Source organism: Enterobacter cloacae complex sp. ECNIH7 (genome assembly GCF_002208095.1).
Classification (GTDB): domain Bacteria; phylum Pseudomonadota; class Gammaproteobacteria; order Enterobacterales; family Enterobacteriaceae; genus Enterobacter; species Enterobacter cloacae_M.
Genome location: NZ_CP017990.1, coordinates 4069738 through 4183888, shown reverse-complemented (window position 1 = coordinate 4183888; position 114151 = coordinate 4069738). Strand labels below are relative to the sequence as shown.

Below are 114151 nucleotides of genomic sequence, written 5' to 3'. Positions count from 1 at the left end.
AGCGGTCGTTACACCAAAATGTCAGGATACATGCTGAGTGCTGACATTATTTACAGAAAAGGAACCTGTCCACCGGACAGCGTATGGCTTGCACGAAGAAATTAATACTATTGTTTAAGTCAGAATAACAATATACGAGGTGAATATGAACAATGCATTTGAAGAAGTGCTGGATGATTATTTTTTCAGTAAATCTTTGCGCCCGGCTACGGAGTGGAGCTACAGGAAGGTAGTCAGATCATTCATTTCCTTTAGCGGGAAAGGTATTTCACCTGAGCAGGTTGATAAAACGCTGGTTTTAACGTGGCGCCGAAAAATTATCCATGAGGAAGGACTGAGCAGAACGACATGGAATAATAAAGTGACTCATATGCGCGCTATATTTAATCACGCCATCGTTAATGGGCTTGTAACGATGAGGGAAAACCCTTTCAACGGCGTAATCACCCGACCCGATGTCAAACGCAAAAAAACACTGACTGATGTGCAGATGAATAAAATTTATCTGCACATGCTGGCAAGGGAAGAGGATGAACGGACTGGTATGATGGAGTTAAGAAAAAGCGCCTTACGGCCAGCATGGTTCTGGCTAACGGTACTGGATGCATTGCGGAGGACAGGAATGCGCCAGAACCAGTTGCTGCACATTCGCCTGGAGGATGTAAATTTTGAGCACCGCTGGATTAATCTCCGGCCTGAGGGTTCCAAGAACCATAAGGAGCACCGGGTTCCGATTACTGAAAACCTCCGTCCCAGACTTGAAAGGCTCTATAACCTCTCCCTTGAGCGTGGCGCGAAGATGCAGGACCAGTTGTTTAATCTTTCTCGCTTTGATGGCCGGAAGAATGAAATCAGCAGCAACATGGATTATCCGCCGTTGCGTGCGTTTTTCAGACGGCTTTCACGAGAATGCGGTTTTACAGTCAGTCCGCACAGGTTCCGACACACCATCGCGACTAACCTGATGCGTTTGCCGGATCGTAACCTGAAGATGGCACAGGACCTGCTGGGTCATTCAACACCGGCGGTCACGCTGGAGTATGTTGAAAGTGACCTGGATAAGGTACGGGACATGCTGGAGGAGCTGGATTGTCAAGGCTCAATTGAAATGTCCGTTATCCAGCTCAATTAAAATGACCACTTTGATCTCTCATTCTCTTTACTGATAGACTTTCCTCCGACTGAAACAACAGGATGATTGAGCCCATGCTTCGATACGAGTTAACGCCGAACAATGCAGGTTTTATACTGTGGGGAGATTCAGAAGCCCTGAATGAATTACATGAACTCATTCATTACATCGTGGATGAAAGCCCACTGATTAAAGTTAAAGACGGATTTATGTTATCCCTTGCCTATGATATTCGTAAAGCACGGGAAGGTAATCGTCGTGTTGAGCAACATCAGTATGATCAACATGATACATATAAGCTTTATGGTGTTGAGCTTTTATGGCCTCTGGTCCTGGTACAGTCCTCAATACTCAGAAACTCAATGGGTTATATTCAGACAGACAAAAACCAGCTGTCTGTCATGTATGCCTTTGAATACCTGATAGAATCAGCATTAACAGAGTCTGAGAGAACAACGTCGAATGATATTATGCTAACAGTAAAATATGCATCAGACTCTGATTTTAATTTCATTGAGGATAATATTGACAGCAGGTGCTGCTATTTTATCAGCCTATCTCCGGAGCAAAGAAAAAAGCAGTTAATCAGTATTGTTCGTTCTTTTCATTCATTATGGGGTAAGTATGCCCGTGAAAAGCAGGACATAAAGATGCTGAACGAAATGAATAATACATCATGGGTCTGGCCGGACAATATCAACTGGTGAGCAACCACTGTCCGGCCAGTGAGTACCATCAGCGGGCTCTTTTACCAAAAATGTCCTCTGAACGTGACTGAAGCTGTTTGAGTGCTTCGAGCATGTCATCATTATCCAGTGAGCGCTGGGATTTCTTCCCTTCCTGCTTTGGCCGTCGTCGGGAAGGGCCATCTCCAGCGGGAATTGACTGAGAGCGCGTGTTATCCCGCTTGCTCTGCACCAGACTGATAAACTCCAGGGTTCGGCCAAGACGCTTGTTATCGACAATCGCGCCCTGGTCGATTTCTGACAGTCGGTCGTAGGTAGAGTAGGGAAGTAGCGTACCGTTCAGGCGCAGCTCTTTTCTGCCATCAGGATAGTGATACACATCGATATATTTACCTATTGCACGGCGACTCAGTTCGCTGTCTTCAATCAGGTACAACATTTTATCATATTGTATCGTCAACGATTTTGAGACTTTACGTTTTTCACGAACAGTGAAAATAAGCCCCAGGTCCTCATCATGTTCTACAGCACGGTGTACGTCAAAATCATGTCGCGGTACTTTGCCAAAACGGCGGTTATAGTCAGCCATATAGGCCTCAGCGAAGTCATTTGCAGCCTCCATTGAACAAATGCCCTGTAACCGCAGCTCTTTGACCAGACGATCCTGTAAAGTGAGGTGAGCTCGTTCTACACGCCCTTTGGCGGGACTGGTTTCTGCACAGATAGTCTGGATGTTCAGTTCATGCATGGCTCGCCCAAACTGAGTATGCCCGTCTCCGCCTGTGGCGTGTTTATTGTTAACACGAAAAACACCGGCTTTATCGCTGTACAGTGCCAGCGGTTTACCATGCTTATCGATATAGCGCCGCGTGGCTTCGAAGTAAGAAAACGTGGACTCCGATTTAACAAACAACAGTTCCATCAGTTTGCTGGTTGCATCATCAACATAGACCAGCGCGGTGCAGGCCGGGCCACGGCCTTCAAACCAGTCGTGATCACAGCCATCTATTTGTATCAGCTCACCAGTACACGGACGCCGGTACCGTGGTTGAGGGATCCTTGCGGCACGTTGTTTACGGGGAACCCATAAGCCAGCCCGCACCATGATGCGCCGGACAGTTTCTTTGCCAAGAAACAGTCCGTGGAGTTCTTCGAGCTTTTCACGCGCCAGAGTCGGACCGAAATCAGCATAACGCGTCTTGATCAGTTCCAGAGCCTGATCTGCGAGCCCGGGTGGCAACTGGCGGTTACCACGCATGCCACATCGTCTGCTGGCCATACCAAGCGGTCCGCCTTCACGGTAACGGGCAAGAAGTCTGCGGCATTGCCTGTCGCTGATACCGAGGTGCTCGGCCGCACGGCGCGTTGTGATGCGACGTTCAATGACGTCCTGTATAATCTTGATCCGGTTGATCTCTTTCAAAGTAAACACTCCTGAGCTTTCTGCGCTCATGATATGCCTCCCGGTAGTTTAAACGGACCAGTGAAGCTTACCATAGCGCGGACATCTGAATTGAGCCACAGGCGGACATTACTATTGAGCCATTACATGGATGCTGCATAAGACTAATCTTAAGTTAAATCTAAGTTGATGAAATTAAAAATGGAAAAAAAAGGGATGTTTGCTTTACAAAAGATTGACACAGGGAAGATCTGAGGGTAAATACGTTCGTGAAGTAAATTGTGGACGTGAGAAATCCAGAGGATGGTACCAACATCCTCTGGATTTAAGTCCCGTGTTCAACTGATGCGGTAACACAAGTACCATCATCATGCCGTCTGGGGACTGCTGTCTTGCCCGTTAAGGATCTCATCTCTTAACGAACAGGCTCTGAAGAAGTGGTGCCCGGACTCGGAATCGAACCAAGGACACGGGGATTTTCAATCCCCTGCTCTACCGACTGAGCTATCCGGGCAACGGGGCGCATTAAACCCGATCTGCCCCGTGGCGTCAACGAAAAATGTTGTTTTCGTTACAGACTGCGCAATCTCTCACCATTTCGCCGCATCCTTAAGCGAAAAAGTGCGTCCAGAGCGCGGAGAGCGGCATGGCGAGCAGCAGTGCGGGCAGCATGTTCACCACGGCAAACATCTTGATCCCACAGATGCGCAGCCCGGTCGCCAACAGCAGCAGGCCGCCGACGGCGGTAAAGTCTGCCATCATCGCCGGCGTGGTGAGCGGGAGAATCAACGTGGCGCAGGTCGCGAGCGCGAGTTGAATAAGCAGCATCGGGACGCTAATCGCCGCCACGGCGACGCCAAGGGTTGTGGCGAAAATGGTGGCGGTGAAGAAATCAAGGAACGCTTTCGCAATCAATATGCTTGGGTCGCCCGTCATCCCTTCCTGCATCGAACCGAAAATCCCGGTGCCGCTGGCGCAAAACAGAATAATGATGGCGACATAGTTCTGAATAAACGTCTCGTGCGTGCCGTGTTTCGCCTTGCCCGGTCGGGTTATCATGTTTTTGGCTCTGCTCACCGCGCTGTTAATGCCTTTTTCCAGATAGAAAAATTCGCCAATCAGCGCGCCGAGCAGGGTGGCCAGCACCATCACCGGCAGGTTGGCGCATTTGATGACTAAAAGAATACCGATCCCTAACGATGCCAGGCCGAATATTGAGGGCATGGAGGTGCGAATACGCTCCGGCAACCGCTGGCTCAGCACGGCGCCGAGTACGCCGCCCAGCAATACGGCGCCTGCGTTAATAAATGGCCCGATAACCAAAGTTAACTCCTGTTATTTAATCATTGATATTGCATTATTATGACACGGTAGGGCTGCGCGGGCCTTAGCTTTGGTTGATTTGGTGCATACTGATTCCTTCTTGCACCTCAAAATAAAAGGTGACATTATTGCGCGAATTTTCTCCTCCCTGTCTCACCGCCCGGTGAGGGTAACTGCGCCTATGAAAACCATGAAAATTGCCGTCAGCCGCGAGCTGCTTTCCACTGTGTCTACGCACCGCGAAAAGGTGACGCTGGACAGCACTGATTTTACCGATGTGGCGGCCGTCGTCATCACAACAGCTGAAAGTCGCAGCGGCATTCTTGCACTGCTGAAACGCACGGGCTTTCAGCTACCGGTGTTTATTTTCTCGCAGGAGCCAACGGACGTACCCGACGGCGCCAGCGCGGTTATATCGGGTAAAGCTCAGGAGTTTCTGGAACTGGAGAGCGCTGCCAGCCGTTACGAAGAGAATCTGCTGCCGCCTTTTTTCGACACCCTGAGCCAGTATGTGGAGATGGGCAACAGCACTTTCGCCTGTCCGGGCCACCAGCACGGGGCCTTTTTCAAAAAACACCCGGCAGGGCGACAGTTCTATGATTTCTTCGGTGAGAACGTGTTTCGCGCCGACATGTGCAACGCCGACGTGAAGCTGGGCGATCTGCTGATCCACGAAGGGTCCGCCAAGCACGCGCAAAAGTTCGCGGCAAAAGTGTTCAATGCGGACAAAACCTACTTCGTGCTGAACGGCACGTCAGCGGCCAACAAGGTGGTGACCAACGCGCTGCTGACCCGCGGCGACCTGGTGCTGTTCGACCGCAATAACCATAAGTCTAACCACCACGGGGCGCTGATCCAGGCGGGCGCCACGCCGGTTTATCTTGAGGCGGCGCGTAACCCGTTTGGCTTTATTGGCGGGATTGACGACCACTGCTTTGACGATGCGTATCTGCGGGATCTTATCCGCGAGGCGGCGCCGGAAAAGGCCGACGAGGCGCGTCCGTTCCGCCTGGCGATCATTCAGCTTGGCACCTACGACGGGACGATCTACAACGCCCGCCAGGTGATCGACAAGATCGGTCATCTGTGCGACTACATCCTCTTTGACTCCGCCTGGGTGGGCTACGAGCAGTTTATTCCGATGATGGCGGAAACGTCCCCGCTCTTGCTGGAATTGAACGAGAACGATCCGGGGATTTTCGTGACCCAGTCGGTGCACAAACAGCAGGCCGGGTTCTCGCAAACGTCGCAGATCCATAAAAAGGATAACCACATTCGCGGTCAGGCGCGCTTCTGCCCGCACAAGCGGCTGAACAACGCGTTTATGCTGCACGCCTCCACCAGCCCGTTTTATCCGCTGTTCGCCGCGCTGGACGTGAATGCCAAGATCCACGAAGGTGAAAGCGGACGCAGGCTGTGGGCGGAGTGCGTCGAGCTGGGGATTGAGGCGCGCAAGGCGATCATTGCGAACTGTCATATGATCAAACCGTTTATCCCGCCGGTGGTGGCGGGGCGGCCGTGGCAGGATCATCCGACGCACGCCATTGCCAGCGAGCTGCGCTTCTTCAGCTTTGAGCCGGGGGCCAAATGGCACGGGTTTGAGGGCTATGCCCGCGAGCAGTACTTTGTCGACCCGTGCAAGCTCCTGCTGACCACGCCGGGTATCGATGCCGAAACCGGGGAGTACACGGATTTCGGGATCCCGGCGACGATTCTGGCGCACTACCTGCGCGAAAACGGCATCGTGCCGGAGAAATGCGACCTCAACTCGATCCTGTTCCTGCTGACGCCTGCCGAAAGCAGCGAGAAGCTGGCGCAGCTGGTGGCGATGCTGGGCCAGTTCGAACAGCATATTGAAGACGACACGCCGCTGGCGGACGTGCTGCCGACGATCTTCCAGAAATACCCGGTGCGCTACCGGGATTACACCCTTCGCCAGCTGTGCCAGGAGATGCACGATCTCTACGTCAGCTTTGACGTGAAGGATCTGCAGAAGGCGATGTTCCGCAAGGAGAGCCTGCCTGAGGTGGTAATGAACCCGCAGGATGCAAACCGGGCCTATATTCGCGGAGAGGTGGAGCTGGTTCGCATACGGGATGCCGCAGGGCGCATTGCTGCCGAAGGGGCGCTGCCCTATCCGCCGGGCGTGCTTTGCGTGGTGCCGGGTGAGGTCTGGGGCGGGGCGGTACAGCGTTACTTCCTGGCGCTGGAGGAGGGCGTCAACCTGCTGCCGGGCTTCTCGCCGGAGCTGCAGGGAGTTTACAGCGAGAAGGATGCCGACGGGATTAAGCGGCTGTATGGGTATGTTTTAAGATAGTGCGGGCTGTTTCCCTCACCCTAACCCTCTCCCACAGGGAGGGGGAACGTTTCATCAAACCGCACTACGCTTGTACATCCTCCTCGGATGCCCAATCTTGCCATACAGCATCTCCACCGTCAGAAAACCCGCCTCCACGCAGTGCTCCAGATAGCGCCGGGTGGTGGTTTTGCTTAATCCCGTTTCGCTCACCACCTCATCCACGGTAAAGCAGTGCGTTGCCTTATCGTTAAACAGCGACTGTACCCGCGCCAGCGTATTTTCCTCAATGCCTTTACTGCCGTTGTCCTGGCGGTAGTTTTTCGCCTGAAGCTGATACAGCGAATCCACGTTCTGCTGGTCGACAATCTTCCAGACGCGCTGCTGTTCGGCAAACTGCACGAACCGCTCCAGCGACTGGCTGAGCCGCTTCCAGGAGACGGGTTTGAGGATGTAGTCGAACGCACCGTTGCGAATCGCCTGGCTGCAGGTGTCCATATCGCTGGCGGCAGTAATAAAAATCACCGAGCAGTTGGCGCGGGCCAGCATGGGGTTATTGATAAGCGAGATGCCTTTACCGTCCGGCAGGTAATTATCCAGCAGCATCAGCTGCGGCTGTTTGCTTTCAAGCTCTGCCTGGGCCGCAGCCAGCGACGAGGCAATGCCCACCAGCCTCAGACGCGGATGTTTGCCTATCAGCTCCGCGTGCAGTTGCGCCAGTTCGTTCTCGTCTTCAACAATCAGTACGTCGATAAGTTCATGTTGCATAGTCGGTGTCTTCCAGTTGCCGGGCGGTTCCCGTGGCCGGGATAAACAAGGAGAAAATGGCGCCGCGCGGGGTATTATCGGCAACTTCTATCGCGCCGCCAGCCTGTGTGACGTAGCTTTCGATCAGATACAGACCAATCCCATGATCGCCGCGCGTTTTGGTGGTGATGCCGCGTTCAAAGATCCGGTCACGGATCGCCGGTGTAATGCCAACGCCCTGGTCGGCCACTTCAATAATCAGCTCCTGTTCGCTGAGCTTTATCAGCACTTCTACCGGCGCGTGGGGAAGCGGCGACCTCTGTGTTGCTTCGATGGCGTTATCCAGCAGGTTGCCAATAATCGAAATCAGCTCTTGCTCACCAAGGGGCAGGAACGGTCTGTCCAGCCGACAGCCCGGGTCGAAACACAGCTCTACGCCTTTCTCCCGCGCGCGGGCGGCTTTCCCCAGCAGCAGGCCGCACAGGGTCGGTGAACTGAAGCGCGAAGAGATAAAGTCCAGAAGCTCCTGGGCATGTTCCGACTGCGCCTGAATGTAGCCAATGGCTTCCTCATAGCGGCCCATGTGCAGCAGGCCGGAGAGGGTGGTCATCCTGTTTAACTGCTCGTGGCGCATAATGCGGAGGTTATCGACATAGCGTTTGACCTGGCTAAGCTGGGCGCTTAGCGAGTCGATCTCGTTGCGATCGCGGAAGGTGATCACCCAGCCCTGCAGCGACCCCTCAAGCATGATGTGCACCCGGCTGGCAATCACCGTGAGATCGTTAAAACGACAAATCTCGTCATGGGTATCTTTCGCCAGCATCGTCTGCGTGTCGAAGAACGGGACCGGATCGATCACCTGGCTTATCAGCTGTCCGCGCAGCTCGCGGGCCGGCTGGCTCAGACCCAGCAGCTTGCGCGCCGCCTGGTTGATGACTTCAATCCGCCGCCGATCGTCAATGGCAATCACCCCTTCATAAATAGACTCCATCATCGCCTTCTGCTGGCGCACCAGCAGGCCGATCTCGCGCGGCTCAAGGGAGAAGATCTGCTTCTTGATGCTGCGGGTAAAGAACCAGGAGAAGACAAAGAGAGCGATCAGCAGCAGCACGGCGGCAATCAGGATATTGACCACCTTACTGACGGTAATGGTATCAAGGTAGCTGGTGAGATAGCCTACCGAAACAATGCCGACCACCTGTCCGGCAGCATTGAAAATGGGGGCTTTGCTGCGCAGCGAAATACCCAGCCCGCCTTTGCGGATGGTGGTGGTGCTTTTACCCTGCAACACGGCTTCATTGTCTCCGCCAACCAGGGTTGTGCCCACTCTGTCGGCAAATACGGAGTGAAAAAGATGCTGCCCTTTATTATCACCAATCACAATAAAGCTGGCGTCGCTGTGCGCAGAAATCTTCTGCATAAAATCATGGATGGCGTTGATATTCTTTTGTTCAACTTCATTACGCAATGTCGGAATAAGCGCAATCTCTTCAGCCTGTATTTTGGCACGCGTACTCATTTCCTGATAAAGCTGTTTCCCGACGTCGGCATAATAATATCCGCCCAGCAGCGCGAAAAGCACTGAGAAAAAGGCAACCAGCGAAATAAACAGCTTAATCTGGAAAGAGACTTTCATAACTATCACGCGAGGTAGCAGCAAAGATCGCCAATATATCATCTTTTTTCGCGCTGACGCCCGCTTTGCCGAAAACTTGTGATCCCTTGCACAGCGGGCGTTGTAAAAGAGTTATCCTGAAGGCGAACGTACTTCGGGCTGCGCGAGCAAATGTTATTTGTTTGTTCAATTCGGAAAAGAAACCATAAAAACCACGGCAATAAATAAGGTATAAATCACATTAAATAAAAGAAACCATTAAAACCATAGCTGCCATTAAAACTTCGCTTTTAATATGCCATCCCTCACATAAAGTAAGCCTTTGTGACTCTAAGCTGAACGCACAAAATAACCAAGGGGCTTATTATGAGCACAACTGACGATTCTTTCTCTGTTACCCACGACCCGATTGAAATTCAGCGGCCTTCGCTCAAAGAGCGCTGGTGGCATATTATGGATACCTGGAAAGTTGGGATTATTCCTCTGCCGCTGTTCGTTCTGGCGGGCGCGCTGATTGCCATTGATTGCCTGGGCGGAAAACTGCCGAGCGATATCGTGGTCATGGTGGCAACGCTGGCCTTCTTCGGCTTTGCCTGCGGCGAGTTTGGCAAACGCCTGCCGATTGTCGGCAAGCTCGGCGCGGCGGCGATTTGCGCCACCTTTATCCCTTCCGCGCTGGTCTATTATGGCCTGCTGCCGGACGTGGTGGTCGAGTCCACCACCAAATTCTACAAATCCACCAATATTCTCTATCTCTACATCTGCTGCATTATCGTCGGCAGCATCATGAGCATGAACCGCACGGTGCTGATTCAGGGCTTCCTGCGCATCTTCTTCCCGATGCTGTGCGGCGAAATCGTCGGCATGCTGGTGGGGATGGGCGTCGGCCTGGCGCTGGGTCTTGAGCCGTTCCAGATCTTCTTCTTTATCATTCTGCCGATTATGGCGGGCGGCGTCGGGGAAGGGGCGATCCCGCTTTCCATCGGCTATGCCACCCTGCTGCACATGGACCAGGGCGTTGCGCTCGGTCGCGTGCTGCCGATGGTCATGCTCGGCGGTCTGACGGCAATCATCATCTCCGGCTGCCTGAACCAGCTCGGTAAACGCTTCCCGCACCTGACCGGTGAAGGCCAGCTGATGCCTAACCGCGCGAATGCCGATGCAACGGTCTCTCAGCCTGCTTTTTCCGGCAAAGCGGACGTCACCACTATCGCCTCCGGCGCGCTGCTGGCGGTGCTGCTCTACATGCTGGGCATGCTTGGCCACAAGCTGATTGGCCTGCCCGCACCGGTCGGCATGCTGTTTATGGCGGTGCTGGTGAAGCTCTGCAACGGCGCCTCTCCGCGCCTGCTCGAAGGCTCTCAGGTGGTGTACAAATTCTTCCAGACCTCCGTGACCTACCCAATCCTCTTCGCCGTCGGCGTGGCTATCACCCCGTGGCATGAACTGGTGGCGGCGTTCACCGTCAGCAACCTGCTGGTAATTGTCAGCACCGTTTCTGCACTGGTCGCCACCGGCTTCTTCGTCGGCAAAAAGATTGGTATGCATCCGATTGATGTCGCCATCGTCTCCTGCTGCCAGAGCGGCCAGGGCGGTACCGGCGACGTGGCGATCCTGACCGCAGGCAACCGCATGAGCCTGATGCCGTTCGCCCAGATTGCTACCCGTATCGGCGGGGCGATTAACGTCTCTGTCTCACTGCTGATTCTGGGCAACTTCCTCGTTTAAGTTTTCAGGAAAGAACAATGAAACTCGCAAGCTTTTTATACCAGGGAAAACGCAGCTACGGCATCGTCCAGGCCGACGGCGTGATTGATTTAGGCCGCCGTCTCGGCGACCGCTACAGCGACCTTAAAGCGCTGCTGCAGGGCAACGGGCTGGCGCAGGCCACCCGCTACCTGAACGACGCCGTGGACGTGCCGATGAGCGCCATCACCTTCTTACCGGTGATTGAGCAGCCGGAAAAGATCCTCTGCGTGGGCATGAACTATGCCGACAAGCGCAAGGAGTTTGACCAGCATAATCCGGCCCCGACGCTGTTTGTCCGCTTCCCGGATTCACAGACCGGCCACAACGAGCCGGTGCTGAAGCCGCGCCACTCCAGCGAATTCGACTACGAAGGCGAGCTGGCGGTGATCATCGGCAAAGGCGGGGAGAACATCAGCCGCGATGACGCCCTGCGCCACGTGGCGGGCTACAGCTGCTACATGGACGGCTCCGCCCGCGACTGGCAGCACACCTGGTTCACCGCCGGTAAAAACTGGCGCAAAACCGGCGCGTTTGGGCCGTGGATGGCGACGGCGGATGAGATCCCGGATCCGCACCAGCTTGCGATCCGCACCTGGCTGAACGGCCGCATGGTGCAGGAAGACAACACCAGCAGCATGATCCACAAGGTTGCGGAGCTGATCGAGTACATCAGCACCTTTACCCGCTTAAGCCCGGGCGACGTGATCATCACCGGATCTCCGGGCGGGGTGGGTAAAAAACGCAATCCGCCGCTGTTTATGAAGGAAGGGGATCGCATTGAGGTGGAGATCGAGCATATCGGTCATCTGAGCAACGTGATCGTGGAAGCGCCAGCCGTCGGGCTTGCGGCAGCACACTGAGTAAGGCGGCATGAACAGTCAACCCATCGATTTTCGCCACACGCTGGTGGCGAAACACCCGGAACGCTTAAGCCAGATCCGTTACCTGCTGGCAGACAGCGGCCTTGGCCTGGACAACGACATCACGCTGTTTGTCGAAGCCTGGTCCGGTTCGCAGCTGGTGGGTTGCGCAGGGCTTGCCGCCAACGTCATCAAATGCGTGGCGGTCAACGAGCAGCTTCGCGGCGAGAACCTCAGCGCGCGGCTGCTGGCAGAGGTGGAAAATGCGGCGCTGGAGTGCGGCCATTTTCACCTCTTCCTCTGCACCCGTCCGTGCAACCGGGAGCGCTTTGCCCGCAGCGGCTTCTGGCCGATTGCCCAGAGCGGGAACAACGCGGTGCTGATGGAGAACACCCCGCAGGGGATCGAACGCTACTGCCGTTCCCTGCGCGCGAAGCGCAAGTGCGGGGAGAACGTTGGCGCGATAGTGATGAACGCGAATCCGTTCACCCTCGGCCACCGCCATCTGGTGGAGCAGGCGGCGCAGAGGTGCGACGCCCTGCACCTGTTCGTGGTGCGCGAAGACGCCTCGTTCTTCCCGTTCAGCGCGCGCCTCGAGATGGTGCGCGCGGGCGTGGCGCATCTGCCGAACGTGGTGGTGCATGAAGGCTCGCAGTACATCATCTCCCGCGCCACCTTCCCGGCCTACTTCCTGAAGGAGACCGGCAAAGTGCAGCAGGCGTGGAGCGAGATCGATGTGCTGATCTTCCGGGACTTCATTGCCCCGGCGCTCGGCATCACGCACCGCTTCATCGGATCGGAGCCGTTTTGCGATATCACCCGCCAGTACAACCAGACGCTGCACGACCTGCTGGCCTCGCATATCGAGGTGGTGGAAATGCCGCGCATCAAGGCCACCGGCAACGCCATATCAGCGTCCGAAGTGCGCCGCTTACTGAAGACACAGCAGTTTTCCCGGATCCGGGAGATTGTCCCGGACTCCACCTTCGCGCATCTCGAAACGCATTACCGTGCGAGTGCGGAAGTCGCTTAACTACCAGGAATTTATCATGAAAATTGTAAGGGAGGCGCTGGCCGGAACGCAGGAGTCCAGCGACCTGATGGTGAAAATCGCTCCCGCTCACGGCGAGCTGGAGATAGTCATCCACAGTGAAGTGATTAAGCAGTTTGGCGAGCAAATTCGCCAGGTGGTCAACGACACGTTGCGCGCCATGAACGTGCACCAGGGATTAATTATTATTGAAGACAAAGGGGCGCTGGACTGTGTGATCCGCGCCCGCCTGCAAAGCGCGCTGATGCGTGCCGCCGATGAACAGGCCATCAACTGGGGGGCGCTGAAATGAGCAAACTCCGCCGCAGTATGCTGTTCCTGCCGGGCGCTAATGCCGCCATGCTTTCCACCGCATTTATCTACCGTCCCGACTCCATCATGTTTGATCTTGAGGACGCCGTCGCCCTGCGCGAGAAGGATACCGCGCGCATGCTGGTGTTCCATGCCCTGCAGCACCCGATGTATCAGGATATCGAAACAGTGGTGCGCATTAACCCACTCAGCACGCCGTTTGGCCTGCTGGATCTGGAGGCTGCCGTGCGGGCCGGCGTGGACGTGATCCGCCTGCCGAAAACCGACACGCCGGACGATATCTACGAGCTGGAAGGCCACCTCGAACGCATCGAGCAGGAGTGCGGCCGCGAGGTCGGCTCCACCCGCGTGATGGCGGCGATTGAATCGGCCATTGGCGTCATCAACGCCGTGGCGATTGCCCGCAGCTCTGTGCGTCTCATCGGCATCGCGCTGGCCGCCTTTGACTACGTGATGGACATGCAGACCGAGCGCGGCGACGGCACCGAGCTGTTCTACGCCCGCTGCGCCGTGCTGCACGCCGCCCGCGCGGCGGGTATCGACGCCTTCGACGTGGTGTGGTCAGACGTTAACGACGAGGCCGGATTCCTGCGCGAGGTCGATCTGATCCGCAAGATGGGCTTTAACGGCAAATCGCTGATCAACCCGCGCCAGATTGACCTGTTGCACAACGCCTACGCCCCGACTCAGGAAGAGGTGGATCACGCCAAAAGAGTGATTGAGGCGGCAGAAGAGGGCGAGCGTAACGGCCTGGGCGTGGTATCGCTCAACGGCAAAATGGTGGATGCACCGATTATTAACCACGCGCAGGTGGTGCTGGAGCGCGCGGCGGCCTCCGGCGTGCGTCGGTAAGGATAAAATAATGAATCAGACTGAACTTCTTCACGTGAATTTCCCCCATCTGCGGGACTTAAAACCGTTTGATACCGCCCACAGCGCGACGCCCTGGCTGGCGGACAGCGACGCGAAGCACAGCCGTAAACTCTGTGCCTCTGTTGAAGAGGCGGTTAAGCGCTGCGGTCTGCAGGACGGGATGACCATCTCCTTCCACCACGCGTTTCGCGAAGGCGACCGGGTAATCAACACCGTCGTGGCGCTGCTGGCGCGAATGGGCTTCAAAAACCTGACGCTGGCTTCCAGCTCGCTAATGACCTGCAACGACGCGCTGATCGAGCATATTGAAAGCGGCGTCATCACCCGGATTTATACCTCCGGTATGCGCGGCAGGCTGGCGGACGCGATCTCCCACGGGCTGATGGACGAGCCGGTGCAAATTCACTCCCACGGCGGTCGCGTGAAGCTGCTCCAGGACGGCGAGCTGAATATTGACGTGGCGTTTCTCGGCGTGCCGTGCAGCGATGAGTTTGGCAACGCCAACGGGACGCACGGCAAATCGTGCTGCGGCTCCCTGGGCTACGCCATGGTGGACGCGCACTTTGCCCGTAAGGTGGTGCTGCTGACCGAAGAACTGGTGCCGTTTCCGAATATGCCCGCCAGCCTGGTGCAGGATCAGGTGGACTACATCGTGCAGGTTGAGAGCGTGGGCGACCCGGCGAAAATCAGCGTCGGCGCGGCGCGGGTCACCAGCAACCCGCGCGAGCTGATGATCGCCCGCTATGCGGCGGACGTCATTGAACACTCCGGCTACTTCAAACCGGGCTTCTCGATGCAGACCGGCTCCGGCGCGGCGGCGACCGCCTGCACGCGCTTTATGGAAGAGAAGATGGAGCGCAGCGGCGTGAAGGCGCGCTTTGCGCTCGGCGGCATCACCGGCAGCCTGGTGGATCTGCACGAGAAGGGGCTCATCGAAAAGCTGCTCGATACCCAGTGCTTTGACGGCCAGGCGGCGGCCTCGCTGGCGCGCAACCCGAACCACGTGGAGATCTCCACCAACGTCTACGCCAACCCCGGCAGCAAGGCGGCAAGCTGCGACCAGCTTGACGTGGTGATCCTCAGCGCCCTCGAAATCGACGTCGATTTCAACGTCAACGTTATCACTGGCTCCGACGGGGTGATGCGCGGCGCGTCCGGTGGACACTGCGACGTGGCCGCCGCGGCAAACCTGACCATCGTCGTAACGCCGCTGTTGCGCAGCCGCATTCCGACGGTCGTGAAGCGGGTTACCACGCGCCTCACGCCGGGCGAGAGCATCGACGTGCTGGTCACCGACCACGGCATTGCGGTCAACCCGGCGCGCCCGGAGATCCGCGAGCGGCTGCTGGAAGCCGGGCTCAAAGTTGTGGATATCAGCGCGCTTTACGAGCGGGCGATTTCTCTGACGGGCGTACCTAAACCGATTGAATTTACCGACAAAATCGTCGGGGTGATCCGCTACCGCGACGGCAGCGTGATCGACACCGTACGACAGGTGAAGGAGGAAGTGTGATTTTAGCGACACCCGTGCGGGCGGGTGTCAGTCTGGACGAACTGCTGGCGGCGAAAGAGCGCCGCGCAGCGCGCCAGGCTGACATGCTCGAGCACTATCAACAACCGGTGATTTCCCTCACGCTGGTCACGCCGGGGGAAATCAAGGACAGCCTGCGCTATCGCAACACCATGGGCGTGGCGCTGCAGATGTGCGACCAGCTGCTGTGGGAAAACCGCTGGCAGGTGCTGGACCGCCAGGTTCTATGGCTCCCGACCGGGCCAGAAGCCCTGTGGTGCGTGGCCCATCCCGCTGTGGAAATCAAAGCGCACTGTTCGGATTTGGAGCAGACGCACCCGCTCGGCAGGCTGTGGGATCTGGACGTGATCTGCCCTCAGCACGGCCACGTCGGGCGTCAGTCGCTGGGCGCAAATTTAAGGCGTTGTCTGATCTGCGACGAGCCCGCTCATGCCTGTTCCCGTTCGCGCGCTCATCCTGTGGAGCAGGTGGTTTCCCGCGTGGAGAAGACGATCGATGACTGGTTTGCTCGCGACTAAACCGCGCCCGGTTGACGTACCCGCGCTTGCCGAGGCGGCGCTGTGGCAGGAGCTGGAGCTGACGCCCAAGCCGGGGCTGGTGGACAAGCTCAATAACGGTTCCCATCGCGATATGGACCACGCGCTGTTCGTCCGCAGCATTGCGGCGATTGCGCCGTGGTTTTCGCGCTTTGCCGAGCTCGGTAACGCGCATGCGGATAAACCCGCTGACGCACAGCTTCGCATTATCCGCCCGATGGGGATGGCCTGCGAGCAGGCGATGTACGCCGCGACGAACGGAGTGAACACCCACAAGGGCGGGATTTTTGCCCTGGGTTTACTGTGCTTCGCCGCCGGGCGTGTGAAACATATCTCCGCAGACAGCCTCTGCTGTGAGGTAAGTAACATCTGCAGCGGGCTGGTGTCGCGGGAGCTGGCCGCGCGCGGCGGACAGGCGACGGCGGGCGAGCGGCAGTTTCAGCAGTACGGCTTAACCGGCGCGCGCGGAGAGGCGGAAAACGGCTTTGCGACGGCGCGTAAGGCGCTGGCGCAGTGGAACGGACAGTCGCTTCACGGCCTGCTGTTGCGCCTGATGGCGGTCAATCAGGACAGTAATCTCGTCTCGCGCGGCGGCATTGAAGGGCTGCGCTACGTTCAGGGCTACGCGCGGGAATTACTGGCGAGTGGCTGGGATCGCGAGGCGTTGCTGAAGATGGATAACGCATTGATTGAACGGAACCTGAGCCCGGGCGGCAGCGCGGATTTGCTGTCGGTGGGGTGGGTGCTCTTTGCAATAAAATAGCCGGGCGGCGGCTTCGCCTTACCCGGCCTACGGTCTGGTTTTGTAGGCCCAGTAAGCGCAGCGCCACCGGGCACAACAATCAATGCGCGATCGGCTGCGCACCGTGCGGTTCACGCACGTGCTTGTACTTGAACAGCGCGATGAACGCGAAGAACAGCACCAGCGAGTACGCCGCGAAGATCAGCCACACAGGCTGCCAGTTGGTAATGCCGTTGGTGGTGTACATCTCAACCACTTTACCGCTTACCACTCCGCCCAGAATACAGCCGAAGCCGTTGGTCATCATCAGGAACATACCCTGCGCGCTGGCGCGAATTTCAGGCTTCACCTCTTTTTCCACAAACACCGAACCGGAGATGTTGAAGAAGTCGAAGGCGCAGCCGTAAACGATCATCGACAGTACCAGCAGTACGGTGCCGAACGGGCTTGGGTCGCCGTAGGCGAACAGACCGAAGCGCAGCATCCATGCCGCGATACTGATCAGCATGACGTTCTTGATGCCGTAGCGGCTCAGGAAGAACGGGATGGTCAGAATGAACAGCGTCTCAGAGATCTGAGAGATGGACATCATCACCGACGCATGTTCAACGATAAAGCTGCCGGAGAACAGCGGGTTGTTATCGAAGCTGTGCAGGAAGGTGTTGCCGAACATGTTGGTGATCTGCAGCTCCGCGCCCAGCAGCATGGAGAAGATAAAGAAGATCGCCATGCGTTTGTTTTTGAACAGCGCGAAGGCGTCCAGGCCGAGCATGGTGCTCCAGCTCTGGTTTTTTTGCTGGTTTGAGACCGGAATGTGCGGCAGCGTCAGGGTAAAGATCGCCAGCAGCACGGAGAGCGCTGCGCCGATATAGAGCTGCATATGGCTCAGTTCGAAGCCCGCGAAGCTCACGCCCCACATCGCCATGATAAAGCCGATAGTTCCCCAGATACGGATTGGCGGGAAATCGGTCACGATATCCATATCCGCGGACTTCAGGCGGTAGTAGGAGATGGTGTTGATCAGGCCAAGCGTTGGCATATAGGCCAGCGAGTTAAGCAGGATCACCATGAACATCGCCCCCGGCGTGGTCACCTGGGCTGCCATAAACAGCGTCCCCGCGCCCACCAGATGGCAAAGCATGTACAGCCATTTCGCACTCAACCATTTATCCGCCACGATGCCCAGCAGCGTTGGCATGAAGACAGCCGCAATACCGAGCGAGCTGTAAACGGCACCGATTGACGCACCATCGAACTTGAGCGTCACAAACATATAGGAGCCGAGTGTAGTCAGCCAGCTACCCCACAGGCAGAACTGCAGAAACGACAAAATTTTAAGCTGCAGCTTAAGGTTCATGTTACTTTCCTCACAAGTGAGCGGGAGATATGTTGTTTTGGGAACATTCAGGGTTGTTATTTGATGCAATTCTATCAGTTGGCAACGATATGTTTTGTTACCTCCCGCAAAAAAATGCAATCCACATTAATTTGCAGTTTGGATTGTGATGCAAATAACATTTTCGTATGGGTGGTGTTGGATAGGTGCGGCCTGATGCCCTCACCCTGACCCTCTCCCCCAGGGAGAGGGGAAACAGAACACCTTCTCCCAGAGGGGAGAAGGTGTGCCGATCACCGGCGACGATAGTTCTTCTGCGCCGTATTCACCTTATACAGATAGCGACGGGATTCCGCAGACGGGTGCCGGGTGGTGAGGGTAGAGTAGACATCCCCCGGCGCCATGCTGTTGATGATGTTTGCGGCCTGCACTTTGTCATTCGAGAAGACGCGCAGCACGCTGCCCGCGCCGCCGTTATAGGCGGTGATCACCGCATAGCGGCGCGACGTAGGGTTATCAATTCCGCCCAGGTACACATTGTTCAGCATCGCCAGATAGGCCGTGCCGGTATCAATGTTGCTCTGCGGATCGAACAGATAGCTGCGGCTCGGCGTGCCGGATTTCCCCTGCGCGCGGAAGACGTCTTTACCGGCGCTGTGCTGCACAACCTGCATCAGCCCCAGGGCGTCGGAACGGCTTACCGCGTACGGGTTGAACGAGGATTCGGTCTGCATAATCGCCAGGATCAGCGACTCATCCACGCCGTACTTGCGCGAGGCCTGACGCACCATCCCAATGTACTTATGCGCACGCTTGTCCAGGTGGTTTGGGACGAGGTTGATGGTGACGCTGTAGATAATCTTCAGACCGTTAGAGCGGCTTTTCAGGCGCGTCTGCAGCAGGTAGTCGGCAAATTTCGTGGCGCGACCTTCCCAGCGGATCGGCTGGCCGGTCTGATCGACAACCTGGCCGTACAGGAACGGCTCTTTCGAGATCGTGATATCGTCGGCATCGGAGTAGAGATCGATAGATCCAGGATCGTCACCCATCAGCAGGGTTTTGACGATCGCCTGACGCAGTCGTGCCGCAGGGTCGGTGCCTGCGATGGTTTCAACCGTTATCGTACCCTCATCAAAGTTGATGTGGCTTCGGGTCTGATAGGCGTCGGTGTACTTAACGTAGTCCTTCGGTCCTGCAATAAGAACTTCGTTAAATCCCCATATGTTCTCGATGTTGTGGGCAAACTGCCCCATCAAAATGTCAAAACCGTTGGTGTCCTTGATCCAGGCTTCGTTGTAATCTTCGCCTTTTTTTGACGAACACGAGACAAGCAACGGCGCAACAAGGGCTAGCGCTAAAAGTTTTTTCATCATTCCGGGAGTGCGTGTTGTGTTTGCTTTAACGGCGGGGTTTCCCCCGCACGCTGTTATTTTTCCGGTGGCGTATAGCCTTCGATGTGCACGTCTTTACCTTCGAACAGGAAGCTCACCATCTCCTGCTCCAGCAGCTTGCGGTGTTCCGGGTTCATCATGCTGAGTTTTTTCTCGTTGATCAGCATGGTCTGCTTTTTCTGCCACTGTCCCCAGGCTTCTTTGGAGATTTCATTGTAGATGCGTTTACCCAGGTCGCCCGGATAAAGCTGGAAATCCTGGCCTTCAGCGTCACGCTGCAGGAAAGTACAAAAAATCGTTCTGGCCATACTCATTCCTCTTTTTCTTGTCGATGCTAAACCATTGCACCGGCACGTAATTGCTGTAACAGGCGCTCCACGGGAGCCGCCAGTCCGACTGATGGCGGTTGCGCTAAGTTATACCAGAGAGCGGTGCCTTCATCCATGCACGAGGCAAATGACGACACGGGAAGCCACATGGGTACAATATCCAGGTGGAAATGGCTGAACGTATGGCGAAACGCGGTCAGCTGCGTCAGGTTATCGGCAGCAATCCCGCGCTGTTTAAGCCATTCACGCAGCAAATCTTCATCTTCAAACTGTGGGAAGCAGTATAGACCACCCCACAGACCGCTCGGTGGACGCTGGGCGAGGAAGACCTCGTCGCCGTGCTGCATCAGCAGCATATAGCCGGTGCGCTCCGGCAGCGTCTGTTTGGGTTTCTTACCCGGATATTGCGCCCATGAATGGTTGGCATACGCCACGCAGAGATTATTCACCGGGCAGAGTTCGCATTTTGGTTTTGAGCGCGTGCAGACCATCGCGCCGAGATCCATCATCGCCTGGTTGAAACGCTCGACGCCGTTAGCCGGGGTGACCGCTTCACTTATTTCCCAAAGACGTTTTTCAACGTCCTTCTTCCCCGGCCAGCCGTCGACGGCGTAGCAGCGTGCCAGCACGCGCTTCACGTTGCCGTCGAGGATCGGGAAATGCTTGCCTAAAGACAGGGAGAGAATGGCGCCTGCGGTTGAACGTCCGACGCCGGGGAGATCGGCCACCTCATCGAAGGTTTCCGGGAATTTCCCGTTGTGGCGCATGGCAACCTGCTGTGCGGCCTTGTGAAGGTTACGCGCGCGGGCGTAATAGCCAAGACCGGTCCACAGGTGCAGGACCTCGTCCAGCGGGGCGTTGGCCAGATCGGTCACCGTCGGGAAGCGCGCCATAAAACGCTCGAAGTAAGGGATCACCGTGGCGACCTGCGTTTGTTGCAACATCACCTCGGAGAGCCATACTTTGTAAGGCGTTTTTTCAATTTGCCAGGGCAGGGTTTTACGCCCGTATTTGTCGTACCAGTCCAGCACCTGGGCTGAAAATTGAGAGGCTTGCATGGTCATCGATTCGCATAATCAGGGACGCAGATTGCAGCACAGCGTCAATCTGCTGTAAACCGGATCTTTCCCATGCTTGCATAGAAGCCTTAACTTTGGATAATGCCCGTTTCCCGAACATTCTCACAAGCAGACAACTCTTTTATGAAAAACGACGTCATTTCACCGGAATTTGATGAAAACGGTCGCCCGCTGCGCCGTATTCGCAGCTTTGTCCGCCGTCAGGGCCGCCTGACAAAAGGGCAGCAACATGCGCTGGACAACTACTGGCCGGTGATGGGCGTTGAGTTCAGCGAGCAGCCTCTGGATTTTGCCGAGCTGTTTGGTCGCGACGCGCCGATCACGCTGGAAATTGGCTTCGGTATGGGCGCCTCGCTGGTGACCATGGCGAAAGCGCGACCGGAGCAGAACTTCCTCGGTATCGAAGTCCACTCCCCGGGCGTGGGGGCATGCCTGGCAACGGCCCATGAAGAGGGCGTTGAGAACCTGCGCGTGATGTGTCACGACGCGGTGGAAGTGCTGCATAAAATGATTCCTGACAATTCTTTAACCATGGTTCAGCTCTTTTTCCCTGACCCGTGGCACAAAGCACGTCATAATAAACGCCGTATCGTTCAGGCACCGTTTGCCGAGCTGGTTAAAAGCAAGCTGAAGCTGGGCGGTGTCTTCCATATGGCGACCGACTGGGAACCGTATGCGGAACATATGCTGGAAGTGATGTCGTCGCTGGACGGTTACAAAAACCAGTCTGCGAGCAACGACTATGTACCGCGTCCGGAATCGCGTCCGGTAACGAAATTTGAACAGCGTGGCCATCGTCTTGGTCACGGTGTATGGGACTTAATGTTCGAGAGGGTGAAATAATGGCAAAGAATCGTAGCCGTCGTCTGCGTAAAAAGATGCACATCGAAGAATTCCAGGAAGTGGGCTTCTCCGTTGCGTGGCGTTTCCCGGAAGGCACCAGTGTAGAGCAGATCGATCAGGACGTGGATGCGTTCATCAATGACGTGATTGAGCCAAACAAGCTGGCCTTCGACGGTAGCGGCTACCTGGCCTGGGAAGGTCTGATCTGCACCCAGGAAGTGGGTAAATGCACCGAAGAACATCAGGCGCTGGTACGTAAATGGCTTGAAGACCACAAGCTCGAAGATGTACGCGTCAGCGAACTTTTCGACGTTTGGTGGGACTAATAAAGCAATAAGGGGCCAGCATTAGCTGGCCCATTTTGTCTGAGGGAGTGTTTAAGATGCGCAAAACGTTGCTGGCTGTTGCTTTGATGGCAACCGGATTCACCGCCCATGCGGATTATCAATGTAGCGTCACCCCGCGTGATGACGTGGTGTTAAGCCCGCAAACCGTGCAGGTCAAAGGCGAGAACGGCAATCTGGTGATTACGCCGGATGGTAACGTGACGTTTAACGGCAAGCCGCAAAACCTGACTGCCGCGCAGCGCGAGCAGGCGAAGGATTACCAGGCTGAGCTGCGTACCGCACTGCCGTGGATCAACGACGGCGCGCTGACCCGCGTTGAGAAAAGCCGCGTCGCGCTGGATAAGATCATCACCAAAGAGGTGGGTGAGAGCAGCAACATGCGCACCCGCCTGACGAAGCTCGATAAGCAGCTTAAAGAGCAGATGAACCGCATTATCGAGACGCGCACCGACGGCCTGACGTTCCACTACAAGGCGATCGATCAGGTCCGCGCTGACGGGCAGCAGCTGGTGAATCAGGCGATGGGCGGCATCCTGCAGGACAGCATCAACGAAATGGGGGCGAAAGCCGTGCTGAAAGGCGGCGGTAACCCGCTGCAGGGCGTGCTGGGCAGCCTGGGCGGCTTGCAGACCTCCATTCAGAACGAGTGGAAGAACCAGGAAGATGATTTCCAGCAGTTCGGCAAAGACGTGTGTAAACGTGTGGTGTCGCTGGAAGATAGCCGGAAGGCGCTGGTGGGGACGCTTAAGTAAGATCTCTGCGCGCTGGGCCCCTCACCCCGGCCCTCTCCCCATGGGAGAGGGTGTAATCGTTCCCTCTCCCTGTGGGAGAGGGTTAGGGTGAGGGCATCAGGCATTGCAGTCGTTGCAGAATAGCTATCAACACCTCCTCCTCATTAGCCCTGAATTCGTTATTCCAGAACCGTAAGACTTCCCATCCGTTCGCATTCAAAAACTCGGTACGCCGTGAATCATACTTCTCTTTGTTCTGATGCTGACCCCCGTCCAGCTCAACGATCAGCTTCGCCTTAAAGCAGGCGAAATCCACGATGTACGGACCAATAGGCATCTGCCGACGAAACTTATACCCAAAGAAGCGACGACCCCTGAGCAAATACCAGAGGAGTAATTCTTCGGGCGTCATTTGTTTGCGGAGTTGTTTTGATTTTTCCATCCCCACACTCTGCCAGCCTTTTCCTCAGCCGGCAGAGCGGGATGCTAAATCCTGAATAAGCCTTCAGGATTCTTCGGCGAGGAACAGTTCAAGAAGGGAGTTTAAGAACAGCTTGCCGTGCTCGGTGATCTGCCAGTATTCCTCACTCTCGGTGAGATACCCCTGGGCCAGCGCTTCGTCGATCTGCGGGCGAATCACCGACTCCGGCAGCCCGGTGTAACGCGCAAACTCCGCGCGCGGCGCGGCTTCCAGCAGACGGAAGCGGTTCATGAAGAACTCAAACGGTTTATCCGCCGCCTCAACGTCGTGCTGACGCTCCAGGTAGCGGCCTTCCATGTATCCGCGCGGGTGGCGGGTTTTGGCGGTGCGCAGAATGCGCCCGTCCGGGAAGGTCACCTTGCCGTGCGCGCCGCAGCCAATCCCCAGATAGTCGCCAAAGCGCCAGTAGTTCAGGTTGTGCTGGCACTGATAGCCCGGCTTCGCATACGCGGACGTTTCATACTGCTGATAGCCCGCAGCGGTTAGCAGCCTGTGACCCTGCTCGAAGATATCCCAGAGCGCGTCGTCGTCCGGCAGCACCGGCGGGCGGGAACCGAACAGCGTGTTTGGCTCAATGGTGAGCTGATACCACGACAGGTGCGGCGGGTTCAGTTCGATCGCCTGGCGCAGGTCGTCCAGCGCCTCTTCCAGCGACTGATCCGGCAGGCCGTGCATCAAATCGAGGTTGAAGCTGCGAAGGCCAAGACCGGTCGCCAGGTTTGCCGCGCGCTTCGCCTCTTCCGGGCCATGAATGCGCCCCAGACGTTTTAGCTTTGGTTCGCTAAAGCTCTGCACGCCGATGGAGATGCGGTTCACGCCCGCGCGCTGATACTCGACAAAACGGTCGGCCTCAACGGTGCCGGGGTTGGCTTCCATCGTAATTTCAGCATCCGCCGCCAGGTTCAGGCGCGAACGCACGCCGTCCAGCAGCGTTTGCATCGCCGGGCCTGACAGCAGGCTCGGCGTACCGCCACCAATGAAAATGGTCTTAACTTCACGTCCCTGTGCGTAAGGTACATCGGCATCCAGGTCGGCCAGCAGATGCGCAACGTAGTCATCGTGCGGCACTTCGCCCTTCAGCGCGTGCGAGTTGAAATCGCAGTACGGGCATTTCTGCACGCACCACGGGATGTGAATATACAGACTCAGAGGCGGCAAATTAGCCATTACGCAGTGCTTCCAGTAACAGTTTCAGCGCGCGTCCACGGTGGGAAATCGCGCTTTTTTCTTCGCGGGTCAGTTCCGCAGCGGTTTTGTCCTCGGTCGGGACAAAGAAAATAGGGTCGTAGCCAAAGCCGCCGTTGCCAGCCGCTTCACGGGTAATCACGCCCGGCCAGCTGCCGTGGCAGACGATCGGCGTAGGGTCTTCCGCGTGGCGCATATAGACCAGCACGCAGTGAAACTGCGCGGTGCGCTGTTCGTCCGGTACGTCTTTCAGGGCGACAAGCAGCTTTTCCAGATTCTGCTGGTCGGTGGCGTCAACGCCGGAATAGCGCGCAGAGTAAATCCCCGGGGCACCGCCGAGAAAATCCACGGCCAGGCCGGAGTCGTCGGCAATCGCGGGCAGGCCGGTAATCTGCGCGGCGTGACGCGCTTTCAGGATCGCGTTTTCGATAAACGTCAGCCCCGTCTCTTCGGCGGACTCGACGCCAAGCTCGGTCTGGGCAACCACGTCCAGCCCAAAATCATTTAATAGCGAGGCCAGCTCGCGCACTTTACCGGCGTTGCCGGTCGCGAGAACAACTTTCTGCATGGTTTAGTCCTGTTCTTTCAGAGCCGCGACTTCCGTCGGGATAGATTGCGGATTAAGGATTTTTACCTGTTTATGTCGCCCAAGCTCACCTTTTTCAATGATGACCTGGCTTTTGGCGACGCGAAACTGTTTTGCCAGATATTTGGTCAGATGCGCGTTCGCCTGGCCGTCAACCGGTGGGGCGGTGATGGCGACTTTTAATTCGTCGCCATGCAGCCCAACAATACCGTCACGGCTGGCTTTCGGCTGAATATACAGCCGCAAAACCAGCCCGTCAGCGCAGGTGCTTACGGCACTCATAGCGCCATCCACAGCCCCGGCAGCAGCATATCGCCCGTGGACTGCAGCAGTTCAGCGATCCCCATGTTGATCACATAGAGCAGCAGAACCAGGATCATCGGCGAAAAATCGATGCCGCCCATAGACGGAAGCAGGTTACGGATTGGACGCAGCAGCGGCTCGGCCAGCTGAATCAAGGCATACTCTACCGGGCTACGGCCCTGGCTCACCCAGCTCATGATCGCCATGACCAGCAGCACCCAGAAAATCAGCAGGCCGATGGTTTTGATCAGAATCAGAACGGCGGCAATCCAGATAATCGGCTGGAAGGTGATGACCATAAACAGCACGATCGCTTTGATAACGCTCAGAATAAACGCTACCAGCAGAGACGAACTGTCGATGGGACCCATCGCCGGGATAATGCGGCGCAGCGGTCCGACAACAGGTTGCGTGATTTTCACGACAAACTGCGAGAACGGATTATAAAAATCACAGCGGGCCCACTGCATCCAGACGCGCAGCAAAAGCGCCATCGTATACAGCTCAAGCACTGTTGAGAGCAGGAAAGTCAACGTCTTCATGGCGTTCCTCAGGTTTCCTTATTATTTTGAGTAGTCGCGCGCACCGAAAATTGCCGTACCGATGCGCACCATAGTGCTGCCTGCCGCGATGGCGGCTTCCATATCATCTGACATGCCCAGTGAAAGCGTGTCTACCGTGTTATAGCGCGCTTTAAGCGCCTCAAATGCTACAGCCATTTGCTGTGCCACGGCAAACTGCCTTTCATAACTTGACTCAGGCGCCGGAATTGCCATCAGCCCGCGCAGGGTCAAGCGCGGCAGTTCGGCCACCTCGGCGGCCAGCGCGTCCAGCTCGCTCAGCGCAATGCCGGACTTGCTGTTTTCGTCGCTGATGTTGACCTGAATCAGCACGTCAAGCGCTGGCATTTCTGCCGGACGCTGGTCATTCAGGCGGGTAGCAATACGCAGGCGATCGATGGTGTGGCACCAGTCGAAGTGTTCTGCTACCAGACGGCTTTTGTTCGACTGCAGGGGGCCAATAAAGTGCCACTGCAGATCCGTATTCCCCTGTTCCTGGAAGTAGCGAATTTTATCCACGCCTTCCTGCACGTAGTTTTCACCAAAGGCCCGCTGGCCTGCATCAATAGCTTCTGCGATGGCGCTCGCAGGCTTGGTTTTGCTGACTGCAAGCAGCGTAATTTCTTCTGAAGCACGGCCGCAGCGCGCTGCGGCGGCTGAGATTTTGTCCCGGACCTGTGCCAGGTTATGCGCAATGTCGTTCATTTTCCGAGGAATAGTCTATGGATGTGGAAGAAATTGTGGCCCTTAGTGTAAAGCATAACGTCTCCGATCTACACCTGTGCAGTGATTCGCCACCGCGCTGGCGCAGATTAGGTCGGCTTGAGCCTGCGCCTTTTCCGCCTCCCGATGTCGGAGCGTTATTGAAAGCGTGGCTCAACGATGAGCAGCAGGGGATCTGGTGGGCAAAGGGGCAGGTGGATTTTGCCGCGACGGTAACGGGAGGCCAGCGGCTGCGCGGCAGTGCCTTTAAGCAGATGAGAGGTGTCTCTGTTACGCTGCGGCTGCTGCCGCGTAGCTGCCCACAGCTCTCTTCGCTGGGCGCGCCGCGGGCGATCCCGGAACTGTTGTCCAATGACGCCGGGCTGATTCTGGTCACGGGGGCGACCGGCAGCGGCAAATCCACTACGCTGGCGGCGATGGTCGATTTTCTCAACCACCATGCTGACGGCCATATCCTGACGCTTGAAGATCCGGTGGAGTTTATCTACCAGAGCGAACGTTGTCTGATCCAGCAGCGGGAGATAGGCCAGCACAGCCCGTCATTTGCTGAAGCGCTGCGCAGCGCCTTACGCCAGGATCCGGACGTTATTTTGCTGGGGGAGCTGCGCGACAGCGAAACGATCCGCCTGGCGCTGACGGCGGCGGAAACCGGACACCTGGTACTGGCGACGCTGCATACGCGCGGGGCATCGCAGGCGATTGAACGGCTGGTCGATACGTTCCCGGCGCAGGAGAAAGATCCTGTGCGTAACCAGCTGGCCGGCAGCCTGCGGGCGGTGCTGGCGCAGAGGCTGCTTCCCGATCTGCAGGGCGGGCGCGTCGCGTTGTATGAACTGCTGGTGAACACTGCGGCGGCGGCGAATTTGATTCGTGAAGGGAAAACGTGGCAACTGCCCGGGATCATTCAAACCGGTCAGCAGGCAGGAATGCAGAACTTTGACCAGAGCCTGGCGGAGAGACGGGCGCAGGGCCGGCTGTAGGCCCCCGTGCTTAAAAGCCCTGCTCGAAATAGCTTTCGAGGATAATCACGGCAGAAGCGGAGTCCACGCTGCCCTTGTTGAGCGCACGGAAGCCGCCGTGCTCAAACAGGCCGGCACGCGCTTCGACGGTGCTGAGACGCTCGTCGTGAAGCTTTACGGAGACGCCAAAGCGGCCATGGATTTTATTGGCGAACTTACGCGCCCGGGCGGTAAGCGGCTGTTCTGTGCCGTCCATGTTCAGCGGGAGCCCAACAATCACGTCATCCGGCTGCCACTCTTTAAGCAGACGTTCGATAAGATTCCAGTCTGGCGTGCCGTCATTGGCCTTCAGGGCCGTAAGCGGACGCGCGGTACCGGTGATACGCTGACCCACGGCGACGCCAATGCTTTTGGTACCAAAATCGAAGGCCAGAAGCGTTCCGCTCATCAGGCGTGCCCCGCTACGCCAGGCATGGTCAGGATATCAATGCCAATCAGCTTCGCCGCGTCGCGCCAGCGATCGGCGATAGGGGTTTTAAACAGGATATTCATGTCCGCTGGCGCGGTAAGCCAGGCGTTATCGAGGATCTCTTGCTCAAGCTGGCCTTTCTCCCACGACGAATAGCCCAGCGCCACCAGCACTTCAGAAGGCTGCTCTGCGGTGCCCAGCGTTTCAAGCACGTCGCGCGAGGTCGTGATAACGGTGTTATCCGAAATTCGAATGCTTGAAGAGAATACCGGCGGCGTATGCAGGATAAAGCCGCGATCTTCTGCAAGAGGTCCACCCAGCATCACCGGTTTATCAAGCCGGATTTCCGGCAGTCGCGCTTCAGCCGGTATTTTCAGCTTGTCCAGAATTCCTTCAACCTGAAGATTTTCCAGTGGTTTATTGATGATAATACCCATCGCGCCGTCTTCATTGTATTCACAAATATAAACCACGGCGCGGCGAAAAATCGGATCCTGGAGAGCAGGCATGGCAATAAGAAAGTGATGCTGTAAATTCATTGTCAGAGGTACTGTTTCCTGGTTTAAAAAGCGACAGCGCCCAGTATGGGGACAAACTCAGGCGCTGTCACTAATAGTATTGTTAGGTTATTTTTGTAAACGTTTTTCGATAGCGTCCATCAGCATTCCGGTGATCGAAATCGGGAATTCCGCTTCAATTTCACGAATGCAGGTCGGGCTGGTGACGTTCACTTCGGTCAGACGATCGCCGATGATATCCAGACCGACGAAGATCAGGCCTTTGGCTTTCAGCGTTGGGCCAACGCGGCGGGCAATTTCCCAGTCGCTTTCGGTCAGCGGGCGCGGCTCACCGCGGCCACCGGCTGCCAGGTTCCCACGAGTTTCGCCACCCTGCGGGATACGCGCCAGGCAGTAAGGAACCGGTTCGCCATCTACCACCAGAACGCGTTTATCGCCGTCTTTAATCGCCGGAATATAGTTCTGCGCCATGCAGTAACGCGTGCCCAGTTCGGTCAGCGTTTCGGCAATCACGCCAATGTTCGGGTCGCTCTCCTTAACGCGGAAAATCGACGCGCCGCCCATGCCGTCCAGCGGCTTCATGATGATATCACCGTGCTTCTGCCAGAATTCCTTCAGCTGCGCTTTGCTGCGGGTCACCAGGGTTTCCGGCGTCAGGTCAGAGAACCAGGCGGTGTAGAGCTTCTCGTTGCAGTCGCGCAGGCTCTGCGGCTTGTTGACGATCAGCGTGCCTTTCTCTTCTGCACGCTCAAGGATGTAGGTGCTGTAAATGTATTCGGTGTCGAACGGCGGATCTTTACGCATCAGGATGACGTTGAGATCGGCCAGGGCAATATCCTGCTCGGTGCCGAACTCGTACCATTTGTCGTAGTTCTGCTCGACGTTAACGATGCGGGTGCGGGCGCGAGCTTCACCGTTGATCAGGTAAAGATCGTTCATCTCCATATAGTGGAGTTCATAGCCGCGACGCTGCGCTTCCAGCAGCATGGCGAAGCTGGAATCTTTCTTGATGTTAATGTTTGCGATGGGGTCCATCACGATGCCGAGCTTGATCATGTTCTTCTCCGTTAATGCTTCAACCCAGATCGCCAAACCGTACCTGTAGCGCGGTAATGGCCGTGAGTGCCGTTGTCTCAGTGCGCAGAACGCGAGGTCCCAACAGAATATCAGTAAACTGGTAACGTGCCGTCATCGCAATTTCGTCCGCCGACAGGCCGCCTTCGGGGCCAATCAGCAGGCGTACGCGCTCAACGGGCAGGGGCAGCGTATTGATGCTGGCGCTGGCGCGCGGATGAAGATTGAGCTTCAGCCCGCTTTCCTCTTCTGCACACCAGTCCTCCAGATCCATCGCCGGGCGGATCTCCGGAATACGGTTGCGGCCACTCTGTTCGCAAGCCGCAATGGCGATTTTCTGCCACTGCTGGATCTTTTTGTTCAGACGTTCCGCATCCAGTTTAACGCCGCAGCGCTCAGAAAAAAGTGGCGTAATGAGGCTTACACCCAGTTCAATGGATTTCTGTATGGTGAACTCCATTTTCTCGCCGCGCGACATCACCTGGCCCAGATGGATGTGCAGCGGTGATTCCCGATCATCCACTTCGCCACGCAGGACGTTAACGTGTACGCTTTTTTTATCAGACCGCGTGATTTCCGCGTCGAAAACCTGGTTCGAGCCGTCGAACAGCTGTATTGCCTGGCCTGCGCCCATGCGCAGCACGCGGCCAACGTGGTTGGCGGCGTCATCAGACAAGGCGATTTCGCGGCCTGCGGTAATCAGTTCAGGATGGTAAATGCGGGGAATGCGCATAGTCAGAAATTCCATGTGTCATGCGATATAAGCGAATTGCCGTAGTGTAGGTTAGCTCTTTTGCGCCTGGCAAGCCCGCTGGACGTAAGGGTTGTGATTCCCCTGGACTCTGGCGATACGTTCGTCGCGCTGGCATTCCCACTCCGTCACCGGGTACTGCTTGTCCCAGGCGTTGAACAGCTGCGTCTGCTGGCGGGAGAGGTTGAGGTCGTAACGGTCACGCATATAGAAGTAGGTGCGGGCAATGCTGCCGCGCGCGCGGGCAGGGGGCTCGGCGACTTTCTCTTTAAAATCAACCTTCATACCGCACTGGCCGTACTGGCCTTCGCCACCGTTCCACTGGCTGTACATGAAATTACCCCGGTCGCCGTTCACTTCACCTACGGCAGGCTGCAGGTTATGCATATCGCTTTCCATCTGGCGATAAATCGGATCTTTGGCGCAGTTTTTTCGTCCGCCATCCTGCCAGCACTGGCGCTGGTGGCCAAACTGCCAGGCCGGAACGACATGTTCCCATTCAATGCGGCTGGCGCGGTTTTCGTTTTTACGCACCTTATAGCCGCAGGACTCAAGGTCAACGACCCCTTTTTTACCCTGCCAGTTAATTTTACAGCCGCAGTAGAAATCGCCCGGCACATCGGCGTTTACCTTCACGCCTGCTGCCTTGGCCTGGGAAAAACTGTTGATACCGTCGGCCAGAGCATGGCCTGAGAGCGCCGTCGTCAGAAAGGCGACCGCGAGAGAAAAATTACGGGACATCTTACACTCCGTGTCAAAACGAGCCCGCAACGTAACGAATGTTGTTCCCGTATGCAATCAGTCAGATCAGGAAAGTTCCTGAAAGTTCGGATGATTATTCCGCAACCAGCGGCTCGCCGCATTTGACGCAGCGGTAGGTCGCCTCGCCGCGCACCACGCGATTATGGCGGCGGACGGTAAGCTGGTGCTGCTGACACTGGCAGCGGTAGGGGAAGGTATTGCGGCGCACCGATTCCAGCTCGAACTGATGGGTGCGGCGTGCCGGAACGCCGAGCACCGCTTCCATCATCCACTTCCACTCCTTGCCGTGGGGCGCGACGCGTCCGAAGTGTTTCCACACCAGCAGATGCGCCAGCTCGTGCGGTACCACTTCCTCGATAAACGCCTGCTGGTTTTCCATCATCAGCACCGGGTTAAGGCGGATCTCATACGGCTCGAGCCAGGCGGTACCCGCCGCGGTTCCGCGCTGCTGATAAACGATCTTAGGTTCAGGGTAATTACGGCCGAGCTTCAGGTTTGCCTGGGCGAGTTTTTCCCGCAGGCAGCGCATAACGGCTTGCTGAAGGGCGATGGGGAGACGGGGTGCTTTCATAGGGGCAGAGCATAAAGCGCGAAGCGGGGAGGCGCAAGAGGCGCCTCCCGCGTGAGGATCAGTCGTGGGCGCCGATTTCGCGCAGCGGACGACCTTTCATCAGGTTACGTTCAATATGTTCCAGAGAAACGTGTTTGGTTTCTGGAACCAGCCAGATTGTCAGCACAATAAAGAAGATATTCAGACCGGCGTAGACCCAGAAGGTGTTCGCGTTGCCCAGGGTATTGAGCATGGTCAGGAACGTTGCTCCGACGATCATGTTGGCAATCCAGTTGGTTGCGGTAGAGCAGGTGATACCAAAATCACGCCCTTTCAGCGGCTGGATCTCAGAGCACAGCACCCAAATCAGCGGGCCAGCGCTCATCGCAAACCCGACGATAAACATCAGCAGCATGCCGACCGCAAAGTACTGGGCGGTTGGTGAGTGAATGCCTACATGCATCATGGTACCGAGGACACCCATACCGGCAGCCATCACCAGGAAGCCCAGCGTCAGCGTTGGCTTACGTCCCCAGCGGTCCACCAGACCGATGGCGATAAAGGTCGCCAGCACGTTGGTCAGACCCACGATGACGGTCCCCCACATTTGTTCGGTGGTGTTGGTATAGCCCGCCAGCTCAAAGATTTTTGGCGCGTAATACATGATGACGTTCATCCCGGTGAACTGCTGCATCACCTGAAGCAATACGCCAAGGAACACCGCGCGGCGGAAGTTGCTGTTCTCTTTAAACAGCGCCCAGCCGGACTGTTTGACCTTCAGACTTTCGCGGATCTCTTCCAGCTCGTTTTTCGCTTCGGCGCTGGTATCGCGCAGGCGCATCAGCACGCGTTCGGCATCGTGGAATCGACGTTTGGCGGCGAACCAGCGCGGGCTGTCCGGCAGGAAGAAGACGCCAATCAGCAGCAGAATGGCCGGGATGATGATCACGCCGAGCATCCAGCGCCATGCGCCGCTGTAGCTAAACGCGGTATCGGAAAGGTACGCGCCCAAAATACCGATGGTGATCATGAGCTGGTACATCGAAATCATACTGCCGCGGATTTTCTCCGGCGCGATTTCAGACAGGTAAAGCGGGGCGGTATAGGACGCCACGCCCACGGCCAGGCCGAGCAGCACGCGGGAAACCAGCAGGACCTCAACGTTAGGCGCAGCGGCAGAGAAGAGTGAACCGGCAACGAACAGGATCGCGCCGATCATCAGGCTCTTTTTACGCCCGAGCTTGAAGGAGAGCCAGCCGCTGCCGACGGCACCCACTGCGGCGCCAAACATCATGGAGCTGACCACCCACTCCTGGGTGTGAGCGCTGATCTGGAACTCGTCAGTAATGAAAGGTAATGCACCGGCAATGACGCCGATATCCAGGCCAAAAAGTAATCCTGCCAGGGCGGCGAGGAAACAGACGAAGAATGTCATCGCCTTGTTGGACGTACGCCCCTGTTTTTTATTGTCAGGCATTATGCCCTCCAGTTGGGTTATCAGTTTTATTGATGTAAAGGGTAGGTGAGTGACCCGTAAAAATATGTGAGATTAATCACATAGGTGTAATCGGTTACACTAAGGTGCAACCGTAAAAATAATTAAAGCATTGAAAATATAGAGGTAAACGAGGTGATATGCATCGCGAAAGAACACATTTCAGACTTAACTGAAAGGAGATGTAACAGCAGAAGAAAGGCGATCATGCAAAGAGAATATTCTGAAAGCGAGACGCATCCGGTGCGGTGTAATCGGTTCCATATGTGCGCCTTTGCGGCGTCACCCGACAAAAAAAGGCCAGCCCGAAGGCTGGCCTTTTATCACGCAGATGTCAGTCGATTACTTCAGACCGGCAGCTTCACGCAGCAGGGCGGCTTTGTCGGTTTTTTCCCATGGGAAATGTTCACGACCAAAGTGACCGTATGCAGCGGTTTCTTTGTAGATTGGGTGCAGCAGATCCAGCATCTGAATCAGGCCGTATGGACGCAGGTCGAAGAACTCGCGCACCAGCAGAGTCAGCTGTTCTGAAGGCACTTTCTCGGTACCAAAGGTTTCAACCATGATGGAGGTTGGCTCAGCCACGCCGATCGCGTAGGAAACCTGGATCTCACAGCGGTCAGCCAGGCCGGCAGCAACGATGTTTTTCGCCACATAACGCGCCGCGTACGCCGCAGAACGGTCAACTTTAGACGGATCTTTACCGGAGAACGCACCGCCACCGTGGCGCGCCATGCCGCCGTAGGTATCAACGATGATTTTACGACCGGTCAGGCCGCAGTCACCCATTGGGCCACCGATAACGAAGCGTCCGGTTGGGTTGATGAAGAATTTGGTCGCAGAGCTCAGCCATTCGGTCGGCAGAACCGGCTTGATGATCTCTTCCATCACTGCTTCCTGCAGAGATTTCTGATCGATTTCTTCGGAGTGCTGGGTAGACAGAACGACCGCGTCAATACCGACGATTTTGCCGTCGTCGTACTGGAAGGTGACCTGGCTTTTCGCATCAGGGCGCAGCCACGGCAGAGTGCCGTTTTTACGCACTTCAGCCTGACGCTGCACCAGACGGTGTGCGTAGGTGACCGGTGCTGGCATCAGCACGTCGGTTTCGTTGGTTGCATAGCCGAACATCAGGCCCTGGTCGCCCGCGCCCTGTTCCAGCGGATCGGCACGGTCAACGCCCTGGTTGATGTCCGGAGACTGTTTGCCAATCGCGCTCAGAACCGCGCAGGAGTTGGCATCAAAGCCCATATCAGAATGCACATAGCCGATCTCACGCACCGTATTACGGGTGATCTCTTCGATATCAACCCATGCGCTGGTGGTGATCTCACCGCCAACCAGAACCATGCCGGTTTTGACATAGGTTTCGCACGCTACGCGCGCTTTTGGATCCTGCGCCAGGATCGCATCCAGCACCGCATCGGAGATTTGGTCAGCAATTTTATCAGGATGTCCTTCTGATACGGACTCGGACGTAAACAGGTGTTTTGCCATGTTTTATTTCACCTAAGAGGAATTTGGTTAGCTCAAGCTGCTGTGTGGAATAGCCAAAGGAGATAATTCTACCAAGGCCTGCAGGTTTTTGACACTGGCAGTATGAGTGTTAATCAGTATAGATGGATTAACATCTGGATGGCTATTTTAGGTCACTTCTTCGCCCGATTTCCAGTTTTTTTTGACTAACCTCTCACTCAGTTGAAATTGCGGCTGGCAATAATTCCTGACGGCCCCGGCAACACGCACATTTATCTTTTGCTTTTTACCCCTGTTCTCGGTATAAAACGCGGCGCGCGGCTCATATAAAATAAGCGCTCGATGAACTCATCGTGTCGCCACTTCCAGCCGGGTTAAGCAGTGTACTTTTAGCTTTGGCTTGGGGGCCGTTTCAGCAGAGGCGGCCGTGGAGGTGATACGAGATAATGAACCATCGTTTTCCGCTAATTCAGCGCAGCCGTTCTGGCGCGCATTTGATTCCCGCAACCCGCATTTCTAGTCTGCAAACCTGCCGATGTTATACCCATCTCGGCGCTTCTCAGGATTCCAGGGCCGGTCACGCTTTGTGAAAACTGAACAAGGGCGCTCTTGTTAATACAAGAGTTTTCTCGTGGTTTCGCCGAACCTTCTCATACAGAGTTCGGATACGTGTTTTACAATGATATGAATAAGAAACCGGTCGCACGGTCTGGATTTCAGCATACTCTGCTGGGAAACGGAGCCGTTTATGGGTTGTTATCGCCGTATAACGCTGCGATAGTAGTCAACTGTTTTACACTTAATACAAAGAGTTGAGGTTCGCTATGTCTGACGACATGTCTTCTTTTTCGCCTTCGTCAGCGGGCGAACAGGGTGTACTACGTTCTATGCAGGAGGTTGCGATGAGCTCCGAGGAAGCCAGCAAGATGCTGCGCACTTACAATATTGCCTGGTGGGGCAATAACTACTACGACGTCAACGAACTGGGCCACATCAGCGTCTGCCCGGATCCGGACGTCCCTGAAGCGCGCGTGGATCTCGCGAAACTGGTGAAAGCCCGTGAGGCTCAGGGCCAGCGTTTGCCTGCACTGTTCTGCTTCCCGCAGATCCTGCAACATCGCCTGCGTTCTATTAACGCCGCGTTCAAGCGCGCGCGTGAGTCCTACGGCTATAAAGGCGACTATTTCCTGGTTTACCCGATCAAGGTGAACCAGCACCGCCGCGTGATTGAATCCCTGATCCATTCCGGCGAGCCGCTGGGCCTGGAAGCAGGATCCAAAGCGGAGCTGATGGCGGTTCTGGCGCATGCGGGCATGACCCGTTCAGTGATCGTCTGTAACGGCTATAAAGATCGTGAATACATTCGTCTGGCGCTGATTGGCGAAAAGATGGGCCACAAGGTCTATCTGGTCATCGAAAAGATGACCGAAATCGCCATCGTGCTGGAAGAGGCCGAACGTCTGAACGTGGTGCCGCGCCTTGGCGTGCGTGCGCGTCTGGCGTCACAAGGTTCCGGTAAATGGCAGTCCTCCGGCGGCGAGAAATCCAAGTTCGGCCTGGCGGCAAACCAGGTGCTGCAGCTGGTGGAAATCCTGCGCGAGCGCGGTCGTCTGGACAGCATTCAGCTGCTGCACTTCCACCTCGGCTCGCAGATGGCCAATATTCGCGACATCGCCACCGGCGTGCGTGAATCCGCGCGTTTCTACGTTGAGCTGCACAAGCTCGGCGTGAATATTCAGTGTTTCGACGTGGGCGGCGGCCTGGGCGTGGACTACGAAGGGACCCGCTCGCAGTCTGACTGTTCCGTGAACTACGGCCTGAACGAATACGCGAACAACATCATCTGGGCGATCGGCGATGCCTGTGAAGAGAACGGCCTGCCGCACCCGACGGTGATCACCGAATCTGGTCGCGCGGTGACCGCGCACCATACGGTGCTGGTCTCTAACATCATCGGCGTTGAGCGTAGCGAAATCTCCGAGGCAACGCCTCCGGCAGACGATGCCCCGCGTTCCCTGCAAAGCATGTGGGAAACCTGGCAGGAAATGCACGAGCCGGGCACGCGTCGTTCCCTGCGCGAATGGCTGCACGACAGCCAGATGGACCTGCACGATATTCACGTGGGTTATTCTTCAGGCACCTTCAGCCTGCAGGAGCGCGCGTGGGCGGAGCAGCTCTACCTGAACATGTGCCATGAAGTGCAGAAACAGCTCGACCCGAGCAACCGCGCGCACCGTCCGATTATCGACGAGCTGCAGGAGCGTATGGCGGACAAGATCTACGTCAACTTCTCGCTGTTCCAGTCGATGCCGGATGCCTGGGGTATCGACCAGCTGTTCCCGGTTCTGCCGCTGGAAGGGCTGAACCATGCCCCGGAACGCCGTGCGGTGCTGCTGGACATCACCTGTGACTCCGACGGCGCCATCGACCACTACGTCGACGGCGACGGTATCGCAACGACGATGCCAATGCCGGAATACGACCCGGAGAACCCGCCGATGCTGGGCTTCTTTATGGTCGGCGCGTATCAGGAGATCCTCGGCAACATGCACAACCTGTTCGGTGATACCGAAGCGGTGGACGTGTTTGTCTTCCCTGACGGCAACGTGGAAATCGAGCTGTCCGATGAAGGGGATACCGTGGCGGACATGCTGGAATACGTTCAGCTGGATCCGAAAAAACTGCTCACCCAGTTCCGCGACCAGGTCAAAAATACCGGGCTGGACGATGCGCTCCAGCAGCAGTTCCTGGAAGAGTTTGAAGCGGGTCTGTACGGGTATACCTACCTGGAAGACGAGTAGGAAAACCTCCCTCTCCCTGTGTGAGAGGGGCGGGGTGAGGGCATCAGACCGCTAAGTCGCTGATGCCCGGTGGCGCTGCGCTTACCTAGCCTACGAACGTAGGCCGGATAAGGCGAAGCCGTCATCGGGCAGAATGCTATACTCACTTGAACCCGTATGCATTACCGGCGATAATTCGCCCCAATAAGCGATTTACGAATCAATCCCTTCCTCGTCGGGTTTAACGACGCGGAGGGGATTTTTTTTCATCTGTTTTTAATGTATCGACTTTAAAAGAGGTCAGGACATGAGCACTTTAGGTCATCAGTACGATAACTCTCTGGTATCTAACGCCTTTGGTTTTTTACGCCTTCCGATGAACTTCCAGCCGTACGACAGCGACGCTGACTGGGTGATCACCGGCGTGCCGTTCGATATGGCAACATCTGGCCGCGCGGGTGGTCGTCACGGCCCGGCAGCGATCCGTCAGGTTTCCACTAACCTGGCCTGGGAGCATAACCGCTTCCCGTGGAACTTCGACATGCGCGAGCGCCTGAACGTGGTGGACTGCGGTGACCTGGTGTACGCCTTCGGCGACGCGCGTGAGATGAGCGAGAAGCTGCAGGCGCACGCCGAGAAGCTGCTGGCTGCCGGTAAGCGCATGCTCTCCTTCGGCGGCGACCACTTCGTGACCCTGCCGCTGCTGCGCGCCCACGCGAAGCACTTCGGTAAAATGGCGCTGGTGCACTTCGATGCGCATACCGACACCTACGCGAACGGCTGCGAGTTCGACCACGGCACAATGTTCTTCACCGCGCCGAACGAAGGTCTGATCGACCCGAACCACTCGGTGCAGATCGGTATTCGTACCGAGTTCGACAAAGACAACGGTTTCACCGTGCTGGATGCGGGCCAGGTTAACGATCGCGGCGTCGACGACATCATCGCTCAGGTGAAGCAGATCGTGGGTGATATGCCCGTGTATCTGACCTTCGACATCGACTGTCTGGATCCGGCATTTGCACCGGGCACCGGTACACCGGTCATCGGCGGTTTGACCTCAGATCGTGCCATTAAGCTGGTGCGCGGCCTGAAGGATCTGAACATTGTCGGGATGGACGTGGTGGAAGTGGCGCCTGCGTACGACCAGTCCGAGATCACCGCGCTGGCCGCAGCGACTCTGGCGCTGGAAATGCTCTACATTCAGGCAGCCAAAAAAGGCGAATAAGCCTCGCCTTGCGTGAAAAAAAACCTCTCTACTGAGAGGTTTTTTATTGCCTTCAGAACACGTTAAACGGGTATTCCACGTAAGCGCGGATCTCGTCCCCGCCCACGTTGTACTCGCTGGCGTTGCAGGAGACGCGCAGGACGGAGTAGCGCAGTTTCAGCTTCAGATCCTTCGCCGGACCATCCTGCACCTGGTACTGGATCTGGTTAAACCACTCGTGCTCTTTGCCGTTGCTGGTTTCAGAGGTTTTGATGTTATCGCCGCGCACGTAGGCGGTGGTCCAGCTCAGGCCCGGTAAGCCAAGGCCGGCAAAGTCCAGATCGTAGGATGCCTGCCAGGAACGTTCATCTTCGCCGTTAAAATCAGACCAGTAGGAGTTCGCCAGCCAGATGGTGTTACCGCCGTCACCCACGCCGCCCTTGTCGCGATAGCCGCCGTAGTTGTAGCCGGTGCTGCCGCTGCTCTGCTGGTACGCCACTTTGAACGTGTGAATGTCCCAGATGTAGCTCGCCGCCAGGCTCCAGATGGTGTTGCTGCGGCCCGTGTCGAGGCTGTCCGCGTAACCCTGGTCCAGACGGGAGTTATAGCCGTTGAAGTCGAGTACCAGCTGCTGCCCGGTGCTGAACGGCTGTTTGAAGTTCATGCCCAGGTACTGCTTGTTCATTACCTCTTCATTATGAGAGGCGTACAGCGCGCCGCTGAACTGGTCGTTAAACTGATAGCTCGCACCGCCGAAGGAGAGGCTCTTCAGCCCGCTGTCGTGGCGGTCATCGCTTTTACGCTGCTCGTCGGTGAAGTAACCAGCGTTGACTTCCAGACCGTCGATCTCTTTTGAGGTCAGCATGGTGCCGGTATAGCTTTCAAACAGCAGGCGGGAGCTGTCGGCATTCACGATGGGCAGCTCAGGGCGCTGATTCCCGTAGCTCAGTACGGTATTCGAGATGCGCATTTTGGCGGTGGCGCCAAACTTTGCCAGATCGGATTTTGCCCGGCCGTCATCTTCCTGCTTAAAGAAGTCGATGCCGCCCGCGCCGCTCTTGCCACGGCCGCCGTCCAGGCGCACGCCGTATTGAGCAATACCGTCCACGCCAAAGCCCACCAGCCCTTCGGTATAGCCGGATGCAAACGTGGCAATGATCCCCTGACCCCACTCGGCTTTGTCCTGCTGGCCCTGATGGTAATCGCGGCTGATATACGCATTGCGTAAAAACAGGTCCAGATGGCTGTCGTCAATAAAACCCTGGCTGTCGGATTGCTGGCTTGCAGCGGCAGGTAATGCGGCAAATAAGCTTAAAGCAATTAATGATAATTCTTTTTTCACGGAGGGAACGTCTCTGTCTGAATATAGTAATTTGAATAACTGCGGGCGTGATAATTACCGGAAAAAGAGACCTTTGCAATAATTATGTGACCAGACATTTCAATGCGATAGGGCAGATTTGGCGGGGCTTTCAGGGGGGGTATCGATACGTGCTGTTAAGTTAACAATTCATGCGAAATAAAAGGAGGCAAAATTGCCTCCTTCTGAAATTATTTAATTCCGTCTGCGGCCATACGGTCGCGAATATGCTGTGCGCGTTCTTCTGAGGCAGGGTGATCGTCAAACATGGAGCTTTGGCGTCCGGCTTCCAGCTTGGCCAGTTTTTCGAAGCTGGTGGCTAAGCCTGATGGATTAATGCCGCGTTTGCGCAACAGATCGTATGAGTAGTCATCCGCCTCGGACTCCTGACGCTGTGAGAACTGAGAGTTAACCAGCTTTTCACCCACGTCGCCAAGCTGTGACTGCGACAGGCTGCCAACGATACCGCCCGCTGAGGCCGCCGCTGCGCGGATGGCATTGGTGCCCAGGGCAACCTGCATCCCTTTCTTCACGTGGCCCAGGGCAACGTGGCCCATTTCGTGGCCGATCACTGCTTCCACTTCGTTGTCGGTCATCATGTCCATCAGTCCGCTATAGACGCGGATACAGCCGTTCGCCATCGCGAAGGCGTTCACGTCTTTCGCCATGTACACCTTGTAGTTCACCGGCTGGCCGTTGATGTTGTCGCCCAGCGCGGAAGCAATCTTATTCAGACGCTGCGTGTAGGTACTGTTAGCCGGCGCAAGCGTGGCTTTTCCGTCCATATCTTTACAGGCCTGGTCGCTCAGCGCTTTCACCTGCGCATCGCTCAGGGAATAGGCCTGAAAGGCCTCTGCGCCTGACGTCATCAGACCGTTAGAATCCATATTCTGACAGCCGCTCAGCAGGAGCGTTGTACCCAGGGCCAGCACTATTGCACGCATTTTCATGAGGTTGCTTCCGTACTCGTTAAACTGAATAAAATCCGAAAAGGGCACCGTCAGCGAAGCCGGTGTCGGGCTAAGTATAAGGAATATCTGCAGGGCCGGGCGAGCAGATTGCGCAACATGCGAGCATGATCCAGAGATTTCTTAACAAGCAAAAGAATGCTCCATGTACATGACTTGCGGCTTGGGTTACATTGTTGGCACTTTTTTCCGGCGTAGCCCAAAACGCGCTGTCGTCAAGGGCATGGCCTTTAACAGTCCGATCTGGAGTTAAAATGTCCTCACGTAAAGAGCTTGCTAATGCTATTCGTGCGCTGAGCATGGACGCAGTACAGAAAGCCAAATCCGGCCACCCAGGGGCTCCTATGGGTATGGCTGATATCGCCGAAGTCCTGTGGCGTGATTTCCTGAACCACAACCCGCAGAACCCGTCATGGGCTGACCGCGACCGCTTCGTGCTGTCCAACGGCCACGGCTCAATGCTGATCTATAGCCTGCTGCACCTCACCGGCTACGATCTGCCAATTGAAGAGCTGAAAAACTTCCGTCAGCTGCACTCCAAAACTCCAGGTCACCCGGAAGTGGGTTACACCGCTGGCGTAGAAACCACCACCGGCCCGCTGGGTCAGGGTATTGCTAACGCTGTGGGTATGGCGATTGCCGAGAAGACGCTGGCGGCGCAGTTCAACCGTCCTGGTCACGACATCGTAGACCACTTCACCTACGCGTTCATGGGCGACGGCTGCATGATGGAAGGCATTTCTCACGAAGTGTGCTCCCTGGCAGGTACCCTGAAGCTGGGCAAACTGGTTGCGTTCTATGACGACAACGGTATCTCCATCGACGGTCACGTTGAAGGCTGGTTCACCGACGACACCGCAGCACGTTTCGAAGCCTACGGCTGGCACGTAGTGCGTGGCGTTGATGGTCACGATGCTGACTCGATTAAACGTGCAGTGGAAGAAGCGCGCGCGGTGACGGACAAACCGTCCCTGCTGATGTGCAAAACCATCATCGGCTTCGGCTCCCCGAACAAAGCGGGTACTCACGACTCCCACGGCGCGCCATTGGGTGATGCGGAAATCGCACTGACCCGCGAAGCGCTGGGCTGGAAACACCCTGCATTCGAAATCCCATCTGAGATCTACGCTCAGTGGGATGCAAAAGAAGTAGGCCAGGCGAAAGAAGCGGCCTGGAACGAGAAATTCGCTGCCTATGCGAAAGCGTTCCCGCAGGAAGCGGCTGAATTCACCCGTCGTATGAAAGGTGAAATGCCGTCTGACTTCGACGCGAAAGCCAACGAATTCATCGCTAAGCTGCAGGCGAACCCGTCTAAAATCGCGAGCCGTAAAGCGTCTCAGAATGCGATTGAAGCGTTCGGCCCATGGCTTCCAGAATTCCTGGGCGGCTCCGCTGACCTGGCGCCATCTAACCTGACCCTGTGGTCTGGTTCTAAGCCAATCAACGAAGATACTGCCGGTAACTACATCCATTACGGTGTACGTGAATTCGGTATGACCGCGATTGCCAACGGTATCTCCCTGCACGGTGGTTTCCTGCCGTACACCTCTACCTTCCTGATGTTCGTTGAATACGCACGTAACGCCGTGCGTATGGCCGCGCTGATGAAACAGCGTCAGGTGATGGTCTACACCCACGACTCCATCGGTCTGGGTGAAGATGGTCCAACTCACCAGCCGGTAGAGCAGGTGGCTTCCCTGCGCGTGACCCCGAACATGAGCACATGGCGTCCATGTGACCAGGTTGAATCCGCGGTGGCGTGGAAATACGGCGTTGAGCGTCAGGACGGTCCAACCGCGCTGATCCTCTCCCGTCAGAACCTGGCACAGCAGGAGCGTACTCCAGAGCAGCTGGCGAACATCGCTCGCGGTGGTTACGTGCTGAAAGATTGCGCGGGTCAGCCGGAGCTGATCTTCATCGCCACCGGTTCTGAAGTTGAACTGGCGGTTGCAGCGTGGGAAAAACTGACTGCCGAAGGCGTGAAAGCGCGCGTGGTTTCCATGCCGTCTACCGACGCGTTCGACAAGCAGGATGCCGCTTACCGTGAATCCGTGCTGCCTAAAGCGGTTTCCGCTCGCGTGGCAGTGGAAGCGGGTATCGCTGACTACTGGTTCAAATACGTGGGCCTGAACGGTGCCATCGTCGGTATGACCACCTTCGGTGAATCTGCTCCTGCAGAACAGCTGTTCGAAGAGTTCGGCTTCACCGTTGAGAACGTTGTCGCGAAAGCGAAAGAACTGCTGTAATCGTTTGTAGGGTGCGGGCTGATGCCCTCACCCGAGCCCTCTCCCACGGGAGAGGGTGCAAACACTAAAAAACGGTAACCTCTCGGTTACCGTTTTGCTTTTACCTTGCCGCCATTATTCCACTTAAAATGTGACGCAAGTCATATAGCGCGCTTATTCATCTGGACAGACATTCCTTTTATTCCCCGATTCGCTTATTCTTGCTGAAGCGTTTCAGTCGATTAAATGTTCGACAATTGACCAATCAATCGCAGTTTGTGACAGCAAGGATTCCCCTTCGGGCGTGGCTGGATTACTCTTTCAGCCACCTCAAACTCAGGGATTGCTTTGCAGGAGATCTATGACCGTACGCGTAGCGATTAATGGCTTCGGTCGCATCGGACGTAACGTGGTTCGTGCTTTATATGAATCCGGACGTCGGGCGGAAATAACCGTGGTGGCAATCAATGAACTGGCGGATGCTACGGGCATGGCGCATTTATTGAAATATGACACCAGCCACGGACGCTTTGCCTGGGACGTACGCCAGGAAAGAGAACAGCTGTTTGTGGGTGACGACGCTATTCGCGTGCTGCATGAGAACAGCATCTCCGGGCTACCCTGGCGTGAACTGGGTGTGGATGTGGTGCTGGACTGTACCGGCGTGTACGGCAACCGCGAACATGGCGAAGCGCATCTTGCAGCAGGCGCGAAAAAAGTCCTGTTTTCTCATCCCGGCAGTAACGACCTCGACGCGACCGTCGTGTTTGGCGTCAACCAGCATGAGCTGCAGGCCGAACACCGCATTGTTTCCAACGCCTCCTGTACCACTAACTGCATTATTCCGGTCATCAAACTGTTAGACGATGCGTATGGCATTGAATCCGGCACTGTGACCACAATTCACTCCGCCATGCACGATCAGCAGGTGATTGACGCCTACCACCCGGATTTACGGCGCACTCGCGCGGCGAGCCAGTCAATCATTCCGGTGGATACGAAACTGGCGGCAGGGATCACCCGTATTTTTCCGCAGTTTAATGACCGGTTTGAAGCGATTGCCGTGCGTGTCCCGACGATTAACGTCACCGCAATCGATCTTAGCGTGACGGTGAAAAAACCGGTAAAAGCCTGTGAAGTCAACCTGTTGCTGCAAAAAGCGGCACAGGGGGCATTTCATGGTATAGTTGACTATACGGAATTACCGTTGGTCTCAGTAGATTTTAACCACGACCCGCACAGCGCCATCGTCGATGGCACGCAAACGAGGGTCAGTGGCGCGCACCTTATCAAGACGCTGGTCTGGTGTGATAACGAATGGGGCTTTGCTAACCGAATGCTCGACACCACGTTAGCAATGGCCGCTCAAGGTTTCAGGTAAGACGCATTGTGCGTCTGCAAAACTTTAAGAATCAACGAGAGGATTCACCATGTCTGTAATTAAGATGACCGATCTGGATCTGGCTGGTAAACGCGTTTTCATCCGTGCCGATCTGAACGTGCCGGTTAAAGATGGCAAAGTGACCAGCGACGCGCGTATCCGTGCATCACTGCCAACCATCGAACTGGCTCTGAAGCAGGGCGCGAAAGTGATGGTCACCTCCCACCTGGGTCGTCCAACTGAAGGCGAGTACAACGAAGAGTTCTCTCTGCTGCCAGTGGTTAATTACCTGAAAGACAAACTGTCCAACCCGGTTCGCCTGGTTAAAGATTACCTGGACGGCGTTGAAGTGGCAGCCGGTGAACTGGTTGTTCTGGAAAACGTTCGCTTCAACAAAGGCGAAAAGAAAGACGACGAAACTCTGTCCAAAAAATACGCTGCACTGTGCGACGTGTTCGTGATGGATGCATTCGGTACGGCTCACCGTGCTCAGGCGTCAACCCACGGTATCGGTAAATTCGCAGACGTTGCGTGTGCCGGTCCTCTGCTGGCTGACGAACTGGAAGCGCTGGGTAAAGCACTGAAAGAACCTGCTCGTCCGATGGTCGCTATCGTTGGTGGTTCTAAAGTTTCCACCAAACTGACCGTTCTGGATTCCCTGTCTAAAATCGCTGACCAGCTGATCGTTGGCGGTGGTATCGCGAACACCTTCGTTGCCGCTCAGGGCCACAACGTGGGCAAATCCCTGTACGAAGCAGACCTGGTTGACGAAGCCAAACGCCTGCTGGGTACCTGTGATATCCCGGTTCCAACTGACGTTCGCGTCGCGACCGAGTTCTCCGAGACCGCAACCGCGACTCTGAAATCTGTCAACGACATCAAAGACGAAGAGCAGATTCTGGACCTGGGCGACGTTTCTGCACAGAAACTGGCTGAAATCCTCAAAAACGCGAAAACTATCCTGTGGAACGGTCCTGTTGGCGTGTTCGAATTCCCGAACTTCCGCAAAGGTACTGAAATTGTTGCTAACGCTATCGCAGACAGCGAAGCGTTCTCTATCGCAGGCGGTGGTGACACCCTGGCAGCAATCGACCTGTTCGGTATCGCTGACAAGATCTCCTACATCTCCACTGGTGGCGGCGCATTCCTCGAATTCGTGGAAGGCAAAGTACTGCCAGCAGTAGCAATGCTCGAAGAGCGCGCTAAGAAGTAAGCCATTCAAGGGCAGGGAAACCTGCCCAATTTTCAGCGCGCTTTTAAGAGCTCGCACCTTTTCTAACGGCCGAAGATACAGGACTAAGCAACATGTCTAAAATTTTTGATTTCGTAAAACCTGGCGTTATCACTGGTGATGACGTACAGAAAGTGTTCCAGGTAGCTAAAGAAAACAACTTCGCTCTGCCAGCAGTTAACTGCGTGGGTACCGACTCCATCAATGCCGTACTGGAAACTGCCGCTAAAGTTAAAGCACCGGTTATCGTTCAGTTCTCTAACGGCGGCGCTGCGTTCATCGCAGGTAAAGGCGTGAAAACTGACATTCCTCAGGGTGCTGCAATCCTGGGCGCTATCTCTGGTGCGCACCACGTACACCAGATGGCTGAGCACTACGGTGTTCCAGTTATCCTGCACACTGACCACTGCGCGAAGAAACTGCTGCCGTGGATCGACGGTCTGCTGGACGCGGGTGAAAAACACTTCGCGGCTACCGGTAAGCCACTGTTCTCTTCTCATATGATCGACCTGTCTGAAGAGTCACTGCACGAAAACATCGAAATCTGCTCCAAATACCTGGCGCGCATGGCTAAAATGGACATGACCCTGGAAATCGAACTGGGTTGCACCGGTGGTGAAGAAGACGGCGTGGACAACAGCCACATGGACGCTTCTGCACTGTACACCCAGCCAGAAGACGTTGATTACGCTTACACCGAGCTGAGCAAAATCAGCCCACGCTTCACCATCGCAGCGTCCTTCGGTAACGTACACGGCGTTTACAAACCAGGTAACGTGGTTCTGACCCCAACCATCCTGCGTGATTCTCAGGAATACGTTTCTAAGAAACACAACCTGCCGCACAATAGCCTGAACTTCGTCTTCCACGGCGGTTCCGGTTCTTCTGCTCAGGAAATCAAAGATTCCGTAAGCTACGGCGTTGTGAAAATGAACATCGATACCGATACCCAGTGGGCAACCTGGGACGGTATCCTGCAGTACTACAAAGCGAACGAAGCTTACCTGCAGGGCCAGCTGGGCAACCCGAAAGGCGAAGACCAGCCGAACAAGAAATACTACGATCCACGCGTATGGCTGCGCGCAGCCCAGACGTCCATGGTGACCCGTCTGGAGCAGGCTTTCAAAGAACTGAACGCAATCGACGTTCTGTAATTTGAGCTGCTAACAGCATCAGAAGGCCCGCAAATGCGGGCCTTTTTTATGCTTTTTCAATACCCTGTCAGACCTGTTTTTGTGATCTGTTTGGCAAAGCCGGTGCTTTTTGTTTACCCTTTACTGACCTGCCTGTCTCCATGGGGGATGGATTTTGTGTTTTGGTTTAACAAAAGGAAGAATAAATGGAACAACTCGATGTTGTAGACAGCATCAATAACGCCGGTAACTGGCTGGTGCGCAACCAGGCCCTGCTGCTGAGCTATGCCGTGAACATTGTCGCGGCGATTGCCATCATCATCGTCGGGATGATTGTGGCGCGTATCGTTTCGAACGCGGTTAATCGCGTAATGCTGGCCCGTCACATTGACGCCACGGTGGCTGACTTCCTCTCCGCACTGGTGCGCTACGGCATTATCGCCTTTACGCTGATTGCGGCGCTGGGCCGTGTGGGCGTGCAGACCGCTTCCGTCATTGCCGTTCTCGGTGCCGCCGGTCTGGCTATTGGTCTGGCGCTGCAGGGCTCGCTGTCAAACCTGGCGGCAGGCGTTCTGCTGGTCACCTTCCGTCCATTCCGCTCCGGCGAATACGTTGACCTTGGCGGCATTGCCGGGACCGTGCTGCAGGTGCAGATTTTCTCAACGACCATGCGTACCGTCGATGGCCGCATCGTGGTCGTGCCGAACGGGAAAATCATCGCGGGCAACATCATTAACTTCTCCCGTGAGCCGGTGCGTCGTAACGAACTGATTATCAGCGTGGCGTACGACTCCGACATCGATCAGGTGAAGTCGCTAATTAGCAACATCATCGCCTCAGACGATCGTATTCTGAAAGATAAAGAGCAGACGGTTCGCCTCAACGAACTGGGCGCGTCCTCCATTAACTTCGTGGTGCGTATCTGGAGCAAAAGCAGCGATCTGCAAAACGTGTACTGGGACGTGCTGGAGCGCATTAAGCGCGACTTCGATGCCAACGGCATCAGCTTCCCGTACCCTCAGATGGACGTAAACGTCAAAAAAGTCAAAGAAGCCGAATAACTTCCCCCGCGGGCCCGGTAAGCGCTAGCGCCACCGGGCTTTATTCTTATAAGTGCTGCTAATACCCAATTAATATTATCAATTTCCTCTAATGTAATTCGCGCAGTATAGTCTCCTTCAAGAACAATACTGTGAGAATTTCGTTATGTTATCTTATTATTTTCAAGGGCTTGCCTTAGGTGCGGCCATGATCCTTCCCCTTGGCCCGCAAAATGCGTTTGTGATGAACCAGGGCATTCGCCGCCAGTATCATCTGATGATTGCCCTGCTGTGTGCGGTAAGCGATTTATTGCTGATCTGTGCCGGGATTTTTGGCGGCAGCGCATTGCTCATGCAGTCTCCCTGGCTGCTGGCGATGGTCACCTGGGGCGGCGTGGCGTTTCTGCTCTGGTACGGTTTTGGTGCCCTGAAAACGGCGATGAGCAGCAACCTCGAACTGGCGAGCGCGGAAGTCATGAAGCAGGGCCGCTGGAAGATTATCGTTACTATGCTGGCGGTCACCTGGCTTAATCCGCATGTTTATCTGGACACCTTCGTGGTGCTGGGCAGCCTCGGCGGGCAGCTGGACGTTGAGCCGAAACGCTGGTTTGCGCTGGGTACGGTTAGCGCCTCTTTCCTCTGGTTCTTCGGCCTCGCCATTCTGGCTGCATGGCTGGCTCCTCGTCTGCGTACGGCCAAAGCCCAGCGCATCATCAACACTCTGGTAGGGCTGGTGATGTGGTTTATTGCCTTTCAGCTGGCAAAAGAGGGGATTCACCACGTTCAGGAATTGTTCAACTAATCCTTGTCTTATGGACAACTGAACAAGACCCGCTAAGCTTGCTGGCATGCGCCCTGTTAATGGGCACTCTTCGCAACATGGAGGAATAACAGTGAAGTTTAAGGTGATGGCCCTGGCGGCATTAGTAAGTTTTGGTGCGGTGTCGGTGCAGGCAAGTGAACTGCCGGATGGCCCGCACATCGTCACTTCAGGCACCGCAAGCGTGGACGCGGTACCCGATGTCGCAACGCTGGCAATTGAAGTCAATGTGTCTGCGAAAGATGCGGCATCTGCCAAGAAGCAGGCTGACGATCGTGTTGCGCAATACCTCTCTTTCCTTGAGCAGAACGGTGTCGGTAAAAAAGATATCAACTCCGCGAACCTGCGTACTCAACCCGATTATGACTACCAGAATGGTAAAAGCATCCTGAAAGGCTACCGTGCCGTGCGTACCGTCGAAGTGACCGTGCGTCAGCTGGATAAGCTTAACTCGCTGCTGGATGGCGCGCTGAAGGCGGGTCTTAACGAAATTCGTTCAGTGTCGCTGGGCGTTGCGCAACCGGAAAAATACAAAGACGAAGCGCGTAAAGCGGCGATTGATGATGCCATTCACCAGGCGGAACAGCTGGCTTCAGGCTTTAAGAGCAAGCTCGGCCCGGTTTACAGCGTGCGTTACCACGTCTCTAACTACCAGCCAAGCCCGATGGTACGGATGATGAAGGCTGATGCAGCCCCGGTGTCTGCTCAGGAAACATACGAGCAGCCAACCATTCAGTTCGACGATCAGGTGGATGTGGTGTTCCAGCTGGAGCCAACTCAAACTCAGCAAACTGAGGCGGCTAAGGCGCAGTAATTTGCCCTCACCCTCTCCCGCAGGGAGAGGGAATTCAAGCGATTAATCCTGTCTCAACACCTTGTGCCCGTACGCCAGCAGCGCGTCGGTGACGTTGCGCATCATGCGGCTTTCCGGCGCAAAACGGTGCCAGTAGAGCATCCGGCGCTGATACAGCCCCGGCGTCAGGTCAATCAGCTCACCGCTTTTCAACTCTTTCTCAATCTGCAGATGCGGGATCATGCAGCAGGTGGTGCCCTGACGCGCAAGCTGCACAAAGGCTTCAGACGAGTTGACGATATGGCACGGCACGCTGCCCGGCGGCAGATCGAAGTTTTGCTGCAGGAACGCCTGATGCATATCGTCCAGATGGTCGAACGCCACTGCAGGGGCTTTCAGCAGCGCGGCGCGGGTGACGCCGTTCGGGAAGTAGCGCTCGGCAAAGGCTTTTGAACCCACAAACAGATAGTCCAGCGCGCCCAACTGATCGACAAGACAGCTTGGCAAGGCCTGAGGCTGGATACTGACCGCCCCAACCACTTCACCGCGACGCAGGCGTTCCTGGGTACGGGTTTCATCCTCAACCTGTAAATTCAGGCGGATAGGGGAGTCCGCTAATACCGGCGCAAGGGCCGGCAGCAGCCAGGTTGCCAGACTGTCGGCGTTGACCGCCAGAGAGAGCAGCAGCGGCGTAGAGCCCGTTTGTTCGTCACCCAGCCACTCGTCTTCCAGCAGTTCAACCTGGCGCAGCAGGGCGAGAAGCTTTTGCCCTTGCTCGGTTGGACGTGGCGGCACGGTGCGCACCAGCAGCGGCTGGCCGAACATGTTTTCAAGCTGTTTGATACGCTGTGATACGGCGGACTGGGTGATGCAAAGCTTTTGCGCCGCGCGCTCAAAACCGCGTTCACGAATAACTGCATCAAGTGCCTGTAGTGTTCTGTAGTCCGGACGTTTCATTGCTCTGGCTGGCTCCTTAATTTTGCTTATTCTGCACTATGACACAATTTTCCCTTCGTGGCAGACGAATTCCATTCGACGTGTTCTATAATGCGCCCTGAGTTTTCACACCACAGGCAAAACGATCATGACGCAGGATGAACTGAAAAAAGCAGTAGGATGGGCCGCTCTCCAGTACGTGCAGCCGGGTACCATTGTCGGTGTCGGTACGGGATCAACCGCGGCACACTTTATCGATGCGCTGGGCACGATGAAGGGGCAAATCGAGGGCGCGGTTTCCAGCTCTGATGCTTCCACGGAAAAGCTGAAAAGCCTCGGCATTACCGTTTTCGATCTCAACGAAGTGGATCGTCTGGGGATTTACGTTGATGGCGCGGATGAAATCAACGGCCACATGCAGATGATCAAAGGCGGCGGCGCGGCGCTGACGCGCGAGAAGATCATCGCCTCCGTTGCGGACAAGTTTATCTGCATCGCGGACGCCTCCAAGCAGGTCGACATTCTGGGTAATTTCCCGCTGCCGGTCGAAGTGATCCCAATGGCCCGTAGCGCGGTTGCCCGTCAGCTGGTGAAGCTGGGCGGTCGTCCGGAATATCGTCAGGGCGTAGTCACCGATAACGGTAACGTGATCCTCGATGTTCACGGTCTGGAAATCCTCGACGCGATTGCGCTGGAAAATGCTATCAATGCTATCCCAGGCGTAGTGACCGTAGGGCTATTCGCCAACCGTGGCGCGGATGTGGCGCTGATTGGCACTGCTGACGGCGTGAAAACCATCGTAAAATGATCTGACGGGGGGAGTCCTCCCCCCGCTAAAAAATTTTTGAAAAGCTAAATTCGGTGACTTGTGTCACGTTTTTCCGTCTCTTTTGCCGATCCTGCCGCGTTTGTAAATTTCCATAGCATTTTCCTCTGACATTTTGCTCTGTATGACTTTTCTTCAGAGTGCTGACGCAAACGTTCATATTGCTGCAATAGTTTTTTTTGATATGTTGGCTACAGCGGATTCATATCCAGCACAACATCAGTTCAGACAAAAACAGGGTCGGGTAAATGGCAAAGGTATCACTGGAGAAAGACAAGATTAAATTCCTGCTGGTCGAGGGCGTGCATCAAAAAGCAATCGATAGCCTTCGTGCGGCAGGTTACACCAACATCGAATTTCACAAAGGCGCGCTCGATACCGAAGAGCTGAAAGCGTCCATCCGTGATGCCCACTTCATTGGCCTGCGATCCCGTACTCACCTGACTGAAGAGGTTATTGCCGCTGCGGAAAAGCTGGTGGCTATCGGCTGCTTCTGCATCGGTACCAACCAGGTTGACCTGAATGCTGCCGCCAAACGCGGTATTCCCGTCTTCAACGCCCCGTTCTCCAACACCCGTTCCGTGGCGGAGCTGGTGATCGGCGAACTGCTGCTGCTGCTGCGCGGCATTCCAGAAGCGAATGCCAAGGCGCACCGCGGCGTGTGGAACAAGCTGGCGTCCGGCTCATATGAAGCGCGTGGTAAAAAACTGGGGATTATCGGTTACGGCCACATCGGTACGCAGCTCGGTATTCTGGCGGAATCCCTGGGCATGCACGTGTTTTTCTATGATATCGAAAGCAAGCTGCCGCTGGGCAATGCGACCCAGGTTCAACACCTGTCTGACCTGCTGAACATGAGCGACGTGGTGAGCCTGCACGTGCCGGAAAATGCGTCCACCAAAAACATGATGGGCGCGGAAGAGCTGGCGCTGATGAAGCCGGGCTCACTGCTGATTAACGCCGCGCGCGGCACGGTTGTCGATATCCCGGCCCTGGCGGATGCGCTGAAGCGTAAGCACCTGGCGGGCGCGGCCATCGACGTCTTCCCGACGGAGCCTGCGACCAACAGCGATCCGTTTACCTCTCCGCTGTGCGAGTTCGACAACGTGATCCTGACGCCGCACATCGGCGGCTCTACCCAGGAAGCGCAGGAGAATATTGGCCTGGAAGTGGCGGGTAAGCTGAGCAAATATTCCGACAACGGTTCTACGCTCTCTGCCGTGAACTTCCCGGAAGTGTCTCTGCCGCTGCACGGTGGTCGTCGTCTGCTGCACATCCACGAAAACCGTCCAGGCGTGCTGACCGCGATTAACCAGATCTTTGCCGAGCAGGGCGTCAATATTGCCGCGCAGTATCTGCAGACGAACTCGCAGATGGGCTACGTGGTTATTGATATCGAAGCGGATGACGATGTTGCCGAGAAAGCGCTGCAGAGCATGAAGGCGATTCAGGGGACAATTCGCGCGCGTCTGCTGTACTAATTGTGGCGAGGTAAATGCAAAACGGTAACGATAGTTACCGTTTTTTTATGTTTTCACCTTCTCCCAGTGGGAGTGGGCTGGGGTGAGGGCATCAGGCCGCACGTTTGATTCACCATTCCCACAACTTCGACGGCGTCACCACCGCCGGCAACGGCACATCCCACTTCTCCACCGGCAACGCCTCCACGCCCTGACAATCATGCGCATAGCCCACCGGCTGCAACCCGTACTGCTGCCAGTTTTGCAGCGTCCGGTCATAAAAACCGCCGCCCATCCCTAAACGCTGGCCCTGTTCGTCAAACGCCACCAGCGGTGTAATCAGCACATCCAGCTGTGACAGCGGGAGCACATCGCGCACGTCGAGTTTCGGTTCGGTGATTTTCAGGCGATTCACCACCAGTTCGCTGTGCGGGTGGTAGTGCAGAAACAGCAAATTACCTTCGCTGAACGGGTGCAGCACCGGCAGATAGACCTTCTTCCCGGCGCGCCAGAGCTGCTCTATCAGCGGTTGGGTATCCAGCTCTCCATCAAATGACAGAAACAGCGCAACGGTGTGCGCCATCACGACAGGGGGATACGCCATCATACGGGCGGCGGCCTGCTGGGCAAAATGCACTTGCCGATCGGCGGTTAACGCACGGCGGCGCTGACGAATTAACTGACGGATGTCCTGGCGTGAAGCAGAAACTTCAGGGAATTGGGTCATGGTAGTCGGTAGAAGAAAAGAGAGGGAATCTCCGAGATGCCGCCGCAGGCTGTAACCCTTGAACCCTTGGTTCAAGGTGAATGTGTCGTCATAGTTTTAAGGCTTCTCGGACGGACCGAGCATGCTCACCAACCATGGAGCGCCACATTCTTGTGGTATGAAATATCGGCTCAGGGGACTGGCCCGCTTGCGAACATCTCAGAGAAATTTTGTCTTCACAGTTACTCTACCATAGTCAACTGAGAAGTGTTATTCAAACTTTGGTCCCGGTCTTTCGGGATTGCGACCTTGATCAAGCAATGCCTGTTCTATGGTCTGCTGGAGCATTTTAATGCGCTGCTCCATGCTTGCCGCGTAGTCGCGGGTCTTCGCTTTTTCCTGAGTCAGTTCATAGCTGATGTTCAACGCGGCGATGAAAACCAGCTGCTCAGTATTTGTGACTCTAGTGCGTTCTTTTAGATCTTGCAACCGCTGATTCAAATCGTCCGCTGCCTGATTCAAAGCATCCCTTTGTTCAGGCGGACAATTCACTCGCAGTGAACGGCCAAAAATCTGGAGATCGACGGGTTGTGCAGACATGCCACCTTCCTGCTGATTGACTGCGCTGCCTTCGCTTACTGCCCCGGGGGCTGCGAAGGGGCGACACTATAGCTACCCTGATGTGAAGATACAAGCCCTTTTCTGGTATCACCAGGGTCCAAAGTGGTAGCATATCATGAAACTTCCCCCCTTTGATGACGAATGCTCATGTCTATACAGAACGAAATGCCTGGTTACAAGGATTTAAACCAGTTACTGAACCAGCAGGGAATCGGTTTAACTCCTGCCGAAATGCACGGTCTGATCAGTGGCATGCTGTGCGGCGGAAACAGCGACAGCTCATGGCAGCCGCTGATCCACGACCTCACGAATGAAGGGCTGGCGTTTGGTCACGAGCTGGCGGAAGCGCTGCGTAAAATGCACGCTGCAACCAGCGATTCGCTGGAAGACGATGGCTTCCTTTTTCAGCTTTATCTGCCTGAAGGCGACGACGTCAGCGTGTTCGATCGCGCCGATGCGCTGGCCGGCTGGGTAAACCACTATCTGCTGGGGCTGGGCGTGACGCAGCCTAAACTGGATAAAGTGACCGGCGAAGCGGGTGAGGCGATCGACGACCTGCGTAACATCGCCCAGCTCGGCTACGATGAAGACGAAGACCAGGAAGAGCTGGAAATGTCTCTTGAAGAGATTATCGAGTACGTGCGCGTGGCGGCATTGCTATGCCACGACAACTTCACGCGCTCTCAGCCGACCGCGCCGGAAGTCCGCAAGCCAACCTTACATTAAGAAAAATAACGCACAGGAGGGTGTCATGGTTATCTCGAGTCAAGAGTATTCGCGCCGCCGTCAGGCGCTGCTGGCAACAATGCAGCCGGGCAGCGCCGCGCTGATTTTTGCTGCGCCCGAAGTCACGCGCAGCGCCGACAGCGAATATCCCTATCGCCAGAGCAGCGATTTCTGGTACTTCACCGGCTTTAACGAGCCGGAAGCGGTGCTGGTGCTGATTAAGAGCAATGACACCCACAACCACAGCGTGATTTTCAACCGCGTGCGCGATCTGACAGCCGAAATCTGGTTTGGCCGCCGCCTGGGCCAGGAGGCCGCACCGGCGAAGCTGGGCGTTGACCGCGCGCTGGCGTTTAGCGAAATCAACCAGCAGCTCTATCAGCTGCTTAACGGCCTCGACGTGCTCTATCACGCGCAGGGTGAATATGCCTACGCCGATGAGATTGTTTTCACCGCGCTGGATAAGCTGCGCAAAGGCTCGCGGCAGAACCTGTCCGCGCCGGCCACGCTGACGGACTGGCGTCCGGTGGTGCATGAGATGCGCCTGTTCAAGTCTGAAGAAGAGCTGAATTTGATGCGTCGTGCGGGCGAAATCAGCGCCCTGGCGCACACCCGCGCCATGGAAAAGTGCCGTCCTGGGCTGTTCGAATACCAGCTGGAAGGCGAAATTCATCACGAATTTAACCGCCACGGCGCGCGTTATCCCTCCTACAACACCATTGTTGGCGGCGGAGAAAACGGCTGCATTCTGCACTACACCGAAAACGAAAGCGCGCTGCGCGACGGCGATCTGGTGTTGATTGACGCCGGTTGCGAATACCAGGGCTACGCGGGGGACATCACTCGTACTTTCCCGGTGAACGGTAAATTCTCACCGGCACAGCGCGCCATTTATGACATCGTTCTCGAGTCGCTTGAGACGGCGCTCAGGCTGTATCGTCCCGGAACCTCCATGCAGGAAGTGACCGGTGAAGTGGTGCGCATCATGATTACCGGCCTGGTCAGGCTCGGGATCCTGAAAGGGGAGGTCGACACTCTGATCGCTGAAAATGCGCATCGACCGTATTTCATGCACGGCCTGAGCCACTGGCTGGGGCTGGATGTGCATGACGTTGGCGCGTACGGCGCCGACCGTTCGCGCGTGCTGGAGCCGGGCATGGTGTTAACCGTGGAGCCAGGCCTGTATATCGCGCCGGATGCCGACGTGCCTGAGGAGTACCGCGGGATTGGCATTCGTATTGAAGATGACATCGTTATTACCGAAACCGGTAACGATAACCTGACCGCGAGCGTCGTGAAAAACGCTGACGATATCGAGGCGCTGATGGCAGCGGCACGCGCATGAGCGTGATTATCGTTGGCGGCGGCATGACCGGGGCCACGCTGGCGCTGGCCATTTCGCATTTGACGAAGGGGCAGCTTGCGGTGCACCTGGTGGAAGCCGTCGCGCCGCAGGCAAAGAATCATCCCGGTTTTGATTCCCGCGCCATTGCCCTGGCGCAGGGTACCTGCCAGCAGCTGTCCCGCATTGGCATCTGGCAGGCCATCGCCGATTGCGCGACGGCAATTAAAACCGTTCACGTAAGCGATCGCGGCCATGCTGGCTTTGTCACGCTGGACGCGCAGGATTACCGCATTGACGCGCTGGGTCAGGTTGTTGAGCTGCACGACGTCGGATTGCGTCTGTTCCGCCTGCTCCAGGATGCGCCGGGCGTCACGCTGCATTGTCCGGCGCGCGTGGCCGGCGTGAGCCGCAGCGAGGCGTCGGTCAGCGTAACGCTGGAAAACGGCACCGTGCTTGAAGGCCAGCTTCTGGTCGCCGCGGACGGCTCGCGCTCATCGCTCGGCGCCCAGTGCGGCGTGGAGTGGCGCCAGCAGCCGTACGGCCAGGTGGCGGTCATCGCCAACGTCTCTACCGCAGCAGAACACCACGGCAGGGCGTTTGAACGCTTTACGCAGCATGGCCCGCTGGCAATGCTGCCGATGTCGGACGGGCGCTGTTCGCTGGTCTGGTGCCATTCGCAGGATAAGGCCGAAGAGGTTAAAGCCTGGTCCGACGAACGTTTTTGTTCCGAACTGCAGAAAGCCTTTGGCTGGCGGCTGGGGCGTATTACCCATGCGGGGAAACGTGCGGTCTATCCGCTGTCGTTAACCACCGCATCGCAATCTGTTTCTCACCGCGTGGCGCTGGTCGGCAACGCCGCGCAGACATTACATCCGATTGCCGGACAAGGGTTCAACCTTGGCCTGCGTGATGTCATGAGCCTGGCGGAAACCCTTGCTCAGGCGTGGGGCGAACAAAAAGACTGTGGCGCTTATTCGGTGCTAAGCCATTACCAGAAGCGACGTCAGGCCGATAAAGAGGCGACAATCGGCGTTACCGACGGCTTAGTCCATCTCTTTGCCAATCGCTGGGCGCCGCTGGTTGCGGGTCGCAACCTCGGGCTGATGGCGATGGAATTATTCATTCCGGCACGTGACGTGCTGGCGCAGCGGACTCTTGGTTGGGTCGCGCGTTAAGGAGTTATCACCGTGCAAAATGTTGATGTCGCCATCGTTGGCGGCGGTATGGTCGGACTGGCGCTGGCCTGTGGTTTACAGGGCAGCGGCCTGCGCGTGGCGGTGCTGGAGCAAAAGCAGCCTCAGCCCGTTGCGCCAGATGCCCCGCCGGAACTCCGCGTCTCGGCGATCAATGCCGCCAGCGAGAAATTGCTGACGCACCTTGGCGTCTGGGCAGATATTGTGGCGCAGCGCGCCAGCTGCTATCACGGCATGGAAGTGTGGGATAAAGACAGCTTTGGTCATATTGCTTTTGATGATGAAAGCATGGGCTATAGCCATCTGGGCCATATCATCGAAAACGCGGTGATCCACCACGCGCTGTGGCAGAAAGCACAGCAGTGCAGTGACGTGACTCTGATTGCGCCTGCGCAGGTCCAGCAGGTGGCGTGGGGTGAAAACGAGGCGTTTATCACCTTACAAAGCGGCGACATGCTGACTGCGCGTCTGGTAGTCGGCGCCGACGGTGCGAACTCCTGGCTGCGCAACAAGGCCGATATCCCGCTGACCTTCTGGGACTATCGTCATCATGCTCTGGTGGCAACGATCCGAACAGAGGAGCCGCACGGCGGCGTGGCGCGGCAGATTTTTCACAACGACGGCATTCTGGCATTCCTGCCGCTTGCCGATCCGCACCTGTGCTCGATTGTCTGGTCCCTGGTGCCGGAGAAAGCCCAGCAGATGCACGAGGCGACGCCGGAGGCCTTTAACCAGGCGCTGTGCATGGCGTTTGATAACCGCCTTGGCTTATGCGCCCTTGAAAGCGCGCGGCAGGTGTTCCCGTTAACCGGCCGCTACGCGCGTCAGTTTGCGGCGCACCGTCTGGCACTGGTCGGTGATGCGGCGCATACCATTCATCCGCTGGCCGGGCAGGGCGTCAACCTTGGCTTTATGGACGCGGCGGAGCTGGTTAAGGAACTGCGTCGCCTGCATCGCGAAGGGAAAGACATCGGCCAGCATCTGTACCTGCGTCGCTACGAGCGCAGCCGCAAGCACAGCGCGGCGATGATGCTGGCGGGCATGCAGGGCTTCCGCGAGCTGTTTGCCGGCGCGAATCCGGCAAAAAAACTGCTGCGCGATATTGGTCTTAAACTGGCCGATACGCTTCCTGGCGTCAAACCTCAACTCCTCCGTCAGGCGATGGGTCTTAACGATCTTCCCGACTGGTTACGCTAATCTCGATCCCCGTCACACTTTATTTTCCCGGCCTCTGCGCCGGGGAAATTCCCTCGTTTGAAATATTCTAATTTCACGTCATTTTTCGCATTAGAAAATCTAATCTACGAGATTTTATGTTACGGAAATTCGGCCCGATTTTCCGCACGAAATATCACCATGTGCTAAATCCTGTTAGATCATTGTTAATTTTGTGCGGGGTTAATCGCATTTTTCCAGTGAATAACTCTGTAGGCTTTTTAGCGTTTTTTGGTCATAAGCTAATGTGATGACCCGTTTTACCTTATGGTTAACCGCTGGTTTAGGTGGTAAGTTCGGGTAAAAGAGAACGTTTGCGTCGGCGCCAGGTAACGGGGCCGACACCGGGTTTCACGGTGAATTTTTCAACGAGGACAAGATGGCTCAACAGACTCCTTTGTACGAACAACACGTGTTATGCGGCGCCCGCATGGTGGACTTCCATGGCTGGATGATGCCGCTGCACTACGGCTCGCAGATTGATGAGCACCACGCGGTGCGCACCGATGCCGGTATGTTCGACGTGTCCCACATGACGATTGTCGATCTGCGCGGCAGCCGCACCCGGGAGTTTTTGCGTTATCTGCTGGCAAATGACGTCGCCAAACTGAAGACGCCAGGTAAAGCGCTCTACACCGGCATGCTGAATGCCTCGGGCGGCGTGATTGATGACCTTATCGTCTACTACTTCACTGAAGATTTCTTCCGCCTCGTTGTCAACTCCGCCACCCGCGAAAAAGACCTCTCCTGGATCACCCAACACGCCGAACCTTATGCCATCGACATCACCGTCCGTGACGACCTGTCGCTGATCGCCGTACAGGGGCCGAACGCGCAGGCGAAAGCCGCGTCTCTGTTTAACGACGAGCAACGCAAAGCAACCGAAGGCATGAAGCCGTTCTTCGGCGTGCAGGCGGGCGATCTGTTTATCGCCACCACCGGCTACACCGGTGAAGCGGGCTACGAAATTGCCATGCCGAACGAGAAGGCCGCTGATTTCTGGCGTGCGCTGGTGGAAGCGGGCGTGAAGCCTGCGGGTCTGGGCGCGCGCGATACGCTGCGTCTGGAAGCGGGGATGAACCTCTACGGTCAGGAGATGGACGAAGGCGTCTCTCCGCTGGCCGCCAATATGGGCTGGACCATTGCATGGGAACCGGCTGACCGTGACTTTATTGGCCGTGAAGCGCTGGAGATGCAGCGCGAGAAGGGCACTGAACAGCTGGTGGGTCTGGTGATGACCGAGAAGGGCGTGCTGCGCGGTGAACTGCCGGTGCGCTTTACCGATGCTGACGGCAATCCTCGCGAAGGCGTGATCACCAGCGGTACCTTCTCCCCTACGCTGGGCTACAGTATTGCACTGGCACGCGTGCCGGCGGGTATTGGCGAAACGGCGGTGGTGCAAATCCGCAACCGCGAAATGCCGGTCAACGTGACCAAACCGATTTTTGTTCGCGCCGGTAAGCCGGTCACCTAATCATTTTTATCAGGAGAACTTCAATGAGCAATGTGCCAGCAGAACTGAAATACAGCAAAGAACACGAGTGGCTGCGCAAAGAGGCGGACGGCACTTACACCGTAGGGATCACCGAGCACGCGCAAGAGCTGCTGGGCGACATGGTGTTTGTTGACCTGCCTGACGTGGGCACGACCGTTAGCGCGGGCGACGACTGCGCCGTGGCGGAGTCCGTAAAAGCGGCATCTGACATCTATGCCCCTGTGAGCGGCGAAATCGTTGCCGTCAACGACGCGCTGAGCGATTCGCCAGAGCTGGTGAACAGCGAGCCTTATGAAGGCGGCTGGATCTTCAAGATCAAAGCCAGCGACGAATCTCAGGTTGCCGCGCTGCTGGATGCGACCGCGTACGAAGCACTGTTAGAAGACGAGTAATCGTTTATCCCCCTCTCCTTTCGGGAGAGGGCAGGGGCGAGGGTGCCCATCTTCCCCTCGCCCTAACCCTCTCCCAGAGGGAGAGGGAACTTAAATTCACTGCACGTTTCAGGAACCATCGCTCATGACACAGACTTTAAGCCAGCTTGAAAACCGTGGCGCCTTCATTGAACGTCACATTGGGCCGGATGCTCAGCAACAGCAGGAGATGCTGAAGACAGTTGGCGCGGATTCATTAAACGCACTGATCGGCCAGATTGTGCCAAAAGACATCCAGCTTGCCACGCCGCCTCAGGTGGGGGAAGCCACCACGGAATTCGCCGCGCTGGCGGAGCTGAAGGCTATCGCAGGCCTGAACAAGCGCTATAAGTCTTACATTGGCATGGGCTACACCAACGTGCAGTTGCCGCCGGTTATCCTGCGCAACATGCTGGAAAACCCGGGCTGGTACACCGCTTACACCCCGTATCAGCCGGAAGTCTCCCAGGGCCGTCTGGAAGCGCTGCTGAACTTCCAGCAGGTGACGCTGGATCTGACCGGTATGGATATTGCCTCCGCGTCTCTGCTGGATGAAGCGACCGCCGCCGCCGAAGCGATGGCGATGGCTAAGCGCGTGAGCAAGCTGAAAAATGCCAACCGCTTCTTCGTGGCGGCGGACGTGCATCCGCAGACGCTGGACGTGGTGCGCACTCGCGCGGAAACCTTCGGCTTTGACGTGATCGTCGACGACGCTGACAAAGTGCTGGATCATCAGGACGTCTTCGGCGTGCTGCTGCAGCAGGTGGGCACCACCGGTGAAGTTCACGACTACGGCGCGCTGATTGCCGAGCTGAAATCTCGCAAAGTGGTTGTCAGCGTTGCCGCCGACTTTATGGCGCTGGTGCTGCTGACGGCACCGGGCAAACAGGGCGCGGATATTGTCTTTGGTTCAGCGCAACGCTTCGGCGTGCCGATGGGCTACGGCGGCCCGCACGCGGCGTTCTTCGGCGCGAAAGATGAATTCAAACGCTCCATGCCCGGCCGTATTATCGGCGTCTCAAAAGACGCTGCCGGTAACACCGCGCTGCGCATGGCGATGCAAACCCGCGAGCAGCACATCCGCCGCGAGAAAGCGAACTCCAACATCTGTACCTCCCAGGTGCTGCTGGCAAACATCGCCAGCCTGTACGCCGTGTTCCACGGCCCGGCAGGCCTGAAGCGTATTGCCAGCCGCATTCACCGCCTGGCCGATATTCTGGCCTGCGGCCTGCAGCAGAAAGGCCTTAAGCTGCGCCACGCTCACTACTTCGACACCCTGTGTGTGGAAGTGGCGGACAAAGCGGCCGTGCTGGCGCGCGCGAATGCGGCAGAGATCAACCTGCGTAGCGACATCCACAACGCCGTCGGCATTACGCTGGATGAAAGCACCACCCGCGACGATATCCTGAACCTGTTCAGCGTGTTGCTGGGTGACGCGCACGGTCTGGACATTGATGCGCTCGACAAAGAGGTCGCGCTCGACAGCCGCTCCATTCAGGAAAGCATGCTGCGTAACGATGCGATCCTGACGCATCCGGTGTTTAACCGCTACCACAGCGAAACCGAGATGATGCGCTATATGCACTCTCTGGAGCGCAAGGATCTGGCGCTGAACCAGGCGATGATCCCGCTGGGCTCGTGCACCATGAAACTGAACGCCGCGGCAGAGATGATCCCGATCACCTGGCCTGAATTCTCCGAGCTGCACCCGTTCTGCCCGCCAGAGCAGGCGGAAGGTTATCATATGATGATCAACCAGCTTTCCGACTGGCTGGTGAAGCTGACCGGTTATGACGCGCTCTGCATGCAGCCAAACTCCGGCGCGCAGGGCGAATACGCGGGCCTGCTGGCGATCCGTCACTATCACGAAAGCCGCAACGAAGGTCACCGCGATATCTGCCTGATCCCAAGCTCTGCCCACGGTACCAACCCGGCCTCTGCCCAGATGGCGGGCATGGAAGTGGTGGTCGTTGCTTGCGATAAGAACGGCAACATCGATCTGGTCGACCTGCGTGCGAAAGCCGAGCAGGCGGGCGACAAGCTCTCCTGCATCATGGTGACCTACCCGTCTACCCACGGCGTGTACGAAGAGACTATCCGTGAAGTGTGCGAAGTGGTGCACCAGTTCGGCGGTCAGGTTTACCTCGACGGCGCGAACATGAACGCTCAGGTGGGCATTACCTCTCCGGGCTTTATCGGCGCGGATGTGTCGCACCTGAACCTGCACAAAACCTTCTGCATCCCTCACGGCGGTGGCGGCCCGGGCATGGGTCCTATCGGCGTGAAAGCGCACCTGGCGCCGTTTGTCCCAGGCCACAGCGTTGTGCAGATTGAAGGCATGCTGACTCGTCAGGGCGCGGTCTCTGCGGCACCGTTCGGTAGCGCCTCTATCCTGCCAATCAGCTGGATGTACATCCGCATGATGGGCGCGGAAGGGCTGAAGCAGGCGAGCCAGGTGGCGATTCTCAACGCCAACTATATTGCGACTCGTCTGAAGTCCGCCTTCCCGGTGCTCTATACCGGCCGCGACGGTCGCGTGGCGCACGAGTGCATCCTCGATATTCGTCCGCTGAAAGAGCAAACCGGCATTAGCGAGCTGGATATTGCCAAGCGTCTGATCGACTACGGCTTCCATGCGCCAACCATGTCGTTCCCGGTTGCGGGTACGCTGATGGTTGAGCCGACCGAGTCTGAAAGCAAGGCCGAGCTGGACCGCTTTATCGACGCGATGCTGGCCATCCGCATGGAGATCGACCGTGTGCAGGACGGCGAATGGACGCTGGAAGATAACCCGCTGGTCAACGCTCCGCATACCCAGCATGAGATGGTCTCCGAGTGGAACCACGGCTATTCCCGCGAGCTGGCCGTCTTCCCGGCAGGCGTGGCAAACAAATACTGGCCGACCGTGAAGCGTCTTGATGATGTCTACGGCGACCGTAACCTGTTCTGCTCCTGCGTGCCGATGAGCGAATACCAGTAATATTGTTGGTGTAGTAACGTAGGCCGGGTAAGGCGAAGCCGCCACCCGGCTTTTTTATTGGGAGAAGAAAATGGCAATAGCACTGGTCACCGGCGCCAGCCGGGGCATTGGGAAAGCCACCGCGCTGCAGCTGGCGCGCGAAGGCTACACCGTGGCGGTGAACTATCATCACAACATTAAAGCCGCGACGGACGTGATCAACCAGATCGTTGAAGCGGGCGGTAAAGCCTTTGCCGTCCGCGCAGATATCAGTGATGAAGCCCAGGTGCTGGCGATGTTTGACAGCCTCGATCGTGAAGGCGAGCCGCTTCGTGCGCTGGTCAATAATGCGGGCATTCTGTTTGAGCAATCCACTATCGAGAACCTCTCCGCTGAGCGCATTAACCGCGTCCTGGCGACCAACGTCACGGGCTACTTTCTCTGCTGCCGGGAAGCGGTAAAACGCATGTCCTTCAGGCATGGCGGCAAGGGCGGGGCGATAGTGAACGTCTCTTCCGCCGCGTCGCGCCTTGGGGCGCCGGGTGAATATGTGGATTATGCCGCGTCCAAGGGGGCGGTGGATTCGCTGACAACCGGGCTATCGCTGGAAGTGGCGGCGCAGGGTATTCGCGTCAACTGCGTACGTCCGGGTCTGATTTATACGGATATTCATGCGTCCGGCGGAGAGCCGGGGAGGGTGGATCGCGTGAAATCGTTGCTGCCGATGCAGCGTGGCGGCCAGCCGGAAGAGGTGGCGCAGGCGATTGTCTGGCTGCTGAGCGAGAAGGCGTCGTACGTAACGGGCAGTTTTATTGAGTTGGCTGGCGGGAAATAAGCCCCTCACCCTAACCCTCTCCCCAAAGGGGAGAGGGGATCAATCGTAGCGCCGCCCGGCGTTAAAGTTTCTCGCCGTTGCTGGCAATCACGCCCTTATACCACTCGAAGCTCTTCTTGCGGGAACGCGACATGTCGCCCGTGCCGTCGTCGTGCTTGTTCACGTAGATAAAGCCGTAGCGCTTGCTGTACTGGCCGGTGGTGAACGACACGCAGTCGATGCAGCCCCAGGGCGTATATCCCACCAGATCCACGCCGTCGTGTGTCACGGCTTTGATCATCTCCTCCACGTGGGCACGCAGGTAGTCGATACGATAGTCGTCGTTGATGCTGCCGTCTTCTTCCACCTTATCGTAGGCACCGAACCCGTTTTCCACGATAAACAGCGGTTTCTGATAACGCTCGTACAGTTCGCACAGAGAATAGCGCAGGCCTACCGGGTCAATCTGCCAGCCCCAGTCGGACGCCTTCACGTGCGGGTTCGGCACGCTGCCTTCGAAGCCGGAAATCGCATCGCCGGTACCGCCTTCCGCTTTCACCGCGTTGGTCATGTAGTAGCTGAAACCTAAGTAGTCGCAGGTACCTTCACGCAGGATCTGCTCATCGCCTGCCTCCATTTTGATGGAGAAGCCGCGGCGCTCCCACTCGTTCAGCACGTAGGACGGGTAGTAACCACGCAGCTGGACGTCGGTAAATACATAGCGCTCGCGCATGGATTCCTGGGCGAACATCACGTCTTCCGGTTTGCATGAGAACGGATAGAGCGCCACCATGGCCAGCATGCAGCCGACTTTCATCTCCGGGTTGATGCGGCGCGCGGCTTCCACCGCCAGGGCGCTGGCCACAAACTGGTGGTGCAGGACCTGGTACATGGTCTCTTCCGGATTGTCATGTTCGGTATAGACCACGCCCGAGCAGCAGTAACCGAACAGCGGCGCGCGCCAGTTGCGCTGGTTATTGATTTCGTTGAAGGTCATCCAGTATTTGACCTTGTTTTTGTAGCGCTCAAAAACCACTTCCGCAAAGCGCACAAAGAAATCGACCACTTTACGGTTGGTCCAGCTACCATACTCCTGCACCAGGTGCAGCGGCATTTCGAAGTGGGAGAGGGTGATCACCGGTTCGATGTTGTATTTCAGCAGCTCGTCGAACATGTCGTCGTAGAACTTCAGCCCCTCTTCGTTTGGCTGCGTTTCGTCACCTTTCGGGAAGATGCGCGTCCAGGCGATAGAGGTGCGGAAGCACTTGAAACCCATCTCGGCAAACAGCTTGATGTCTTCTTTATAGTGGCCGTGGAAGTCGATAGCCTCGTGGTTTGGGTAGTATTTACCCGGCACTACTTCCTGGGTGATTTCGCGCGGGACGCCGTGCGCGCCGCCGGTCAATACGTCACAAATGCTTGGCCCTTTGCCGCCTTTGTTCCAGCCGCCTTCAACCTGGTGAGCCGCAACCGCGCCGCCCCATAAAAAATCTTTTGGTAAGGTTAATTTTTTCATCGCTGCTCTTCTCAATAAATGGCTTACTGGCATCGAGTCTAGCAAAGCGAAATTGAATGTCACGATATAACAATTCACAGTAAATGTGATTTGTTACATCAAAAAAACAGGGTGTTTTATTCTGTGAGTTTCTTCGCCAGTTTACGTCCGAGAGATTCCAGAATATAAATGACGGGAATTTGCGTGGTGATGTCGTAGACGCCTGCAATACGCGTCTGAGGAACATGCCAGGAGAGATTAAAGTCCGCCAGTTTTGCGAGACGCGAGTGCTCGTGGCTGGTTATCGAGAGCACCTTGCAGTGATGCAGGCTGAACTGGCTGGCGAAGCGCAGGATCTCCTCGGTCTCTCCCGAGACGGAAAGCACAATCGCCAGCGCATTTTTCGCCATATCATTGGTGACCGGGAAATAAGGATCATCAATATGATTACTGAATTTCCCGATATTAGAAAAGAAGCGTGCGCCATATTTTGCCAGCGAACCCGATGTTCCGGCACCGACAAATATAATTCGCTCTGACGTTAAAATAATATCAACCGCCTTATCTAATAACGCATCGAACTCTTCATTATTCACGCTTTTAAAAAAGCTGATAATTTCGCTGGCACCGAAGTTTGCCTGCTGGGGCTCGTTCTGTTCAAGATAAAGCTTAAAGCGCACGCGGAATTCAGAATAGCCTTCGCAGTTAAGCTTGCGGCAAAAGCGCAGGATAGTCGTGGTTGAGACGTCTGCCGCATCCGCCAGCTCGCGGATGGTCATGTACATCACTTTGTCACGATTTTTTATGACATAGTTGTAGACCATCATCTCCAGGTTATTGAGACTGGCAATGGCGGAATGGGAGAACATGCTCACAATGGCTACACTCACTCATCAGACTTTTCTTCAGGGAATAATAACATGCAGCCAAACGACATCACTTTTTTTCAGCGTTTTCAGGACGACATTCTGGCCGGACGTAAAACCATCACTATCCGGGATAAAAGTGAATCCCATTTCAAAACCGGCGATATCCTGCGGGTGGGGCGTTATGAGGACGATGGTTATTTTTGCACCATCGAAGTAACGGGAACGTCAACCGTTACGTTCGATACATTGACGCAAAAACATGCTGAACAGGAGAACATGACCCTGGATGCATTGAAAAACGTGATCTCAGAGATCTACCCCAGGCAGAACCAGTTTTATGTGATTGATTTTAAATGTTTATAATTAAAATCGAAACGCACGTTCGCTGAAATTAAAGTGTAACTGTCTGATTATAGTTTAGAAACGTTATGTTTAACTTTATTTTGGCTAACAGGTGTTCACTGGAATCATTCTCAGTTAGCATAGTTATGCGATGAATAATCATCTTTTGTTTTCCCGGAGTTTTGTATGGTGAGTAGACCATTAATCGCACAGGGATATTCGCTGGCTGAGGAAGTGGCCAACAGCATCAGCCACGGCATTGGCCTGGTGTTTGGGATTGTCGGTTTAGTGTTATTGTTGGTGCAGGCGGTGGACGCCAATGCCAGCGCGATGGCCATTACCAGCTACAGCCTTTATGGCGGGAGTATGATCCTGCTGTTCCTGGCCTCGACGCTGTATCACGCGATCCCGCATCAGCGGGCCAAGATGTGGCTCAAGAAATTTGACCACTGTGCTATCTATCTTCTGATTGCAGGCACCTACACACCGTTTTTGCTGGTGGGGCTCAACTCACCGCTGTCGCGTGGCCTGATGATTGTTATCTGGAGCCTGGCACTGCTGGGGATCCTGTTTAAGCTGACCATCGCGCACCGGTTTAAGGTGCTGTCACTGGTCACCTATCTGACAATGGGCTGGCTGTCGCTGATTGTGGTGTATCAACTGGCGGTCAAACTGTCGGTAGGGGGCGTGACGCTTCTGGCCTTAGGCGGCGTGGTGTACTCGCTCGGCGTGATTTTCTACGTCTGCAAGCGCATCCCGTACAACCATGCCATCTGGCACGGCTTTGTGCTCGGCGGCAGCGTATGCCACTTTTTGGCGATCTATTTGTACGTGGGGCAGGTGTAGTTTTTAAACCGTGCGGGCGGTTGCCCTCACCCCGGCCCTCTCCCACAGGGAGAGGGAGGGCACCTGGATACGATTACTCTTCTAACGAATACGGCAGCGGCTCGATGCTCAGCGTGTTCGCATCGTCACGCACGCGGAACACGCTGTCGGCTTCCATGTCGTTGTTCATGACGGCCTGTACCAAAAGACGTCCATCATCCAGCTGTACGGCGGCTAACACGGTGCCGGTGCGACGCCAGTTATCACCCATCTTCAGCTCTAAGTCTTCACCCGCTTCAGGTACACGGCTGGCATGGCCCGCCAGCGTCCACAGCGCTCGTTTGTTAGCTCCGCGGAATTTTGCACGCGCCACCATCTCCTGGCCGGTATAACAGCCCTTTTTAAAGCTAATACCCCCCAGCGCCTGCAGGTTCGTTGCCTGAGGAATAAACTGCGCGCTGTTTGCTGCGTCAATCACCGGCAGACCCGCTTCGATGTTCAGCGCCAGCCACTGCTGACTATTGTTGAGCTGCGCTTCGCCGCGCAGCGCTTCGGTCACGCGTTCGGCCGTTGCCGCATCCGTGACTAACAGGAAACGCTCCGCAGGGTGTTCAAACCACAGGATAGAGGTCGCGCCTTCGCTGACCACCTGCTTTTCTGCATCCGGCAGTTCGCTGAAGAGATTTTTCAGGGCCGCACGGGCCTGGAAACCGGCCACTCCCAGCAGGACATGTTCGTCGTCCGGGGCGATAGTGACTTTGGAGAAGACCGCGTACTTCTTCAGCTCTTTGAGCTGGGCCTCTTGCAGGCTGCGGCGCTCAATAAAGGCAAAGCCGTCCTGACGGCGGAAGAGGCGCAGGTTGCTCCACATTTTACCTTTTGGGTCGCAATGCGCGGCCAGCAGGTGCTGGTGTTCGGTCATCTGGCTGACGTCGGCGGTCACCTGGCCCTGCAGGTATTTTTCGGCGTCGGCACCGGTGAGAGTTGCCAGCGCCCAGTCATCAAGAGAAATAAGCGTCAGCGGCAGACGCGCAGAGGCGGCGGGCTGGCGAGGAGAAAATGGTGTAAATGCCATAACGATATCCTGAATTGCTTAACGCTTTGATAATGCCTAATGGTAAAAGAGCCTGCAGGCAATGCAAGTGCTTTCAACAGACCATTTGTGCCCTAAACCGGTTATGCGTAGCGCTACGCAAAATAATGTAATCCGCTTTCTTTGTAGGGATTATTCTGGAAGCCTGCTCGGCGATCGCAATATTCCAGTAATGAAACGGTCAAAAACACGTTACACTAGCTGGTGTCCCCGTAGAGAAATAAAGAACACTGAACGGGGTACCGACTGTGCCAAACGTAATGCAGGAAACTGAACATGGATATTAACAACAAGGCCCGTATTCACTGGGCGTGCCGTCGCGGCATGCGTGAACTTGATATTTCCATCATGCCTTTCTTTGAATATGAGTATGACAGCTTAAGCGATGATGATAAGCGTCTGTTTGTTCGCCTGCTTGAGTCTGACGATCCGGATTTATTCAACTGGCTGATGAACCACGGCAAACCCGCCGACACCGAGTTGCAACGGATGGTGCAATTAATTCAAACACGGAATCGGGAACGTGGTCCTGTGGCAATCTGATCTTCGCGTCTCGTGGCGCTCGCAGTGGATGTCTTTATTGCTCCACGGCCTGGTTGCGGCCTTTGTTTTACTGATGCCGTGGCCGCTGAGCTATACGCCGCTGTGGCTGCTGTTACTGTCGTTTGTCGTTTTTGACAGCGTACGCAGCCAGCGTCGCATTAATGCCCGTCAGGGAGAGATTAAATTACTGATGGATTCCCGCCTGCGCTGGCAGGGTAAAGAGTGGGATATCCTCGGTATGCCCTGGATGCTCAACTGCGGCATGATGTTACGGTTACGCAAGGTGGACGGCGGGCGTTGCCAGCATCTGTGGCTGGCGGCTGACAGTATGGATGCTGCCGAGTGGCGAGACCTGCGCCGGATGCTGTTGCAACAAACGACGCAGGGGTAGCGCGCGTTAGCTAAACTTTTCAGCCATTTCGCCCAGAATCTGCTCGCACCAGGTTTGCAGGCGCTCATCGCTGAGATCGTACTGGTTGGTTTCATCCAGCGCGAGTCCAACAAACAGCTCGCCGTCGGCGATAATCGGTTTTTTACTGGTAAACTCGTAACCTTCGGTTGGCCAGTAGCCGATAAACGATACTCCTTTCGGCGCCAGCTTGTCATGCAGCATGCCGAGCGCGTCCAGGAACCATTCCCCGTAGCCCAGCTGATCCCCCATGCCGTACATGGCAATGATTTTGCCGTCGAGATTGACCGAATCGAGTTGATCCCAGATGGCTTCCCAGTCTTCCTGTATCTCACCAAAATCCCAGGTTGGGATGCCAAGAATCAGGACATCGTACTGTTCCATCAGCGCGACCGCGTCATCTTTCAGGTTATGCAACGTCACCAGTTCCGGGCCAATGATGTCGCGAATTTTCTCTGCCGCCATTTCGGTGTAGAAGGTGCTGGAACCATAGAACAGACCAATATTCATCGCGTAACTATCTCAATACTTGCTTTGACTTTGCGCGTAGTGTACCAGAAACCGGTCGCAATCAGGCATAATGGCCTGACTGCAAAATCAAAGGGGCTGATGTGGAAAAGGATCTCGCACTGATCGAACAGTTTCTCGACGCGCTGTGGCTGGAGAAAAATCTGGCCGAGAATACCCTTAGCGCCTACCGTCGCGATCTCACCATGCTGGTGGAATGGCTTGCGCACCGGGGGTTATCCCTTGCGAGCGCGCAGCGTGACGACCTGCAGGCGCTGCTGGGGGAACGTATCGCAGGGGGCTACAAAGCTACCAGTTCCGCGCGTTTGCTCAGCGCCATGCGTCGGCTGTTCCAGCACCTCTACCGTGAGAAGATCCGCGAAGACGATCCCAGCGCGCTGCTGGCATCTCCTAAGCTCCCGCAGCGGCTGCCGAAAGATCTCAGCGAAGCACAAGTTGAGAGATTATTACAGTCACCGGCTGTTGACCTGCCGCTGGAGTTACGCGATAAAGCCATGCTTGAGCTATTGTATGCTACCGGCTTGCGCGTTTCGGAACTGGTTGGTCTGACGATGAGCGACATCAGCCTGCGTCAGGGCGTAGTGCGCGTCATTGGTAAAGGAAATAAGGAAAGGCTGGTTCCGCTGGGTGAAGAGGCGGTTTACTGGCTGGAAACGTACCTGGAGCACGGTCGTCCGTGGCTGCTAAATGGTACTTCTATCGACGTCCTGTTTCCGAGCCAGCGCGCCCAGCAGATGACGCGGCAAACGTTCTGGCATCGCATCAAGCATTACGCCACACTGGCGGGTATCGACAGTGAAAAGCTTTCGCCGCACGTATTGCGTCACGCTTTCGCGACGCATCTGTTAAACCACGGCGCTGATTTACGCGTGGTGCAGATGCTGCTGGGCCACAGCGATCTTTCCACGACGCAAATTTACACCCATGTCGCGACGGAACGCCTGCGGCAGCTACACCAACAGCACCACCCTCGAGCGTGAGTGCCGACGAATTGTAACAGGATCACATATGAAAAAGACTTTCGCGCTGTTCACCCTGCTGGCAGCCTCCTTTACCGGTTTCGCTCATGCTGACGACGCCGCCATCAAACAGTCGCTGGCTAAGCTTGGCGTCACCGGCAGCGATATTCAGCCTGCACCGGTTGCCGGCATGAAAACGGTACTGACCAACAGCGGCGTGCTGTACGTCACCGAAGACGGCAAACACATTATTCAGGGGCCAATGTACGACGTGAGCGGCGCGCAGCCGGTGAACGTCACCAACCAGCTGCTGATGAAAAACCTGAACGCGCTCGAAAAAGAGATGATCATCTATAAAGCGGCGCAGGAAAAACACGTCATTACCGTCTTCACCGACATCACCTGCGGCTACTGCCACAAGCTGCATGAAGAGATGAAAGACTACAACGCGCTGGGCATCACCGTGCGTTACCTGGCCTTCCCGCGCGCGGGCGTGCAGAGCCAGCCAGAGCAGGACATGAAGGCGATCTGGTGTGCGAAAGACCGCAACAAAGCGTTTGATGACGCCATGAACGGCAAAGGCGTTAAGCCAGCCTCCTGCGACATTGATATCGCTAACCACTACGCGCTCGGCGTGCAGTTTGGCGTGAGCGGTACGCCTGCGATTGTCCTGAGCAACGGCTATGTCGTTCCGGGCTATCAGGGACCGAAAGAGATGAAAGAGTTCCTCGACGCGCACCAGAAACAGTTTGGTGGTAAATAATCCGCGTGAAAGCCCCAATAAAATTGCGCCGCCGCGAGGCGGTTGAACCCGTTGATTTACCGGACGATCTCCCGGCGCTGCTTAAGCGCCTCTATGCCAGCCGCGGCGTGCGTCGCGCTGAGGATCTTGAACGCAGCGTGAAAGGGATGCTGCCCTGGCAGCAGCTGAGCGGTATCGAAAAAGCCACCGAAATGCTCTACAACGCGCTTCGAGAGGGAACGCGAATTGTGGTGGTAGGGGATTTCGACGCCGACGGCGCAACCAGCACCGCGCTGAGCGTGCTCAGCCTGCGCGCGCTGGGCTGCGATAACGTCACGTATCTGGTACCGAACCGTTTTGAAGACGGCTATGGCCTCAGCCCGGAAGTGGTCGATCAGGCCCACGCCCGTGGTGCACAGATGATCATGACCGTCGATAACGGGATCTCCTCCCATGCGGGCGTCGATCATGCTCACGCTTTGGGGATCCCGGTGCTGGTTACCGATCACCACCTGCCGGGCGAAACGCTGCCGGATGCGGAAGCGATTATTAACCCCAACCTGCGCGACTGCGATTTCCCATCGAAATCTCTCGCAGGCGTGGGCGTAGCGTTTTATCTGATGCTGGCGTTACGTACCCTGCTGCGCGATAAGGGCTGGTTCGACTCCCGCGGTATTGCCGTACCGAACCTGGCCGAATATCTCGATCTGGTGGCGCTGGGCACCGTCGCGGACGTGGTCCCGCTCGATACCAATAACCGTATTTTGACCTGGCAGGGCCTAAGCCGTATCCGGGCAGGCAAGTGCCGTCCGGGGATCAAGGCGCTGCTGGAGATTGCCAACCGCGACCCGCTCAAGCTGGCGGCAAGCGATTTGGGCTTTGCTCTCGGGCCGCGCCTGAACGCGGCAGGAAGACTGGACGATATGTCCGTCGGCGTGGCGCTGCTGCTGTGCGACAACATCGGTGAAGCGCGCGTGCTGGCCAACGAGCTGGACGCGCTGAATCAGACCCGTAAAGAGATTGAGCAGGGGATGCAGGCCGAAGCGCTGACCCTGTGCGAAAAGCTTGAACGCAGCGGCGATACGCTGCCGGGCGGCCTGGCGATGTACCATCCCGAGTGGCATCAGGGCGTGGTGGGCATTCTGGCGTCGCGTATTAAAGAACGTTTCCACCGGCCGGTGATCGCGTTCGCCCCCGCGGGTGATGGCACGCTGAAAGGCTCTGGCCGCTCAATCCAGGGGCTGCACATGCGCGATGCGCTGGAGCGTCTCGATACGCTGTATCCGGGTCTGATGATCAAGTTCGGCGGCCATGCGATGGCGGCAGGCCTGTCTCTGGAAGAGGCGAAATTCGACGAGTTTCAGCGTCTGTTTGGTGAACTGGTCACCGACTGGATTGACCCGGCCCTGCTGCAGGGGGAAGTGGTGTCCGATGGCGAGCTTTCACCGCTTGAGATGACGATGGACGTGGCGCAAATGCTCCGCGATGCCGGTCCGTGGGGACAGATGTTCCCGGAACCGCTGTTCGACGGGCGTTTCCGCCTGCTGCAGCAGCGCATCGTCGGCGAACGTCATCTGAAAGTGATGGTCGAGCCCGTGGGCGGGGGACCGCTGCTGGACGGCATTGCCTTCAACGTCGATACCTCCATCTGGCCGGACAACGGCGTGCGCGAGGTCGAGCTGGCGTACAAACTGGACATCAACGAGTTTCGCGGTAACCGCACCCTGCAGATCATCATCGACAATATCTGGCCAATTTAGCGGCAGTAATCTCTATAAAAAAGGGCGTGGATTCGGTACAATCCCGCTCTTATCACCGCATTTTGACAAGTCCATAAAAGAAAACAGACCATGTTTGAAATTAATCCGGTAAAAAACCGTATTCAGGACCTCACGGAGCGCTCTGACGTTCTTAGGGGGTATCTTTGACTACGATGCCAAGAAAGAGCGTCTTGAAGAAGTAAACGCCGAGCTGGAACAGCCGGACGTCTGGAACGAACCTGAACGCGCACAGGCGCTGGGTAAAGAGCGTTCCTCTCTCGAAGCTATCGTAGATACGCTGGATCAAATGGCCCAGGGGCTGGAAGATGTTTCCGGTTTGCTGGAGCTGGCCGTCGAAGCCGACGACGAAGAAACCTTTAACGAAGCCGTAGCAGAACTCGACGTGCTGGAAGAGAAGCTGGCGCAGCTGGAATTCCGCCGTATGTTCTCCGGCGAATACGACAGCGCTGACTGCTATCTCGATATTCAGGCAGGTTCTGGCGGCACCGAAGCGCAGGACTGGGCCAGCATGCTGACGCGCATGTACCTGCGTTGGGCAGAAGCGCGCGGCTTCAAAACCGAAATTATCGAAGAGTCTGAAGGTGAAGTGGCCGGTATTAAATCCGTCACCATCAAGATCATCGGTGATTACGCCTACGGCTGGCTGCGTACCGAAACGGGCGTTCACCGCCTGGTGCGTAAGAGCCCGTTCGACTCCGGCGGCCGTCGCCATACCTCCTTCAGCTCCGCGTTTGTTTACCCGGAAGTTGATGAAGATATCGATATCGAAATTAACCCGGCGGACCTGCGTATCGACGTTTATCGCGCATCCGGCGCGGGCGGCCAGCACGTTAACCGTACGGAATCTGCGGTGCGTATTACCCACATTCCAACCGGGCTGGTAACACAGTGCCAGAACGACCGTTCCCAGCATAAGAACAAAGACCAGGCCATGAAGCAGATGAAAGCGAAGCTTTATGAGCTGGAGATGCAGAAGAAAAATGCTGAGAAACAGGCGATGGAAGACAACAAGTCTGACATCGGCTGGGGCAGCCAGATCCGTTCTTACGTCCTTGATGACTCCCGCATCAAAGACCTGCGTACCGGGGTTGAAACCCGCAACACGCAGGCGGTGCTGGACGGCAGCCTGGACCAATTTATCGAAGCAAGTTTGAAAGCAGGGTTATGAGGAACCAACATGTCTGAACAACAAGCACAGGGCGCTGACGCGGTAGTCGATCTTAACAACGAACTGAAAACCCGCCGCGAGAAGCTGGCAGCGCTGCGCGAGCAGGGCGTGCCGTTCCCGAACGATTTTCGTCGTGACCACACCTCAGACCAACTGCACGCTGACTTCGACGCGAAAGAGAACGAAGAGCTGGAAGCGCTGAACGTTGAAGTGGCCGTTGCGGGCCGCATGATGACCCGCCGTATCATGGGTAAAGCCTCCTTCGTGACCCTGCAGGACGTTGGCGGCCGCATTCAGCTGTACGTGTCCCGTGACGATCTGCCGGAAGGCATCTACAACGAGCAGTTCAAGAAGTGGGACCTGGGCGATATCCTGGGCGCGAAAGGTAAACTGTTCAAAACCAAAACCGGTGAACTGTCTATCCACTGCACCGAGCTGCGTCTGCTGACCAAAGCCCTGCGCCCGCTGCCGGACAAATTCCACGGCCTGCAGGATCAGGAAGCGCGCTACCGTCAGCGCTACCTGGATCTCATCTCTAACGATGAATCCCGCAAGACCTTCAAAATTCGCTCCCAGATCATGGCCGGTATCCGCCAGTTCATGGTGAACCGCGACTTTATGGAAGTGGAAACCCCAATGATGCAGGTGATCCCGGGCGGCGCGTCTGCGCGTCCGTTCATCACCCATCACAACGCCCTGGACCTGGACATGTACCTGCGTATCGCGCCGGAACTGTACCTGAAGCGTCTGGTGGTTGGTGGTTTTGACCGCGTGTTCGAAATCAACCGTAACTTCCGTAACGAAGGGATCTCCGTTCGTCATAACCCAGAGTTCACCATGATGGAACTCTATATGGCGTACGCGGATTACAAAGATCTGATCGAGCTGACCGAATCCCTGTTCCGTACGCTGGCGCAGGATATTCTGGGCACCACGCAGGTCCCTTACGGTGAAGAAGTCTTCGACTTCGGCAAGCCGTTCGAAAAACTGACCATGCGCGAAGCGATCAAGAAGTACCGTCCGGAAACCAACATGGCCGATCTGGATAACTTCGATTCTGCGAAAGCGATCGCCGAAAGCATCGGTATCAAGGTTGAGAAGAGCTGGGGTCTGGGCCGTATCGTGACCGAGATCTTCGAAGAAGTGGCCGAAGCGCACCTGATTCAGCCTACCTTCATCACCGAGTACCCGGCTGAAGTCTCTCCGCTGGCGCGTCGTAATGACCAGAACCCTGAAATCACTGACCGCTTCGAATTCTTCATCGGCGGCCGTGAAATCGGCAACGGCTTTAGCGAGCTGAACGATGCGGAAGACCAAGCTCAGCGCTTCCAGGATCAGGTTGACGCGAAGGCGGCAGGCGACGACGAAGCGATGTTCTTCGACGAAGACTACGTGACCGCGCTGGAGCACGGTCTGCCACCAACGGCGGGTCTGGGAATTGGTATCGACCGTATGGTGATGCTGTTTACCAACAGCCACACCATCCGTGACGTGATCCTGTTCCCGGCGATGCGCCCGGTGAAGTAAGGCGTTAAGATGTAAAAAAAGCCCCGAAAGGGGCTTTTTTATTGCGCCGCGAAGGCTATGAGTTTTTCGCGGGCGGTCGTCGCTTCCATGACCATCCACGGGCTAAAGGCCCAGGGCGTCGCGTCCAGCGCACGGAATAGCGCATCAAGCTCAACCCACTGATAGTCCATCACTTCATCTTCGTTTATTGTCACGTCATTGGTAATGCGTGCGGCGAATACCGGGCAAATTTCGTTTTCCACGATCCCGGACGGGTCGGTTTCCCGATAGCGAAATTCAGGGGCGACGGCGGTGATATCGGTCAGTTCTGCGCCCACTTCGAAGCGGCAGCGGCGGATTATCGCCTGGACTGTCTCTTCACCCGACTGCGGGTGGCCGCACACGGAGTTGGTCCAGACGCCGGGCCAGGCTTTTTTGCTTAAGGCGCGTCGGGTGATCAGACATTCGCCTTTTGCGTTAAAAAGCCAGGAAGAGAACGCCAGATGCAGCGGGGTATGTAACGTGTGCGCGGCATATTTTTCCTGAGTGCCAATCACCATTCCCTGGTCGTTTACCAAAATAACGTGTTCTTGAATACTCATTGATGCTCCAGTGCCAAATTGCCGAGTGGTTCAGCACCATCAGCCGAAGCATTATACTGCATTCTTATACGAACGGTTTGGCTCGTAGAGCGGAAAAGGGCATGACCCCTGTTCGTTTTGGCTGTTATCATAGTGCGCCATTCACGCTGACCGAGGATCTGTTTTGTTTGCAGGAAGCCTGACGAGAAAACCCCTTACCGCTATTTTTTGCCTGACGCTGACGCTATTACTGGCGGGCTGTTCAGGGAGCAAATCTTCGGATACGGGAAGCTATTCCGGTTCGGTCTACACCGTCAAACGCGGGGACACCCTGTACCGGATTTCGCGCGCAACGGGCACCAGCGTGAAGGATCTGGCGCGGCTGAATAACCTCTCGCCGCCCTACACCATCGATGTGGGGCAGCAGCTGAAGGTTAGCGGCGGATCGTCCGCGGGTAAAAAGTCCTCTTCGAAAGGCAAAACCGCCAAAGTGACGCCGTCCTATCAGGTGCCGCAATCGTCATGGCCGCCGGTCGGTCAGCGCTGCTGGATTTGGCCTGCCAGCGGTAAAGTGGTCGCCCCTTACTCACTCTCTGAAGGTGGCAACAAGGGTATTGATATCGCCGCTGCGCGCGGTACGCCGGTTTATGCCTCCGGAGCCGGGAAGGTGGTTTACGTGGGTAACCAGCTGCGCGGCTACGGTAACCTGATCATGATTAAGCATGGGGAAGACTACATCACGGCCTATGCGCACAACGACACGATGCTGGTCAACAACGGGCAGAACGTCAAAGCCGGGCAGAAGATTGCCACCATGGGCAGCACCGGTACGGATTCGGTGAAGCTGCATTTCCAGATTCGCTATAAGGCGACGGCCATCGACCCGCAGCGTTATCTGCCTGCGCCCGGCAGCAAACCGAAGTGCTAAGTGATTATTTAATCGCCGGTTAGTTGTTAAGAGGCTTGTATGAAGGTGCGTAAGGTCTATAATGCCATACGCACCTCAAAGCGGGCGTAGTTCAATGGTAGAACGAGAGCTTCCCAAGCTCTATACGAGGGTTCGATTCCCTTCGCCCGCTCCAGATCTCTCCCCTTGTGGAGAAGCCTTAAAAGCCTTCTCTATCAGCAACTTAAATAGTTACCTATTTTAGTCGCCTATTGGTTCTACCATTGTGATCCGCCCTTGGTAACTGTCACGCTAAGTTACATGGTGAGATGACAGTATAACTCAGCGTTGGCGGCAGTTGCATCCTCACACCGCGATAGAAAACGTGAAGAAAAAGCCCATCCAGGCATCGTTATGTCATCGACAGATTGAACACACGCGCCCTATGAGCCACGTAAGCAGGTTTATGGTGATAACGTACCTACAAACGACATGTAGGCTCTATCAGCGCTTCAGCCACGCTCCCGCAAAGGTACACGGTTATCCTGATAAGGTGTGATCCCTCTGACAGTCTGATGAAGTCGCTACGCTTGTTGCTGTATCACCAACGGGGCTTTATGGCTTCTATTGTCCAAAATCAGAGAGTTGCACAAGTTATGCTCGATAGTTAATCTAAGATAAATCTTAGATTGCAAGAGGTTTTTTGATGTCTTCAAAAGCAAATCGAACATACAAGTATGGCGACCAACCGATAAGAATCACTACTGTCCAAGTGATTGAGGAACAGTTCGGAGGGGCGGCAACGGCGAAGCAAGTGGATGCTTATCTGAAAGAGCGATTTCCACATTATAAAGACGACACCCACTTGAATCTCATTGTCAACTCAGTCAACTGCAATCGTAGCTACTGGAGTTTCAACAAAACAGCCAGGCGAACTGATGATGTAACCCATCGGCATCATGAGTATGACCGATTGTTCAAGCGAGGGAAGATCTTTGAAATCTATCAACCCTCTATTCATGGTATTTGGGAGTTGTATCAGGATCAGCAAGGTAAATGGTGTTACCGTAAGGTGAAATCTGAGTTTGAAAAGGCTGTTGATGATGCGTCAGAACTGCCCCCGTCAGAACGCAAAGAGATTTTAGACGCTGAGAATAAAACTCCTGAGCTAATCGAGGTTACAACACGAGTTTATAAGCGAAGCCCCTATGTGGTAGCCGAAGTTCTTTCAAGGGCTAATGGCAAGTGTCAAAGCTGTAAGAGTGACGCTCCTTTTCTCAAAGTAGACGGCACACCATTTCTTGAGGTTCATCACATTGAGTGGCTTTCGAATGGTGGGGAGGATTCCGTTGAAAATGCGATTGCATTGTGCCCGAACTGTCACAGACAGGCGCATTATGGCGTTTTGGAGTTAGTACCAGTTAACAAATAAACTGAACATGCTTGTGATAGTATGAATAGGGTAAGTATCTTGGGGATTCTATGAGACCTTATTTAATATCTTGCTAAGCAGGGAATGTAAATATCGACATTTTTATATTATGGGAAACTTATGAAAAGTATCTGTAAGTTATGTCTCGAAGAGAAAGAACTACTGGAATCTCATAGCATACCAAGAAGCTATTTCAAACGATTGAAGAAGAATGATTCGCAGTTGATTATATTTCAAAAAGGTAGTAAACCAAAACGAGAAAATGTTGATCCTAAAGAGCCACTTCTATGCTTCGAATGTGAGCAGTTTATCAGCCATGAGTACGAATCGTATGGAACAAGATTGTTGAGAAATCATCATAATATACGTAAAAACTCTGACCATATTATCATCAACTCTTTCGATTATAAGCGATTTTATCTTTTCTTACTAAGTATACTATGGAGAGCCTCTATCTCTAAAAGTGTGCATTATTCAACTGTTAATGGAGTTCCTGAGTTGGATGACTTGATGAGGCATTGCATTAAAAATAAACAGGTGAGAATAAATAAACTTAGTCATTTGAAGGTGGATAACTTCATCCGTATTTGTGTATTTAGATTGATCGATACAACGAATAATATTCCTGATCACGTTATTAAATCTATTCTTAGTAACTTTGCTTTTATAAAAAGTGATGAGGCTGACAGTGTACTATGGTATTTCGTTGTGGAGGGATTTGCTATATTCTATGTTTTCTCTGCTTCTAAAGATTATCATGATGTCATTAGAATGAGATTAAAATCACAGTTAACTTCTGGTAGTCATCAGAAGATCTTTAAGATTGATATTTTTAAAGACGCTCTCTTCTCCGAGATTTTTATTGATTTACTTACTGCCGCGAATGAACAGAAATGATGATTTAATAATCAAAGTGTTCTGAATACTCTACAGACGTCTTAATACATTTGCATTGTTCAAACGGACTGATCGTCATAGATTGTATTGCTGTAAATACACGCCTTAGTATTGTCAGTCTCCTGTTAGTCTATCAAGATTAGCGTGATAAGTTCTACGTGAGTTTGTTGGGTCATGAGCGCCAGTGTTATCAGTAATACCCTGTTTTTATGTGTGACTTCTTATAAATCCATTTTATTGATCATATGTCTATAAGTCCGGTGTGTAGCGTTATGAGCTACATAACATAAACAGGTGCAGAGTGGCAATCACTGCGATCATCCGTACCCATGTACTTGTAATATGCAGGTACTACAAGTACCTCGCTTATGCTCAGCTTGTTACTTGTATCATTAACGGGGCTTTGTGGATGGTATTGTCTAAACTAAAGTACATCCAATAAGGCGGAGGAAGATGATGAGCATCACGTATAAAATCACATACGAACACAGAGACGGGAAAGAAACCAGAGCGGAGACGGTGTTACTTCGCTCTGACCACGAGCCAACACAAGATGAAGTCCAGGACGCAGTCAGAAGGGATTCCGCCAGATTTCACTCTGGCAGAGGGGGGACGGAGATTGCTGGATTCTCTATTATTTCAGTTGTATCTGAACCTTAATCCATAATGGCTTACCCCTCATTAGCCTGATTTGGAATGTTAAGAGAAAAAACAAAACACTCAAGTTGCTCTGAGGTTAAATATGTTTAATAACAAACTGTTGACGGTGGATCATGTGTATTAAAGGATTATCACTTTTTTTCTGTGCCATTTGCGTCGGTTGTAGCGGGGGTTCTCAGCGGCAAGAGCACTTAGATGTGCCTACTTATTCGGAGAGTTATGATCAGAGCTTAGGATGGCTTGTAACCGCTCGTTACAGAGACGTAAGTAACGCGGATATTGTAATGTCACTGATTGGGGACTTTTGCAAAAGCAAGGGGAAGGAAGCAACTCTATATAAGACGAATGCTGGTACTTCATCCTCCATTCAAGATATTTGGGCTTGTCAGACTCCCCCATTGTTAAATGATACAGATGTACTAAGCGGGATTTATTGCCATTTCATTGCTAACGCGCCCCGCTACTCGGTAGATTTCACGAACTCCCAAAAGGAAATTGCAGAAAAAATATTTGTTAAAACTTTCATTAAAAAGGGGATTGAATATCCAGTTGGTGGCTTTTACGAAAAGTACCTGAATAACTTTTCTGTGTGGGCAGTAGCCAAACACAAAGAGAGCGCTACTACTGATGAGGTACGTGAGTGGTTTGACACACATTGCCAGTAGGCAAAACGCTGATGCTGTTGCACCACCCATTGTCATACCATCAATGGGCAATAAGGCTTTATTGTCCAAAATCTGTTAGTTGCGCATTTTCTGCACCCTGAATACTCTGCGATTAATCCTAATAACTCAAGGGTGAGCATGGCTATCGGGAACAGACAGATTCAAGATGAATCACCTGAGGAAGAGTTAGAGCGCTTGCTGGAAGAACTTGCACTGACGCATGAGCAACGAGAGTTTATTGAGTCCATGCTACAAGAGGACGGGGATAGTACCAATGGGGAGTAACGCTTGCACCATCACTGTATTTGATGAATGGCTAATGTTCGTGTATAGACTATTTCGACTTATGATTTTACGATTTAGATAAATCATACAAGGAGGACGGTTTATGAGCGCACAGGCAGAAGAAGGAACATTACGCCGGATGACTTTAGGCGAGATAGCAATGGCTCGTAGGGTGTTCGGTGATTCGATAGTGTATAGCCGTGTCTGGATTCATTGCGACAGCTATTTACCATTCGGACTACAAAAACAGAACTACGCGATGACTCCAAACGGGGAGTTATGGTACAGAAAGTCGATGTACAGGGAAGATTTTTCCGCAAACTCGGTTTTCATCGAAGATAAATATGTTTTCATCCATGAGCTGGGGCATGTCTGGCAACACCAACACGGGCAATGGGTGAGAATGCGGGGAGCTTTTAGCTGGGCTGCTGAATATACCTACAGGCTGGATAAAGAAAAGCTCACTGATTATTCTCTTGAACAGCAAGCCTCTATTTTAGCTGATTACTGGTTACTGCTGGTTTATGGGATCAGTAAGTGGTCTTACTATCAGAGACCAGGGCGCATGGGGATGTACAGGGGCGTAGATTTGTTGCAGGATGTCCCTTCGCTTTACCAGAAAATCGTAACAGGGAAGGGGCGTTAAACATGAAAAACAAAATGTTGCTGGGTGTTGTATTCCTCTTAACGGGATGCCCTGGGCCAGGTGATCGAATGGTAGATCGTGAATCTACAACGGCATTGATCAAAGATAATCAAGTTTGTGTGTTGTCACCACTGGAGCCGCAGGAACGGATCACTGCTATTCAAATCAAAAGCGATAATAGCGACTCTCTTCACAAGATTTTCGATGACAAGCCTGTTTATGTGCCGAAGGGGGAGTGTCTTCCTGTATTTGGATTTAAGTTTACGTCTGGGGAGCGGTATAGCTTCGCGTATGACGTCCAATCTGATAAGTCAGAATCACATTTAGTCACCGCTGAACTTTCATACCCTAAAGAATAGGGGGCAAACTGCCCCTTTATATTCATTTCAACGCACGTACGTGATCAAGTAAGCGTTTAATGCGCGTATATATCTCTTAATGCATATAGTCTATCACGCTTGCTGAAGCCGCTTAACAACCTGATCGAAGGCTCCCGCTTGTAACTGGGAGATTCCTCAAATATCAGTAAGATGGGTCAGTAGGTCTTTAGTCGGTAGAAGGTGGCTTTGCTGATAGCCAGCCTATCTTGAACCATTGCTGGAGAGCAACCTTGATCTAATAGCTCTCTCACCTGTTCAGCGGTTGCTTTAATCGGTCTGCCACAATGTTTGCCTTCCGATTGAGCACGCTTGATACCTGCCGTTCTGCGCTCTGCTATCAGGTCTTTCTCCAGGCTGGCAAGTCCTGCCATCATGGTAAGCATTGCTTTACCCACTGGTGTTGACAGGTCGAACCCTTCTCGCAAGCTGACAACCTTCACGCCCTTCGCTTGCAACATTTCAACTGTCGACAGTACATCAATGGTATTACGTCCCAAGCGGTCTATGGCAATCACAATCAGCGTATCGCCTTCTCGCACATAGCTGAGTAGTTCACCAAACCCTGGACGATCTGATGCCTTTACTGCACCACTCACGGCTTTATCACTGAACCAGCGATTAACACTATATCCAGCTTCGGTTATCTGCTGCTTCTGGTTTTCAACGTTCTGGTCGCTGGTGGAAACTCGCACATATCCGATCACAGTTGTCATGATGTTCTCTAAGTCTCAAAAGATAGTATCAAAATAATAGCTGTCCCAAAATAAAAGATCAACCTTTTGAGACAAGGCGAAGCCGCATTTTGCCGTTGTGTCGGTGTAGTCTTATAAGGAGATTGTTTTGAGACTGGATAATAGAGGTTTAGGACTCGGGACTGAGAGCAAATGTAAGTGGAAATGATAATCGCGAAGCTGGTGATAGGCTCAAATGCTCGTTGCGGTTTGATTGTTGGGGTCGAGCAAATATATAGGGCGTGATTACTCACGCCTTTGTTTACATCTCAGAGCACAGGCTGAGCGTGTAGACAGCAGTCTGTCCATCATTGTTTGTGGGGCGCATAACGAAAATAGGCTCACTCCCATTGTCGATGTATGTGACGGCAATCCCTCCGTCTGGCGTGGCGTACATCTTCGCAATACTTTTCTCACCCAAGAAACCGAGTCGCCAGGTTTTACCACCCATGTTCACCTTCATACTTTTGTCCTGCACATCAAGGCGAGTTTCGACTGAAGATTTTTGGCTACCAGAATCGATCTGCCCTTCCTGGATCGCCTTACAGGTGAATGTGGTTGCACTTGAGGCGAAGGGGAGAACGATCAGTGACGTGAGAATCAATCTTTTCATGGTCTTCCTTTTCTTGTTTGATTTGGTGACAAGGCGCTGTTAGCGCATTACCTTATCTTACCACTTTCATTAATTAAATCGATCTTATAGATCAGTAAAATCGATCGATGTGGGTGATACAATGCTATTGTACAAATACTGAGCACTGTGACATTCGGCGATAACAGTCAACTGGAGTGAGGCTTATGAAGAAATCAATATTGGTGATATCGGGACTACTGATTTCACAGTTGGTGATGGCAGGACAAATCACAATGACAGATCCGCAGCAGGAAAAAACGGAGAATGGTAAGACGCTTTGCACCTATGAGAACAGCCAGTATGTTTTCACCTACGTCACTAAAGGGCAGTGCCCGTATGCAAAGACTTTCAATACCAGTAGTTCAGAGTAAAAGTGGGTATAAAAATCGCTGGTTATTTTAACATCGCAAGAAAGAACGGTTGCTTAGTATTAGCACTTAATGATTCGTCATTGATTTAGCTGTAAGCCGCATAGAATAAGGCTTTGTTGAAAGTTGATGGAAGGATAAAAGTTTCGTAAAGGCGTTAGAAAATGAATAATAAGGGAGGAATTATGATAGGTTACATCTATCAAATGTGGTTGTTTATCGGTTATTTACATCCTGTTAGTCATGAGGAGTTTTCCGGCTTTCTGGAGTGTTGTTTCATGCGGAGCACTGCGACCATGAAAGGTATGCTGCATGAGTAGCATGTAATGCGGAGCATGGAAGATATCGATTACAGGAAAGTAACCTTTGTACCTGATGTTATTACTCAGAAGCTATTTTCCTGTAAAGAAAATCTGCTATGCTCGCAGTACTCACATAACGAACATTAATACCTAAAAAACCATTAACTACTATTTAAATAGTAAATATTGATTATTTCCTGTGTTATGTACTCGTACACCTCGTCCATGAATCCATTGTGCAAGTTACTCTTGTGAAAATGAGTTTATGCACCATTACACACTTTCAGTGTTTCATTGTAAGCCTCCATTTTTACCGAAGATGCAAATAACTCTAAAGTACCTTTAGACTTTTCTGCATCCTCTGTATCAGGTTACTTGTGCAAATGGCGTAGCCATAAGAGCGGCTTACTTGCATATTAAGCCGGAAATTTCATTGTTAATAATATAGATAAGATGGTATCCGAGTCAGTGAAGCTACCGGACATCCATGATGTATGTGGGAGAGCAACGTGACCATACGATCCTTGATAGTATCTTGTTGAAAGTTAATAAATAACTTGACAAAACGTTCGTTTCATGGTAAGGTGGTATTAAGTGAGGGATATCTTCACTTCTCTAACAAATGCCCACTCTAATGACTTTATCTTCATGCCTCCTCCGGGTAAACGGTGTGGGGGTTTTGTCATGTCTGGAACACAATACTCATTCCCGATGAGTTGCTAAGCAGGAGGAACATTGCTTTGAAATATTTTAGTAGTGACCAGGTTTTTAATGAACTGGTCAATGGCGAAGTCACTCGTGAAGTGATATATGCATCTATGAACGTAGCCAGAAAACGCAAATACGCGGAACGTGAAAAACTGTTTGCTGATGCACTCGCTCGATTTGATGAATACCGAAAGGAAAAAACAAAATGAATATCCGATTCACTGATGACATCCACAAGGCGCTGATTGAACGTGCCAACCGTGAAGACAAATCAGCCGCCGCGCTGGTGAGTGAGTTAATAACAGCAGTCCTAAACCGAGAGGAACCGAATGACCGAAAAGAAACCAGTAGTAAACTTCGTTAATGCGATTTGCGGCTCAGGAAAGAGCCACCGTTTGAAAGAACACATTTACGACTTCAATCGAGAAGCTGTCCCAGAAAAGTTCTTAATCGTAGTACCAACCCACGCTTTAGCCGAGCAGTTCAAGCAAGAACTAAATCGTTTGAGAATCCCAAATCATCACATTTGCGTTGAAGGTGCGACTCTCAACCTGAAAAGTACTCTGGCGAACAGCTTCCAAACGAATGTGGTGATAACCACCCACGAATGTTTCACCAACTACTGCCACCTCGCTACGTTCAATCCTGAGATGCGCTCTCTACTGGCAGAACACAACGTGATGATTGACGAGATCCCTGATGGTTGGTTTGGGGCTGAAGCGAAGATCCGACATGCGGACAGAACGGCAGAAAACTTCCCATTCCTGGCATGGCTGGAAGAGCGAAACGGGTTGCTCTATTTGCGTGATGAGCACTACGACAAGCTGTACCAGTATTACCATGAGAAGCACGCTAACAGCGACAGCCTGAAGAAAGTGCTTTACGTGGCGCTCGACGGTGGTGGTGTGATGCATACCGAGTGTGATTCTTCATACAGCTTCTTTGCATACACTTATAACCCGATACTGAAGGCCGCAACGTGGGCGAAGAGCTTCACTGTGCTTGGCGCTGGTGTAGATCGCAGTGGGTTTGTATGGATGGCTGAGAACGTTGCTCAAATCGCAGTACAGGAAGCCGGGGAACACCTTCAGCCAGAACCCGAGAGACGCAAGCATAAGAACGTGCCTATCAAGATTGTGGTTGTCCTCTCAGAAGATGTCAAAAGAGCGGGGCAGTCAGAGCTGGCTAATGTTTTTAACAGTCATCTGAAAGAGATAAATCAGATTGTTGGGAAGGATTTTATCTTCGCAACTAACAACGATAAACCCATCTGTGACTTCCAAACTATTGGACTCGCTGAGCTCGGTGATCGCATGGGAGGTGAAGCTGTTTCGATGTCCAGCTACGGAATGAACAGCTACCAGGATGTTCACAGTGCTGTGTTCCTCGGATGTGCAAATCTGGGCGATAAAGATCGTAAGAGATGGGCTGACTATTGCAAACGTATCGGTTGGGATTTTGAAACGGTGATGAAGAAGAAGCGCCAGGCAATGTATCTTGAACGGTGCTACCAGTTTCTTAGCCGAACATCCATTCGCAACACTGATACCGATCACCCTCTCGTCTTTGTCGTTCCCGACATGGCGGCAGCGGAATACCTCAAAACCCATTACTTCCCTGGCTCAACCATCGAATGCCTTGGGATCAAGAAAGCTGGCAAGCAGGAAGAAACACGCTTGAAGGTGCTGGAATACAAGGCGCAAGGGCTAACTCAGAAAAAGGCTGCTGAAGTGATGGCGGTGTCTGTGAGGACAGTCGCAACCTACTGGAACCAGGGCGCTTACGTATGATTATCGCGCTTTACTGGTATCTGCTGTTCCTGTTTATCTGGGATGCAATCCGCACCTTTGAAAAACGTAGAAAAACAGAACGCAAAACTGAATCTCGGGATGTTTGATGTGGTGATTGATACAGCAAAGGGGCTAATGCCCCTTTTCTCGTTTTTTTAGTTTGTAGATTGAGCTAACACCGTTGCTGCACGCTGTTTAGTTTTTTCGCTTGAGCGCGGATTATCGCGTGCCTTAGCTGCAACTGTCTCCATTCTTTTTCGCTGGTATGGCGGAAAGTATCATGTTGTGTAAGCGGTGAAGGTGTAGTTTTGATGAGTTTTAAAGTTTGTCCGGCAGCAGAAGCGAATTTACTGGGCATTTACCATCGCCACATACCTATCTAACTCTTCCATACTTCCAGACGGCATGCTTACCACTGTTTTTTGGCTGCTTTCTATACAGCTGATGATGTCTTCGCGTGGGCCGCTGCGCCAGTCAGTGCTTGCATAAAAAGCATCAAGGACAACAACCATGTTCTCATGGCTATCAAAAGCGCGTATCAAATAGTAGCAATCCGGGTTATGCATGGAGTGTCCGAACGAAATAACCTCGATCCCGTGGCGCTGGTGTAGGGGAATGCTGATTTCCCGCATGATATTGTGAAAAGTGACTCCGGTGCCTTTGCGTAATGTGTATTGCAATATTTCGATGATTCGTTCCATTAATGCGATCCCCAAATGAGCGCCATCCCTTCGCTTTCAGGACGGACGGTTTTAAAACCGAATTTTTCATATAGCTCTGGAACATCTGCGATCAAGGTAATGTATGCTCCAACTGGTGCTTGTTGCCCGAGCCAGGACATTAATGCCTCCATGACTTTCCGGCCCAGCCCTTTACCTTGATGTTCTGGATCGACTGCAACATCTACGATTTCGAAGTTGAGCGCTCCATCTCCGACAATCCGCCCCATGTCGACAATAAGATCAGAATATTCAATATATACGCCATGACAGCTTCTTGGGAGGGCTTGTTTTGCGGCCTCAAGAGGGCGGGGGGTTAAACCGGATATGATGCGCAAGCGGCAAAAGTCCTCTGCGGGTGGCACTGCATCAACCAGAGTGTATCGTGATTCCATATTCAGCCTCAGTGCCATGAATGATCTTTTGTTTAGCATTAACAATCGCATCTATGCAATCTTCACGGTCTATTATAAAGACCGCCTCGTCACTGCCGAAAATATTTGAGGGCTGTGACTGAGTGGGGGGACGGTCATCAACTGGGGGATGACGGTAGATATTACTTTTTTTGCTATATGTTGTATGATGTTTTTTAATGTTGTGTAGATGTTTTGTTTTTTCTTTGACGCCGCTTCGCTTATTACCTACTATTAAAAAGGTTAAGTAGTTCTATCCTTCATTTAAGATGAGGTGTTTTCATGCCTAAACAAAAGGTAGTTCGTGATGCGGGTACTGGTCAGTTTGTAAAGCCGGAAGAGGCTAAGAAACGTCCAGGGACAACTGTTACGGAAACTGTAAAAATCCCCCCTAAAAAAGGGAAAAAGTAAAAACATCTCAAAGCGCTCATTAGTAGCGCTTTTTCTATTTCTGGAGATCTTTTGATGGAAAACCATAACTTTGAAAGGCTAAAAGAACATATTTTGTCGTTATCTGTTTCAAAAAACTTCGAAGTTGCCAAAACAGAGTGGAGTCTACATTCGATAGAAGTTTCTGAAGAAATGGATTTCTGTCCCTGTGGTCAAGATATCAAAGAGCATTGCTATATTGAAAATAAAAAAAATGGCAATACCACGTATGTCGGTAACGTTTGTATAAATAGGTTTTTGAATATTTCAACTGGAACTTTGTTTGAAGGGTTGAAAAGGATTAAGAAAAATATTCATGCCAATCCAAACTTGGCATTGATTGAGTATGCAAATGATAAAGGGTATTTATACGATAAAGAGTATGATTTCCTTGTTGATACGATGAAGAAAAGAAATCTTAGTGAAAAACAAAGGTTGTGGAAAGAGAAAATAAATAATCGTATCCTTAAAGAAGTCGTTGTTAAGAATCGTACAGCAAGATGAGTATTATTTTTTAGTAACTCCGATTTGATAACGCTGAAAACCAACACATTATATACAGAGTTTAAGAAATAAGGGGCTTGCGCCCCCTTTTCTTAGATTAATGTTTTCACATCAAAATCTATGTTTGTATCGGTATCGGCTTCGTAGTTAACCTCTTCAAATCCGAAACCAAACAACTTCAGGAACTCTTCTTTATAAGCAATGTAGTCTGTTAGCTGCTCCAGATTTTCATTGGTGATCGTCGGCCACAGATCTCGACATGCTTGCTGAACGTCTTCCCGAAGTTCCAGATCGTCCATGCGGATTCGCTGCTCGTCATCAAGTTTGGCACTACCCCCATATAGGCTGGTAGTCATCAGACGATTAATTTGCTCGATGCAGCCTTCGTGGATCCCACGATCTTTCATGAGCTTGAACACGATAGAAATATAAAGCGGCATGACTGGAATAGCTGAAGACGCTTGGGTGACAACAGACTTTAACACCGCGACGTTTGCAGCACCGTTGAGAGGAGCCAGCTTGTTGCGTAACGCGTTTGCCGCCCGATCCAGGTCTTCCTTCGCCTTACCGAGCGCACCGTGCCAGTAAATAGGCCAGGTCAAATCCGTGCCGATGTAGGAGTAAGCAACGGTCTTCACACCATCAGCCAGAACGCCAGCGTTATTAAGCGCATCAATCCACAGTTCCCAGTCCTCGCCACCCATCACGGTAACAGTGTTACGCACTTCTTCTTCGGTTGCCGGTTCGATACTGGCAGTAATGATCTGATCTTTGTTGGTATCAATGGCTTTAGAGGTATAAACCTCACCGATTGGCTTCAGCGCAGAGCGAACAATTTCGCCTGTTTTTGGCATCTTTCTTACCGGAGATGCAAGCGAATAAACCACTAAATCAATCTGACCCAGATCTTCTTTGATGAGGCTGATAACTTCGTCGCGGCACTCATCGGAGAACGCGTCGCCGTTGATGCTTTTCGAGTAAAGACCTTCACGTTTCGCTGCTTCATCAAAAGCCGCAGAATTATACCAGCCCGCAGAGCCAGGCTTGGTATCCGTACCCGGTTTTTCAAAGAAGATACCGATAGTGGAAGCACCACCGCCAAATGCTGCAGAAATTCTGGATGCAAGCCCATAACCAGTTGAGGCACCGATCACCAGCACACGTGCAGGACCATCAGTGAGTTTTCCGTTTTTGCGGACGTACTCGATTTGTTTGTTTACGTTGACCTGGCAACCAACCGGATGTGTAGTTGTGCAGATGAAACCACGAATCTTGGGTTTAATTATCATGTTGATTTTAATCCATTTTGCAAAACTTCTTTAACATACAATAATGATAACTTTTTTATGAAAAGTTGTAATGAATAATACACATTCATTAACTAACTCTGGGAAGGATAATGGTCTTGTTGAAACGTTACTATAATTAGATTTCAGGGTAGTCCACCAATTCGACATACCCTGCTAACTCTTCCATGCTCGCCCCCTGTGAATAGGTACGGAATGCTTCGGTTTTCGCTTTCTGTTCAGTGTGTCCGGTGATACTGCCTATTCTTGTTTCCTGCACCCCGGCACGGTCTAAGCATGTGATGAACATCCCGCGCAAGCTGTGGAAGCATTGACGATCTGTAGCGGTAGGCAAAACCTTGTCACGCAACCTGGTGAAGTTTTGAGAGTAGTACGGCCCTTTCTTACCATCCTTCCTGTTAATCTTGTTAGCTTGTGGGAACAGGTATTCGCCGTAACTGTGGTTCAGGTATTCATCGACAATCGCAGATAGCCGGGAATGAATAGGGACGTACCGTACCCCCGCCTTAGTCTTTGATTTCGAAATGTAGAAACAGCGTACACATTCCACCGTTTTGATCTCTGACTTCTTTAGGCTTGCCAGTTCATCAAGGCGGCATCCTGAAAACAGCCCCATGATTATGATGTTCCTGATCTCCGGCTCTGCTGCATCAAGTAACTTTTGCATCTGGTCAGGTTCAAACGGCTGATAACTCTCTATCGTGCGGCGTGCTTCGAGGTTATGACCGTGAAAAGGGTTGCGGTCTGGTATGCCATCGTAGCGGCGCTTTGCAAACTCGTAGAGGCTCCCTAAACACGTTAGCCAGTTTTGACGAGATTGATCGGCGGCTCCTTTCTCCTTTTGTGTATCGAGGAACTCAGTCACCAGGCGGCGGCCTATCCTTTCTAAGGCAATGTCCGGTTGTTTGGCACTTTCAAGGAATAGTTCAACGGCTCGCGCTGATTTGCTTAACGTTGAATAAGAGCGGCGGTTTTTATAGCTTTCGGCGTATTCGTCCCGTAATAGGCACAGAGTGGGAATCGAACAGGATCGCGTTACAGGTTGAGGGCGGCTCTTGTTCTTCTTCTCTTCGGTATGCAAGGCGGCTATTGACTGCTGCAACCACTGATCGGGGTTGCTCGGATTGTACTTCCGCTTAAGCTCTTCCCATTCTAATAAGAGGTAGTTTCTGAACCGTCGAGCCTCATTGAGATCGCGGGTTGAGGTGGTTTTGCGCCACATCCGGCACGGATATAAAAATCTGAGGTACTTCGGGACGAAGATCTGAAACATCCAGATTCCGTCTTTTCGTTTGTATAGGTAAGCCTGGCCCTTGATTGACACGATAATGATCCTCTATTATCACGTAATCAGTTACCTATGCTGATCGCAATATCGTTATCTGTTAGTAGGTTACAGAAGTGGAATGGATTTTTGTTCGATTCCCTTCGCCCGCTCCAATCTCCTGATAAATCAATAAGTTATGATTTATCAGTTAGTTACGTTGCCCCGCTTTAGCAGGTACAACTTAAACTACCCATTGTTCTACGCCCGCACCTGTCGCGTGATTGGTCTGTGGTACAAGGGAGCATATCATCACGCTGGCGGTGGTTCAGGTTCTTACCGCGACAGCAAAACAACGAACAAAAAGCCGCATATCTGGCATAACTCCCGAACAGGTTGATCATACGCATTTAAGCCCGATGTGTGGCCCTATGAGCCACGTAAACAGGTGAAACGTACCTGCAAACGATATGCAGGTCCTTCCAGCGCTTCGCTCACGCTCCGAAAGGTACGCGAGCACCCTGATAAGGTGTGATCCCTCTGACAATCTGATTTGGTCACTGGTGACTTTCGCAAAGCGAAACCAACCAGGTTGGCCTGATGCAGTCGCTATGCTCCGCTTGTTGCTTGTACCACTAACGGGGCTTTATGGCTTCTATTGTCTGAAATCTGATACATTGCACAAACATCATGTGGATTACTGTAAAGTTCATCTCTATGATTATGTATGCCATTGCCAGTTAAGAAATGCGGAGAGGACAATATGGATGTTACTGATGAGGCTTTGTTGAGTTCTGGCTTTACACCATCGGATTTGAAGAAGATAAAGAACAACGTTGAAAGCTATGGTGGAACGTTGGGGAATGCAATCAGGGACCTGGCCAGGCGATTTATTCTTGCCGTGTGGGTTGTATCCGGTTGCCTTGCTGTATTCATTTTTCTTGTGATGTTCGCATCTGAGCAGAGTGTTTTCTCTGGTGCTATTGGCCTTTCTTGTGGCGCAGCGGTTGCAATTTTTATACAACCGCCTGTACTTGCTTATAAATCCTGGCGATTCTGTAGAGCGAACAAATCTTAATTAGTACTGTTATCAGTAGCCAGAAGATCAAAAATGACTTTCGCTTTGACACCATATCCAGCGATTTTCATCGTTAGCTTAGGCTTGCTCATTGTGTCAACTTTTCGGTAGTAATCACGCGGCAGCCAACGGAATAATCGCCAAGCTCCGGGTTTCCTTGCTAAGCCGAAGATACTATAGACACTCGCCCCTAGAGTCACCGTATTATAAAGAGCTAATCCACTTTTTGGGCTAAACCCCATAAATTGTGCGGTCTCCATTGCGCCATCAGCAAAAATTCCTTCCGATTTGGATTGTTCACCATAGCGAAGATGGCTTGCTTCTTTTGTTATACCGTTAATACCATCAACAAATAAAACTGCTCCTGCAAGAACTCCAACAGGGGTCATAGTGGACATCATAACCATCCCACCAAATAATGCTGCTCCAGATACCACTATATGGATTGCCGAAATCACGTATCCGACGATTTTATTGTTTTCCCTGACAAACTCGACCTTTGCATAAAGTTGGGCGGCTCTGGTTCTTAACAAGCGTTCTTGTTCTTGCAGATTATCTGTTTCGGCACGCAGATTTTTGATGCATGCAATGCATTCTTCATCGTTTTTGGTCCGTCGTGCAGTTTCAAATTCTTTCTCTACGACCTGCCTTATCTCTTCGACAAACTTGATACGTGTTATCCCATCTTGCAAATAGAATGCTGATAGCCGATTTGCAGTTTCGACGAGTTTCCGGGCTTCCAGATTTACCATGGTATCTGACCATGTTCTGTTCCAGCCCCTGTTGAGCAGCGCAATATCCATTAAAGACTCCATCCCAAAATGTGTCTGGTCATTTTACGTGCAATAAGGTCGAAGACAACAGGAAGTACTTTCACAACCCGCCCCCGTGGGTGTCCCGTTGCTTTATCCTTCCAGTTTACATTCTCCTGTTCAAAATATCCCCGGCTCTGTTGGTGATCTGCTAGACCGTCAGCCCAGGCCCTCGGTGAAAAGCACTTTTCTGCGCCAAATATCGCTACGTGATGCCTTCAGCGACACGCCTCACTGCAACAAGCAGTGCAGTTACACAATGCTGCTTTGGGCTGACGCAAATGAGCAAAGCATCCAATTGTTAAGAAGAGATAGTGCTGAGAGGGAGCAGACGAAAAGAAACCGCCTTGGGGAGGCGGTTTCTTCTCCCGGCTGTTAGGATCAGCACGGGCAAGCCATAAAGACTCGTAAGTTGACAACCTCATTGTGTACGAAGAATCACCAATTATCAATAAAACTATGCGTGGAAGCAGATTAATCTGCGCTATCTATTGTTAAGGATATTATTTTTTTATACTCTTGATCCGTCATCTTTTTGTCTGAGCAGACGTATTGATGAGAAACGTTTTGACCATTGGTCTTGGTAAATTGATAGATACGTTATGTAGCTAATGAGCTTATAAACTATCTGATCATGTGGTTGGATCAAGTAATGACTTTTTCCACACACGATTACCGGCGGCGGGAGCCGCCAACCGATCTCTAAATACACGGTCAATGGTCGGGGATTAGGAACCCCTGGTTGAGCTTGCCGGAGATCCCGATAAACTCTGCTATGAAGACTCGTAAGTTGACACTACTTGTCGTTGGCATTGCGGGAAACTCAAATTAAGTAGCGCCACATAGCTCCCACCAGGAGCGAAGAAATGAAAGATTCCATCTTAACGGTGGTGTTGCTCATTGTTCTGCAGTCGTTCGTTGCCTCAGAAGGCCCAGGGATTAACATCTCCGGTAATACCTTCCAGGTCAACGTTATTACTCAGACCAAGTAACCCCAAAAACGGTCTAAGACAGTTTTTAGCCGCTCCTTCGGGGCGGCTTTTTTTATGCCAAACATTTGGTCATAAACGACAATAGACTGCATTATGCAGTCTATTGGAAGTGACTATTCTAACTTGTAACTTTGATTCGACTTAGACTCATTTTTATAGCTCGCGACGAACCAGGCCAGCAAGAAACCCGCTTCTAGATACAAATTCATGATGTGTTTTAACGTTCTCTTTGAGGAACGCCAAGCACTCCTACAGTTTACGAATAACCTCGTCACGGTCATGTGAAGTTGATTAAAATGAGCACTAGACCAGAGGAACAACACAGCCCTCTTTCAGTTCGTTGTAAAGCAGCGCATTAAGGGGCGTGCCGGCTCGCGTGCATCGGTCAGCAAAGTCATTAACATCCTGAATTGACCAAGGCGTACCTGAGCGGAAAAGCCTCTGTTCAGATTCTTTTGTCGTTCCTGGTTTGCCATGAAAAAGTGCGTTACGATCCTGAACGATAGCAATAAACTCCTGTGCAAAAGGCTCTACTTTTAGGCGAAATGATTGATCTGAAATTCGGCCGAATAAAGCCTCAAGATCTCTAGCAATGAACCCCGCAGTCTTTTTCTTAGGTTCTATTGTTGATATATAACCTTTTTGAAGCCTTTCGCAGCACCAAACAGCATCCCATTCCAGACGAGCAAAAGCGACTGCTGCCAAACCGAGGGCGTGGAAGTAATCAGCATCCTGCGGAATCAAAAGCCTTTCGTTAGCCATAGGTTTCATCCCATTTCTGAATAATTGAAATTTTACTCATTTTACTAATAAAGCACTTGCAATGCCTTATTTTGTGATCTGGCAAGAAGGTCCAACGTGCTCTAATCTTTTGATTTATTGACGTTTGCGAGAGATATGAATTCGCTTTTTTAGTCAGCGATAATGAAAACCAGTTGCTTTCATTGGTTGCAGAACAGTACGAGATGCTAATGAAACCAAGAAGAGCATTAGATACTGGTCGATTATCGTTTTCTTACATTTTTTAATCACTCACACCGTCGATGCTTGCAGTTAGTCATGCAGTTATTACAACTAAGCCGTTCTCAATGGCACATGCAGCCTGCATTTGCCATTGATTTAACCGTTGCATCAACTAGTAATGCAGCTGTTGTAAAGAACAATAAGCTCTAGCTATGATCGGCTTTTTCATTAGGTTTGACCTTTCTCGCTGCTGCTTTCTCCGCAGCTACCTCCTGTATCCGCTTTAACTTCTCTTGCTTTCGATGCCGAGCGATATACCAATCTTCAATTAACATCTCAATCATTTCGATAAGTGAATCGCCACGGATAATCTAGACACTTCCGAGCCGTTGATAATACTGGTTTTCATATTCTGTCGGTGACATCTGTTCGCTAGAACCATGCCGACGCTTACTGTTATAAAACATTTCGATGTAATCAAAAATATCACTGCGGGCTTCTTCCCGCGTTCCGTAGATCTTTTTCTTTATCCGTTCACGTTTCAACAACTGGAAAAAACTTTCTGCAACCGCATTATCATGGCAGTTACCGCGACGGCTCATGCTACCCTCCAGGCCGTGTGATTTCAGGAACGACTGCCACTCATGGCTTGTGTACTGACTGCCCTGATCCGAATGAACCAGCACCTGTTTTTCGGGATTACGCCGCCATACAGCCATCAGCAGTGCGTTCAGGACAATGTCCTTTGTCATCCGGGATTGCATGGACCAGCCGATAATTTTGCGTGAGAACAGATCAACAACAACGGCAAGATACAGCCAGCCTTCGTGGGTCCTGATGTAGGTTATGTCCGTTACCCAACGCTCATCAGGAGCATCCGGATTGAACTGTCGCTGGAGCCTGTTGGGTGACACGATACTGGCCTCGCCTTTACGTGCCCGCGGGCTTCGGTATCCGACCTGAGCCTTTATTCCGACACGTTTCATCAGTCTCCAGACTCTGTTTACTCCGCACTGTTGCCCGCTGTCACGCAGATCCAGATGGATTTTGCGATAACCATAGACGCATCCCGATTCCAGCCAGAACTGTTTAATCTGTCCTGTCAGTCTCAGGTCTGCCTGATGGCGTTGTGAATGCGGCTGCTGAAGCCAGGCGTAAAAACCACTGGGATGAACATCCAGCACCCGACAGAGCAGGCGAACAGGCCAGCAACAGGAGTTGTCACGGATAAAGGCGTACCTCAGTCGGACAGCTTTGCGAAGTACGCCGCGGCTTTTTTTAATATGTCCCGTTCGTCGGTAACCCGTTTCAGCTCTTTCTGGAGACGGCGGATCTCGGCCTGAGCATCTGACTGTTCTTTATTAGTGGAAGAATCCGGACCGTACTTCTTTATCCAGGCATAAAGGCTGTGGGTGGTGATATCGAGACGTGTTGCAACGCTGGCAACAGAATAACCGCGATCAACAACCTGTTTGACTGCTTCAGTTTTAAACTCTTCAGGATAACGCTTACCGCTCATGGGCACCTCTCTTTAAGTCATCTTAAATGACTCTGAGGTGTCTGTTAAACGCGTGGCGATTCAAAGCAAATCTGCTTCATCAGAACTCACATCAACGATGACGTCTATGTTTTTCTCCATATGAGCGCCGATGTTACCCACTTTCCTGACACTGTCTATTGCATCCCAGACGACTGGGTCAACCTTATCTTGGATAGCTAAGATCTCTTTATTGAGGGTATCTGCCTCTATTCTCCAGAAGTCACGTATTATGCCCTGTAAACAACGTCTTGAAAGAGTTGCAGAAGCTTTTGGTGAAAGATCCTTTATAGCACAAGCTTCTTTGTAATCCTCCAACACTGATGGTGGAATATAATCCGGATAGGACTTTGCCCGTTCCTTATTAGTTGATGGAATTACAGACCATGTCATTTTTGTGCCTGTTGCAGGTAAAAATTGTCCAGCGAAAGAAGCTAATCTTTCCCTGCTCATCCAAATAGTAGCTTTTGAACACTCGGGATTAGGGCACGTTAAACCCATAATGGTATACTCGAAATGATGTTCACCTGATTTCAACTGAAATGAATGTTTTGCAATGTCTTTATCATTGACAATTGCAGCCGTATCACAGTGTGGACATATCCAAGACATTGGAACTCTCCATAGTTAACTTGTGCATCTATGAAACATCTTTTCCCTAAATTTATCAATGAAATCGATTGAAACTGCTCATCTGATGGATAGTATTTGATACCCGACACCGTGCCGGATCTTAGTAGAGCGAGCAAATCAAACACTTCAGGATCGGCATATCAAGGAGATACGATTCGAGGGGGGCAGCAGTATCGAAGCAGCCCATGCTTGGCTGGATATACGGGCCGGAGGTCACGATTAGCTCAGAAACGAGCCTAAGTATGACGATATCCGTTAAAGCGGCCCCGAAAAGAAAGGATTTGCCCCTGCAGCAAATCAAGAGGTCGGTGAACCCAGCGGTTCTTGTTAGAAAACACGCAGAGCTATACCTTCAGCATAACGATTCAGTTACTTTATAAATGCTTCGTTCTTTCACTGCGTAATTTAAAACCACATCAGATTTGACCCATTTCAGTTATGTAGTTTTTATTTTACGATTATACATTATTAAAATGTACCTTTGAAAAATAGACTCTCTGCGGTACGCTTTTCGGAATCATTCACCTCGATTTTTCATGCAGCGCGCCGGAGGACTTCCGCCCCGGACGGGCCCTGAATGTCCTGATACCCGATGATGATCCTGCGCTTAACCTGTCGCTGGCTGTCATTCTGCCCAATGAGAATTTCATGCCGATGCTGCCCGGAGGTAAAGGCCCGGTTAATCCTGCCCGGGCCTACCTGCTTTCCCTCAACTCCGCCCATAGTTGGCAGACCAGGGCCTCGTTCCTTAGGATTCTCGCCGACATGCTCGGGGCCGCTTCCCTGGAGTCCAACCGCAGTGGTAGCCTGTGGCGCCATTACGTAATGGCCGTCACGGAACTCCTGCGCGATACCGGCCGTACCACTGCCACCATCTGCGGCAGCCCATGGCATTTCGCAATCTCTGTAAACCAGGCAAGTGCAGACGTTGTTGACAACGGAAAAGTAACATTTGAGAGGTAGATTGCATGCTCTCACTCTGTCAAAGCAAAAAAGGCCGCATCCCGCAGCCTTTTCCTCACACACTCACCCTTTCGGGAACACCCACACATGCTTCTCAGGCAGCGAAAGATGGCAGTGCTGCGGATCCCGAACCTCATGCCCATACGCACGAATGACAAAATCATCCCCCACCGTGCGGAACAGGTACTCCCAGCGGTCGCCGAGGTACATGCTGGTGAGCAGCGGCAGCTCAAGCTGATTTTCCCCTGGTCCCTCGACTACCGCCACGCGCTCGACGCGGATCACCGCCGTGGCTTCATCACCGCTCTGCACCCCTTCACCGGCCTGGCCCCACAGCACCCAGCCTTTGCCTTCGATACGCGCTTTGCCTTCGCGCACTTCGGTAACCTTGCCGTGCAGGCGGTTATTGCTACCCATAAACTCGGCGGTAAACAGCGTTTTCGGCGAGCCGTACATCTCCTGCGGCGTGCCCTGTTGCTCAATTTTGCCGTTGTTGAGCAGCAGGATGCGGTCGGAAATCGACATCGCTTCGTTCTGGTCGTGCGTCACCATCAGCGCCGATAGCCCTAGCTTGATAATCAGCTCGCGCAGGAACACGCGGGCCTCTTCGCGCAGCTTGGCGTCGAGGTTAGAGAGCGGTTCGTCCAGCAAAATCACCGGCGGGTTGTAGACCAGCGCCCGGCCAATCGCCACGCGCTGCTGCTGACCGCCGGAGAGCTGGTGCGGGTGACGTTTGCCAAGATGGCCCAGACCCAACTGGTCCAGCACGTCCTGCACGCGCTGCTGGATCTCTTTGGCCGGGACTTTGCGCAGCTTGAGCGGATAGGCCACGTTCTCAAACACGGTCTTGTGCGGCCACAGGGCATAGGACTGGAATACCAGCCCCAGGTTACGCTCTTCCGCCGGGACCTCGCTGCGCGGCGTGCCGTCGTAAACTTTATTATTGCCAATGACAATCGACCCCTGCGTCGGTTTTTCCAGACCCGCGACGGCGCGCAGCAGGGTGGTTTTACCGCTGCCGGAGGGGCCTAACAGAGAGACCACTTCGCCGCGCTTCAGGTTCATGGAGACACCTTTTAAAACAGGATTGTCGCCGTAGGTTAAGTGCAGATCGTCAACCGCTAATTCAATCATGTATTTTCACTCCGAAACGAAGGGCAATGCCCAGACCTACCACGACAAGCAGGATGTTAATGAAAGAGAGCGCCGCCACGATATCGATGGCACCCGCGGCCCAGAGGGAAACCAGCATCGAGCCGATGGTCTCCGTGCCGGGTGAAAGCAGGTACACACCCGTTGAGTATTCGCGCTCAAAGATCAGGAACATCAGCAGCCACGAACCGATAAGACCGTAGCGGGAGAGCGGAATGGTGACGTGGCGGGTGATCTGCCCGCGCGTCGCCCCGGTGCTGCGCGCGGCTTCTTCAAGCTCCGGCCCCACCTGCAGCAGCGTGGAAGAGATCAGCCTCAGCCCGTAAGCCATCCACACCACGGTATAGGCCAGCCAGACGCTGAAAATGGTGCTGCGCAGCGAACGCAGCCAGACGATGACGTTTTCACGCATCCAGTCGGTCCAGGCAAACCCGGAAAGCCAGCCTGATTTCAGCGAGTTATCGAGCCACATCGGCAGGAACAGGAACACCCACAGGAACGCCAGACCCGCCAGCAGGCCAGGCACGGCGCGCGGCACCAGCACGCTGTAGTCCAGGAAACGCGTGGTGTTGTCCGGCTTGCGGTGCATGGCAATGCCAACAAACAGGTAGCACACCACGGCCAGCGCGCCGCCAATCACGCCAATCGCCATGGAGTTGACGATGGCGCGCAGCAGGTTGGGCTGTGCCCAGATGGTGCGGAAGGTGTTCAGTGAAAGCTCGTCCCACAGCGAAACGCCCACGCCCCAGTTGGAGATAAACGCGCGCAATACCACGCCGAGCAGCGGAACGCCGATGGTGACGGTGAGCCAGAAGGCAATCACTCCGCCAGCCACCCAGCGCCATTTACCCAGCGGCAGCGCGCGGGCCTGCGAAGCCTTACCCTTCATGGTGACGAAGCGGTTGGCGGTGCGCATCAGGCGACGCTGGAGCATCACCAGCGGGATGGTGATGCAGATCAGCACCACGGCAACCGCCGCCATCAGGTTATAGGATGGGGTGCCCATCTTGTTCGTCAGCTTATAGAGATAGGTCGCCAGCACCATGTTGCCTTCCGGGTCGCCGAGGACCAGCATCAGGCCGAACACTTCCAGCCCGAGGAAGAACAGCAGCACGGTGGCGTACAGAATGGACGGGCGCACCATCGGCAGGCTGACGGAGGTCATCACCTGCCAGGGCGACGCGCCCGCGGTGCGCGCGGCTTCTTCCACATCGGAGCCCACGCTGCGCAGCGCTGACGAGATATACAGATAGGCGTGCGGGACGTGCGTCAGGCCGGCGATGACCACAATGCTCGACATGTCGTAGATATTCCACGGCACAAAGCCAATCAGCGCCTGAGCCCACTGGGAGAGAAAGCCCACCGGACCGGCGGCCACCACGTAGCCGAAGCCCAGCACCATCGGTGAAACGAAAATCGGGACCAGGATAAGCGGCTCAATCAGCCGGCGGCCGGGCAGGTCGGTACGCACCATCAGAAACGCCAGCACGCCGCCCAGCGGAATGGAGATAAAGACCAGCCCGAAAGCAAGAATAAAGCCGCTTTTCAGTGCTTTATAAAAATCAGGGTCGGTGAAAATAAACTCAAATGATTCAAAGCTCCACTCTTTTGACGGCGAAAAGAACGGGGCGGACAGGAAGCTCTGTATCACGATAAACGACAGCGGGGTGTAGATAACCAGGGCGGTTATCAGCACGACGATGCCTCGCGGCAGGCTTTGCCACTTTCTGCGTAATGTATTCATGGGGTATCCCTGGTGTTGCAGCCCAGAAAAACGAACTCAGTCGATAAGGGAGCGCGGCGGCCTGCGCCGCGCTCAGACGCTTATTTACCGGCGGCGGTACGCCACTCTTTGATGTACTCCAGGCGTTTTTTCGGCTGCAGATATTCCAGCAGCGTTTCATCAACCGGAATTGGCTTTAGCGCGTTGCCGAGGATTTTGGTCAGGCCGTCGATATCATTTTTCCCTTCGATATCGTTACGAATGGAGGGAATATCCGCCTGACTGGCCAGAATACTTTGCCCTTGCTCAGACAGCACATAGTCAAGCCACAGCTTCGCGGCGTTGCTGTTTTGCGATTGCTGGCTGATGAACGACACGCGCGACAGCACCAGGGTGTAATCTTTTGGATAGGAGATGCCGAGCGACGGATCGTTCTTCGCACGCGCTTCCGCGTAGGAACCGAGGATGTTGAAGCCGATCAGATTTTCACCGGAGGAGACGCGCTCCATCATGGTGCCGGTAGAGGACTGCACCGACAGGCCCCCTTTGGCGACGTCGGCCAGGGTTTTGAAGTAATTAGGATCGGCGTTGTGATCCTGAACCGAGAGCATAAAGCCCAGACCCGATTTTTCGATGTCGTAGGTGGTGACTTTGCCCTTGAATTTGTCCGTCTGGCTGGCAATCAGCTTCGCCAGCGCGGCGTGAGAATCCGGCACGTCGCCGGCCGGGATCAGGCGCTTGTTGTAGATAAAGACCACCGGCTCATAGGTGGTGCCGTATGCCTTATCTTTCCAGACCGCCCATTTCGGCAGCTGGCTTTGCTCCGGCGATTTATACTCCATGGCGTAGTCGGTGGCGAGCTTCAGGCCGGTGTCCATAGAGGAGCTCCAGACCACGTCGCCGCTCACGCCGCCGGAGGCCTGTTCGCTGATGAAACGGTTGTACAGCTCGGTGCTGTTCATGTCGTTGTATTCGACTTTAATGCCCGGGTAGGTTTTTTCGAAGCCCTGGATCAGCGGCCCGGCGGCCTTGATGTCGGTGGTGGAGTAAATAACAACCTTGCCCTCTTTCGTTGCGGCATCAACCACTTTTTGATACTCAGCAGGATAGCCCTGCGGCAGTGCAGACAGTGCAGAAGCAGAGAACAGTACAGTAGCGGTAAGCAGAGAAATTCGGAACGTGTTCGACATTATAGTTAACCTTTTAGTTACATTTGAGGAACTAATTGTCAACATAGCGTATCGGGCTCCACCCACAAGAGGGTGAAGCAAGCAATGATTCCGAAGTGTGATTGTCGCCGTCGTTTCAGCAATTAACACCATAAAATCCGCGAACGTTAGCCTGTAAACGGTTCTGGATTACGGTTTATCGGGCGCTTTGCGGTATAACCTTCGCGGATGACCAATATTGCCATACAGCATTTCGATGCTGATTAACCCGCTCTCCACGCAGTATTCAAGGTAGCGACGCCCCGTGGTTTTGCTGATCCCCACGTTTTCCACCACCTCTTCAACCGACATCGCATCGTCGGGATGCTCGGCGAACAGGCGTTTAATCCGTTCCAGCGTTTGGGGTTCAATGCCCTTCGTCGACGGCGTAATGGAGGCTTCCGCGGCGGGCAGATTAAACAGGCGATCCAGCGCATGCTGATCGACCACCTTCACCTGCTGCACGGTGTGGATAAAACGCATAAACCGCTCCAGCGAGGCGTGCAGGCGCTGGAAAAAGACGGGCTTAATCAGGTAGTCAAACGCGCCGCTGCGCATGGCGTGGCTGCAGGTCTGCATATCGCTGGCGGCGGTGATGAAGATCACCGAGCATTCGTAGCTTTTCAGCAGCGGATTATCGATGAGCTCCACGCCTTTACCGTCCGGGAGATAGTTGTCCAGCAGGATCAGCCGCGGCTGATGCTGACGAATCAGCCTGCACGCCTGCTCAATCGACGCGGCGATGCCCACCACGCGCAGATGGAAATTCTGCTCGATATACTCGCGATGCAGCTCCGCCAGGTGCGGCTCATCTTCAACTATCACAACGTCAAGTGGTCGGGTCATGCTTTAGCCCATTCGGAATAAACACAGAAAAAATAGTGCCCTGCGGCGTATTGTCGGCAATCTCAATGCTGCCGCCGGCCTTGTCGATATATCCTGCCACCAGGAACAGGCCAATACCGTGCTCGGTGCCCACAATGTCGTTTTCGCTGTCCGGCTTGCTGCTGAACCCCTGGCGAAAAATGTGCGGCTTCATCGCATCCTCCACCCCGCAGCCCCGGTCGGCCACCTCGATCAGCAGCTCCTGGTTACGGTCAGAAATGTAGAGTTCTACCGGCGCGTGGACCGGGGCGTTGAGTGTCGCGTCCACGGCGTTATCCAGCAGGTTACCAATAATGGACATCAGCTCCGTTTCACTTAGCGCGGCAGGCATGCGGATGAGCTGGCAGGCGGGGTCAAACAGCAGCTCGATGCCTTTTTCGCGCGCGCTGACGTATTTTCCTAACAGCAGCCCACACAGCGCGGGAGAGGAAAAACGGGCTGAGACAAAGTCCAGCACGCGCTGCGCGCCCTCTGACTGCACCTGAATGTAACGGATGGCCTCGTCATAGTGTTTCATCTGCAGTAGCCCGACCAGAGTGGCGGTCCAGTTCAGCTGTTCGTGGCGCATAATGCGCAGGTTATCCGCATAGCGTTTGATCTGGCTGAGCTGGCTGCTGAGGGTGTTAATGTCGTTTTTGTCGCGAAAGCTGTATACCCAACCGCTTTCAACGCCCGGTTCGACCTCAATGGCTACCCGGTTGACGATCACCTCGCGCTGGTTCAGCACCGCAATCTGGTCATGGCTCCCGCTGCTCACCGAGGCGTAGCGCTGGGATAAAAATCCCGGCGCCGTCTGCAGAATGTCCTCCAGCGGTTTACCGATAAGTTCTTTCTCATTTTGCCGAATATCCAGCATTTCGCGTGCCGCGCGGTTAATTAAAATCAGCTGCTTCTCGCTATTAACGGCAAATACGCCTTCGTACATGGCTTCTAATAGGGCGCGCTGCTGCAAAACCAGCTGAGCGATATCTTTCGGCTCCAGCCGGAACATCTGTTTTTTTAAATTGCGGGTAAACAGCCAGGAGAAAATAAACAGCAGCAGCAGAAGCGCAGCGCCGTATAGCCCGGACTGCCAGAGAATGCGGGCGTTAATATTGGCAATATACGACGTCAGATAGCCGACCGAGACAATACCAATCACCTGATGCTGCGCGTTGAAGATGGGCGCTTTACTGCGTAGTGACACGCCAATCCCGCCCTGACGCACGGAAATAATGGTTTTGCCCTTTAATACCTCCGCATTATCCCCGCCGATCATCGGTAAATTAATCCGCTCCGGGGATTCCGAATGATAGAGGTGCTGCTCCTCGGTATCGCCAATCACAATGTAGCTGGCATCGCTTTCGGCGCGCAACGGCTGAATTAAGCGGGCTATTCCCGGAATATCCCTGGCCGCTACCATTGCCGCCAGACCCGGCATCAGCGCGATCTGGCTGGCCTGAACCCGGGCGCGCTGGCCGAGATCGTGGTGGAGCTGACGGTCAATAAAATGAAACAGGATTGTTCCCAGCAGAACTAACAGCAGGCAGGAGAAGCACACCAGCGCTAAAAACAGCTTTACCTGAAAAGAGAGTCTGCGTTTCATTCAACCTGCGGAAGTTATGTAAAAGTGACATTTGCCGAGCCTGACATGGGCCAATAGCGGACGCAATCTGGCGAGAAAAGAGTTGTGACCTGGCTTTTCGTTTTCGGCGTTATACCCTAAATAATTCGAGTTGCGGGAAGGCGGCAAGGGAACGAATCCCCGGGAGCGTACATAAGTACGTGACTGGGGTGAGTGAGTGCAGCCAACGCACCTGCAGCTTGAAGTATGACGGGTATATAGCCATTAGGATCCCGTAAGGCTATGCTTCATTCAGCACGATAATAATTACAGAGGCAATGTCATGGATAAAGAACTACTGGATGCGGGTTACCGGGCCTATACCGGCGAGAAAATTGACGTTTACTTCAATACCGGGATCTGCAAACACTCAGGTAACTGCGTGCGTGGGAGCGCAAAGCTGTTTAATCTGAAACGTAAGCCGTGGATCATTCCCGATGAAGTGGACGTTGAAACGGTTGTACGCGTGATTGATACCTGCCCGAGCGGTGCGCTGAAGTATCGCCAAAAATAAGCGAGGAACCATGGATATTCTGGAAGGCCATAACAAGTTTTACGTGAATGATGCGAACGGCAATCAGGTCGCGGAGATTGTCTTCGTACCGACCGGCGAGCATCTGAGCATTATCGAGCACACCGACGTGGATGAGAGCCTGAAAGGGCAGGGCGTCGGTAAACAGCTGGTAGCGAAAGTGGTGGAGAAGATGCGCGGTGAGAATCGCAAAATTATTCCGCTGTGCCCGTTCGCGAAGCATGAGTTTGATAAAACGCGGGAATATGACGATATTCGGGCGTAAATAACACCGGCGATGGCCGGTGTTTTTTTATCTTACCTGCTCAAACAGCAATACCATCGCGATCAGCACCATTATCCCTCCTGACGCCATGCTTACCAGACGCGCCGCCTGTGGCCGGGTCGCCAGTACCGCTTTCGAACCATACCCCACCAGCAGATAGACCAGCGTACAGGTGATAAGGTGCATCACGCCGAGCGCGGACATCTGCATCGCTATCGACCAGCTTCCGGTCGGGTCGGTGAACTGCGGAAGCAGCGCCAGGAAAAGTAAAAAAACTTTCGGGTTAAGACCGCTAATGCAGAGCCCTTTCACTGCCCACTGCCTCCAGTTTCCCGCATGATGGGTGGCCTTTTCCGGTGCGGCAGGGTGACGCAACAGTCCGATGCCAAGCCACAGGAGATACGCGGCCCCCGCGACGGTCAGCCCGTTTAACGCCATCGGGTGTTGAGCAATCACTACGCCCACGCCAGCCACCACAATCAGCGTGGCTATCAGATGCCCGGACATTAGCCCCATCACCGCCGGTACCACGCGTCGCCCGTTAATCCCGGCGCTAATGGCGTAGGCCCAGTCGGCGCCTGGCGTCATGATAAGCAGAAAAGAAACCACCCAAAAGCCGGCCACAATACTCATTTCCATCGTCCTGAAGACTCCCGCAGTGCGTCAAAGGTTGAGAAAAAGAATATCGCTAACCCTGCGAAATAGGCTTTCAATGTTATGCTCATAACACCGTGAAATTGAGAAAATCTTCCACATGGATAGCATCGATCGGAAAATTCTTGCTGAGCTACAGTCTGATGGCCGCTTATCCCTTACCGAGCTGGCGGAAAGAGTGAATCTGAGCCTCTCGCCGTGCCATCGTCGCGTGCGGGCGCTGGAGCAGAGCGGGGCGATAACGGGATACCGTGCCAGCCTCGACCCCGCCAAAATGGGATTCAACTTCCTGGCAATAGTGTTTGCGACGCTGAAAGAGGGTGACCGTAAGGCGGTTAGCGCGTTTGAAGCGGCGGTGGAGGAAATTCCGCAGATCGTGCTGGCACAGCGCCTGTTTGGCGATCCAGATTATCTGATGCACGTCGTGACCCGCGACCTGCCCGCTTTCCAGAAGCTCTACGACGAGAAGCTCTCCGCCATGCCCGGCGTGCAGCATCTTCGCTCTACGCTTGTCATGAAAACGGTGGTGCAGGACAGGCCTTTTCCGCTGGAATCAGCTGGGCGAGACTGAGAGGCATGCCCGGCAGAACGCCGGGCATGCAGGGCGTTTAGCCGACAAACATCACCGATACGCACAGCACGCCGACGATCAGCGTCAGCAGGTTGCCAATCGAGCGGTACTGTTTCAGGGAGGGGATCAGATACGTCGACAGCGTCGGCATGATAAACAGGATCATGGCGATAAGCGGGCCGCTGATGGCGTAAATCATCGAAATGGCGTTCGGGTTAATGCAGCAGACGGCAAAGGTGATTAACGACACCCCCATAATGGAAATCGCGCGGTTGAAGGCGCGGCTCTTTTTCACCCCCACCTGGTTCAGCGACGACTTCACGATCTCCGTCGCCCCTTCAATCACCCCAAAATAGGTGCCGAGAAACGATTTCGACATCGCAATAATCGCCACGATAATCCCGGAAATGCCCAGCCACGCCGGAGAAGAAGGCATCATCGACAGCGCGGACAGGATCGTTACCCCTTGCTCTTTGGCGGCCACAATGTACGACGGCGGAATTGAGAGCAGGCAGCTGAAGACAAAAAACAGCACGCTCAGGCAGATGATCAGGTAAGCCACCTTCATAATTTTCTTGCATTTATCCATAGCGCCGTCAGCAAACTTCTCACGACGGTCAACGGCAAACGTTGAGATAATCGGGGTATGGCTGAAAGCAAATACCATCACCGGAATCGAAATCCACACCTGGTGCAGCGTATGGCGATCGACGGCCATCTGGCTGGTCAGCAGCGAGGGTTGCCAGCTGCCGATCAGGTAGAGCGAGACAAACAGGAAATAGGCAATCAGCGGAAACACCAGGAAGCCCATCACTTTTATCGTGATATGCCGTCCCATCAGGAAGATCAGATTTAGGACCAGCACCACGCCCAGGCTGACCAGCACGCGAACGGCGGTATCCACCGTCAGGTGTTTCGCCAGCTGCTCCGTGAGCGAGTTGGTGATGGCCACCGCATAAATCTGCACCACCACAAAGAAGGCGATGAAATAGAGCGTGGTGATCAGGTTGCCAATCTTCCTGCCGTAGTAGTGCGAGACGGCGCCGGTGATCCCTTCGTTGCCTTTCGTTTTCGACGACAGGATAAATTGCGCCAGCGCTTTGTGCGGCCAGTAGGTTAAGGGGTAGGCCACGAGGGCGGTAATAAACAGGACGATTGCGCCTGCGGAGCCCAGCTGAATGGGCAAGAACAGCGTTCCTGCGCCCACGGCCGTGCCATAGAGAGCGAAACTCCAGAGAGTCTCATCTTTTGACCAAATTTTCGACATTAGAGCAACGTATCAACTATCAAACCATCGGAATGGCGTGCAATTTACCATAGTTATGCCTGAAGAGCGCAGTTGCTTCGACGGAGTTTGGCCGGAACGGGCGTCCGGCCAGAGGCGGTTTAGCCTGCCAGGGCGCGCCGTTGCTGGCGACGCTTAAGAAATTTCTCGCGCAGGCTATCGTACGCCCAGTTATAGAACATGGTGTACGGCAGGAAGAACAGGAAGAAACCTATTTCCAGCGTGAATGCCTGAAGCAGGGTAACGCCCAGCACGGCGGCGACAATCGACACGCCAATCACAATAAACCCGCATTCGAACCCCAGCGCATGCAGCGCACGGACTTTTGCGGTACGTTTGACGCGCTGAACGGGCCAGAAACGGTCGAAGCCAAAGTTATAAATAATGTTCCACAGCATGGCGGTGGTGGCCAGAATAATGGTCAATCCCCCCATCTCCACCACGGAACGCTGCATTAGCCACGCCGCCGTAGGGGCGAGGATCGCCGTAGCAATCCCTTCGAAACAGACAGCATGAAAGATCCGCTCCGGCAGTTTACGTTGGAGTGCATCCTGATGTTGCATAGTCATAGACCTCATTAATTCGCCGGTATGGGCGTTGATGCAGCCTATTTTTATCGCTATAGCTGATATATTAAAGATAGTATCCATCGCTAAAGTAGATAGGTTATGCGCTATTCACCCGAAGCCCTTACCGCGTTTGTCGAGACCGTTGCGGCGGGCTCTTTTTCTGCTGCTGCACGCCGGCTGCGTAAAAGCCAGTCGACGATCAGCACGTCGATTGCCAATCTTGAAGCCGATCTCGGTTTCGAGCTGTTTGACCGCTCGGCGCGTCAGCCGGTGTTAACGGTCCAGGGAGAACAGGTGCTGGGCTACGTGCAGGCTATCCTGGCCGCCAGCACGCGGCTGGACGAGCTGGCGGTGTCGCTAACGGCGCAAACGGAGGCGCGTCTGACGTTTGTCCTTTCCGATACCCTTAACCCGGACGTGCTGGAAGAGATGATGAAACAGTTTGACGCGCGTTTTCCCCATACGGAATTCGAATGTCTGATTGGCGAGGAAGAGGACGTGATCGATCTGCTGCAAAAGGAGCGCGCGCAGGTTGGCCTGACGGAAGCGCGCGACGGTTACCCTACGGATATTGGTGTCACCCGGTTGCCGATGCAGACCCGCATGGCAATCTACGTCGCGACCACGCATCCGCTGGCCGGACAACATGACGTTCAGCATGACGAGCTGCACGGCTGGCGGGAGCTGCGGCTCAGCACCTATCTTGAGCGCGAGGCTGAGATCGCGCGCGGGCCCGTCTGGTCAGCGCCGAATTACCTGTTACTCTTGAGTATGGCGGTACAGGGATTTGGCTGGTGCGTGCTGCCGTGTGCGCTGGTGGATGAATTTGCCGCCGCGAAATCCCTGGTACAGCTCAATGTTCCCGGCTGGCCGCGGGCGATCGGCATCGATCTGCTGTGGAATAAACGATCCCCTCCCGGCGTTGCCGGAAGCTGGCTGCGGCAGTATCTGCAGGATGCGCGCTGATCCTTGTGATTAAACTCACTATTTTTAAACAATTAAGATAATTGCCAGTAACAATCCTCTACTATCGTCATGTCATTTAACACAGAGGTCGTGATGAAAGATGTCGTTATAGTGGGTGCGTTGCGTACAGCTATCGGCTGTTTTCAGGGATCGCTCGCGCGTCACTCGGCGGTTGAGCTGGGTAGCGTGGTGGTAAAAGCGCTGGTGGAACGTAGCGGGATCGCAACACATGAAGTTGATGAGGTGATTCTGGGCCAGGTCCTCACGGCCGGTGCCGGGCAAAACCCTGCGCGTCAGGCGGCGCTGAAGGGCGGGCTGCCCAATACCGTTTCGGCCATCACTATCAACGACGTCTGTGGTTCAGGATTAAAAGCGCTGCATCTCGCGACGCAGGCCATTCAGTGTGGTGAGGCGGACGTGATCATCGCGGGCGGGCAGGAGAACATGAGCCGCGCGCCGCACGTGTTGACCGACAGCCGTACCGGCGCACAGCTGGGCAACAGCCAGCTGCTCGACAGCCTGGTGCATGACGGGCTGTGGGATGCGTTCAATGACTATCATATGGGCGTGACGGCGGAAAACCTGGCGCGCGAGTACGGCATCAGCCGTGAGGTGCAGGATGCCTATGCGCTAAGCTCGCAGCAAAAAGCGCGTGCGGCGATTGATTCCGGTCGCTTTCGCGACGAAATTGTCCCGGTCAGCACGCAGCGTCAGAGCGGCGAGCGTATCCTCGTGGATACCGATGAACAGCCGCGCACCGACGCCAGCGCAGAAGGCCTGGCGAGGCTGAACCCCGCGTTTGAAATGCAGGGCTCGGTGACGGCGGGAAATGCCTCTTCCATTAACGACGGTGCAGCCGCCGTGATGATGATGAGCGAAAGCAAAGCCCTTGAACTCGATCTTCCGGTCTTGGCCCGCATTAAAGCATTCGCCAGCGTGGGGGTTGATCCTGCGCTAATGGGGATCGCACCGGTCTACGCTACCCGCCGCTGCCTGGAGCGCGCGGGCTGGCAGCTTTCGGATGTGGATCTGATCGAAGTGAACGAAGCCTATGCCGCGCAGGCGATCTCCGTCGGAAAAATGCTGGAGTGGGATCCTCTGCGGGTCAACGTTAACGGCGGCGCAATCGCGCTGGGTCATCCTATCGGTGCGTCCGGCTGCCGGATCCTGGTTTCGCTGGTCCACGAAATGAAGAAGCGCAATGCCCGCAAAGGGATTGCCACACTCTGTATAGGCGGCGGGCAAGGGGTGGCGCTGGCCATCGAACGCTAACCTCTTCTCAAACAAAATGACCTCCTCCGGGAGGTTTTTTTTCGCGTCCTTTTTCTCCCGGCGGTTGAATTGTGATCCGAACATCATTTCCGCTATAAACAAAAATAAAAATGAAACGTTGTTTTAAATATAATTGAAAAGCCCACTTTATGCCGATAGTATGTGCTCATTATGAAAAACGGAACGCTGTTTCGTTTATTTCCGCCTTCGGGCATGACCACATCTGGAGGTTACCGTGGACGTCAGAGAAAGCATCCACAGTGCGCACGCCAAAACGCTGGATACTCAGGGGCTGCGCAATGCATTTTTAGTCGAGCAGGTATTCGAGGCCGACAGGTACACCATGGTTTACAGCCATATCGACCGCATTATTGTGGGCGGGGTTATGCCCGTCACGAAAAGCGTCTCCGTGGGCGGTGAAGTCGGTAAACAGCTGGGCGTGAGCTACTTCCTTGAGCGTCGCGAACTCGGCGTGATTAACATCGGCGGGCCGGGCACCATCACCGTAGACGGACACTGCTATGAGATCGGCCATCGCGAGGCGCTGTACGTGGGCAAAGGGGCGAAAGACGTGGTCTTTGCCAGCATCGACGGCAGCAAGCCTGCGAAGTTTTACTACAACTGCGCGCCGGCTCACGCCACCTGCCCAACCAGGAAAGTGACCACGGCAGACGTCGCGCCTGTGACGCTGGGCGACAACCTCACCAGCAACCGCCGCACCATCAATAAATACTTCGTGCCGGACGTGCTGGAGACCTGCCAGCTCAGCATGGGGTTGACCGAGCTTGCGCCGGGCAACCTGTGGAACACCATGCCGTGCCATACCCACGAGCGCCGCATGGAGGTTTACTTCTACTTCAATATGGATGAGGACGCCTGCGTGTTCCACATGATGGGGCAGCCGCAGGAAACGCGCCATATCGTCATGCTCAACGAGCAGGCGGTGATTTCACCGAGCTGGTCTATTCACTCCGGCGTAGGGACGAAAGCCTACACCTTTATCTGGGGAATGGTGGGTGAAAACCAGGTCTTTGATGATATGGACCACGTTGCGGTCGGCGATCTGCGCTAGTCGCGGGCGGTGAAGCATAAACCTGCCTGTGAGTGACAGGCTCTGAAAGAGTAAGGAATAAACATGATTCTGGATGCATTCTCTCTGCAGGGGAAAGTGGCGGTGGTTTCCGGGTGTGACACCGGGCTGGGTCAGGGCATGGCGCTAGGCCTGGCGGAAGCGGGCTGCGATATCGTCGGGATTAATATCGTTGAGCCTACGGAAACCATCGAGCGCGTGACGGCTCTTGGGCGCCGTTTCCTGAGCCTGACCGCCGACCTGCGTAAAATCGATACCATTCCTGAACTGCTGGACCGCGCGGTGGCTGAATTCGGTCATATCGACATTCTGGTCAACAACGCCGGGCTGATTCGCCGTGAAGATGCGATCAACTTCAGCGAACGCGACTGGGACGACGTGATGGATTTGAACATCAAGAGCGTATTTTTCATGTCCCAGGCGGCGGCGAAGCACTTTATCGCGCAGGGGAAAGGCGGCAAAATCATCAATATTGCCTCTATGCTCTCGTTCCAGGGCGGCATCCGCGTGCCGTCGTACACCGCGTCCAAAAGCGCCGTAATGGGCGTGACCCGCCTGCTGGCAAACGAATGGGCGAAACATAACATCAACGTGAATGCGATTGCGCCGGGCTATATGGCGACGAACAACACGCAGCAGCTGCGTGCGGACGAGCAGCGTAGCGCGGAAATCCTCGACCGTATTCCGGCCGGACGCTGGGGTCTGCCGAGCGATCTGATGGGGCCGATTGTCTTCCTGGCCTCCTCCGCATCGGATTACATCAACGGCTACACCGTGGCTGTAGACGGCGGCTGGCTGGCGCGTTAATTCCACCCCTATTAAGAACCTCTGCCCGTGGGCGGAGGTTTTTTTGCGCAATAATTGGCTTAGTCCATATCGATAAAGATGAAAAATCCATACTAAAAAATCACTAATGACGGCAATCACACTTTTATTGCTTAAATATTAACTGATTAGTAAAAATACGTGATTATTCGCCACGAGTTGAAATTGTAATGTCCATCACAGAACCGTATGCCGTAGCGGAATAATCCATAACTTCGCGATTTCCGGCCTGACGCTTTTCCTCGCTTTCTCGTAATTTCAGTTA

119 protein-coding genes, 2 tRNA genes and 1 other RNA gene (1 of these 122 cut by a window edge) are annotated in these 114151 nt (G+C 54.1%); 69 read left to right on the top strand and 53 right to left on the bottom strand.

The window, feature by feature from the left end; translation table 11 throughout:
• The 3 genes from WM95_RS20685 to WM95_RS20675 all read left to right on the top strand — a co-directional run.
• Positions 1–105, top strand: partial view of a TraI domain-containing protein gene (locus WM95_RS20685; protein WP_088544974.1) — the end only. 1434 nt of this gene lie to the left of the window's left edge; the window shows 105 of its 1539 coding nt (coding positions 1435–1539); its start codon lies beyond the left edge, outside the window; it ends in the stop codon at positions 103–105.
• Between the two features lie 40 nt (positions 106–145).
• Positions 146–1132 (top strand): tyrosine-type recombinase/integrase, encoded by a 987-nt coding sequence (locus WM95_RS20680; protein WP_057060268.1) that lies wholly within the window; start codon positions 146–148, stop codon positions 1130–1132.
• A gap of 74 nt (positions 1133–1206) precedes the next feature.
• Positions 1207–1839, top strand: coding sequence for a DUF6904 family protein (locus WM95_RS20675; RefSeq protein WP_001567369.1), 633 nt, complete (start codon positions 1207–1209; stop codon positions 1837–1839).
• Positions 1840–1867: 28 nt separating this feature from the next.
• On the opposite strand, the gene WM95_RS20670 is transcribed toward WM95_RS20675, so the two are convergent.
• From WM95_RS20670 to WM95_RS20660, 3 genes are all read right to left on the bottom strand, one after another.
• Positions 1868–3271 carry an ISNCY-like element ISKpn21 family transposase gene (locus WM95_RS20670; RefSeq protein ID WP_001567368.1) on the bottom strand — a complete coding sequence of 468 codons (1404 nt, stop codon included), beginning with the start codon at positions 3269–3271 and terminating at the stop codon, positions 1868–1870.
• A 387-nt stretch (positions 3272–3658) separates the two neighbouring features.
• A tRNA-Phe gene (locus WM95_RS20665) sits at positions 3659–3734 on the bottom strand.
• Positions 3735–3829: 95 nt separating this feature from the next.
• Positions 3830–4543, bottom strand: a complete 714-nt coding sequence (locus tag WM95_RS20660; RefSeq protein ID WP_063409803.1) for a DUF554 domain-containing protein — start codon at positions 4541–4543, stop codon at positions 3830–3832.
• Between the two features lie 181 nt (positions 4544–4724).
• On the opposite strand from WM95_RS20660, the gene WM95_RS20655 reads away from it, so the two are divergent.
• The gene (locus WM95_RS20655) at positions 4725–6860 is read left to right on the top strand and encodes an ornithine decarboxylase (protein ID WP_063409802.1); all 2136 of its coding nucleotides are present in this window, start codon (positions 4725–4727) and stop codon (positions 6858–6860) included.
• A 54-nt stretch (positions 6861–6914) separates the two neighbouring features.
• On the opposite strand, the gene WM95_RS20650 is transcribed toward WM95_RS20655, so the two are convergent.
• A complete protein-coding gene (locus WM95_RS20650) occupies positions 6915–7607 on the bottom strand; it encodes a response regulator (protein WP_045403943.1) in 693 nt (230 codons plus the stop codon).
• Positions 7597–9222: an ATP-binding protein gene (locus WM95_RS20645; RefSeq protein ID WP_088544973.1), complete on the bottom strand. Its 1626-nt coding sequence runs from the start codon at positions 9220–9222 to the stop codon at positions 7597–7599. The genes WM95_RS20650 and WM95_RS20645 overlap by 11 nt, the downstream gene beginning before the upstream one ends.
• Positions 9223–9567: 345 nt before the next feature.
• Between WM95_RS20645 and WM95_RS20640 the strand changes: the two genes are divergently transcribed.
• The 8 genes from WM95_RS20640 to citG are packed head-to-tail and all read left to right on the top strand — an operon-like array spanning position 9568 to position 16876.
• The gene (locus WM95_RS20640) at positions 9568–10929 is read left to right on the top strand and encodes a 2-hydroxycarboxylate transporter family protein (RefSeq protein WP_029740738.1); all 1362 of its coding nucleotides are present in this window, start codon (positions 9568–9570) and stop codon (positions 10927–10929) included.
• Between the two features lie 17 nt (positions 10930–10946).
• Complete coding sequence (locus WM95_RS20635) at positions 10947–11810, top strand: fumarylacetoacetate hydrolase family protein (protein ID WP_021242089.1); 864 nt, start codon at positions 10947–10949, stop codon at positions 11808–11810.
• 10 nt (positions 11811–11820) lie between these two features.
• Positions 11821–12843, top strand: a complete 1023-nt coding sequence (gene citC / locus WM95_RS20630; protein ID WP_063408124.1) for a [citrate (pro-3S)-lyase] ligase — start codon at positions 11821–11823, stop codon at positions 12841–12843.
• Between the two features lie 16 nt (positions 12844–12859).
• Complete coding sequence (gene citD / locus WM95_RS20625) at positions 12860–13153, top strand: citrate lyase acyl carrier protein (protein WP_008499773.1); 294 nt, start codon at positions 12860–12862, stop codon at positions 13151–13153.
• Positions 13150–14025: a citrate (pro-3S)-lyase subunit beta gene (citE, locus tag WM95_RS20620; protein ID WP_023309143.1), complete on the top strand. Its 876-nt coding sequence runs from the start codon at positions 13150–13152 to the stop codon at positions 14023–14025. The genes citD and citE overlap by 4 nt, the downstream gene beginning before the upstream one ends.
• A gap of 10 nt (positions 14026–14035) precedes the next feature.
• On the top strand, positions 14036–15559 hold the full coding sequence (gene citF, locus WM95_RS20615) for a citrate lyase subunit alpha (protein ID WP_063408125.1): 1524 nt from the start codon (positions 14036–14038) through the stop codon (positions 15557–15559).
• The gene (gene citX / locus WM95_RS20610; RefSeq protein WP_063408126.1) at positions 15556–16095 is read left to right on the top strand and encodes a citrate lyase holo-[acyl-carrier protein] synthase; all 540 of its coding nucleotides are present in this window, start codon (positions 15556–15558) and stop codon (positions 16093–16095) included. Before citF ends, citX begins: the two co-directional genes overlap by 4 nt.
• Positions 16073–16876, top strand: coding sequence for a triphosphoribosyl-dephospho-CoA synthase CitG (gene citG, locus WM95_RS20605; RefSeq protein ID WP_063408127.1), 804 nt, complete (start codon positions 16073–16075; stop codon positions 16874–16876). Before citX ends, citG begins: the two co-directional genes overlap by 23 nt.
• Before the next feature lie 79 nt (positions 16877–16955).
• Here citG and WM95_RS20600 read toward each other — a convergent pair whose 3' ends face one another.
• The 4 genes from WM95_RS20600 to mutY all read right to left on the bottom strand — a co-directional run bounded on the left by WM95_RS20600 (position 16956) and on the right by mutY (position 20969).
• Positions 16956–18212: a nucleoside permease gene (locus tag WM95_RS20600; RefSeq protein WP_045403930.1), complete on the bottom strand. Its 1257-nt coding sequence runs from the start codon at positions 18210–18212 to the stop codon at positions 16956–16958.
• 272 nt (positions 18213–18484) lie between these two features.
• Positions 18485–19561 carry a membrane-bound lytic murein transglycosylase MltC gene (gene mltC, locus WM95_RS20595; RefSeq protein WP_045355622.1) on the bottom strand — a complete coding sequence of 359 codons (1077 nt, stop codon included), beginning with the start codon at positions 19559–19561 and terminating at the stop codon, positions 18485–18487.
• Positions 19562–19617: 56 nt separating this feature from the next.
• Entirely contained in the window at positions 19618–19890 is a 273-nt protein-coding gene (locus WM95_RS20590) for an oxidative damage protection protein (protein ID WP_023309138.1), read from the bottom strand.
• Positions 19891–19916: 26 nt separating this feature from the next.
• Positions 19917–20969 (bottom strand): A/G-specific adenine glycosylase, encoded by a 1053-nt coding sequence (gene mutY, locus WM95_RS20585; RefSeq protein WP_168964397.1) that lies wholly within the window; start codon positions 20967–20969, stop codon positions 19917–19919.
• Positions 20970–21113: 144 nt separating this feature from the next.
• Here mutY and trmB point away from each other — a divergent pair, with 144 nt between their 5' ends.
• Genes trmB through WM95_RS20570 form a run of 3 tightly spaced genes read left to right on the top strand, consistent with a single transcriptional unit; the run spans position 21114 to position 22932 of the window.
• Positions 21114–21833 (top strand): tRNA (guanosine(46)-N7)-methyltransferase TrmB, encoded by a 720-nt coding sequence (gene trmB / locus WM95_RS20580; protein ID WP_048224819.1) that lies wholly within the window; start codon positions 21114–21116, stop codon positions 21831–21833.
• Positions 21833–22159, top strand: a complete 327-nt coding sequence (locus WM95_RS20575) for a YggL family protein (protein WP_014885198.1) — start codon at positions 21833–21835, stop codon at positions 22157–22159. The genes trmB and WM95_RS20575 overlap by 1 nt, the downstream gene beginning before the upstream one ends.
• A 56-nt stretch (positions 22160–22215) precedes the next feature.
• The gene (locus tag WM95_RS20570; RefSeq protein WP_023309135.1) at positions 22216–22932 is read left to right on the top strand and encodes a DUF2884 domain-containing protein; all 717 of its coding nucleotides are present in this window, start codon (positions 22216–22218) and stop codon (positions 22930–22932) included.
• 82 nt (positions 22933–23014) lie between these two features.
• Here the strand turns inward: WM95_RS20570 and WM95_RS20565 are convergent, their stop codons facing one another.
• The 6 genes from WM95_RS20565 to WM95_RS20540 all read right to left on the bottom strand — a co-directional run bounded on the left by WM95_RS20565 (position 23015) and on the right by WM95_RS20540 (position 26731).
• On the bottom strand, positions 23015–23353 hold the full coding sequence (locus WM95_RS20565) for an endonuclease domain-containing protein (protein WP_023309134.1): 339 nt from the start codon (positions 23351–23353) through the stop codon (positions 23015–23017).
• A 63-nt stretch (positions 23354–23416) separates the two neighbouring features.
• Complete coding sequence (hemW, locus tag WM95_RS20560; RefSeq protein WP_023309133.1) at positions 23417–24559, bottom strand: radical SAM family heme chaperone HemW; 1143 nt, start codon at positions 24557–24559, stop codon at positions 23417–23419.
• Positions 24552–25145 carry an XTP/dITP diphosphatase gene (locus WM95_RS20555; RefSeq protein ID WP_063409115.1) on the bottom strand — a complete coding sequence of 198 codons (594 nt, stop codon included), beginning with the start codon at positions 25143–25145 and terminating at the stop codon, positions 24552–24554. The genes hemW and WM95_RS20555 overlap by 8 nt, the downstream gene beginning before the upstream one ends.
• Positions 25146–25148: 3 nt before the next feature.
• On the bottom strand, positions 25149–25445 hold the full coding sequence (yggU, locus tag WM95_RS20550) for a DUF167 family protein YggU (protein ID WP_023309131.1): 297 nt from the start codon (positions 25443–25445) through the stop codon (positions 25149–25151).
• Positions 25442–26008 carry a YggT family protein gene (locus WM95_RS20545; RefSeq protein WP_063409116.1) on the bottom strand — a complete coding sequence of 189 codons (567 nt, stop codon included), beginning with the start codon at positions 26006–26008 and terminating at the stop codon, positions 25442–25444. Before WM95_RS20545 ends, yggU begins: the two co-directional genes overlap by 4 nt.
• Before the next feature lie 21 nt (positions 26009–26029).
• Complete coding sequence (locus WM95_RS20540) at positions 26030–26731, bottom strand: YggS family pyridoxal phosphate-dependent enzyme (protein ID WP_063409117.1); 702 nt, start codon at positions 26729–26731, stop codon at positions 26030–26032.
• 17 nt (positions 26732–26748) lie between these two features.
• On the opposite strand from WM95_RS20540, the gene WM95_RS20535 reads away from it, so the two are divergent.
• A complete protein-coding gene (locus WM95_RS20535; RefSeq protein WP_047743817.1) occupies positions 26749–27729 on the top strand; it encodes a type IV pilus twitching motility protein PilT in 981 nt (326 codons plus the stop codon).
• A gap of 10 nt (positions 27730–27739) precedes the next feature.
• Here WM95_RS20535 and ruvX read toward each other — a convergent pair whose 3' ends face one another.
• The 8 genes from ruvX to metK all read right to left on the bottom strand — a co-directional run bounded on the left by ruvX (position 27740) and on the right by metK (position 34824).
• A complete protein-coding gene (ruvX, locus tag WM95_RS20530; RefSeq protein ID WP_021242076.1) occupies positions 27740–28156 on the bottom strand; it encodes a Holliday junction resolvase RuvX in 417 nt (138 codons plus the stop codon).
• Complete coding sequence (locus tag WM95_RS20525; RefSeq protein WP_008499752.1) at positions 28156–28716, bottom strand: YqgE/AlgH family protein; 561 nt, start codon at positions 28714–28716, stop codon at positions 28156–28158. Before WM95_RS20525 ends, ruvX begins: the two co-directional genes overlap by 1 nt.
• Positions 28717–28803: 87 nt before the next feature.
• On the bottom strand, positions 28804–29751 hold the full coding sequence (gshB, locus tag WM95_RS20520) for a glutathione synthase (protein ID WP_029739222.1): 948 nt from the start codon (positions 29749–29751) through the stop codon (positions 28804–28806).
• Between the two features lie 19 nt (positions 29752–29770).
• The gene (rsmE, locus tag WM95_RS20515; RefSeq protein ID WP_023309126.1) at positions 29771–30502 is read right to left on the bottom strand and encodes a 16S rRNA (uracil(1498)-N(3))-methyltransferase; all 732 of its coding nucleotides are present in this window, start codon (positions 30500–30502) and stop codon (positions 29771–29773) included.
• Positions 30503–30553: 51 nt separating this feature from the next.
• Complete coding sequence (endA, locus tag WM95_RS20510) at positions 30554–31261, bottom strand: deoxyribonuclease I (RefSeq protein WP_063409118.1); 708 nt, start codon at positions 31259–31261, stop codon at positions 30554–30556.
• 94 nt (positions 31262–31355) lie between these two features.
• Positions 31356–31853 carry a SprT family zinc-dependent metalloprotease gene (locus tag WM95_RS20505; RefSeq protein WP_045888327.1) on the bottom strand — a complete coding sequence of 166 codons (498 nt, stop codon included), beginning with the start codon at positions 31851–31853 and terminating at the stop codon, positions 31356–31358.
• A gap of 58 nt (positions 31854–31911) precedes the next feature.
• Entirely contained in the window at positions 31912–33309 is a 1398-nt protein-coding gene (gene galP, locus WM95_RS20500; protein WP_023309123.1) for a galactose/proton symporter, read from the bottom strand.
• A 360-nt stretch (positions 33310–33669) separates the two neighbouring features.
• The gene (gene metK / locus WM95_RS20495) at positions 33670–34824 is read right to left on the bottom strand and encodes a methionine adenosyltransferase (RefSeq protein ID WP_014885184.1); all 1155 of its coding nucleotides are present in this window, start codon (positions 34822–34824) and stop codon (positions 33670–33672) included.
• Positions 34825–35249: 425 nt separating this feature from the next.
• On the opposite strand from metK, the gene WM95_RS27920 reads away from it, so the two are divergent.
• The 4 genes from WM95_RS27920 (at position 35250) to speB (ending at position 38811) form a co-directional block, all read left to right on the top strand.
• Positions 35250–35393: a hypothetical protein gene (locus WM95_RS27920; protein WP_418250466.1), complete on the top strand. Its 144-nt coding sequence runs from the start codon at positions 35250–35252 to the stop codon at positions 35391–35393.
• A 94-nt stretch (positions 35394–35487) separates the two neighbouring features.
• Entirely contained in the window at positions 35488–35619 is a 132-nt protein-coding gene (gene yqgB, locus WM95_RS20485; protein ID WP_127312443.1) for an acid stress response protein YqgB, read from the top strand.
• Positions 35620–35627: 8 nt separating this feature from the next.
• Positions 35628–37604 (top strand): biosynthetic arginine decarboxylase, encoded by a 1977-nt coding sequence (speA, locus tag WM95_RS20480; protein WP_023309121.1) that lies wholly within the window; start codon positions 35628–35630, stop codon positions 37602–37604.
• 286 nt (positions 37605–37890) lie between these two features.
• On the top strand, positions 37891–38811 hold the full coding sequence (speB, locus tag WM95_RS20475; RefSeq protein WP_014071686.1) for an agmatinase: 921 nt from the start codon (positions 37891–37893) through the stop codon (positions 38809–38811).
• 52 nt (positions 38812–38863) lie between these two features.
• Here speB and WM95_RS20470 read toward each other — a convergent pair whose 3' ends face one another.
• Both WM95_RS20470 and WM95_RS20465 read right to left on the bottom strand, forming a co-directional pair.
• On the bottom strand, positions 38864–40132 hold the full coding sequence (locus tag WM95_RS20470) for an OprD family outer membrane porin (protein ID WP_063409119.1): 1269 nt from the start codon (positions 40130–40132) through the stop codon (positions 38864–38866).
• 209 nt (positions 40133–40341) lie between these two features.
• The gene (locus WM95_RS20465) at positions 40342–41100 is read right to left on the bottom strand and encodes a M48 family metallopeptidase (RefSeq protein WP_021242066.1); all 759 of its coding nucleotides are present in this window, start codon (positions 41098–41100) and stop codon (positions 40342–40344) included.
• 272 nt (positions 41101–41372) lie between these two features.
• Here WM95_RS20465 and tkt point away from each other — a divergent pair, with 272 nt between their 5' ends.
• From tkt to WM95_RS20430, 7 genes are all read left to right on the top strand, one after another.
• Positions 41373–43364, top strand: coding sequence for a transketolase (tkt, locus tag WM95_RS20460; protein WP_023309118.1), 1992 nt, complete (start codon positions 41373–41375; stop codon positions 43362–43364).
• A 340-nt stretch (positions 43365–43704) separates the two neighbouring features.
• Positions 43705–44724, top strand: a complete 1020-nt coding sequence (epd, locus tag WM95_RS20455; RefSeq protein ID WP_039262970.1) for an erythrose-4-phosphate dehydrogenase — start codon at positions 43705–43707, stop codon at positions 44722–44724.
• 49 nt (positions 44725–44773) lie between these two features.
• Positions 44774–45937 (top strand): phosphoglycerate kinase, encoded by a 1164-nt coding sequence (gene pgk, locus WM95_RS20450; protein WP_023309116.1) that lies wholly within the window; start codon positions 44774–44776, stop codon positions 45935–45937.
• Between the two features lie 92 nt (positions 45938–46029).
• The gene (fbaA, locus tag WM95_RS20445; RefSeq protein WP_008499731.1) at positions 46030–47109 is read left to right on the top strand and encodes a class II fructose-bisphosphate aldolase; all 1080 of its coding nucleotides are present in this window, start codon (positions 46030–46032) and stop codon (positions 47107–47109) included.
• A 185-nt stretch (positions 47110–47294) separates the two neighbouring features.
• Positions 47295–48149, top strand: a complete 855-nt coding sequence (gene mscS / locus WM95_RS20440) for a small-conductance mechanosensitive channel MscS (RefSeq protein ID WP_024906566.1) — start codon at positions 47295–47297, stop codon at positions 48147–48149.
• Positions 48150–48294: 145 nt separating this feature from the next.
• Complete coding sequence (gene argO / locus WM95_RS20435) at positions 48295–48930, top strand: arginine exporter ArgO (RefSeq protein WP_063409120.1); 636 nt, start codon at positions 48295–48297, stop codon at positions 48928–48930.
• Positions 48931–49021: 91 nt separating this feature from the next.
• Positions 49022–49762 (top strand): oxidative stress defense protein, encoded by a 741-nt coding sequence (locus tag WM95_RS20430; protein ID WP_023309114.1) that lies wholly within the window; start codon positions 49022–49024, stop codon positions 49760–49762.
• Between the two features lie 42 nt (positions 49763–49804).
• Here the strand turns inward: WM95_RS20430 and argP are convergent, their stop codons facing one another.
• The gene (gene argP, locus WM95_RS20425) at positions 49805–50698 is read right to left on the bottom strand and encodes a DNA-binding transcriptional regulator ArgP (RefSeq protein WP_008499727.1); all 894 of its coding nucleotides are present in this window, start codon (positions 50696–50698) and stop codon (positions 49805–49807) included.
• A gap of 127 nt (positions 50699–50825) precedes the next feature.
• On the opposite strand from argP, the gene rpiA reads away from it, so the two are divergent.
• Positions 50826–51485 (top strand): ribose-5-phosphate isomerase RpiA, encoded by a 660-nt coding sequence (rpiA, locus tag WM95_RS20420; protein WP_014885151.1) that lies wholly within the window; start codon positions 50826–50828, stop codon positions 51483–51485.
• Positions 51486–51751: 266 nt separating this feature from the next.
• Positions 51752–52984 (top strand): phosphoglycerate dehydrogenase, encoded by a 1233-nt coding sequence (gene serA, locus WM95_RS20410; protein WP_023309113.1) that lies wholly within the window; start codon positions 51752–51754, stop codon positions 52982–52984.
• A 109-nt stretch (positions 52985–53093) separates the two neighbouring features.
• On the opposite strand, the gene WM95_RS20405 is transcribed toward serA, so the two are convergent.
• The 3 genes from WM95_RS20405 to zapA form a co-directional block, all read right to left on the bottom strand.
• The gene (locus tag WM95_RS20405) at positions 53094–53690 is read right to left on the bottom strand and encodes a 5-formyltetrahydrofolate cyclo-ligase (RefSeq protein WP_063409121.1); all 597 of its coding nucleotides are present in this window, start codon (positions 53688–53690) and stop codon (positions 53094–53096) included.
• A gap of 24 nt (positions 53691–53714) precedes the next feature.
• Positions 53715–53898, bottom strand: a non-coding RNA gene (gene ssrS / locus WM95_RS20400) — 6S RNA.
• Between the two features lie 41 nt (positions 53899–53939).
• The gene (gene zapA, locus WM95_RS20395) at positions 53940–54269 is read right to left on the bottom strand and encodes a cell division protein ZapA (protein WP_006811891.1); all 330 of its coding nucleotides are present in this window, start codon (positions 54267–54269) and stop codon (positions 53940–53942) included.
• A 168-nt stretch (positions 54270–54437) separates the two neighbouring features.
• Here zapA and WM95_RS20385 point away from each other — a divergent pair, with 168 nt between their 5' ends.
• The 8 genes from WM95_RS20385 (at position 54438) to WM95_RS20345 (ending at position 64468) form a co-directional block, all read left to right on the top strand.
• Positions 54438–55016, top strand: coding sequence for a YecA/YgfB family protein (locus tag WM95_RS20385; protein ID WP_023333316.1), 579 nt, complete (start codon positions 54438–54440; stop codon positions 55014–55016).
• Between the two features lie 31 nt (positions 55017–55047).
• Positions 55048–56361 (top strand): Xaa-Pro aminopeptidase, encoded by a 1314-nt coding sequence (gene pepP / locus WM95_RS20380; RefSeq protein ID WP_088545054.1) that lies wholly within the window; start codon positions 55048–55050, stop codon positions 56359–56361.
• Positions 56358–57536 (top strand): 2-octaprenyl-6-methoxyphenyl hydroxylase, encoded by a 1179-nt coding sequence (ubiH, locus tag WM95_RS20375; protein ID WP_088544972.1) that lies wholly within the window; start codon positions 56358–56360, stop codon positions 57534–57536. The genes pepP and ubiH overlap by 4 nt, the downstream gene beginning before the upstream one ends.
• Positions 57537–57548: 12 nt before the next feature.
• Positions 57549–58751 carry an FAD-dependent 2-octaprenylphenol hydroxylase gene (gene ubiI, locus WM95_RS20370; protein WP_063409124.1) on the top strand — a complete coding sequence of 401 codons (1203 nt, stop codon included), beginning with the start codon at positions 57549–57551 and terminating at the stop codon, positions 58749–58751.
• Positions 58752–59148: 397 nt separating this feature from the next.
• Positions 59149–60243: a glycine cleavage system aminomethyltransferase GcvT gene (gene gcvT / locus WM95_RS20360; protein WP_063409125.1), complete on the top strand. Its 1095-nt coding sequence runs from the start codon at positions 59149–59151 to the stop codon at positions 60241–60243.
• A gap of 23 nt (positions 60244–60266) precedes the next feature.
• Positions 60267–60656, top strand: coding sequence for a glycine cleavage system protein GcvH (gene gcvH, locus WM95_RS20355; RefSeq protein ID WP_008499718.1), 390 nt, complete (start codon positions 60267–60269; stop codon positions 60654–60656).
• A 124-nt stretch (positions 60657–60780) separates the two neighbouring features.
• Positions 60781–63654 carry an aminomethyl-transferring glycine dehydrogenase gene (gene gcvP, locus WM95_RS20350; RefSeq protein ID WP_088544971.1) on the top strand — a complete coding sequence of 958 codons (2874 nt, stop codon included), beginning with the start codon at positions 60781–60783 and terminating at the stop codon, positions 63652–63654.
• A gap of 70 nt (positions 63655–63724) precedes the next feature.
• Positions 63725–64468, top strand: a complete 744-nt coding sequence (locus tag WM95_RS20345; RefSeq protein ID WP_032660097.1) for an SDR family oxidoreductase — start codon at positions 63725–63727, stop codon at positions 64466–64468.
• 61 nt (positions 64469–64529) lie between these two features.
• On the opposite strand, the gene bglA is transcribed toward WM95_RS20345, so the two are convergent.
• Positions 64530–65963 carry a 6-phospho-beta-glucosidase BglA gene (bglA, locus tag WM95_RS20340; RefSeq protein WP_063408214.1) on the bottom strand — a complete coding sequence of 478 codons (1434 nt, stop codon included), beginning with the start codon at positions 65961–65963 and terminating at the stop codon, positions 64530–64532.
• A gap of 116 nt (positions 65964–66079) precedes the next feature.
• Positions 66080–66811: a MurR/RpiR family transcriptional regulator gene (locus WM95_RS20335; protein WP_063408213.1), complete on the bottom strand. Its 732-nt coding sequence runs from the start codon at positions 66809–66811 to the stop codon at positions 66080–66082.
• 51 nt (positions 66812–66862) lie between these two features.
• On the opposite strand from WM95_RS20335, the gene yqfB reads away from it, so the two are divergent.
• A complete protein-coding gene (gene yqfB / locus WM95_RS20330; RefSeq protein ID WP_023309102.1) occupies positions 66863–67174 on the top strand; it encodes a N(4)-acetylcytidine aminohydrolase in 312 nt (103 codons plus the stop codon).
• Between the two features lie 165 nt (positions 67175–67339).
• Positions 67340–67999, top strand: a complete 660-nt coding sequence (trhA, locus tag WM95_RS20325; protein ID WP_023309101.1) for a PAQR family membrane homeostasis protein TrhA — start codon at positions 67340–67342, stop codon at positions 67997–67999.
• Between the two features lie 73 nt (positions 68000–68072).
• On the opposite strand, the gene ygfZ is transcribed toward trhA, so the two are convergent.
• Positions 68073–69053, bottom strand: a complete 981-nt coding sequence (gene ygfZ / locus WM95_RS20320; RefSeq protein WP_029739202.1) for a tRNA-modifying protein YgfZ — start codon at positions 69051–69053, stop codon at positions 68073–68075.
• Between the two features lie 294 nt (positions 69054–69347).
• On the opposite strand from ygfZ, the gene sdhE reads away from it, so the two are divergent.
• On the top strand, positions 69348–69614 hold the full coding sequence (gene sdhE, locus WM95_RS20315) for an FAD assembly factor SdhE (RefSeq protein ID WP_010435322.1): 267 nt from the start codon (positions 69348–69350) through the stop codon (positions 69612–69614).
• Positions 69595–70005 carry a protein YgfX gene (locus tag WM95_RS20310; RefSeq protein ID WP_021242050.1) on the top strand — a complete coding sequence of 137 codons (411 nt, stop codon included), beginning with the start codon at positions 69595–69597 and terminating at the stop codon, positions 70003–70005. Before sdhE ends, WM95_RS20310 begins: the two co-directional genes overlap by 20 nt.
• A 6-nt stretch (positions 70006–70011) precedes the next feature.
• Here WM95_RS20310 and fldB read toward each other — a convergent pair whose 3' ends face one another.
• Positions 70012–70533, bottom strand: a complete 522-nt coding sequence (fldB, locus tag WM95_RS20305; RefSeq protein ID WP_063408212.1) for a flavodoxin FldB — start codon at positions 70531–70533, stop codon at positions 70012–70014.
• Between the two features lie 101 nt (positions 70534–70634).
• Between fldB and xerD the strand changes: the two genes are divergently transcribed.
• From xerD to lysS, 5 genes are all read left to right on the top strand, one after another.
• Positions 70635–71531, top strand: coding sequence for a site-specific tyrosine recombinase XerD (xerD, locus tag WM95_RS20300; protein WP_023309098.1), 897 nt, complete (start codon positions 70635–70637; stop codon positions 71529–71531).
• A 28-nt stretch (positions 71532–71559) separates the two neighbouring features.
• Positions 71560–72273, top strand: a complete 714-nt coding sequence (gene dsbC, locus WM95_RS20295) for a bifunctional protein-disulfide isomerase/oxidoreductase DsbC (protein WP_063408211.1) — start codon at positions 71560–71562, stop codon at positions 72271–72273.
• A gap of 5 nt (positions 72274–72278) precedes the next feature.
• Positions 72279–74012, top strand: coding sequence for a single-stranded-DNA-specific exonuclease RecJ (recJ, locus tag WM95_RS20290; RefSeq protein WP_045355605.1), 1734 nt, complete (start codon positions 72279–72281; stop codon positions 74010–74012).
• Between the two features lie 90 nt (positions 74013–74102).
• Positions 74103–75201 (top strand): peptide chain release factor 2 gene (gene prfB, locus WM95_RS20285; RefSeq protein WP_096059326.1). Its coding sequence is split into 2 segments (ribosomal slippage): positions 74103–74177 and positions 74179–75201, totalling 1098 coding nucleotides; the frame shifts between segments, so codons are not numbered across the junction.
• Between the two features lie 9 nt (positions 75202–75210).
• Complete coding sequence (gene lysS / locus WM95_RS20280) at positions 75211–76728, top strand: lysine--tRNA ligase (RefSeq protein ID WP_021242046.1); 1518 nt, start codon at positions 75211–75213, stop codon at positions 76726–76728.
• Between the two features lie 38 nt (positions 76729–76766).
• Here the strand turns inward: lysS and idi are convergent, their stop codons facing one another.
• A complete protein-coding gene (gene idi, locus WM95_RS20275; RefSeq protein WP_008499704.1) occupies positions 76767–77309 on the bottom strand; it encodes an isopentenyl-diphosphate Delta-isomerase in 543 nt (180 codons plus the stop codon).
• Between the two features lie 163 nt (positions 77310–77472).
• On the opposite strand from idi, the gene actS reads away from it, so the two are divergent.
• The 8 genes from actS (at position 77473) to WM95_RS20235 (ending at position 83118) form a co-directional block, all read left to right on the top strand.
• On the top strand, positions 77473–78216 hold the full coding sequence (gene actS / locus WM95_RS20270) for an amidase activator ActS (RefSeq protein ID WP_063408210.1): 744 nt from the start codon (positions 77473–77475) through the stop codon (positions 78214–78216).
• A gap of 80 nt (positions 78217–78296) precedes the next feature.
• Positions 78297–78370, top strand: a tRNA-Gly gene (locus WM95_RS20265).
• A 510-nt stretch (positions 78371–78880) separates the two neighbouring features.
• On the top strand, positions 78881–79606 hold the full coding sequence (locus WM95_RS20260) for an HNH endonuclease (protein WP_023337724.1): 726 nt from the start codon (positions 78881–78883) through the stop codon (positions 79604–79606).
• A 120-nt stretch (positions 79607–79726) separates the two neighbouring features.
• Positions 79727–80503, top strand: coding sequence for a hypothetical protein (locus tag WM95_RS20255; RefSeq protein ID WP_023294871.1), 777 nt, complete (start codon positions 79727–79729; stop codon positions 80501–80503).
• 944 nt (positions 80504–81447) lie between these two features.
• The gene (locus tag WM95_RS20245) at positions 81448–81828 is read left to right on the top strand and encodes a hypothetical protein (RefSeq protein ID WP_032635618.1); all 381 of its coding nucleotides are present in this window, start codon (positions 81448–81450) and stop codon (positions 81826–81828) included.
• Between the two features lie 138 nt (positions 81829–81966).
• Positions 81967–82113, top strand: coding sequence for a hypothetical protein (locus WM95_RS27450; RefSeq protein WP_023294874.1), 147 nt, complete (start codon positions 81967–81969; stop codon positions 82111–82113).
• A gap of 103 nt (positions 82114–82216) precedes the next feature.
• Positions 82217–82759 (top strand): hypothetical protein, encoded by a 543-nt coding sequence (locus tag WM95_RS20240; protein WP_023294875.1) that lies wholly within the window; start codon positions 82217–82219, stop codon positions 82757–82759.
• 2 nt (positions 82760–82761) lie between these two features.
• A complete protein-coding gene (locus WM95_RS20235; protein WP_032635620.1) occupies positions 82762–83118 on the top strand; it encodes a putative T6SS immunity periplasmic lipoprotein in 357 nt (118 codons plus the stop codon).
• A gap of 176 nt (positions 83119–83294) precedes the next feature.
• Here WM95_RS20235 and WM95_RS20230 read toward each other — a convergent pair whose 3' ends face one another.
• Together WM95_RS20230 and WM95_RS20225 are read right to left on the bottom strand one after the other, a co-directional pair.
• On the bottom strand, positions 83295–83852 hold the full coding sequence (locus tag WM95_RS20230; protein ID WP_023294876.1) for a recombinase family protein: 558 nt from the start codon (positions 83850–83852) through the stop codon (positions 83295–83297).
• 280 nt (positions 83853–84132) lie between these two features.
• Positions 84133–84483: a hypothetical protein gene (locus WM95_RS20225; RefSeq protein ID WP_023294877.1), complete on the bottom strand. Its 351-nt coding sequence runs from the start codon at positions 84481–84483 to the stop codon at positions 84133–84135.
• 185 nt (positions 84484–84668) lie between these two features.
• Between WM95_RS20225 and WM95_RS20220 the strand changes: the two genes are divergently transcribed.
• The 4 genes from WM95_RS20220 to WM95_RS27655 all read left to right on the top strand — a co-directional run bounded on the left by WM95_RS20220 (position 84669) and on the right by WM95_RS27655 (position 87672).
• On the top strand, positions 84669–84875 hold the full coding sequence (locus tag WM95_RS20220; RefSeq protein WP_023294878.1) for a hypothetical protein: 207 nt from the start codon (positions 84669–84671) through the stop codon (positions 84873–84875).
• Between the two features lie 1039 nt (positions 84876–85914).
• Positions 85915–86091, top strand: coding sequence for a hypothetical protein (locus tag WM95_RS27445; RefSeq protein WP_032635622.1), 177 nt, complete (start codon positions 85915–85917; stop codon positions 86089–86091).
• Positions 86088–86246 (top strand): hypothetical protein, encoded by a 159-nt coding sequence (locus tag WM95_RS27440; protein ID WP_023294880.1) that lies wholly within the window; start codon positions 86088–86090, stop codon positions 86244–86246. The genes WM95_RS27445 and WM95_RS27440 overlap by 4 nt, the downstream gene beginning before the upstream one ends.
• A complete protein-coding gene (locus WM95_RS27655; protein ID WP_023294881.1) occupies positions 86212–87672 on the top strand; it encodes a DEAD/DEAH box helicase family protein in 1461 nt (486 codons plus the stop codon). Before WM95_RS27440 ends, WM95_RS27655 begins: the two co-directional genes overlap by 35 nt.
• A gap of 347 nt (positions 87673–88019) precedes the next feature.
• Here WM95_RS27655 and WM95_RS20210 read toward each other — a convergent pair whose 3' ends face one another.
• On the bottom strand, positions 88020–88373 hold the full coding sequence (locus tag WM95_RS20210) for an NIPSNAP family protein (protein ID WP_023294883.1): 354 nt from the start codon (positions 88371–88373) through the stop codon (positions 88020–88022).
• Positions 88373–88786 (bottom strand): GNAT family N-acetyltransferase, encoded by a 414-nt coding sequence (locus tag WM95_RS20205; RefSeq protein WP_023294884.1) that lies wholly within the window; start codon positions 88784–88786, stop codon positions 88373–88375. The genes WM95_RS20210 and WM95_RS20205 overlap by 1 nt, the downstream gene beginning before the upstream one ends.
• A 300-nt stretch (positions 88787–89086) precedes the next feature.
• Between WM95_RS20205 and WM95_RS27735 the strand changes: the two genes are divergently transcribed.
• Complete coding sequence (locus WM95_RS27735; protein ID WP_023294885.1) at positions 89087–89215, top strand: hypothetical protein; 129 nt, start codon at positions 89087–89089, stop codon at positions 89213–89215.
• 54 nt (positions 89216–89269) lie between these two features.
• Complete coding sequence (locus WM95_RS20200; RefSeq protein WP_023294886.1) at positions 89270–89737, top strand: hypothetical protein; 468 nt, start codon at positions 89270–89272, stop codon at positions 89735–89737.
• Between the two features lie 92 nt (positions 89738–89829).
• Here WM95_RS20200 and fabV read toward each other — a convergent pair whose 3' ends face one another.
• The gene (gene fabV, locus WM95_RS20195; RefSeq protein WP_023294887.1) at positions 89830–91026 is read right to left on the bottom strand and encodes an enoyl-ACP reductase FabV; all 1197 of its coding nucleotides are present in this window, start codon (positions 91024–91026) and stop codon (positions 89830–89832) included.
• Positions 91027–91162: 136 nt separating this feature from the next.
• Positions 91163–92368 carry a tyrosine-type recombinase/integrase gene (locus WM95_RS20190; RefSeq protein WP_023294888.1) on the bottom strand — a complete coding sequence of 402 codons (1206 nt, stop codon included), beginning with the start codon at positions 92366–92368 and terminating at the stop codon, positions 91163–91165.
• A 703-nt stretch (positions 92369–93071) separates the two neighbouring features.
• Here WM95_RS20190 and WM95_RS20180 point away from each other — a divergent pair.
• Entirely contained in the window at positions 93072–93386 is a 315-nt protein-coding gene (locus tag WM95_RS20180; RefSeq protein ID WP_015673660.1) for a hypothetical protein, read from the top strand.
• On the opposite strand, the gene WM95_RS20175 is transcribed toward WM95_RS20180, so the two are convergent.
• Positions 93383–94189, bottom strand: a complete 807-nt coding sequence (locus WM95_RS20175) for a DUF4225 domain-containing protein (RefSeq protein ID WP_063408209.1) — start codon at positions 94187–94189, stop codon at positions 93383–93385. The two genes, WM95_RS20180 and WM95_RS20175, sit on opposite strands and share 4 nt — an antisense overlap.
• Before the next feature lie 875 nt (positions 94190–95064).
• Here WM95_RS20175 and WM95_RS27730 point away from each other — a divergent pair.
• A complete protein-coding gene (locus WM95_RS27730) occupies positions 95065–95190 on the top strand; it encodes a hypothetical protein (protein ID WP_255320002.1) in 126 nt (41 codons plus the stop codon).
• Between the two features lie 303 nt (positions 95191–95493).
• Here the strand turns inward: WM95_RS27730 and WM95_RS20170 are convergent, their stop codons facing one another.
• From WM95_RS20170 to WM95_RS20130, 9 genes are all read right to left on the bottom strand, one after another.
• Entirely contained in the window at positions 95494–95952 is a 459-nt protein-coding gene (locus tag WM95_RS20170; RefSeq protein WP_063408208.1) for a hypothetical protein, read from the bottom strand.
• A gap of 572 nt (positions 95953–96524) precedes the next feature.
• Positions 96525–97672 (bottom strand): IS3 family transposase gene (locus tag WM95_RS20165; protein ID WP_085949497.1). Its coding sequence is split into 2 segments (ribosomal slippage): positions 96525–97435 and positions 97435–97672, totalling 1149 coding nucleotides; the frame shifts between segments, so codons are not numbered across the junction.
• A gap of 60 nt (positions 97673–97732) precedes the next feature.
• Positions 97733–98302 carry a DUF4145 domain-containing protein gene (locus WM95_RS20160; RefSeq protein WP_088544969.1) on the bottom strand — a complete coding sequence of 190 codons (570 nt, stop codon included), beginning with the start codon at positions 98300–98302 and terminating at the stop codon, positions 97733–97735.
• 555 nt (positions 98303–98857) lie between these two features.
• Positions 98858–99217: a hypothetical protein gene (locus tag WM95_RS27915; protein ID WP_063408206.1), complete on the bottom strand. Its 360-nt coding sequence runs from the start codon at positions 99215–99217 to the stop codon at positions 98858–98860.
• 132 nt (positions 99218–99349) lie between these two features.
• Positions 99350–100420, bottom strand: a complete 1071-nt coding sequence (locus WM95_RS20150; protein ID WP_023309074.1) for an ABC transporter ATP-binding protein — start codon at positions 100418–100420, stop codon at positions 99350–99352.
• Positions 100413–102182 carry an ABC transporter permease gene (locus WM95_RS20145; RefSeq protein WP_023309073.1) on the bottom strand — a complete coding sequence of 590 codons (1770 nt, stop codon included), beginning with the start codon at positions 102180–102182 and terminating at the stop codon, positions 100413–100415. Before WM95_RS20145 ends, WM95_RS20150 begins: the two co-directional genes overlap by 8 nt.
• A gap of 80 nt (positions 102183–102262) precedes the next feature.
• Positions 102263–103351, bottom strand: coding sequence for an ABC transporter substrate-binding protein (locus WM95_RS20140; RefSeq protein WP_045355601.1), 1089 nt, complete (start codon positions 103349–103351; stop codon positions 102263–102265).
• Positions 103352–103519: 168 nt separating this feature from the next.
• On the bottom strand, positions 103520–104215 hold the full coding sequence (locus tag WM95_RS20135; RefSeq protein ID WP_063408205.1) for a response regulator: 696 nt from the start codon (positions 104213–104215) through the stop codon (positions 103520–103522).
• Positions 104199–105839, bottom strand: a complete 1641-nt coding sequence (locus tag WM95_RS20130; protein ID WP_063408204.1) for an ATP-binding protein — start codon at positions 105837–105839, stop codon at positions 104199–104201. The genes WM95_RS20135 and WM95_RS20130 overlap by 17 nt, the downstream gene beginning before the upstream one ends.
• A 301-nt stretch (positions 105840–106140) precedes the next feature.
• On the opposite strand from WM95_RS20130, the gene yjdI reads away from it, so the two are divergent.
• Positions 106141–106371, top strand: a complete 231-nt coding sequence (yjdI, locus tag WM95_RS20125; RefSeq protein WP_008499689.1) for a 4Fe-4S mono-cluster protein YjdI — start codon at positions 106141–106143, stop codon at positions 106369–106371.
• A gap of 10 nt (positions 106372–106381) precedes the next feature.
• Positions 106382–106654, top strand: coding sequence for a GNAT family N-acetyltransferase (locus WM95_RS20120; RefSeq protein ID WP_008499687.1), 273 nt, complete (start codon positions 106382–106384; stop codon positions 106652–106654).
• Positions 106655–106681: 27 nt separating this feature from the next.
• Here WM95_RS20120 and WM95_RS20115 read toward each other — a convergent pair whose 3' ends face one another.
• Complete coding sequence (locus WM95_RS20115) at positions 106682–107293, bottom strand: LysE family translocator (RefSeq protein WP_063408203.1); 612 nt, start codon at positions 107291–107293, stop codon at positions 106682–106684.
• Positions 107294–107408: 115 nt separating this feature from the next.
• Here WM95_RS20115 and WM95_RS20110 point away from each other — a divergent pair, with 115 nt between their 5' ends.
• Complete coding sequence (locus tag WM95_RS20110; RefSeq protein WP_063408202.1) at positions 107409–107879, top strand: Lrp/AsnC family transcriptional regulator; 471 nt, start codon at positions 107409–107411, stop codon at positions 107877–107879.
• A 37-nt stretch (positions 107880–107916) separates the two neighbouring features.
• Here WM95_RS20110 and WM95_RS20105 read toward each other — a convergent pair whose 3' ends face one another.
• Both WM95_RS20105 and WM95_RS20100 read right to left on the bottom strand, forming a co-directional pair.
• Positions 107917–109146: an amino acid permease gene (locus WM95_RS20105; RefSeq protein WP_047173544.1), complete on the bottom strand. Its 1230-nt coding sequence runs from the start codon at positions 109144–109146 to the stop codon at positions 107917–107919.
• Between the two features lie 119 nt (positions 109147–109265).
• Complete coding sequence (locus tag WM95_RS20100; protein ID WP_023309065.1) at positions 109266–109727, bottom strand: multidrug/biocide efflux PACE transporter; 462 nt, start codon at positions 109725–109727, stop codon at positions 109266–109268.
• A gap of 105 nt (positions 109728–109832) precedes the next feature.
• On the opposite strand from WM95_RS20100, the gene WM95_RS20095 reads away from it, so the two are divergent.
• The 4 genes from WM95_RS20095 to kduD all read left to right on the top strand — a co-directional run bounded on the left by WM95_RS20095 (position 109833) and on the right by kduD (position 113868).
• Positions 109833–110699 carry a LysR family transcriptional regulator gene (locus tag WM95_RS20095; RefSeq protein WP_063408201.1) on the top strand — a complete coding sequence of 289 codons (867 nt, stop codon included), beginning with the start codon at positions 109833–109835 and terminating at the stop codon, positions 110697–110699.
• 93 nt (positions 110700–110792) lie between these two features.
• Entirely contained in the window at positions 110793–111971 is a 1179-nt protein-coding gene (locus tag WM95_RS20090; protein ID WP_063408200.1) for an acetyl-CoA C-acetyltransferase, read from the top strand.
• Positions 111972–112206: 235 nt separating this feature from the next.
• Entirely contained in the window at positions 112207–113043 is an 837-nt protein-coding gene (gene kduI / locus WM95_RS20085; protein ID WP_063408199.1) for a 5-dehydro-4-deoxy-D-glucuronate isomerase, read from the top strand.
• 63 nt (positions 113044–113106) lie between these two features.
• On the top strand, positions 113107–113868 hold the full coding sequence (gene kduD / locus WM95_RS20080; RefSeq protein WP_023309061.1) for a 2-dehydro-3-deoxy-D-gluconate 5-dehydrogenase KduD: 762 nt from the start codon (positions 113107–113109) through the stop codon (positions 113866–113868).
• Positions 113869–114151 lie beyond the last annotated feature (283 nt).

Coding starts and splice junctions, on each gene's coding strand:
- WM95_RS20680 (WP_057060268.1), top strand. CDS start 146: ATGAACAATGCATTTGAAGAAGTGCTGGATGATTATTTTTTCAGTAAA.
- WM95_RS20675 (WP_001567369.1), top strand. CDS start 1,207: ATGCTTCGATACGAGTTAACGCCGAACAATGCAGGTTTTATACTGTGG.
- WM95_RS20670 (WP_001567368.1), bottom strand. CDS start 3,271: ATGAGCGCAGAAAGCTCAGGAGTGTTTACTTTGAAAGAGATCAACCGG.
- WM95_RS20655 (WP_063409802.1), top strand. CDS start 4,725: ATGAAAACCATGAAAATTGCCGTCAGCCGCGAGCTGCTTTCCACTGTG.
- WM95_RS20650 (WP_045403943.1), bottom strand. CDS start 7,607: ATGCAACATGAACTTATCGACGTACTGATTGTTGAAGACGAGAACGAA.
- WM95_RS20645 (WP_088544973.1), bottom strand. CDS start 9,222: ATGAAAGTCTCTTTCCAGATTAAGCTGTTTATTTCGCTGGTTGCCTTT.
- WM95_RS20640 (WP_029740738.1), top strand. CDS start 9,568: ATGAGCACAACTGACGATTCTTTCTCTGTTACCCACGACCCGATTGAA.
- WM95_RS20635 (WP_021242089.1), top strand. CDS start 10,947: ATGAAACTCGCAAGCTTTTTATACCAGGGAAAACGCAGCTACGGCATC.
- citC (WP_063408124.1), top strand. CDS start 11,821: ATGAACAGTCAACCCATCGATTTTCGCCACACGCTGGTGGCGAAACAC.
- citD (WP_008499773.1), top strand. CDS start 12,860: ATGAAAATTGTAAGGGAGGCGCTGGCCGGAACGCAGGAGTCCAGCGAC.
- citE (WP_023309143.1), top strand. CDS start 13,150: ATGAGCAAACTCCGCCGCAGTATGCTGTTCCTGCCGGGCGCTAATGCC.
- citF (WP_063408125.1), top strand. CDS start 14,036: ATGAATCAGACTGAACTTCTTCACGTGAATTTCCCCCATCTGCGGGAC.
- citG (WP_063408127.1), top strand. CDS start 16,073: ATGACTGGTTTGCTCGCGACTAAACCGCGCCCGGTTGACGTACCCGCG.
- WM95_RS20600 (WP_045403930.1), bottom strand. CDS start 18,212: ATGAACCTTAAGCTGCAGCTTAAAATTTTGTCGTTTCTGCAGTTCTGC.
- mltC (WP_045355622.1), bottom strand. CDS start 19,561: ATGAAAAAACTTTTAGCGCTAGCCCTTGTTGCGCCGTTGCTTGTCTCG.
- WM95_RS20590 (WP_023309138.1), bottom strand. CDS start 19,890: ATGGCCAGAACGATTTTTTGTACTTTCCTGCAGCGTGACGCTGAAGGC.
- mutY (WP_168964397.1), bottom strand. CDS start 20,969: ATGCAAGCCTCTCAATTTTCAGCCCAGGTGCTGGACTGGTACGACAAA.
- trmB (WP_048224819.1), top strand. CDS start 21,114: ATGAAAAACGACGTCATTTCACCGGAATTTGATGAAAACGGTCGCCCG.
- WM95_RS20575 (WP_014885198.1), top strand. CDS start 21,833: ATGGCAAAGAATCGTAGCCGTCGTCTGCGTAAAAAGATGCACATCGAA.
- WM95_RS20570 (WP_023309135.1), top strand. CDS start 22,216: ATGCGCAAAACGTTGCTGGCTGTTGCTTTGATGGCAACCGGATTCACC.
- WM95_RS20565 (WP_023309134.1), bottom strand. CDS start 23,353: ATGGAAAAATCAAAACAACTCCGCAAACAAATGACGCCCGAAGAATTA.
- hemW (WP_023309133.1), bottom strand. CDS start 24,559: ATGGCTAATTTGCCGCCTCTGAGTCTGTATATTCACATCCCGTGGTGC.
- WM95_RS20555 (WP_063409115.1), bottom strand. CDS start 25,145: ATGCAGAAAGTTGTTCTCGCGACCGGCAACGCCGGTAAAGTGCGCGAG.
- yggU (WP_023309131.1), bottom strand. CDS start 25,445: ATGAGTGCCGTAAGCACCTGCGCTGACGGGCTGGTTTTGCGGCTGTAT.
- WM95_RS20545 (WP_063409116.1), bottom strand. CDS start 26,008: ATGAAGACGTTGACTTTCCTGCTCTCAACAGTGCTTGAGCTGTATACG.
- WM95_RS20540 (WP_063409117.1), bottom strand. CDS start 26,731: ATGAACGACATTGCGCATAACCTGGCACAGGTCCGGGACAAAATCTCA.
- WM95_RS20535 (WP_047743817.1), top strand. CDS start 26,749: ATGGATGTGGAAGAAATTGTGGCCCTTAGTGTAAAGCATAACGTCTCC.
- ruvX (WP_021242076.1), bottom strand. CDS start 28,156: ATGAGCGGAACGCTTCTGGCCTTCGATTTTGGTACCAAAAGCATTGGC.
- WM95_RS20525 (WP_008499752.1), bottom strand. CDS start 28,716: ATGAATTTACAGCATCACTTTCTTATTGCCATGCCTGCTCTCCAGGAT.
- gshB (WP_029739222.1), bottom strand. CDS start 29,751: ATGATCAAGCTCGGCATCGTGATGGACCCCATCGCAAACATTAACATC.
- rsmE (WP_023309126.1), bottom strand. CDS start 30,502: ATGCGCATTCCCCGCATTTACCATCCTGAACTGATTACCGCAGGCCGC.
- endA (WP_063409118.1), bottom strand. CDS start 31,261: ATGTCCCGTAATTTTTCTCTCGCGGTCGCCTTTCTGACGACGGCGCTC.
- WM95_RS20505 (WP_045888327.1), bottom strand. CDS start 31,853: ATGAAAGCACCCCGTCTCCCCATCGCCCTTCAGCAAGCCGTTATGCGC.
- galP (WP_023309123.1), bottom strand. CDS start 33,309: ATGCCTGACAATAAAAAACAGGGGCGTACGTCCAACAAGGCGATGACA.
- metK (WP_014885184.1), bottom strand. CDS start 34,824: ATGGCAAAACACCTGTTTACGTCCGAGTCCGTATCAGAAGGACATCCT.
- WM95_RS27920 (WP_418250466.1), top strand. CDS start 35,250: ATGAACCATCGTTTTCCGCTAATTCAGCGCAGCCGTTCTGGCGCGCAT.
- yqgB (WP_127312443.1), top strand. CDS start 35,488: ATGAATAAGAAACCGGTCGCACGGTCTGGATTTCAGCATACTCTGCTG.
- speA (WP_023309121.1), top strand. CDS start 35,628: ATGTCTGACGACATGTCTTCTTTTTCGCCTTCGTCAGCGGGCGAACAG.
- speB (WP_014071686.1), top strand. CDS start 37,891: ATGAGCACTTTAGGTCATCAGTACGATAACTCTCTGGTATCTAACGCC.
- WM95_RS20465 (WP_021242066.1), bottom strand. CDS start 41,100: ATGAAAATGCGTGCAATAGTGCTGGCCCTGGGTACAACGCTCCTGCTG.
- tkt (WP_023309118.1), top strand. CDS start 41,373: ATGTCCTCACGTAAAGAGCTTGCTAATGCTATTCGTGCGCTGAGCATG.
- epd (WP_039262970.1), top strand. CDS start 43,705: ATGACCGTACGCGTAGCGATTAATGGCTTCGGTCGCATCGGACGTAAC.
- pgk (WP_023309116.1), top strand. CDS start 44,774: ATGTCTGTAATTAAGATGACCGATCTGGATCTGGCTGGTAAACGCGTT.
- fbaA (WP_008499731.1), top strand. CDS start 46,030: ATGTCTAAAATTTTTGATTTCGTAAAACCTGGCGTTATCACTGGTGAT.
- mscS (WP_024906566.1), top strand. CDS start 47,295: ATGGAACAACTCGATGTTGTAGACAGCATCAATAACGCCGGTAACTGG.
- argO (WP_063409120.1), top strand. CDS start 48,295: ATGTTATCTTATTATTTTCAAGGGCTTGCCTTAGGTGCGGCCATGATC.
- argP (WP_008499727.1), bottom strand. CDS start 50,698: ATGAAACGTCCGGACTACAGAACACTACAGGCACTTGATGCAGTTATT.
- rpiA (WP_014885151.1), top strand. CDS start 50,826: ATGACGCAGGATGAACTGAAAAAAGCAGTAGGATGGGCCGCTCTCCAG.
- serA (WP_023309113.1), top strand. CDS start 51,752: ATGGCAAAGGTATCACTGGAGAAAGACAAGATTAAATTCCTGCTGGTC.
- WM95_RS20405 (WP_063409121.1), bottom strand. CDS start 53,690: ATGACCCAATTCCCTGAAGTTTCTGCTTCACGCCAGGACATCCGTCAG.
- zapA (WP_006811891.1), bottom strand. CDS start 54,269: ATGTCTGCACAACCCGTCGATCTCCAGATTTTTGGCCGTTCACTGCGA.
- WM95_RS20385 (WP_023333316.1), top strand. CDS start 54,438: ATGTCTATACAGAACGAAATGCCTGGTTACAAGGATTTAAACCAGTTA.
- ubiH (WP_088544972.1), top strand. CDS start 56,358: ATGAGCGTGATTATCGTTGGCGGCGGCATGACCGGGGCCACGCTGGCG.
- gcvT (WP_063409125.1), top strand. CDS start 59,149: ATGGCTCAACAGACTCCTTTGTACGAACAACACGTGTTATGCGGCGCC.
- gcvH (WP_008499718.1), top strand. CDS start 60,267: ATGAGCAATGTGCCAGCAGAACTGAAATACAGCAAAGAACACGAGTGG.
- gcvP (WP_088544971.1), top strand. CDS start 60,781: ATGACACAGACTTTAAGCCAGCTTGAAAACCGTGGCGCCTTCATTGAA.
- WM95_RS20345 (WP_032660097.1), top strand. CDS start 63,725: ATGGCAATAGCACTGGTCACCGGCGCCAGCCGGGGCATTGGGAAAGCC.
- bglA (WP_063408214.1), bottom strand. CDS start 65,963: ATGAAAAAATTAACCTTACCAAAAGATTTTTTATGGGGCGGCGCGGTT.
- WM95_RS20335 (WP_063408213.1), bottom strand. CDS start 66,811: ATGTTCTCCCATTCCGCCATTGCCAGTCTCAATAACCTGGAGATGATG.
- yqfB (WP_023309102.1), top strand. CDS start 66,863: ATGCAGCCAAACGACATCACTTTTTTTCAGCGTTTTCAGGACGACATT.
- trhA (WP_023309101.1), top strand. CDS start 67,340: ATGGTGAGTAGACCATTAATCGCACAGGGATATTCGCTGGCTGAGGAA.
- ygfZ (WP_029739202.1), bottom strand. CDS start 69,053: ATGGCATTTACACCATTTTCTCCTCGCCAGCCCGCCGCCTCTGCGCGT.
- sdhE (WP_010435322.1), top strand. CDS start 69,348: ATGGATATTAACAACAAGGCCCGTATTCACTGGGCGTGCCGTCGCGGC.
- fldB (WP_063408212.1), bottom strand. CDS start 70,533: ATGAATATTGGTCTGTTCTATGGTTCCAGCACCTTCTACACCGAAATG.
- dsbC (WP_063408211.1), top strand. CDS start 71,560: ATGAAAAAGACTTTCGCGCTGTTCACCCTGCTGGCAGCCTCCTTTACC.
- lysS (WP_021242046.1), top strand. CDS start 75,211: ATGTCTGAACAACAAGCACAGGGCGCTGACGCGGTAGTCGATCTTAAC.
- idi (WP_008499704.1), bottom strand. CDS start 77,309: ATGAGTATTCAAGAACACGTTATTTTGGTAAACGACCAGGGAATGGTG.
- WM95_RS20260 (WP_023337724.1), top strand. CDS start 78,881: ATGTCTTCAAAAGCAAATCGAACATACAAGTATGGCGACCAACCGATA.
- WM95_RS20255 (WP_023294871.1), top strand. CDS start 79,727: ATGAAAAGTATCTGTAAGTTATGTCTCGAAGAGAAAGAACTACTGGAA.
- WM95_RS20245 (WP_032635618.1), top strand. CDS start 81,448: ATGTCACTGATTGGGGACTTTTGCAAAAGCAAGGGGAAGGAAGCAACT.
- WM95_RS27450 (WP_023294874.1), top strand. CDS start 81,967: ATGGCTATCGGGAACAGACAGATTCAAGATGAATCACCTGAGGAAGAG.
- WM95_RS20240 (WP_023294875.1), top strand. CDS start 82,217: ATGAGCGCACAGGCAGAAGAAGGAACATTACGCCGGATGACTTTAGGC.
- WM95_RS20235 (WP_032635620.1), top strand. CDS start 82,762: ATGAAAAACAAAATGTTGCTGGGTGTTGTATTCCTCTTAACGGGATGC.
- WM95_RS20230 (WP_023294876.1), bottom strand. CDS start 83,852: ATGACAACTGTGATCGGATATGTGCGAGTTTCCACCAGCGACCAGAAC.
- WM95_RS20225 (WP_023294877.1), bottom strand. CDS start 84,483: ATGAAAAGATTGATTCTCACGTCACTGATCGTTCTCCCCTTCGCCTCA.
- WM95_RS20220 (WP_023294878.1), top strand. CDS start 84,669: ATGAAGAAATCAATATTGGTGATATCGGGACTACTGATTTCACAGTTG.
- WM95_RS27440 (WP_023294880.1), top strand. CDS start 86,088: ATGAATATCCGATTCACTGATGACATCCACAAGGCGCTGATTGAACGT.
- WM95_RS27655 (WP_023294881.1), top strand. CDS start 86,212: ATGACCGAAAAGAAACCAGTAGTAAACTTCGTTAATGCGATTTGCGGC.
- WM95_RS20210 (WP_023294883.1), bottom strand. CDS start 88,373: ATGGAACGAATCATCGAAATATTGCAATACACATTACGCAAAGGCACC.
- WM95_RS20205 (WP_023294884.1), bottom strand. CDS start 88,786: ATGGAATCACGATACACTCTGGTTGATGCAGTGCCACCCGCAGAGGAC.
- WM95_RS27735 (WP_023294885.1), top strand. CDS start 89,087: ATGCCTAAACAAAAGGTAGTTCGTGATGCGGGTACTGGTCAGTTTGTA.
- WM95_RS20200 (WP_023294886.1), top strand. CDS start 89,270: ATGGAAAACCATAACTTTGAAAGGCTAAAAGAACATATTTTGTCGTTA.
- fabV (WP_023294887.1), bottom strand. CDS start 91,026: ATGATAATTAAACCCAAGATTCGTGGTTTCATCTGCACAACTACACAT.
- WM95_RS20180 (WP_015673660.1), top strand. CDS start 93,072: ATGGATGTTACTGATGAGGCTTTGTTGAGTTCTGGCTTTACACCATCG.
- WM95_RS20175 (WP_063408209.1), bottom strand. CDS start 94,189: ATGGATATTGCGCTGCTCAACAGGGGCTGGAACAGAACATGGTCAGAT.
- WM95_RS27730 (WP_255320002.1), top strand. CDS start 95,065: ATGAAAGATTCCATCTTAACGGTGGTGTTGCTCATTGTTCTGCAGTCG.
- WM95_RS20170 (WP_063408208.1), bottom strand. CDS start 95,952: ATGGCTAACGAAAGGCTTTTGATTCCGCAGGATGCTGATTACTTCCAC.
- WM95_RS20160 (WP_088544969.1), bottom strand. CDS start 98,302: ATGTCTTGGATATGTCCACACTGTGATACGGCTGCAATTGTCAATGAT.
- WM95_RS27915 (WP_063408206.1), bottom strand. CDS start 99,217: ATGCCATGGGCTGCCGCAGATGGTGGCAGTGGTACGGCCGGTATCGCG.
- WM95_RS20150 (WP_023309074.1), bottom strand. CDS start 100,420: ATGATTGAATTAGCGGTTGACGATCTGCACTTAACCTACGGCGACAAT.
- WM95_RS20145 (WP_023309073.1), bottom strand. CDS start 102,182: ATGAATACATTACGCAGAAAGTGGCAAAGCCTGCCGCGAGGCATCGTC.
- WM95_RS20140 (WP_045355601.1), bottom strand. CDS start 103,351: ATGTCGAACACGTTCCGAATTTCTCTGCTTACCGCTACTGTACTGTTC.
- WM95_RS20135 (WP_063408205.1), bottom strand. CDS start 104,215: ATGACCCGACCACTTGACGTTGTGATAGTTGAAGATGAGCCGCACCTG.
- WM95_RS20130 (WP_063408204.1), bottom strand. CDS start 105,839: ATGAAACGCAGACTCTCTTTTCAGGTAAAGCTGTTTTTAGCGCTGGTG.
- yjdI (WP_008499689.1), top strand. CDS start 106,141: ATGGATAAAGAACTACTGGATGCGGGTTACCGGGCCTATACCGGCGAG.
- WM95_RS20120 (WP_008499687.1), top strand. CDS start 106,382: ATGGATATTCTGGAAGGCCATAACAAGTTTTACGTGAATGATGCGAAC.
- WM95_RS20115 (WP_063408203.1), bottom strand. CDS start 107,293: ATGGAAATGAGTATTGTGGCCGGCTTTTGGGTGGTTTCTTTTCTGCTT.
- WM95_RS20110 (WP_063408202.1), top strand. CDS start 107,409: ATGGATAGCATCGATCGGAAAATTCTTGCTGAGCTACAGTCTGATGGC.
- WM95_RS20105 (WP_047173544.1), bottom strand. CDS start 109,146: ATGTCGAAAATTTGGTCAAAAGATGAGACTCTCTGGAGTTTCGCTCTC.
- WM95_RS20100 (WP_023309065.1), bottom strand. CDS start 109,727: ATGCAACATCAGGATGCACTCCAACGTAAACTGCCGGAGCGGATCTTT.
- WM95_RS20095 (WP_063408201.1), top strand. CDS start 109,833: ATGCGCTATTCACCCGAAGCCCTTACCGCGTTTGTCGAGACCGTTGCG.
- WM95_RS20090 (WP_063408200.1), top strand. CDS start 110,793: ATGAAAGATGTCGTTATAGTGGGTGCGTTGCGTACAGCTATCGGCTGT.
- kduD (WP_023309061.1), top strand. CDS start 113,107: ATGATTCTGGATGCATTCTCTCTGCAGGGGAAAGTGGCGGTGGTTTCC.